The organism is Paenibacillus vulneris (genome assembly GCF_039543185.1).
Taxonomy (GTDB): domain Bacteria; phylum Bacillota; class Bacilli; order Paenibacillales; family NBRC-103111; genus Paenibacillus_S; species Paenibacillus_S vulneris.
The window spans coordinates 1-102,764 of sequence record NZ_BAABJG010000013.1; the positions used below are offsets into that span (position 1 = coordinate 1).

Annotated in this window: 90 protein-coding genes, 4 pseudogenes and 1 riboswitch; of the genes and pseudogenes, 31 read left to right on the forward strand and 63 right to left on the reverse strand. The window is 50.2% G+C overall.

Features of this window, described 5'->3' with window-relative positions; genetic code table 11:
• Positions 1-340: 340 nt before the first annotated feature.
• The 3 genes from ABEA66_RS11745 to ABEA66_RS11755 form a co-directional block, all read right to left on the reverse strand.
• Positions 341-1,231, reverse strand: a complete 891-nt coding sequence (locus ABEA66_RS11745; RefSeq protein WP_079911234.1) for a LysR family transcriptional regulator — start codon at positions 1,229-1,231, stop codon at positions 341-343.
• A 40-nt stretch (positions 1,232-1,271) separates the two neighbouring features.
• Positions 1,272-2,027, reverse strand: coding sequence for a twin-arginine translocase subunit TatC (gene tatC, locus ABEA66_RS11750; protein WP_079911471.1), 756 nt, complete (start codon positions 2,025-2,027; stop codon positions 1,272-1,274).
• A gap of 68 nt (positions 2,028-2,095) precedes the next feature.
• Positions 2,096-2,326 carry a MerR family transcriptional regulator gene (locus ABEA66_RS11755; RefSeq protein WP_079911235.1) on the reverse strand — a complete coding sequence of 77 codons (231 nt, stop codon included), beginning with the start codon at positions 2,324-2,326 and terminating at the stop codon, positions 2,096-2,098.
• A 239-nt stretch (positions 2,327-2,565) separates the two neighbouring features.
• On the opposite strand from ABEA66_RS11755, the gene ABEA66_RS11760 reads away from it, so the two are divergent.
• The 3 genes from ABEA66_RS11760 to ABEA66_RS11770 are packed head-to-tail and all read left to right on the forward strand — an operon-like array spanning position 2,566 to position 5,026.
• Positions 2,566-4,176, forward strand: a complete 1,611-nt coding sequence (locus ABEA66_RS11760) for a flavin monoamine oxidase family protein (protein ID WP_079911236.1) — start codon at positions 2,566-2,568, stop codon at positions 4,174-4,176.
• 21 nt (positions 4,177-4,197) lie between these two features.
• Positions 4,198-4,746, forward strand: coding sequence for a RidA family protein (locus ABEA66_RS11765; RefSeq protein ID WP_079911237.1), 549 nt, complete (start codon positions 4,198-4,200; stop codon positions 4,744-4,746).
• Between the two features lie 52 nt (positions 4,747-4,798).
• A complete protein-coding gene (locus tag ABEA66_RS11770) occupies positions 4,799-5,026 on the forward strand; it encodes a twin-arginine translocase TatA/TatE family subunit (RefSeq protein ID WP_079911238.1) in 228 nt (75 codons plus the stop codon).
• 37 nt (positions 5,027-5,063) lie between these two features.
• Here ABEA66_RS11770 and add read toward each other — a convergent pair whose 3' ends face one another.
• The 8 genes from add to ABEA66_RS11810 form a co-directional block, all read right to left on the reverse strand.
• A complete protein-coding gene (gene add / locus ABEA66_RS11775; RefSeq protein ID WP_345587681.1) occupies positions 5,064-6,125 on the reverse strand; it encodes an adenosine deaminase in 1,062 nt (353 codons plus the stop codon).
• Positions 6,126-6,380: 255 nt separating this feature from the next.
• Positions 6,381-7,205, reverse strand: coding sequence for a leucine-rich repeat domain-containing protein (locus ABEA66_RS11780; protein WP_144027891.1), 825 nt, complete (start codon positions 7,203-7,205; stop codon positions 6,381-6,383).
• A gap of 803 nt (positions 7,206-8,008) precedes the next feature.
• Positions 8,009-9,001: a siderophore ABC transporter substrate-binding protein gene (locus ABEA66_RS11785; RefSeq protein ID WP_079911242.1), complete on the reverse strand. Its 993-nt coding sequence runs from the start codon at positions 8,999-9,001 to the stop codon at positions 8,009-8,011.
• A 79-nt stretch (positions 9,002-9,080) separates the two neighbouring features.
• Positions 9,081-9,839, reverse strand: a complete 759-nt coding sequence (locus ABEA66_RS11790; protein WP_345587682.1) for an iron ABC transporter ATP-binding protein — start codon at positions 9,837-9,839, stop codon at positions 9,081-9,083.
• Positions 9,836-10,786, reverse strand: a complete 951-nt coding sequence (locus ABEA66_RS11795; RefSeq protein ID WP_079911244.1) for an iron chelate uptake ABC transporter family permease subunit — start codon at positions 10,784-10,786, stop codon at positions 9,836-9,838. The genes ABEA66_RS11790 and ABEA66_RS11795 overlap by 4 nt, the downstream gene beginning before the upstream one ends.
• A complete protein-coding gene (locus ABEA66_RS11800; protein ID WP_079911245.1) occupies positions 10,776-11,729 on the reverse strand; it encodes an ABC transporter permease in 954 nt (317 codons plus the stop codon). The genes ABEA66_RS11795 and ABEA66_RS11800 overlap by 11 nt, the downstream gene beginning before the upstream one ends.
• A 13-nt stretch (positions 11,730-11,742) precedes the next feature.
• Entirely contained in the window at positions 11,743-12,309 is a 567-nt protein-coding gene (locus tag ABEA66_RS11805) for a nitroreductase family protein (protein WP_345587683.1), read from the reverse strand.
• A 188-nt stretch (positions 12,310-12,497) separates the two neighbouring features.
• Positions 12,498-13,073, reverse strand: a complete 576-nt coding sequence (locus tag ABEA66_RS11810) for a TetR/AcrR family transcriptional regulator (protein WP_079911247.1) — start codon at positions 13,071-13,073, stop codon at positions 12,498-12,500.
• Between the two features lie 218 nt (positions 13,074-13,291).
• Here ABEA66_RS11810 and ABEA66_RS11815 point away from each other — a divergent pair, with 218 nt between their 5' ends.
• On the forward strand, positions 13,292-14,506 hold the full coding sequence (locus ABEA66_RS11815; RefSeq protein WP_345587684.1) for an MFS transporter: 1,215 nt from the start codon (positions 13,292-13,294) through the stop codon (positions 14,504-14,506).
• A 131-nt stretch (positions 14,507-14,637) separates the two neighbouring features.
• Here the strand turns inward: ABEA66_RS11815 and ABEA66_RS11820 are convergent, their stop codons facing one another.
• Both ABEA66_RS11820 and ABEA66_RS11825 read right to left on the reverse strand, forming a co-directional pair.
• Complete coding sequence (locus ABEA66_RS11820; RefSeq protein ID WP_345587685.1) at positions 14,638-17,319, reverse strand: phosphoenolpyruvate synthase; 2,682 nt, start codon at positions 17,317-17,319, stop codon at positions 14,638-14,640.
• A gap of 12 nt (positions 17,320-17,331) precedes the next feature.
• Positions 17,332-17,907 (reverse strand): TetR/AcrR family transcriptional regulator, encoded by a 576-nt coding sequence (locus ABEA66_RS11825; protein WP_345587686.1) that lies wholly within the window; start codon positions 17,905-17,907, stop codon positions 17,332-17,334.
• A 193-nt stretch (positions 17,908-18,100) separates the two neighbouring features.
• On the opposite strand from ABEA66_RS11825, the gene ABEA66_RS11830 reads away from it, so the two are divergent.
• A complete protein-coding gene (locus ABEA66_RS11830; protein ID WP_345587687.1) occupies positions 18,101-18,922 on the forward strand; it encodes a class I SAM-dependent methyltransferase in 822 nt (273 codons plus the stop codon).
• Between the two features lie 120 nt (positions 18,923-19,042).
• On the opposite strand, the gene ABEA66_RS11835 is transcribed toward ABEA66_RS11830, so the two are convergent.
• The 4 genes and pseudogenes from ABEA66_RS11835 to ABEA66_RS11850 all read right to left on the reverse strand — a co-directional run bounded on the left by ABEA66_RS11835 (position 19,043) and on the right by ABEA66_RS11850 (position 21,945).
• Positions 19,043-19,681: an NAD(P)-dependent oxidoreductase gene (locus ABEA66_RS11835; protein WP_345587688.1), complete on the reverse strand. Its 639-nt coding sequence runs from the start codon at positions 19,679-19,681 to the stop codon at positions 19,043-19,045.
• Positions 19,682-19,722: 41 nt separating this feature from the next.
• Positions 19,723-20,374, reverse strand: a pseudogene (locus ABEA66_RS11840) (DsbA family oxidoreductase).
• 266 nt (positions 20,375-20,640) lie between these two features.
• The gene (locus ABEA66_RS11845) at positions 20,641-20,865 is read right to left on the reverse strand and encodes a sulfurtransferase TusA family protein (RefSeq protein ID WP_079911254.1); all 225 of its coding nucleotides are present in this window, start codon (positions 20,863-20,865) and stop codon (positions 20,641-20,643) included.
• Positions 20,866-20,877: 12 nt separating this feature from the next.
• Positions 20,878-21,945: a YeeE/YedE thiosulfate transporter family protein gene (locus tag ABEA66_RS11850; RefSeq protein ID WP_345587744.1), complete on the reverse strand. Its 1,068-nt coding sequence runs from the start codon at positions 21,943-21,945 to the stop codon at positions 20,878-20,880.
• 368 nt (positions 21,946-22,313) lie between these two features.
• On the opposite strand from ABEA66_RS11850, the gene ABEA66_RS11855 reads away from it, so the two are divergent.
• Positions 22,314-23,363, forward strand: a complete 1,050-nt coding sequence (locus ABEA66_RS11855; protein ID WP_345587689.1) for an LLM class flavin-dependent oxidoreductase — start codon at positions 22,314-22,316, stop codon at positions 23,361-23,363.
• 105 nt (positions 23,364-23,468) lie between these two features.
• Here ABEA66_RS11855 and ABEA66_RS11860 read toward each other — a convergent pair whose 3' ends face one another.
• The 13 genes from ABEA66_RS11860 to ABEA66_RS11920 all read right to left on the reverse strand — a co-directional run bounded on the left by ABEA66_RS11860 (position 23,469) and on the right by ABEA66_RS11920 (position 35,531).
• Entirely contained in the window at positions 23,469-24,080 is a 612-nt protein-coding gene (locus ABEA66_RS11860) for a flavin reductase family protein (protein ID WP_345587690.1), read from the reverse strand.
• Positions 24,081-24,109: 29 nt separating this feature from the next.
• Positions 24,110-24,727: an alpha/beta hydrolase gene (locus tag ABEA66_RS11865; protein WP_345587691.1), complete on the reverse strand. Its 618-nt coding sequence runs from the start codon at positions 24,725-24,727 to the stop codon at positions 24,110-24,112.
• Entirely contained in the window at positions 24,727-25,671 is a 945-nt protein-coding gene (locus ABEA66_RS11870) for a ring-cleaving dioxygenase (RefSeq protein WP_345587692.1), read from the reverse strand. The genes ABEA66_RS11865 and ABEA66_RS11870 overlap by 1 nt, the downstream gene beginning before the upstream one ends.
• A 59-nt stretch (positions 25,672-25,730) precedes the next feature.
• Entirely contained in the window at positions 25,731-26,351 is a 621-nt protein-coding gene (locus ABEA66_RS11875) for a nitroreductase family protein (protein ID WP_345587693.1), read from the reverse strand.
• Positions 26,352-26,385: 34 nt separating this feature from the next.
• Positions 26,386-26,787, reverse strand: coding sequence for a DoxX family protein (locus ABEA66_RS11880; protein WP_345587694.1), 402 nt, complete (start codon positions 26,785-26,787; stop codon positions 26,386-26,388).
• A 98-nt stretch (positions 26,788-26,885) separates the two neighbouring features.
• Positions 26,886-27,329 carry a MarR family winged helix-turn-helix transcriptional regulator gene (locus ABEA66_RS11885; protein WP_079911261.1) on the reverse strand — a complete coding sequence of 148 codons (444 nt, stop codon included), beginning with the start codon at positions 27,327-27,329 and terminating at the stop codon, positions 26,886-26,888.
• 214 nt (positions 27,330-27,543) lie between these two features.
• Entirely contained in the window at positions 27,544-29,124 is a 1,581-nt protein-coding gene (locus ABEA66_RS11890; protein ID WP_345587695.1) for a stalk domain-containing protein, read from the reverse strand.
• A gap of 218 nt (positions 29,125-29,342) precedes the next feature.
• Complete coding sequence (locus tag ABEA66_RS11895) at positions 29,343-29,606, reverse strand: hypothetical protein (protein WP_345587696.1); 264 nt, start codon at positions 29,604-29,606, stop codon at positions 29,343-29,345.
• Positions 29,607-29,782: 176 nt separating this feature from the next.
• Positions 29,783-31,078 carry a nucleobase:cation symporter-2 family protein gene (locus ABEA66_RS11900; protein WP_079911264.1) on the reverse strand — a complete coding sequence of 432 codons (1,296 nt, stop codon included), beginning with the start codon at positions 31,076-31,078 and terminating at the stop codon, positions 29,783-29,785.
• 13 nt (positions 31,079-31,091) lie between these two features.
• Positions 31,092-31,688, reverse strand: a complete 597-nt coding sequence (locus ABEA66_RS11905) for a xanthine phosphoribosyltransferase (RefSeq protein ID WP_345587697.1) — start codon at positions 31,686-31,688, stop codon at positions 31,092-31,094.
• Positions 31,689-31,851: 163 nt separating this feature from the next.
• A riboswitch (purine riboswitch) is annotated at positions 31,852-31,955 on the reverse strand.
• Positions 31,956-32,157: 202 nt separating this feature from the next.
• Complete coding sequence (locus ABEA66_RS11910) at positions 32,158-34,101, reverse strand: CotH kinase family protein (RefSeq protein ID WP_345587698.1); 1,944 nt, start codon at positions 34,099-34,101, stop codon at positions 32,158-32,160.
• A 17-nt stretch (positions 34,102-34,118) separates the two neighbouring features.
• On the reverse strand, positions 34,119-34,814 hold the full coding sequence (locus ABEA66_RS11915; protein WP_079911267.1) for a DUF4956 domain-containing protein: 696 nt from the start codon (positions 34,812-34,814) through the stop codon (positions 34,119-34,121).
• 3 nt (positions 34,815-34,817) lie between these two features.
• Complete coding sequence (locus tag ABEA66_RS11920; protein ID WP_345587699.1) at positions 34,818-35,531, reverse strand: polyphosphate polymerase domain-containing protein; 714 nt, start codon at positions 35,529-35,531, stop codon at positions 34,818-34,820.
• A gap of 197 nt (positions 35,532-35,728) precedes the next feature.
• On the opposite strand from ABEA66_RS11920, the gene ABEA66_RS11925 reads away from it, so the two are divergent.
• A complete protein-coding gene (locus tag ABEA66_RS11925; protein ID WP_345587700.1) occupies positions 35,729-36,976 on the forward strand; it encodes a purple acid phosphatase family protein in 1,248 nt (415 codons plus the stop codon).
• A gap of 165 nt (positions 36,977-37,141) precedes the next feature.
• Here the strand turns inward: ABEA66_RS11925 and rlmN are convergent, their stop codons facing one another.
• The 4 genes from rlmN to ABEA66_RS11945 form a co-directional block, all read right to left on the reverse strand.
• Entirely contained in the window at positions 37,142-38,206 is a 1,065-nt protein-coding gene (gene rlmN, locus ABEA66_RS11930) for a dual-specificity RNA methyltransferase RlmN (RefSeq protein ID WP_345587701.1), read from the reverse strand.
• 659 nt (positions 38,207-38,865) lie between these two features.
• A complete protein-coding gene (locus ABEA66_RS36320; protein ID WP_377740799.1) occupies positions 38,866-39,285 on the reverse strand; it encodes an NINE protein in 420 nt (139 codons plus the stop codon).
• A 21-nt stretch (positions 39,286-39,306) separates the two neighbouring features.
• On the reverse strand, positions 39,307-40,050 hold the full coding sequence (locus ABEA66_RS11940) for a hypothetical protein (protein WP_345587702.1): 744 nt from the start codon (positions 40,048-40,050) through the stop codon (positions 39,307-39,309).
• Positions 40,051-40,052: 2 nt separating this feature from the next.
• The gene (locus ABEA66_RS11945; protein ID WP_345587703.1) at positions 40,053-41,186 is read right to left on the reverse strand and encodes an SPFH domain-containing protein; all 1,134 of its coding nucleotides are present in this window, start codon (positions 41,184-41,186) and stop codon (positions 40,053-40,055) included.
• 233 nt (positions 41,187-41,419) lie between these two features.
• Between ABEA66_RS11945 and ABEA66_RS11950 the strand changes: the two genes are divergently transcribed.
• The 7 genes from ABEA66_RS11950 (at position 41,420) to ABEA66_RS11980 (ending at position 47,325) form a co-directional block, all read left to right on the forward strand.
• Positions 41,420-41,809: a GntR family transcriptional regulator gene (locus ABEA66_RS11950; protein ID WP_345587746.1), complete on the forward strand. Its 390-nt coding sequence runs from the start codon at positions 41,420-41,422 to the stop codon at positions 41,807-41,809.
• Positions 41,809-42,660 (forward strand): ABC transporter ATP-binding protein, encoded by an 852-nt coding sequence (locus ABEA66_RS11955; RefSeq protein WP_144027892.1) that lies wholly within the window; start codon positions 41,809-41,811, stop codon positions 42,658-42,660. The genes ABEA66_RS11950 and ABEA66_RS11955 overlap by 1 nt, the downstream gene beginning before the upstream one ends.
• A 5-nt stretch (positions 42,661-42,665) precedes the next feature.
• Positions 42,666-43,316, forward strand: a complete 651-nt coding sequence (locus ABEA66_RS11960) for an ABC-2 transporter permease (protein ID WP_345587704.1) — start codon at positions 42,666-42,668, stop codon at positions 43,314-43,316.
• Between the two features lie 133 nt (positions 43,317-43,449).
• Positions 43,450-44,253 carry a helix-turn-helix domain-containing protein gene (locus ABEA66_RS11965; RefSeq protein WP_345587705.1) on the forward strand — a complete coding sequence of 268 codons (804 nt, stop codon included), beginning with the start codon at positions 43,450-43,452 and terminating at the stop codon, positions 44,251-44,253.
• 98 nt (positions 44,254-44,351) lie between these two features.
• Positions 44,352-45,323, forward strand: coding sequence for an ABC transporter substrate-binding protein (locus tag ABEA66_RS11970; RefSeq protein ID WP_345587706.1), 972 nt, complete (start codon positions 44,352-44,354; stop codon positions 45,321-45,323).
• A gap of 5 nt (positions 45,324-45,328) precedes the next feature.
• Positions 45,329-46,351: a FecCD family ABC transporter permease gene (locus ABEA66_RS11975; protein WP_345587707.1), complete on the forward strand. Its 1,023-nt coding sequence runs from the start codon at positions 45,329-45,331 to the stop codon at positions 46,349-46,351.
• Complete coding sequence (locus tag ABEA66_RS11980; RefSeq protein ID WP_345587708.1) at positions 46,348-47,325, forward strand: FecCD family ABC transporter permease; 978 nt, start codon at positions 46,348-46,350, stop codon at positions 47,323-47,325. The genes ABEA66_RS11975 and ABEA66_RS11980 overlap by 4 nt, the downstream gene beginning before the upstream one ends.
• Before the next feature lie 116 nt (positions 47,326-47,441).
• On the opposite strand, the gene ABEA66_RS11985 is transcribed toward ABEA66_RS11980, so the two are convergent.
• A complete protein-coding gene (locus tag ABEA66_RS11985) occupies positions 47,442-47,810 on the reverse strand; it encodes a DUF4180 domain-containing protein (protein ID WP_345587709.1) in 369 nt (122 codons plus the stop codon).
• An 89-nt stretch (positions 47,811-47,899) separates the two neighbouring features.
• Positions 47,900-48,949: an NAD(P)/FAD-dependent oxidoreductase gene (locus ABEA66_RS11990; protein WP_345587710.1), complete on the reverse strand. Its 1,050-nt coding sequence runs from the start codon at positions 48,947-48,949 to the stop codon at positions 47,900-47,902.
• 179 nt (positions 48,950-49,128) lie between these two features.
• On the opposite strand from ABEA66_RS11990, the gene ABEA66_RS11995 reads away from it, so the two are divergent.
• Genes ABEA66_RS11995 through ABEA66_RS12010 form a run of 4 tightly spaced genes read left to right on the forward strand, consistent with a single transcriptional unit; the run spans position 49,129 to position 52,870 of the window.
• Positions 49,129-49,920, forward strand: a complete 792-nt coding sequence (locus ABEA66_RS11995) for an ABC transporter ATP-binding protein (protein ID WP_345587711.1) — start codon at positions 49,129-49,131, stop codon at positions 49,918-49,920.
• 8 nt (positions 49,921-49,928) lie between these two features.
• On the forward strand, positions 49,929-50,849 hold the full coding sequence (locus ABEA66_RS12000) for an iron-hydroxamate ABC transporter substrate-binding protein (protein WP_079911281.1): 921 nt from the start codon (positions 49,929-49,931) through the stop codon (positions 50,847-50,849).
• A 6-nt stretch (positions 50,850-50,855) separates the two neighbouring features.
• Positions 50,856-51,866 carry a FecCD family ABC transporter permease gene (locus tag ABEA66_RS12005; protein ID WP_345587712.1) on the forward strand — a complete coding sequence of 337 codons (1,011 nt, stop codon included), beginning with the start codon at positions 50,856-50,858 and terminating at the stop codon, positions 51,864-51,866.
• Entirely contained in the window at positions 51,863-52,870 is a 1,008-nt protein-coding gene (locus tag ABEA66_RS12010; RefSeq protein ID WP_345587713.1) for a FecCD family ABC transporter permease, read from the forward strand. Before ABEA66_RS12005 ends, ABEA66_RS12010 begins: the two co-directional genes overlap by 4 nt.
• A gap of 91 nt (positions 52,871-52,961) precedes the next feature.
• Here ABEA66_RS12010 and ABEA66_RS12015 read toward each other — a convergent pair whose 3' ends face one another.
• From ABEA66_RS12015 to ABEA66_RS12050, 8 genes and pseudogenes are all read right to left on the reverse strand, one after another.
• Positions 52,962-55,643, reverse strand: a complete 2,682-nt coding sequence (locus tag ABEA66_RS12015; protein WP_345587714.1) for a UvrD-helicase domain-containing protein — start codon at positions 55,641-55,643, stop codon at positions 52,962-52,964.
• A gap of 198 nt (positions 55,644-55,841) precedes the next feature.
• A complete protein-coding gene (locus ABEA66_RS12020) occupies positions 55,842-56,480 on the reverse strand; it encodes a histidine phosphatase family protein (protein WP_345587715.1) in 639 nt (212 codons plus the stop codon).
• Between the two features lie 114 nt (positions 56,481-56,594).
• On the reverse strand, positions 56,595-57,812 hold the full coding sequence (locus ABEA66_RS12025) for a chromate transporter (protein ID WP_345587716.1): 1,218 nt from the start codon (positions 57,810-57,812) through the stop codon (positions 56,595-56,597).
• A gap of 193 nt (positions 57,813-58,005) precedes the next feature.
• Positions 58,006-60,501, reverse strand: a complete 2,496-nt coding sequence (locus ABEA66_RS36325) for an S-layer homology domain-containing protein (protein ID WP_377740817.1) — start codon at positions 60,499-60,501, stop codon at positions 58,006-58,008.
• Positions 60,478-61,731 (reverse strand): annotated as a pseudogene (locus tag ABEA66_RS12035) (pectate lyase family protein); the annotation flags it as partial. The gene ABEA66_RS36325 and the pseudogene ABEA66_RS12035, both read right to left, overlap by 24 nt.
• A gap of 15 nt (positions 61,732-61,746) precedes the next feature.
• Positions 61,747-66,003 (reverse strand): annotated as a pseudogene (locus ABEA66_RS12040) (pectinesterase family protein); the annotation flags it as partial.
• A 457-nt stretch (positions 66,004-66,460) separates the two neighbouring features.
• A complete protein-coding gene (locus tag ABEA66_RS12045; RefSeq protein WP_345587717.1) occupies positions 66,461-68,005 on the reverse strand; it encodes an extracellular solute-binding protein in 1,545 nt (514 codons plus the stop codon).
• Between the two features lie 14 nt (positions 68,006-68,019).
• A complete protein-coding gene (locus ABEA66_RS12050; protein ID WP_345587718.1) occupies positions 68,020-70,380 on the reverse strand; it encodes a helix-turn-helix domain-containing protein in 2,361 nt (786 codons plus the stop codon).
• 279 nt (positions 70,381-70,659) lie between these two features.
• Between ABEA66_RS12050 and ABEA66_RS12055 the strand changes: the two genes are divergently transcribed.
• Entirely contained in the window at positions 70,660-71,361 is a 702-nt protein-coding gene (locus ABEA66_RS12055) for a FlxA-like family protein (protein WP_345587719.1), read from the forward strand.
• Between the two features lie 21 nt (positions 71,362-71,382).
• Here ABEA66_RS12055 and ABEA66_RS12060 read toward each other — a convergent pair whose 3' ends face one another.
• From ABEA66_RS12060 to ABEA66_RS12095, 8 genes are all read right to left on the reverse strand, one after another.
• The gene (locus ABEA66_RS12060) at positions 71,383-72,120 is read right to left on the reverse strand and encodes a hypothetical protein (protein WP_345587720.1); all 738 of its coding nucleotides are present in this window, start codon (positions 72,118-72,120) and stop codon (positions 71,383-71,385) included.
• A 121-nt stretch (positions 72,121-72,241) separates the two neighbouring features.
• On the reverse strand, positions 72,242-72,580 hold the full coding sequence (locus ABEA66_RS12065; RefSeq protein WP_345587721.1) for a darcynin family protein: 339 nt from the start codon (positions 72,578-72,580) through the stop codon (positions 72,242-72,244).
• A gap of 77 nt (positions 72,581-72,657) precedes the next feature.
• Positions 72,658-73,239, reverse strand: a complete 582-nt coding sequence (locus ABEA66_RS12070; RefSeq protein ID WP_345587722.1) for a Crp/Fnr family transcriptional regulator — start codon at positions 73,237-73,239, stop codon at positions 72,658-72,660.
• A 257-nt stretch (positions 73,240-73,496) separates the two neighbouring features.
• Positions 73,497-75,038, reverse strand: coding sequence for a M56 family metallopeptidase (locus ABEA66_RS12075; RefSeq protein WP_345587723.1), 1,542 nt, complete (start codon positions 75,036-75,038; stop codon positions 73,497-73,499).
• A gap of 66 nt (positions 75,039-75,104) precedes the next feature.
• The gene (gene blaI / locus ABEA66_RS12080) at positions 75,105-75,485 is read right to left on the reverse strand and encodes a penicillinase repressor BlaI (RefSeq protein WP_079911292.1); all 381 of its coding nucleotides are present in this window, start codon (positions 75,483-75,485) and stop codon (positions 75,105-75,107) included.
• 156 nt (positions 75,486-75,641) lie between these two features.
• Positions 75,642-76,079 (reverse strand): SRPBCC family protein, encoded by a 438-nt coding sequence (locus tag ABEA66_RS12085; RefSeq protein ID WP_345587724.1) that lies wholly within the window; start codon positions 76,077-76,079, stop codon positions 75,642-75,644.
• A gap of 2 nt (positions 76,080-76,081) precedes the next feature.
• Complete coding sequence (locus ABEA66_RS12090) at positions 76,082-76,525, reverse strand: SRPBCC family protein (RefSeq protein ID WP_345587725.1); 444 nt, start codon at positions 76,523-76,525, stop codon at positions 76,082-76,084.
• Positions 76,522-77,028 (reverse strand): MerR family transcriptional regulator, encoded by a 507-nt coding sequence (locus tag ABEA66_RS12095; protein ID WP_079911295.1) that lies wholly within the window; start codon positions 77,026-77,028, stop codon positions 76,522-76,524. The genes ABEA66_RS12090 and ABEA66_RS12095 overlap by 4 nt, the downstream gene beginning before the upstream one ends.
• Before the next feature lie 422 nt (positions 77,029-77,450).
• Here ABEA66_RS12095 and ABEA66_RS12100 point away from each other — a divergent pair, with 422 nt between their 5' ends.
• The gene (locus ABEA66_RS12100) at positions 77,451-78,920 is read left to right on the forward strand and encodes a stalk domain-containing protein (RefSeq protein WP_345587726.1); all 1,470 of its coding nucleotides are present in this window, start codon (positions 77,451-77,453) and stop codon (positions 78,918-78,920) included.
• Between the two features lie 149 nt (positions 78,921-79,069).
• Here ABEA66_RS12100 and ABEA66_RS12105 read toward each other — a convergent pair whose 3' ends face one another.
• Positions 79,070-80,566 (reverse strand): malate:quinone oxidoreductase, encoded by a 1,497-nt coding sequence (locus ABEA66_RS12105; RefSeq protein WP_192703105.1) that lies wholly within the window; start codon positions 80,564-80,566, stop codon positions 79,070-79,072.
• 443 nt (positions 80,567-81,009) lie between these two features.
• Here ABEA66_RS12105 and ABEA66_RS12110 point away from each other — a divergent pair, with 443 nt between their 5' ends.
• Positions 81,010-81,456: an OsmC family protein gene (locus ABEA66_RS12110; RefSeq protein ID WP_192703106.1), complete on the forward strand. Its 447-nt coding sequence runs from the start codon at positions 81,010-81,012 to the stop codon at positions 81,454-81,456.
• Positions 81,457-81,643: 187 nt separating this feature from the next.
• Here ABEA66_RS12110 and ABEA66_RS12115 read toward each other — a convergent pair whose 3' ends face one another.
• Positions 81,644-82,204 (reverse strand): hypothetical protein, encoded by a 561-nt coding sequence (locus ABEA66_RS12115; protein WP_345587727.1) that lies wholly within the window; start codon positions 82,202-82,204, stop codon positions 81,644-81,646.
• Positions 82,205-82,452: 248 nt separating this feature from the next.
• Here ABEA66_RS12115 and ABEA66_RS12120 point away from each other — a divergent pair, with 248 nt between their 5' ends.
• The 5 genes and pseudogenes from ABEA66_RS12120 (at position 82,453) to ABEA66_RS12135 (ending at position 87,125) form a co-directional block, all read left to right on the forward strand.
• Positions 82,453-82,845: a BlaI/MecI/CopY family transcriptional regulator gene (locus ABEA66_RS12120; RefSeq protein ID WP_345587728.1), complete on the forward strand. Its 393-nt coding sequence runs from the start codon at positions 82,453-82,455 to the stop codon at positions 82,843-82,845.
• A gap of 51 nt (positions 82,846-82,896) precedes the next feature.
• Positions 82,897-85,188: a M56 family metallopeptidase gene (locus ABEA66_RS12125; protein ID WP_345587729.1), complete on the forward strand. Its 2,292-nt coding sequence runs from the start codon at positions 82,897-82,899 to the stop codon at positions 85,186-85,188.
• Positions 85,189-85,406: 218 nt separating this feature from the next.
• Positions 85,407-85,550, forward strand: a pseudogene (locus ABEA66_RS36330) (type II toxin-antitoxin system RelE/ParE family toxin); the annotation flags it as partial.
• A 68-nt stretch (positions 85,551-85,618) separates the two neighbouring features.
• Positions 85,619-85,930, forward strand: a complete 312-nt coding sequence (locus ABEA66_RS12130; RefSeq protein ID WP_079911303.1) for a helix-turn-helix domain-containing protein — start codon at positions 85,619-85,621, stop codon at positions 85,928-85,930.
• Positions 85,931-86,048: 118 nt separating this feature from the next.
• The gene (locus ABEA66_RS12135; protein ID WP_345587730.1) at positions 86,049-87,125 is read left to right on the forward strand and encodes a hypothetical protein; all 1,077 of its coding nucleotides are present in this window, start codon (positions 86,049-86,051) and stop codon (positions 87,123-87,125) included.
• Positions 87,126-87,183: 58 nt separating this feature from the next.
• On the opposite strand, the gene ABEA66_RS12140 is transcribed toward ABEA66_RS12135, so the two are convergent.
• The 3 genes from ABEA66_RS12140 to ABEA66_RS12150 all read right to left on the reverse strand — a co-directional run bounded on the left by ABEA66_RS12140 (position 87,184) and on the right by ABEA66_RS12150 (position 89,494).
• On the reverse strand, positions 87,184-87,522 hold the full coding sequence (locus ABEA66_RS12140; RefSeq protein ID WP_345587731.1) for a hypothetical protein: 339 nt from the start codon (positions 87,520-87,522) through the stop codon (positions 87,184-87,186).
• Between the two features lie 108 nt (positions 87,523-87,630).
• Entirely contained in the window at positions 87,631-88,326 is a 696-nt protein-coding gene (locus ABEA66_RS12145) for an MIP/aquaporin family protein (protein ID WP_079911306.1), read from the reverse strand.
• Positions 88,327-88,579: 253 nt separating this feature from the next.
• Positions 88,580-89,494 (reverse strand): NADP-dependent oxidoreductase, encoded by a 915-nt coding sequence (locus tag ABEA66_RS12150; protein WP_345587732.1) that lies wholly within the window; start codon positions 89,492-89,494, stop codon positions 88,580-88,582.
• 169 nt (positions 89,495-89,663) lie between these two features.
• Between ABEA66_RS12150 and ABEA66_RS12155 the strand changes: the two genes are divergently transcribed.
• On the forward strand, positions 89,664-90,545 hold the full coding sequence (locus tag ABEA66_RS12155) for a LysR family transcriptional regulator (RefSeq protein WP_345587733.1): 882 nt from the start codon (positions 89,664-89,666) through the stop codon (positions 90,543-90,545).
• A 57-nt stretch (positions 90,546-90,602) separates the two neighbouring features.
• On the opposite strand, the gene ABEA66_RS12160 is transcribed toward ABEA66_RS12155, so the two are convergent.
• Positions 90,603-90,962, reverse strand: coding sequence for a winged helix-turn-helix transcriptional regulator (locus ABEA66_RS12160; RefSeq protein ID WP_345587734.1), 360 nt, complete (start codon positions 90,960-90,962; stop codon positions 90,603-90,605).
• Between the two features lie 170 nt (positions 90,963-91,132).
• Here ABEA66_RS12160 and ABEA66_RS12165 point away from each other — a divergent pair, with 170 nt between their 5' ends.
• On the forward strand, positions 91,133-91,729 hold the full coding sequence (locus ABEA66_RS12165) for an NAD(P)H oxidoreductase (protein WP_345587735.1): 597 nt from the start codon (positions 91,133-91,135) through the stop codon (positions 91,727-91,729).
• A 98-nt stretch (positions 91,730-91,827) separates the two neighbouring features.
• Here ABEA66_RS12165 and ABEA66_RS12170 read toward each other — a convergent pair whose 3' ends face one another.
• From ABEA66_RS12170 to ABEA66_RS12185, 4 genes are all read right to left on the reverse strand, one after another.
• A complete protein-coding gene (locus ABEA66_RS12170) occupies positions 91,828-93,249 on the reverse strand; it encodes a PQQ-dependent sugar dehydrogenase (protein WP_345587736.1) in 1,422 nt (473 codons plus the stop codon).
• Between the two features lie 256 nt (positions 93,250-93,505).
• The gene (locus ABEA66_RS12175; RefSeq protein ID WP_345587737.1) at positions 93,506-94,795 is read right to left on the reverse strand and encodes a protoporphyrinogen/coproporphyrinogen oxidase; all 1,290 of its coding nucleotides are present in this window, start codon (positions 94,793-94,795) and stop codon (positions 93,506-93,508) included.
• 17 nt (positions 94,796-94,812) lie between these two features.
• Entirely contained in the window at positions 94,813-95,928 is a 1,116-nt protein-coding gene (locus tag ABEA66_RS12180) for a glycosyltransferase family 4 protein (protein WP_345587738.1), read from the reverse strand.
• Positions 95,929-95,951: 23 nt separating this feature from the next.
• Positions 95,952-96,932, reverse strand: coding sequence for a glycosyltransferase family 4 protein (locus tag ABEA66_RS12185; protein WP_345587739.1), 981 nt, complete (start codon positions 96,930-96,932; stop codon positions 95,952-95,954).
• Between the two features lie 237 nt (positions 96,933-97,169).
• Here ABEA66_RS12185 and ABEA66_RS12190 point away from each other — a divergent pair, with 237 nt between their 5' ends.
• Both ABEA66_RS12190 and ABEA66_RS12195 read left to right on the forward strand, forming a co-directional pair.
• Positions 97,170-98,126, forward strand: coding sequence for a helix-turn-helix transcriptional regulator (locus ABEA66_RS12190; RefSeq protein ID WP_345587740.1), 957 nt, complete (start codon positions 97,170-97,172; stop codon positions 98,124-98,126).
• A 100-nt stretch (positions 98,127-98,226) separates the two neighbouring features.
• Complete coding sequence (locus tag ABEA66_RS12195; RefSeq protein ID WP_345587741.1) at positions 98,227-99,462, forward strand: MFS transporter; 1,236 nt, start codon at positions 98,227-98,229, stop codon at positions 99,460-99,462.
• Between the two features lie 23 nt (positions 99,463-99,485).
• Here the strand turns inward: ABEA66_RS12195 and ABEA66_RS12200 are convergent, their stop codons facing one another.
• A complete protein-coding gene (locus tag ABEA66_RS12200; RefSeq protein ID WP_345587742.1) occupies positions 99,486-100,088 on the reverse strand; it encodes a class I SAM-dependent methyltransferase in 603 nt (200 codons plus the stop codon).
• A 609-nt stretch (positions 100,089-100,697) separates the two neighbouring features.
• Here ABEA66_RS12200 and ABEA66_RS12205 point away from each other — a divergent pair.
• Positions 100,698-102,458: a sulfatase family protein gene (locus ABEA66_RS12205; protein WP_377740819.1), complete on the forward strand. Its 1,761-nt coding sequence runs from the start codon at positions 100,698-100,700 to the stop codon at positions 102,456-102,458.
• Positions 102,459-102,764: the final 306 nt, after the last annotated feature.

Consider the following 102,764-nt stretch of genomic DNA (forward strand, 5'->3'; position numbering starts at 1 on the left):
CGGTAGGCGTTCGCCAGCCCCCGTTCGGGACTTTCACCCTAGAGATGACGCCCATGCTGGGCGTACACAAACTCAAGACCTAGCCTGTGGCTAGGTCCTGATTCTGTTGCAAAACCTGAAATATGAAAATATCATAAGTACCCCGGTGGGGTATCACCCTCCGGCCTCTGTTGTTCTCGGACAAATTTTGATCATATTCGCTTTACAGCGGGTATTTTCCGAGAATAAAGGCGGGCGCAATCGCTCCTCCAAGGGATACCCCACCTAGTACCTTTCACATTTTTCTATATGAATGGGTTTAGCACGGGCGGCTCATGCAATCTACTTAGAGTGCTGCATTTTATTGCGGATGCACTTCCTTCATATAAGACACAAACCGTTCAGCGGTAGCTACCTGCAGAGAGGACTGCTTGTAAACCATCCATGTATTGCGCTTCATCGGCTCCCCATTCTTCCGGTACAATTCGACCTTATGCAGCCCATCCTCCTCCGTCACGAAAATTCCGGGGATGATGGAATAGCCAAGCCCATGCTTGACCATCTCCTTGCAAGTCTCATAGCTGTCCACCTGCATGGTGACCAGCGGAGGAACATGAAACCGTTCGCGCCACCACGCATTGATCGTCTCGCTGAACGGCAGCGGCGAATAGCTGCTTGTCTGAACTTTGGGCTGCTTGTAACAAATTTGGGGAAGACGCGGCAGGTCTTCCCACTGAATTTCCTCTTGCGATACAAGACAAATATGCTCGTCATGAAGCAGGTGCTTGCCCTCGAACCATGGATAGTCGCCGCGAATCACTCCCACCTGGATCTCTTCCCGTGACAGCAGCTCCAAAATCTCCGTACTCAAGGCGCAGGTGACAATAAGCTGAACCTCCGGGTACAAGTCTCTGAACTTCTTCAGCAGCGGGGGCAGCTTATATAAGCCAAAGTAGCTGGACACTCCGATTCGAAGACTCCCCTTGACCTCATTGCGCATGTTAACGATATACTCTTTCATTTTGGCAAGTTCATCGAGCATCTTTTTGGCATATTCGGCCAAATATTCGCCTTCCGGAGTCAGCCTCGTCCCTTTGGCGTTCTTCACAATAAGGGAGACGCCCATCTCCCGCTCCATCTGATGGAGGCGGTACGTCAAGGCCGGCTGGGTGATATATAGACGCTCCGCCGCTTTGGTCAAGCTCTGCTCCTCCGCCACATACAGAAGCATCATATAATCCTTTTCGTTCATGCCTCCACCCCTTTCATGACCAAAACAATCCAAGACAGCTTTATGCCGCCGATTCCAGCCCTCCCGCTTCACGGAGCTGCAGCTGCTTGCGGTATACCATGCCGGACAGCCAGACACTGAATTCGTAAAGGCCTATCAATGGCACAGCCACCATTAGATGCGACAGCAATTCCGGAGGCGAAATCAAGCTGGCCACGATAACTAGCGTCAAATAAGCGTACCGGCGCATGGAATGCAGCCGCTTTGGGTTCAGTATGCCAATTTTGGTCAAAAACATAACAACAACCGGCAGCTCGAAAGCCACCGCTAACGGAATCACAATGTTAAACATAAAGCCGAAGTATTGGGAAATGCCGTACGTTTCCGTAAATTGCAGACTTTGCGCAATCCCTGTCGTAAAGCGAAAGCTCATGGGAAACACGATAAAATAAGCAAAGCTGAAGCCTGCAGCAAAGCAAACGATCGTAAAAGGAATATATTTCAACGCGGCGTCCTGCTCGTTCGTCTTGAGCCCGACCGTCACGAATTTCCACAGCTGATAGAGCGCGAAGGGCAGCGTAACTGCCAGCGAGAATGCTAAGGCAATGCTCATATAAATCCGGAGTCCATCCCACGGGGAGAAAACATTCCAGGCTATAGCGGAGGCTGGAGGTACGCTTTTTAAATATACCAAAATTCGGGGTGCAATAAATAGTCCTGCCGCCATTGTGATAACCGTCACCAGCAGCACCAGCAAGATCCTCTTACGCAGCTCGGCTAAATGCTCCGTCAAGGTCATCAATCTGTCATCGTGCATGGCCAGCACCAACCTTCCCTTAAGGTTTGCCCCTTGAGCCCGAGGCATGTAACTCTTTGTGTGATCCGCTAGATGCTTTTAAACGGGCGCATTGCTTTTAATTCGAACGTGTGGAAGCCGTCCCTCAGCTTTTCATTGATTTCGCGAAGCCTCTTGACATCCTCAAACGAATACCTTCGAGCTCCTCCTTTCGTTCTGGCGGGAAAGATGAGCTTGCGCTCCTCATAGTAGCGAATTTGTCTCTCCGATAAGCCTGTTAACTCCTTAACGATTCCGATGTTCATCACTTTTTCTTCCATCATAATTACCTCCTACGTAATTTTAATGTTAAGTATTATGGCCGATGAAAAGATAAACGAACCGTTTTCCCCCATTTCTTGAGTCGATTCTAACAAAAACCGCTTTGAAATTGCAATGATTTTCGAAAAACAAAAAAAACAATGTTAGAAAACCTTACAAATTTGAAGTCAAATAAAAATTTTTTTGGTACGATCTCGTTGTGAGGTTGATCCACTTTACCCTAAAGGAGTCGAGGAGCATGGAGACAAAGGAACCAACGAAAGAGATGACCCGAAGGCAGTTTCTAACCACCGTAGGTAAAATCGGCGGGTCTGCAGCCGTATTTAGCGTCATGGGGACGCTGGGCCTGCTTTCGCCCGATACTTTAAAGGCAGCCGAATTCACCCCTCCGAATCAAGGCGATTTGTCTTCCACTCACCGCAACGGCAAAAAAATCATCATCCTCGGAGGGGGCATCGCAGGGATGACCGCAGCCTACGAGCTTGGGCAGGCCGGATATGACTGCACCATTCTGGAGGCGCGAGCCCGTGCAGGGGGCCGGATCTGGACCGTGCGCAGGGGAACGACCGTCACCGAGATCGGCGGCGTCAAGCAGGTGGCCCGGTTCGACGAAGGAGAGGCCATGTACCTGAACGCAGGACCTATGCGGATTCCACAATTCCATGTCACGATGGAATACTGCCGCAAATTCGGAATTGCCATCGAGCCATTCAACAATGTTAACGAGCACGGTTACTACTACAACGAGAACGCAGGCGAGCTATCGGGGCGCAAAGTCCGAAAACGGGAAGCCAAAGCAGATGTAAGAGGGTATGTAGCGGAAATGCTGGCCAAAGCGGTCAACCAGAACGCACTGGATCTCCCGCTGACTCCGGAGGAAAAGGCGAAGCTGGTTGAATACTTGAAGCGCGAGGGCGACTTGAACGCCGATCTGTTCTATAAGGGGTCGGAGCGCGGAGGCTATATCGAGGAACCGGGTGGCAAGCTGGATGCAGGCGTACGCCGCGACCCGTTCGACATGAAATCGATCATCACCTCCGGCTTTGGCAATTTCTTCAGCAACGAGTATTCGTACGACCAGCAGATGATGATGTTCCATCCGGTAGGCGGGATCGACCATATTGCCAAAGCGTTCGAGAAGCGCCTGGGCAATCGCATCCAATTCCATTCCGAGGTCAAGGAAATTCGGCAAAACGAAAGCGGCGTGCGCATCACGTACACCCATCTGGAAACCGGCACAACCAAGGAAATTACCGGGGATTACTGTATTTGTACGATTCCCTTATCGGTGCTTAAAAGCATCCCGGCCGACTTCTCCCCCGAAATGGCGGACGCCATCTCCAAAGTTAACTACGTATCCGCAGGCAAAATCGGCCTTCAGTTCAAACGCCGCTTCTGGGAGGAGGATGAGCAGATTTACGGCGGAAGCTCCCTGACGAATATGGATATTACCCAGATGTATTACCCGCCGACTAATTATTTCGGCAAAAAAGGGGTTTTGCTCGGTTACTACGTAACGGGCGCCAACGCCGACAAGCTCGGGAAAATGTCCCTTGCGGAGCGTGAAAGCTACGCATTAAGCCAAGGGGCCAAAATCCACCCGCAGTACCACAAGGAATTCGAGGCCTCCTTCTCCGTGCATTGGAAAAACATCAAGTATAACCTGGGCGGTTGGGGCAGCTATTCTGCCGACGAACGCAAGACATTATATCCAACCTTATGCAAGCCGGATGGCCGAATTTACCTGGCCGGCGAGCACATCAGCTACATTCCGGCCTGGATGGCCGGAGGCATCGAATCCGCGCGCAAAGTCGTCACCGAAATTCACGAACGTGTCATGAAAGAATAGAGGAAGGGACGGTCGATCGATATGTATAACAAAATCAAAACCATTCTAGCGGTAGGCTTGCTGTCTACAGCTATCGGAGTCAGTGCCTATGCGGAGGAAACACCGAGCAAGTACCCGGCGGAACCGGTGAATGAAGCCGAGTTTTACGGTAATCCCTCCTCAACCATCTCGGGAGGCGTTTCTGTCCCGGCCGGATCGGCCTATCTATACACCAGCGGAACAACACCTCCGGTTCTGAACAAGGACGGCGCTACGGTGTATGAACGTTACGGGGACACGAAGACTCAGGCCGAAGGCGTCCTGAAGAACATTGAAAACCAGCTGAAGGAAAAAGGCTTGACCCTGAAGGACGTGATTTACCTCCGCGCCTATCTTACAGCCGATCCGAGCAAGGATAACAAATTCGATTTCAAAGGCTGGAACGAAGCCTATGCAGAGTATTTCAACAATGAATCCAATCCGGTCAAAACCGCCCGTTCCACTGTCGGCGTAGCCGGACTGGTCAATGAAGATTGGCTGATCGAGATTGAGGCCGTGGCAGTTTATCCAAAGATGCACAATCAAGATTAAAGCAAACGGATGCTTGAACAGCATAACATACAAAATGAGGAGTTGAGCGTGTATGCTTCAAAACATCGGCTTTCCGGGTCTCATGATGATTTTGGTGGTTATCTTGATCTTATTCGGTCCTTCCAAGCTTCCGGAGCTCGGAAGAGCGGTCGGCCGCACTCTGCATGAATTCAAATCATCCGCGCGCGAGCTTGTTTCGGAGCACAAGGAGAGCGGCGAGGATTTCAAAGAAGCACCGCAAAAGGAGCATAAGGAAGCCGCCGAAAGAAGCCACGCTTAAATGTTTAAAGAGCCGCCTGCAAGGGCGGCCTTCGTATTTATGGAGTTTTGCCGGCCGGATCAATCCCCAGCTCTTGAAGCCGCTCGCCAAACTCCCGCTTCAAGGCGAGCTTCTCCTCTTCCCCCAGGAAGGCGGCCTCCACTCCGTTCATAATCAGCTGTGCGATCTCCTCCAGGCTGAAGCCGAATCGATCCGCAACGACCTCATATTCTTTCGTAATATCGGTTCCCGAGACACTGGGGTTATCCGTATTGATCGTAATGAGGATGCCGCTATCAAAATATTCCCGAATCGGATACGCATCCCAGCCGGATACCGCCTTGGTCTGAATATTGCTCACCGGGCACATTTCCAATGGAACCTTGCGTTCCCTTACCATATCGAGAATGGCGCGATCCTCCTTCAGCCTGACCCCGTGGCCGATCCGCACCGCCCCAAGATGAGTAATAGCCTCGTATACGTTATCGGCTCCCCCAGCCTCCCCCGCGTGGATCGTTACGGGAATGCCTTTGGCCTGTGAGCAGGCGAACACCTCGCGGAACCATTGCGGCGGGTACGACGCCTCATCCCCGGCCAGATCCACGGCCGCAACTCCTTTGCCGATAAAACGTCCCGCCGCCTCTACTACTTCCAAATTGTCCTCATAGGAGTGGTTGCGCATGCAAATGGCAATCACCCTCGCCGTCACCCCATACTCTTCTTCCCCGCGCCTTAAGCCTTGAACAACCGAACGGATCGTATCCTCTACCGTTAATCCCTTCCTGCGATGAAGCTGCGGAGCAAAGCGCACCTCCACATACCGACAGTTATGCTCGGCCGATTGCTGCACAATTTCGTACGCAACCCTTTCCAGAGCCTCCCTAGATTGAAGGAAGGGCAGCACGAAGTCAAACTTGCTCAAATACTCCTGCAGACTCCCGCATTCCTCATTCACCTGAATGTAGGGAAGCAGATCCCCGCCCGGGCTAACCGGAAGCTCCATTCCCTGCTCCTTGGCCAAATCGGCAATCGTCTGAGCCCGCACACTCCCGTCCAAATGCACATGAAGATCCACCTTTGGCAGCAGCCGCAGCAGCGCCCTATCCACCCTGTTCGCCATCCTCATCCACTTCCTTCATCCGAGTTATCATCCTTCATCGCTTAATTTTCATCTACTTTAAATGAATGTTACTTATATGTCAATATATATTACACATCGTATTCATTTGTGATTCTTTCTTGTCACTTTACTTGAAGTTCAAGCTGTTTTTAACCTGGATAACACAAAAAGTCCCTACGACACCCATCATCGTAAGGACGTGTTACCATATAAACCTAACATAAGCTAACATCTGTTGGACAAAAGAAAAAGGAGCTATGGCTCCACTGGATTCTGATAAAACATAACATGTTGAAGGCTGGGAAGCTTGGATAGCTCGATGGGTCTTGATTCGAATAAATTATTGCTCAGATCGACAAAGCTAAGCCTCTTCAGATTTACAATGGAGGAAGGGAGCCTGCTTAGAGGGGTAGCATTGATGGTCAAATGCTCTAGCTGGGACAACTGCCCGATCTCATCAGGAAGCTCACGGAATGAGCCTGTTTCCTTCGCAGGCAAGGGTTCCCCTTCTCCCCATCGATAGTAGCTGCAGCAGCTTATTTGCAGTCTCTTCAATCGATGAAGCCGCCCGATCTCCTTGGGTAACGGCAGCAGATCTGCAGTGTATATGATGAGCTCCTCCAGCTGCTCCAGCCCGAACAAGCTCTCTGGCAGCCTGCGGATTCTTCCTTCGAATATCGTTAGCGACTTCAATGATGTGATCCGGCTGATCTTCTCCGGGACATGGTCCAGATCGTAGTGGGACAGGTACAGCTTCTCCGCTTTATGCCGAATGGCATCGTTCAGAAATGCGTCCAGCTCTGCGTTAAATTCCCCCTGCAAAAACAAGCCGTCGACCTGCTCCGAAAGAGCTTTACCTTCTTCTTCATCCATATTCAGCGTCATGATCTCTTCATGGGCAATGTTGACAAGCCAATCTTTACCCGAATCGTCCAAAAAGCATAAATCCTCCGGGAGCTTCGGATGCTGCCAGGCCAGCAGCCCGTCTGCCTCTTCCTTCAGAACCTGCGCCGCTTCTTGGCAGCTCCTGTAAAAGTACACCATACCTCCGTAGGAATAAGCAATTTCCAGAACGCGCATTAAGCTATCCGTAGCCTGTTTCTTTATTAAGAAAGGCTCCAGCCTTTGAACAACCCGGGCACAATTGGGGCTGCGATCTATTTGCCCTCTCATGGCAAGCACAAACATCGGGCACCGGCTGATGGCATAGTCAATGAGATGACGGTAAGCCTGCCCTTTCGGATTATTATAAATACGTATAATGACGAATTCTCCCCTTCCAAATCTATATTACAAAAAGTATTTTCGCTTACTGAGAACATATAGCAATACCACTAATGAGAGAACCAATGGATATGAAAAAATAACCGTATTCCCCTTAAAAAACATTACTTTCGCGGTCAATTGAATCAGAAAATAGACAATTAAAATAACGAGAGACCATTTTTTCAGAAAATAAACGCCGGCGCCGATCGAGACGCAAAAAAGAATTAACAACAGCCTGGTCCATTCCTCATATTCATATGGCAATCCAAGCGCTTCAGACAAGCCGGGGTTAAACCACACTCGTTCCCCAGGAAGAAAGAGCGAGACAAGGAGCATTAACCCGTATAGCATGTACAATCCGCTGATGATGACCAAACCCGGTGGTCTTTTTATCCCCATCCAACCCCTTAACTTATTAAATGGAAAAAACTATAAATCTCGTATGTTTCCATTGTAATATAATTATTTCGAATATCCCAATCTGGAAGTCATCTTGCAGAGGAGTGGGCATGGGCTTCGATGCTGATTCAATTGATTTGCGGGGGGACCTAAAATTTGCAAATTATATTACGTCCAAAAAGCCCGCCCCAAAAGGGACAGGCTCTTAGTTATGATGCTTATTTATACGCTTTTGCTACTTCGCCAACCATCTCAGCTACGGATTCCAAGCCACCCCCGGACAGGTACCAGTAGTTTTGATCCAAGTACACGATGTGGTTGTTTTTGAAAGCATTCGTTTTCTTCACAAGCTCGTTTTCTACCAGCGGTTTAGCGCCTGTTTGAGCTGCTCCGCCTACTGCTGCGCCGCGGTCTACGACGAACAGGTACTCCGGATTTTTCTCCGCGATGAATTCGAAGGAAATGCTTTGGCCATGAGTGGACACTTCGAGATTCTTCTCAACGGCAGGAATGCCCAAGACGTCGTGGATCAAGCCGAACCGGGAACCAGGCCCGTAAGCGCTGATCGTTCCTTCGTTAGCCAGAATGATCAAGGCGTTCTTGTTGCTTGCCGCCACTTGCGTTTTCACATCTTTAATCGTTTGTTCGATTTTGGCGACCTCTGCATCAACGGCGGACTCTTTGCCGAAGATTTGGCCGATCATTTTCATATTGGTTTTGAATGACTCCAAAAATTTGGAGTTGTCTACGCCAACATATAAGGTAGGAGCCAGCTTGCTGAGCTCAGGGTAAGCAGCCTGCTGTCTTCCGGAGATCAGAATCAAATCCGGCTTGATGGAGCTGATTTTTTCATAGTCCGGCTCTTGCAGCGTTCCGATGTTTTGATATTTGCTGTCTTTGTACTTAGCCAGGTAAGGAGGCAGATTCTTTTGAGCTACGCCTGCCACTTCAACGCCGAGCTTATCCAAGGTATCCAGAGCGCCGAAGTCGAAGACGATGACTTTCTTAGGGTTTTTCTTCACTTTGGTCTCGCCCAATTGATGCTTGAAGGTCAATTCCTCATTGCCCGCTGGAGTCGCTGCCGGCGTTTGTGTGCCTCCGCCTGAAGCAGGAGCCGCCCCGTTAGAAGAATTCGAGCCGCTAGTGCCGCAAGCTGCCATGAACACAGCCAAACAAAGGACGATCAACAGCATAGGTAAACTTTTCTTCATCTTAACCACCTCTTTAATTTAATAGAAATCAATTATTTTTTAACCGGCATGCGGAGAACCCGCCGCCAAATAATTTCGGTTATTTAAAGTAAACGCAAATCTTGTTGCCGCGAATGTTCTCAATCTCGATATCCATATCGTAGACTTCCCTCAGAACCGACGATTCGATAATTTGATCGGTCGTTCCTTCCTTGATGACCTTGCCGCCTTTTAACGCCACTATGTAGTCCGAATAATAGGAGGCAAAGTTGATGTCGTGGATCACGATCACCACCGTCTTGCCCAGCTCATCGACCAACCGGCGCAGCACCTTCATAATTTGCACGGAATGCCGCATATCGAGATTGTTTAAGGGCTCGTCTAGCAGCACATATTCGGTATTCTGCGCGATGACCATGGCAATATAGGCTCTCTGGTTCTGTCCGCCGCTCAGCTGATCCAAATATTTATGCTGCATGTCTTCAAGCTCCATATAGGCGATGGCCTCGTCGACATACTTCCAGTCCTCCTTGGTCAGCTTGCCTTGGGAATACGGGAACCTCCCGAAGGAAACCAGATCGCGGACCGTAAGACGAACATTGATCTGGTTCGACTGCTTCAGGATCGAAATCTGCTTGGCCAGGTCTGCGCTCTTGAATTGGCTGATATCCTTGCCGTCGATCCATATCTCTCCCGCATCCCGGGTCGTCAGCCGGCTGATCATCGACAGCAGCGTGCTTTTGCCCGCTCCGTTAGGTCCGATGAACGATGTAATTTTCCCCTTCCCGATCTGGACCGACACGTTCTCTACCACATGCTTGTCACCGTATCGCTTGGAAACTTGCCTTACTTCAATCATTTCGATTTGCTCTCCCTCAGCAGAAGATATAGAAAGTACACGCCACCGATCAGGTTAACGATGACGCTTAACGTCGTGTTGAATGTGAAGACCCGCTCGACCACGAGCTGTCCGCCGACTAAGGCCACAATGCTGATCAGTATGGAGGCCGGTATCAGCAGCGCGTGCCGATAGGTCTTCATGAATTGATACGTCACGTTGGCGACAAGAAGCCCGAGGAAGGTAATAGGACCCACCAGCGCAGTCGCTACGGAGATGAGAGCTGCTATAACAATTAACAGCCTTTTGACAACGTAGTGGTAATCGACACCCAGGTTGATCGCCTGATCCTTGCCTAACGAGAGGACATCCATGTACTTCGCTAACCGGGAATAATAGACAGCGACCAGAACGATAACCACACTGCAGATGATCGTCAGCTTGCCTTGAACCTTGTTATAGCTGGCAAACATTTTGCCCTGAAGCACGAGGAATTCGTTAGGGTCAATCAGCACCTGCATGAAGGTCGTCAGACTGCCGAGCAGTGTACCGAGAACGATCCCGATCAGCAGGAGGAAGTAAAGATGGCTTCCCTCTCTCTTGAACATCATCTTGTACAGCAATGCCGCAAACAGCATCATCACGGCCAGAGTCAAAACGAAGTTCACATTGTTATCTACCAGAAGCTTCGTCGTGGAGCCGAACATGTATACGACCCCGGTCTGCGCCAGCATATACATCGAATCCAGACCGATAATGTTAGGCGTGAGGATCCGGTTGTTCGTAATGGTCTGGAAGATGACCGTCGAGAAGGCTATACAGCCTCCCGTCAGCACCATGGCTGCGATCTTCCAGCCTCTTCTCGGCAGTACGTAAGCCCAGTTGTCACCGACGTCGATGAATAAAAACACGGCAATCAGCGCTAATGCGAATATGGTTAGTGATCCGAGCTTTGCCCTATACGTCATATGCCTTTCTCCTCAACAGTAAATAAAGAAAAATAGCGCTCCCCAGCACTCCGACCGTCAGTCCGATCGGAATTTCGAACGGGTAGATGATCACCCGGCCGAGAATATCGCAGAACATGACGAATACAGCCCCGAGTACCGCGGTATGGGGAAGATTTTTCTTCAGATTATCGCCGTGATACAGCGTAACGATATTGGGAATAATCAGTCCCAGGAAGGGGATGGTTCCCACCGTAAGCATGACGACGGAGGATACGAGTGCAACGATAACCAAGCCCAGATTGACTACCCTTTTATAATTCAGTCCCAGGTTGATGGAGAACTCTTCCCCCATCCCTGCTATCGTGAATTTATTGGCATACAGATAAGCAATGATAACAACTGGGATACTGATGTACAGCAGCTCATAACGGCCTTTCATCGTCAACGCGAAATTCCCTTGCAGCCAGGAAGAAATGTTTTGGATCAGATCATACTTGTACGCAAAAAAAGTAGAAAAGGACGTAATAATATTCCCGAACATCAAACCGACCAACGGGATAAAAATAGCATCCTTGTATTTCACCTTATCGAGTATTTTCATAAACACGAATGTGCCCAGCAGAGCAAACACAAAAGCTACGAGCATCTTCTGCATCGGGGTGGCAGAGGTGAACAGCAGCAAGGAAACGAGAATCCCAAGCCTTGCCGAATCGTCCGTTCCTCCGGTTGTCGGCGATACAAACTTGTTCCGGCTCAGCTGCTGCATAATCAGTCCGACTACGCCCATGCTGACTCCCGCGATGATGATGCTGATCAAACGGGGCAGCCGGCTGATGAAGAGCACCTGCAATTGGTCATCGCTCAGCTTGAAAATATCCCAGGGTTTAATATCTTTGACTCCTATGAAGACAGAGGCTATGGATAAAATGATAAGCAGAACGACCAAATATCTAAGTTTCATACGAATGCCTCTCTTAAGCCTGGTCGATAATGGTGAGAAGCTCTGCCGCCGGTATTCTTGATTGAGCAGCCGGTACTTTCGCCGGATATCCGAGATGGAGGCTTCCGATAATTTTCTCCCCTGGCTTAACGCCTAGCGCTTCTCGGAACTCAGGGGAATGAAGCAGCGGATACGTTTCCCACACCAGACCCAGCCCTTGCTCCCATGCGAGCAGGCTGAAGTTATGTATGATGCAGCTGGTTGAAGCGTAATCCTCTTCCCAGACGACCGGATGGGTGTTCTCCGTCATCACAACAGCTACAAACATCGGCACCGACATGAAGCGGTCGTAAAATTTTTGCCCCAGTTCCTTGCTTTTCTCAGGATCTCTCTCCCTCTTCTCTGCCCCGGATCGCGCAATATCAGCCAATCTACGGCGTCCTTCACCTTGCACGATGACGAAGCGCCACGGCTGTGTCATTTTGTGATTCGGCACCCATACCGCCGTATCAAGCAGCTCCTTTACCAGTTCCATAGAGACAGGACGATCTTCAAATTGATGAACGGAACGACGATCCCGGATCAACTGAGCCAATTCCATCCTCATTACCCCCTTGTGTTGAGTTTCTTCTATATAAATCCATTTTGACGAAATTGATAATCATTATCACTGAGAATCATTTTTACATGAATTCAATATAACTGGAATGGACTTTTCGTTATTTGGGTTGGATTTTTCTATCGGGCACAAAAAAAGAGCCTTTCGGCTCTGAAGCTGTCAAACCGGCATTACTGCCTAATCCCTTTAAGGACAAGGGGGATCAGCTTATCGATAAAGGAATCGTCGATGGCCGCTCCGGTTACGAGCAAGCGGTAAAATATCGGGCCGTAGATCAGATCGATGCATAATTCGATATCCAGGCCTTCACTCAATTCCCCTCGCCGGATCCCGCGTTCGAGCAATCCGCCCGCCTCGCTTCTCCTCGGCATGATATATCTCGTTCTCAGAGCCTCCGCCAACCCTGAATCAAATTGTCCATGGGCAATTAGTTCCTTGATGATGTTTCCTTCTGTACTGGTCATAAACTTGGACACGCTCGCCGCATGCAAGCGCACGTCTTCGTATGCGGAACCCGTATCAGGCACAGGTAATCTTTCCGAAGCCGCGGATAAAAATCCGTCCATGACCACCGCAGCTTTATTAGGCCACCACTTATAGATCGTAGCTTTGCTGACCTTGGCGCGATCGGCGATTTTTTCAACGGTAACCGCATCGAAGCCGCATTCCACAAGCAATTCATAGGACGCGGTAAGGATAGCCGACTGCGTTTCCGTATTTCGCGGACGTCCTCTTTTGCCTGGCATCCGTTTCATCCCCTTCAGCTGGTTTCTCTTGTTTTATAAAACAATACGTTCAGTATACATAAATTTTATTCCAAAATAAATGAGCTGCCTATTTACAATACTAAACGTTTAGTTTATTATTAGGTCATACAATTTCTATACTATACGTTTAGTTTTTATTACGGGGCATAAAGGGCTTTACACCACATGCCTTAATCGAACCTTAGGAGGATGATTTCATGTCTAAAGAGCTTGATTCCAGCCGGTTTACACAGAGTAAGCTGATGCTGCTGGCCGCCATTTCATGCGGATTCATTGTCGCCAACCTTTATTATTCCCAAACGCTTGTCGGTCCGATTAGCCTGGCGACCGGCCTATCGTCTTCAGCGTCGGGATTCATCGTCACCCTAACGCAGATCGGCTACGTTCTTGGTCTGTTGTTTATCGTCCCTCTAAGTGACATTATTGAAAACCGGCGCCTCATGGCAGGTTCCTTATCGATTGTAGTCTTGGCGCTTCTTGCGGCTGCGGGAGCCAGCAGCTCGGCGGTGTTTTTAACCGCATCTCTCATCATCGGACTAGGTTCGGTCGTTGCCCAAATTCTCGTGCCTTTTGTAACCTATTTAACCCCGGCAGAGCATCGCGGACGGGTGATCGGGAATGTGATGAGCGGATTGCTGCTAGGCATCATGCTGGCTAGACCGGCTGCCAGTTTAATCGCCGGTTTATGGGGATGGCGGACCGTGTTTGCCGCATCGGCGGTCGTGACGGCTTTGCTGACAGTGCTTCTGGCACGACGGCTCCCCCAGCGCAAGCCGGTACCTTCTGTCAGCTACGGCAAGCTTCTCGCTTCGCTGGGCAGACTTTTTAAGGACACTCCCGCTTTACGTCGCCGCGCCTTCTATCAAGCTAGCTTGTTCGGAGCGTTCAGCTTATTTTGGACCGTTGTCCCTTTACGGTTGGCTGACGCATTCGGCATGACGCAGCAAGGCATAGCGTTGTTTGCCTTAGTCGGCGTTGGCGGAGCGGTCGCAGCACCCGTTGCAGGCAGATTGGCCGATCGTGGCTGGAGCAGGATAGCGACGGGCATGGCCATCAGCATCGCCATTGTATCCTTGCTGCTTATTGACGTATTTCAGGACCACTCCACTCTTGCCCTTGTTCTGCTCTATGTTTCCGCCATTACGCTGGATATGGCCGTATCGGGCAACCTTGTGTTGGGTCAGCGTGTCATTTATTCGTTGGGAAGCGAAGTTCGGGGACGGCTGAACGGCCTGTTCATGGCGATCTTCTTCATCGGCGGTGCCGTCGGCTCCTCCTTGGGCGGCTGGTCTTACGCCAATGGCGGCTGGAGTATGGCATTGGCACTTGGAATCGTGCTGCCGCTGGCGGCGCTGCTGTACTTCTTCACCGAGATGCGGCAAGGGTACAGCACGTCGAAAGAGCAACGATAACGATCCGCTCGCACTATTGCTAACCTATTCCCGAGGCTTCGAAACAAAAAAAGGACGCCTTCCGCTGCCATCGTCTTTCTCCCGATGACAGCCGGAATGGCGTCTTTATTCACGCGTACTGCTGTAACGAGCTACTGCCCGTTCCCGTTCGGCGTCAGCACCAGCACATAGCCGCGGGTGCCGTCCAGACGAATTCTGTCGCCGTCCTGAATCCGGGCGGTAGCTCCTTCAATGCCGACGACGGCCGGAATTCCATACTCACGAGCCACTACGGCGCCGTGAGTCATCAGCCCGCCGACCTCCATGACAAGGCCGATAGCCGAATGAAACAACGGCGTCCAGCCCGGGTCTGTGAACGGGGCGATCATGATTTCGCCCTTGTTCAGCTTGGCCTCGTCGGGGCGCAGCACGACGCGGGCGATCCCTTCCACGACGCCTGCCGATACCGGCGTGCCGAGCAGGGCTCCTTCGGGCACATCCTTCCGGCGAAGGCTGCCCGTGATGATCTCACCCTCGCTCGTCATGAGGCGAGGAGGAGTAAGCCCCTGGAAGCGCTCATAGTCGCGCTTCCGCTCTTCTATCATCTGCTGCAAGTAGGCCATCGTCCTTCCCCGGGTCAGCTCCAGCACTTCATCCAGCGTCAGGTAGAAGATATCCTCCTCCGTCTGCAGCACGCCCCGGTCGACCAGCGCATTCGCCTCTTCCAGCAGCGCCTGTCGGATAAACCCGAACAAGCGGATCATCGTATATTTCGGATGCTCCCGGATCCCCATCGCATGGCGGAACACCCGGATCATCCGTGACATGAGCTTTGCCCGGAACCAGCCGAAAGGCAGGGCCCTCACCCCGTTCACGAGCTCGCGGGCCGCGGCTTCGGCATCCCGTGCTCCCTGAGCAAAGCGCTCCCTATGCTCACCCGGCTGCATCGTCCGCATATGGCTCTCGATAGCCGGCAGCAGCGCTCCCGGCTCATCGCGCCATCTCCGCCGTGTCAGATCGATTTCACCGGGGCAGCGCATACCGTACAGCTCCATAAATCGATCCCACTGCGTTAGGAAAGCCTCCCCGCCTGCAGCCAGCTCCAGCCGAGCCCTCAGGCCGCCGGTATCCCCCTGCCGGATGATCTCGGCAACCTCGGGATGCTGCCTCACCGCATCCGCCAAATCGCCGATCATCAGCCCGAGCTCGCTCGTTACATTGCCGGGCAGCGATTTGTTCAGCGCATGAATCGCTTCCTTGTCTCCCAGCCACTTCTCCGCCATAGCCTTAATCAGTCTGGAAGCGATGATGCCCGACAACGGGTAAGGCATGACACGGGGGAATAGCGTGAGTAGGATCGACCCGGCCAATTCCTGCACGCGTACTATGCGTTCTTCGCCGCTGGCCCCTTCCAGCCGCTCCTTTCCCTGCCTCACGAAGGCATCCGTCCAATCGGTCGCTTCCTTAGCCATTTGAGGAGGAGAGGCTGACAGAAGATTCCTGAGGGCTCGGATTAAGATGGGGCCGGCAAACTTCATAATATGAAGCTTTAGCCCGGGCTCGGGCTTTAATCCCCGTACGAAGGAATCTCTCTGTATATAGTCGGCCACGCCGCTCGCCATCAGCTCATCGATTCCGCTCAGCAGCTTCGGGAACAATCTGCGGGCCTGCTTCACATGGAACAGCTTCGTAATGTCGATAAACAGTCTGCCCCCTGCGGTATAAGCCAGCCCGCTCTTCTCGCGAACCGACGGCTTGCCGAAGGGAACCATCGTACGCAGTACGGACAATCCCGTAGGCTTCATCGCGTCCGTCATCATTTGTTGATGCCCGAAGGAGACAAGCAGGTGAGGGGATTCGCCGGGGCCAACCGGAACCTCGGGCAGCGGATAGAGCGATGTAATAGGCCGGCTCTGCACAATATAGAGCTTGCCTTCAGCATAGCACCATTCAATATCCTGGTCGGTACCATAATGGTTCTTAATCCTTAGGCCCAGCGCGGCGAGCTCTTGAATCTGCTCATCGCTTAAAGCCTGCCTCTCCTGCATCTCATCCGGCACAGGGCGCGTTTCGGTCCCTCCCTCCGGTAAAGAAAAGACCGCCACCTTTTTCTTCGCAATGCTCTTGCCTACGATTTTCCCGGAGCGGACTTGATACAAGTCGGCCGAGACAATGCCGGACACCAGAGCCTCACCGAGCCCGAAGCTGGCATCGATCGAAACGGTCCCCCTATGACCGCTGACGGGGTCTGCAGTGAACATAATGCCTGACACTTCGGGGAATACCATCTGCTGCACGACGACGGAGAGCAGAACGGAACGGTGATCGAACCCATTCTTCGCCCGGTAGGAAATCGCGCGCGCCGTGAATAAGGATGCCCAGCACCGACGGATCGATTGAAGCAGCTGCTCCTCTCCCCGCACGTTCAGATAGGTATCCTGCTGGCCCGCGAACGATGCGGAGGGCAAATCCTCCGCCGTAGCGCTGGAACGAACGGCATACGCCTTGCTGTCGCCAGCTTGCCGACAGTGCTTGATAATGCTTGCCTCTACGAGCTTCGGCATATCTACCGTAACCAAATACCCGCGAATAGCGCTGCCGAGCTCCGTGATCTCTTCCAGCTGATCGGCCTTTACGCTATCCAGCCGTGCAAAATAGTCCTCCATCCGGTCGCACTGTTCAATAAAAGCCCGGTAGGCCGCCGTCGTCACACAAAAGCCGGGAGGAACGGCAAACCCGGCGCGAGTCATCTCACCCAGATTAGCCCCCTTACCTCCTGCCAGCGGCAAACTGGACTTATCCAGCTGCTGAAAATCAAGCACAAAACCGTTCATTCCGCACGCCTCCTATTCCTTGTCGTTCGTTCGGATTCCTTCGAATAACAATGTGAATAATGTATCTGCGACGTCCATAATCGCAACCCCGTGCTTGGCTGCGAAATCCGGCCTTACATACCGCTGGATGCTGTCCAGCATGATGACGGACGTAAGCTTGGGATCCAGCTTCCGGATCAAGCCTTCCTGCCGGGCCTGCACGAGCAAGCCTTCCAAAAAGGAAAGCTGCCTGGCGCGAAACTGCTCAATCCGCTCCCATAACCCGGGGACGAATTTCTGAACGTCTTCCAGAAACATCGGGTTCAGCTGCGTAATCTCCCGCCGAATGCTTCGAAACGCAGTTCGAAAGATCTCCAGCGGGCTGCCGCCTTGAAGTCTGGCTTCCTTTACTTTCGTCTCGATGGCGGACAGCATGAGCTCTATAACTGCTTCAGCGATCTGCTCCTTGCCCGTGAAATACATATATAACGTCTTCTTGCTCATTCCAAGCTGCGAAGCGAGCTCGCTCAAGGTTGCACTGCGGTAGCCTTTTACCTTGAACAGCTCGGCAGCCGCGTGCACAATGCGCGTACGGACGATGTCATCCATTCCGATAACCTCCAAACCAGAAACCGTGGAAACCGAATAGTTCCCCCTTGGTTTCCATTTTACAATTTCGGATTCCTAGCGTCAATGGAGGACAAGCCAGGCTATTGAACCTTTTTTGAAAGGCTTGGTACAATACAGGTACAGCTTAAGATTCTTTTTTCAAAAAAGACGAAGTCAGGAACGGAGGGTACCTATGATACCGGAAGGCAATTTGAAGAGCAATGTGGATCGGTTTTCAGGCTATGAAGATACTTATGACCGCAACCGCCCTGAGGCACCGCTCAAAGTGATTGAGATCGTTACGGCTTACTTGGGCCGTAAGCCCTCGGTCGTGGCCGATATTGGATGCGGTACGGGGTTGTCCTCTTTTATTTGGAAGGACCATGCCGAGCGTGTCATCGGAGTCGAGCCCAATGACGATATGAGAGGAAAAGCGCTGCAGAAGGCCAGCTCCTTGAATGGAGCGAGCCACATCTCCTTTGTGAAAGGATACTCTAATGAACTGGGCATGGAGTCCGATTCGGTCGATATTGTAACGTGTTCCCAGTCCTTTCACTGGATGGAGCCGGTAAGCACCTTGAATGAAATTGCGCGGGTATTGGTAACAGGCGGAGTGTTCGCCGCTTACGATTGCGACTGGCCGCCTACGCTCACCTGGACTATTGAGGAGAAGTACAATAACCTGATTCAAAAAGCCGATGACACGATCGCCCGGCTTGTCCAGCAATCGGAGCAGGCCCATAGATGGAGCAAAGATAAGCATTTGCAGAGCATCCGCGAGAGCGGCAGATTCCGCTTTTCCAAAGAATTTGTGTTCCACAACATGGAAACATGCGATGCCGAGCGTTATATCGGTTTGACATTAAGCCAAGGCGGGCTTCAAACCGTTTTCAAGCTGGGAGCGACCGATCTCGACGCCGATATCGCTGCATTTAGAGTGGAAGTCGAAGAATATTTCAAAGGAAGAACACTGGACGTGATGTTCAGCTACCGGATGCGTCTTGGCGTGAAATAATTGCGATTCTAACCATTATAGAGGCGGTTGCAGGATGAAATAGCGGGTACAACGGCGGGCAACAGGACCGTTGCAAGCAAAAAGCCTCAAAGACGAAAAGGTCTTTGAGGCTTCGTTTATTTAAGCTTCCCCAACAACGGTAAAACGTTCGTTGATATGCTGCGGCTTCTCGATTTCATCTACAACGGCAATCGCGTAATCCGCGTAGCTGATGTGACTGTGTCCTTGAGAGTTTACAAGCAGCTTGTCCTTGCCCTTTTGATACGCGCCGGTTCTTCTTCCTTCCGGATTAAAGAAGGCCGAAGGACTGATGAAGGTCCATTGGATACCGGTCGACTGCTGCAGATCCTCAAGGTTTTTGCCTTGGTTCGACGCCGTAGCGAAGTACTCTTTAGGGAATTCCGGGGTATCCAGCAAGCGGACTGTTTGCTGCTCGTCCACGAACAAGCTGCCTGCTCCCCCTACAACGATCAATCTTGTTTGCGGCGCTCCCTTCAGCGACTCAATCAATGCTCTTCCCGCCTCCACGTGCAAGTGCTCCTGACCGGCAGGTGCGCCGAAAGCGTTCACGACCACGTCAAACCCCTTCAAATCCTCAGATGTAAGCTGAAATACATCCTTCTCCATTACCGCGATGCTGTTATCCTGTAATTTGGATGCATTTCTTACGATAGCGGTTACCTGATGCCCTCTGCTTACAGCTTCTTTCACAATGAGGCTTCCCGCTTTCCCTGCGGCTCCGATTACTGCGATTTTCATTTTATTTTCCTCCCATAGCATGATTTATATGAATGATATGATTAGCAAGACCCATCGCTCTTGCACTGCAAACCACCGGAGAATCCGGACGATCTATTTGCCAGCTGGCGTGTGATCACTTGCTCCAGAACCTCCTTGCTTACCGCCCCCTGCAGCCGTTCATCCCCGATGATGTAGGTAGGCACTGCCGTAATACCGGCCTCCTCGTATGCGTGTCGGAGGGCCCGCTCTTGAGCTTGCTGGTATCGGCGGCTCCCCAGAGCCTCCCGAAACTCCTCTTCATCCAGCCCAATTTGCGATGCAAGCCGGGACAGCACATCCACGCTGCCAATGTCTTGCTCTTCTTGAAAAAATGCCTGAAACACCTTGGCTATATAATCATTGCCCTTGCCCTGCTCCAAGGCGTAATGGTAGCCTTCAAAAGCCAACCCTGTATATGGGTGCGGTGACACGCGGGGAAGCTTCATGTCCACTCCCAATTGCTGTGCAGTAGGGATGGATGTATGATTCCCAGCCCTTCAGCTTTGAAGGGTCCTGCCAAGGATCGATAGGAGGTGCCGGACTCGGCCGTAATTCGAACGGCATCCATTCTACCTCTACCTCTTTTCCTTTCACCGCTTCATCCAACGGTCCTTTAGCCAGAAAGCAGAAGGGACAAATAAAATCCGAATAGGCTTGGATCTTCAGAGTCATAACGTAGTATTCAACTCCTTTCGCGGATTATTCAAAGGAAGTAAGCTTATCTCATTATGTAACCACAATGGTTACAAGTGTGATTAAAAAAATACAGCCGCCTGCTATTGCTTGAATGTAAGCTTATGAAGCTGAACGGCTATCACCTGTAACTATTATAGTTACAATCTATGTGTATTGTCAACCCTGTTTTTCTCCTTGCTTCACATTATACGCCAAAAGGCACCCCGTCTATCATAACAGGATGCCTTCTTTTGCTATCGACTTTATTTTTTCTTAACGGTAATGGTCCAGGAAGCATCATCGATTTGTTCGTATTCGGTAATCGTATGCCCTTCTTCAGCTGCCCAACGAGGAATGCTCTCCGTCGCCTGGGTGCAATCGAAATTAATGATCAGCTCATCCCCGCTGTTCAGGGATTGGATCGCTTCCTTCGCTTCAATCAGCGGAAACGGGCACACCATGCCCAGCACTTCCAATGTATGTTTCATCTCGGATTCCTCCTATGCTGTAGTCGTTTTAAGAGCTGCCGCAGGCTGCTTGCTTGTCTTCGTACGCGGGCGGACGAAGATGAAGTAGGATGCCGTCCATGTTCCAAGGATCATGAACAGCAAGGAAATCCAGCCCTGCCAAGTCATCATGGCGGTCATGACCAGACCGTTGCCGATGGAGCAGCCGCCCGCCAGGCTGGCGCCGAGGCCCATCAACACGCCGCCGAGCATACTGCGCACGGCCACCTTCGCATCAGGAGCCCGGAAACGGAACTCCCGGCTTGCTTTGGCCGCGATGAAGGAACCGACGAAAATCCCGAGAACCAGGAATACTCCCCAGTTCAAATATTTTTTGCTGTCGCCGGTAATCAGGTATTGCAAAATATTCGCAGTCGGCGTCGTAATCCCGAGCCCGGACATTCTTCCGGTCGCTTCACTTAGCGGCCACGCAATCAGCGCAATTAGCCCTACGAGAATAGCCGTAACGAACGGATGCCAACGCTTCTCGAACAGCAGATGATTAAGCCCGGATCTTTTGGCCTTCATCGAAGGGATCATCACTTTGGGCTTGCGCAGATGTCTTACTACAAGGAATACGGTGATCAGCGTCAGCAGCGCAATGAACGGCCATACGCTCATCCCGAACGTTGCCGGAATGGAATTCGTCGGAGCGGCGAATACCTTGAAGCTGTCATTCACCGGAACCAGCACGCCGGTTTTCATGACGGCGCTCGTTACCATATAGCCGAATAAGCTGATCCAGCTGCCGATCAGTCCCTCCCCGGCCCGATACCAGGTCCCTGTAGCGCACCCCCCGGCCAATACGATCCCGATCCCGAAGATAAACGAGCCGACGATCGTCGCCAGCCAAGGAAACGCCCCTGCCTTAAATTGAATAAGTCCCATCTGTATAAGCGCAAAAACACCGATGCTTTGAATAGCGATAGCAATCAGCAGCGCGTAGAACATCCGGTTATCTTTGGCCAAGTACATATCCCGGAAGCCGCCGGTCAAGCAAAATCGCCCACGCTGCATCACAAAGCCCAACAGCGCACCGCATAACAAACCGGTAAATATCATTTGTCCCACAACGATTCTCCTCTCTCATTTAATATCCGAGTAATTCGATATGATTTATTGTATAATCATTGTAGCATAACAAGAACGGGAGTCAATGAACAATATTTCCTTCCTGCCCTATATTTTCAAGCGGGGAGGACGAATCCCATTAGTATAAAAAGTATACTATCTAACAAAAAGGTGGGTACTTGTATTAATGTATATAATATATAATAATTATCATTAGAGACTGTCTTACAAATTATTGGCTCTCATGCTGAGGGCATCATAGGGAATCATGTTATCATTACCAGATGGATCCCACATCGATGAACCTAAGCCCGACTCGCGTCGATTTCTTAGGATAAACATAAAGGAGAGTGACTCTAGTGAACGAAGCAACTGCAGGAGCCGCTGCCAAACGGCTGCAGGACATCCCTTTCTCTATATTGGATTTGGCCCCGGTAAGGGAGGGCGGCACACCGGCCGATTCCTTCCGGAATTCGCTGGATCTGGCCCGGCATGCAGAAGCATGGGGCTATCACCGGTACTGGCTCGCAGAGCATCATAATATGCCTGGTGTCGCAAGCTCTGCAACCTCTGTCGTGATCGGCTATATTGCTGCCGGCACCACCAAGATCCGGGTAGGCTCCGGGGGCATCATGCTGCCGAATCATGCTCCTCTCATGATTGCAGAGCAATTCGGAACGCTGGAGTCCATGTATCCGGGCCGTATCGATCTTGGTCTTGGCAGAGCGCCGGGCTCGGACCAGCCCGCCATGCGCGCTTTGCGCCGCGGCCTTGGCAGCGACGGCAGCGATTTCCCCGAGCAGCTGGCAGAGCTGCGAGCTTATCTGAACCCTTCGGCCATCGACTCCCGGCCTATGGGCGTTAGAGCGGTGCCCGGCGAAGGCCTCGATATTCCGATCTGGCTTCTCGGCTCCAGCGGCTTTAGCGCTCAGCTGGCAGGTCAGCTCGGGCTGCCGTTTGCCTTCGCAAGCCATTTCGCGCCGGACTACCTGATGGCTGCCTTGCAGCTGTACCGCAGCAGCTTCCGCCCGTCGGAGGTGCTGGATGAGCCTTACGCGATGGTCGGTGTCAACGTCGTCGCTGCGGAAACAGACGAAGAAGCCCGCCGTCTGGCTACCTCGCACGAGCAGCAGTTCCTGAACATCATTCGCGGCAGAACGGGCCAATTAAAGCCGCCGGTTGAGGATATGGATGCGCTTTGGACCGAGCAGGAGAAGGCGGTCGTCCGCAGGCAGCTGAGCTACTCCGTTGCCGGTAACAAAGACACCGTCCGGGATAAGCTGCAGCAGATCCTTAATCAAACGCAGGCCGACGAGCTTATCATTACAGGCCAGATCTATGACCATCAAGCGCGCCTGCGCTCTTATCAGATTATCGCCGAGGACGTGAAAGGAAACACCAAGGCTTAACACAAAAAAGGAGCATTCCCGTGAACTGCACCCCAATTGTTAGACACCTATCTAACAACGGAGGTACAGTTTAGGGCTGCTCCTTTTTTCTTTCTATTTAAGGCGTTATTCCGGGCGATCCAGCACGAACTGCTCACCCAGCTTCGAGTAGCTGGCTCCGGCAAGCCGGCTTACCGGCTTCAACGCCTCTGCCTTGATGTGGCCGTGATCGTAGACAGACTCGTCGATGTGAAAGCATACCACCCTGCCGATTAACAGATCGGCAGCGGGCATCTCCGGCGTGCCGCCGAGAGGAATGGACTGCTCCAGCAGGCATTCCATTCGGATTCGCGCTTCAGCAATACCGGGTACCGGGATCATGTCGCTTTTTACAGTGGACAGCCCTGCCCAGGCCACCTCACTCTCTTCCGGCGGAAGTGAAGCGGCCGTCCGATTGATCTCGCAAATATAGGCTTCGTCCGCTATATGAACAACGAAGGCTCCCGTATCCGCCGCATTACGGGCCGTATCCTTACTGCGGCCCTGCTTTCTTTGCACAGAAACCGAAATCATGGGCGGATCTGCGGTAACAATATTGAAGTAGCTAAAGGGCGCCGCGTTCACTACCCCTTGGGAGGAGAGCGTCGTCACCAAGGCAATGGGCCTTGGGATGATGCTCCCGATAAGCAGCTTATAGCTTTCCCGTTCACTAATCTCACTAGGATGGATGGTTATCAAGGAAGCACCCCGTTTCGTTTAAGTAGTCCTCATTGAGCCGATCCAAATGATTCCCGGAACCACTCGGCTGCGGCCTCCACTTCAGTACGGGTCAGCTGATGCCCTGCCCGTTCCCAATGGACGGTGACGGAGGCTCCTGCTCCTTTAAGCAGCGACGTTAGCTCCTCCGTCTCTTCCGGTGAGCAGATCGGGTCGTTCATACCAGCCCCGATAAAGACCGGCACCTTCTTCAAATCCGGCAATCCGATTCCACGGCGCGGAACCATCGGATGGTGCAGGACCGCTCCCTTGAATGCATCCGGATAGTGGAACAAGAGGCTGCCGGCGATATTAGCGCCGTTCGAATAGCCCACTGCCACGAAATTCCGGCGGTCCAAGCCGTGCTCTGCGGCAGCCTGATCGAGGAAATCATAGACTTCCTTCGTACGGAAGATCAGATCCTCCTCATCGAACACTCCCTCCGCCAGCCGGCGGAAGAAGCGCGGCATTCCGTTTTCGAGCACATTGCCGCGGAGGCTTAATACCGAGGAGCCCGGCGACAATGCTTGAGCTATCGGCAGCAGGTCTCGCTCCGTCCCTCCCGTACCATGGAATAGCACGAGCACCGGTGCTTCGCTGTCAGTTCCTTTTTGAAATAGATGCCTCATTATTCATCGCCCTCCAATACACGTACTTCGATAGGATCCAGATTCGCTTCGATTTGCGGACGGTTCGCCTCGTACCATGCGGGAAGCATCAGCTTCTCACCCAGCTCCTCCGGTGTCTCGTCGCGTGCAAAGCCTGGAGGATCTGTAGCAATCTCGAACAGGATTCCGCCTTCTTCACGGAAGTAGATAGCATTGAAATATTGACGGTCAATGATAGGAGTCGGACGGAAGCCGCTATGCTCCACTTTGCTTCTCCACAGCTCATGCTCTTCATGGTCTTTAGCCCGCCATGCGATATGGTGAACCGTTCCTGCTCCGCCGTGCCCATATTCCATCGGAGTTACGTTCACGTCGATTACGTTACCCAAGTCACCTGTCGCTTTGTAGCGGGTATATGATCCCTCCTGGCCGATTTTTTGAAGCCCCATGACCTGCTCCAGCAATTGGCCGGTTTGAACCGGGGCCGTACTGAACAGAACCGCGCCTCCGAACCCTTTGATGGCTTTCTCAGCCGGAACGCCCCCGAACGACCATTGGCTAGGCGCTCCTTCCTCTCTCTCGACAATTTCAAGCCGCAGCCCATCCTTGTCGGAGAATTGAAGGTACTGCTCGCCGAATCGTTCCGACTTCATCACAGAAACACCGAGTTTTTTCAACCGAGCTTCCCAAAACTCCAGCGAGCCGACAGGGACCGCATACGAGGTAATTCCTACCTGCCCACCGCCGATACGGCCTTTACGGGACCCTGCATAGGGGAAGAACGTAATGATCGTGCCCGGACTTCCGATCTGATCTCCGAAATACAAGTGGTACACTTCCGGCGCATCGAAGTTAATCGTTTTTTTAACCAGTCTCAAACCAAGCACTCCGGAGTAGAAATCGACGGTTTCCTGTGCATTCCGTACGAATGCGGTAATATGATGAATTCCAGCTGTTTTAGTCATTGTAAAATCTCTCCTTTATTTATGGTTAATTAATGTTGTATTAATAAAATTGCGATCTATCAAAAGGTGTTGTAGCTGACAAACTCTCCGGTCGGCTTGCGGTAGCCGCGCGGTCTTTGACTGGCTTCCTTGCCGATCGTAATCAGCATGGCCGGGACGTAGTTATCGGGGATATGAAGCTCTCTGCGAAGCGCCTCCGGATCAAACCCGATCATCGGGCACGTATCCCAGCCCTTATCCTTCGCGGCGAGCATGAACAGCATAGCGGACAAGCTGGCATTGCGAATCGCTTCTTCCTGCTTGAACGTTTCCCCTCGCTCCTCATAAAACCCAAGAACCGACTCGACGGTCATGTCATATTCCTGCTTGCTCATGACCCCTAGCTGGAGAAGGCCTTCGTTGATCGCAGCCACCTCCTTGTAGGCATCCTTGTTGCCAAGGACGACTATCGCCGCGGAAGCGGTTTTGACCTTATACTGCTGGTTGGCCGCCTCGTATACTTTATTTTTGAGCTCCGGATCCCTCACGACAAGGTAATGCGTATGCTGCAGATTAAAGGCGGACGGAGCGAATTTGACAAGCTGGAACAGCTCTTCCAGCTCCTTATCCAGTATTTCCACACCGGGAATAAAGTTATTTGCCGATCTGCGTGCTTTCAATAACGTTGTAAAATCGCTCATAACAGACTCACTCCATCCTATGTTTTTCAAAAAATTAGCGGATCAAAGCATCCAAAGAATAAGCTCCTGCACCGATCAATGCTACGCCTACGGCTACGGCAATCAGCATCAGATTGTATTCATAGCCGTTGGAGGTTGCCCAATAGCCGTTTTTCCCATGGACCTTAACTATGGCACCCAGCATCGTGAGGACAATCAGCGCGGCTCCTACCTCTGTGAACAAGCCGGCAGCGAACAGCAAGCCCCCGATCAGCTCCATCAGCCCGGATAACACAGCCATCAGCACGCCCGGCTTAATGCCGACCGACTCCATCCAGCCCCCGGTTCCTTTAGGGCCGTAGCCGCCGAACCATCCGAACAGCTTCTGGGCTCCATGCCCCGCAAAGGTCAAGCCTACAACCAGACGTACAATCAATAACCCTAATGCAATACTCATTTGAAATCCCTCCGTTTTTTGATTTTATTAATTTAAAGAATCTTAAATTTAAGATATTTGGTAAAAATGAAAGCAGTTATCTGCAGTTTTATGCAGAACTACTTGAAATGACCCTGTGCGTGCTTGCCGAGCTTCTTGAGCAGCTGGCTTGCGACCCGCTTCTCCTCGAGGGTGAGTCCTTCCACCGCTTTCTCGATGACCTCGGCATGCTGAGGAAACACGTCGTCAATGAACTGCTTGCCTTTATCGGTAATCTCAGCGAAGATGAGACGCCGATCCTCGGTAGAAGCTTTCCTCTGCACGAATTCCTTCTTCTCCAGCTTATCTACCACATAGGTTATGTTGCCGCTGCTCATCAGTACTTTGCCGCCAATTTGTTGAATGGGCTGCGCCCCCTTGTGGTACAGCAGCTCCAGAACCCCGAACTCGGTTCTATTTAATCCATGACTTCGGATATCCCGATCCGCGTGTGCATTCACCCATTGGCTTGCTCTTGATAGTGCGATATATAAGTCCAGGGAAGCCTCGCGATCCTGTGCCATCCTGCTCACCTCCGATGTGTTGATCAAATATCTTAAATTTAAGATACTTTATTTTGATCTATTTGTCAACACGTTATTTTTAAAAATTATTTCCTTCCGGCATTTCTCCTTCGGATTGCAGCCCTTAATTTGCCCCTTGTTGGGTGCGTCCATCCGTCGTTTCCCTTTCCTTATAAGAAAAAGCCCGCTATCGCAGGCTTTGTTCTTACGCTGATTATTTTAACTGCTTGATTGCATAGGAGTGGCGGTCGTTTTCCTTTTTCAATTCCGCCGTGTAACCGTCTCTCAGCTCGTTCAAACGGGTTTTTAACGACTCGATCTGCTGCTGGGCCGCTCCTTTTTTAAAGATTTGGTCGATCAGCGTCTGGGCGTCAGCCAGCTGCTTCTCCAGCTCGGCTCTTGCCGTTTCCGCTGTTTTGGAGCTGTCTCCCGAGAGCGAATTGATTTTATCGAGAATCTCCTTATGCTTCGTTCGCGCTTCATCAAGCGCTTTATCGTAGGATGCCTGGCTGGAGTAAGCCCCGGGACTATCCTTGCGCACCTGTGCGAGCTGGTCCTCCAGCTGCTTCCGGTCCTGATTGTACCTCTCTTTAATCTCGTAAAGAGCCTTCTCGTGCCGCTCATTCTCCTGCTTTATCGGATCGGACTGCGAGCCTGGATTGGTGTTGGGCAGCGTCGTCGTATCATTCCCTATCTCGACTTTCCGGATCAGAACATCATTGCTGTACTCGCTGACGGACAACAATGTCCCCTTCTTATCATAATAGGAGATCATGCCGTCCATCATATTGTTTCTGAAATCCCCTGTAATCTTCTCGCCCTTGGACGTGGTATAGGTTCCCTTGCCGTCCCGTTTGCCGTCAACAAAGTCGCCTTCATAGACGTCGCCGTTCTTATATACCAGCTTGCCTCGGCCGCTAGGCTGTCCGTTATCAAACGGGCCCGTGTATTTGTCCCCATTCTCGTAATACAGAGTACCGTTAGAGCGCTCCCCGTTTGAGAATGTTCCATCAAAAACCAGGCTTCCCGCTGCCGAATACTGCTTCCCGGCTCCACTCAGCACGCCGTCCTTCATAGCGGCATCGGTCTCCAGCTGGCCGTTGTCGTAATAGCTCTTGGAGCGGCCGTCCTTTGGTACGCCGTCCGCCATCGTCCCGTCAAACAGCACCTTCCCGATCGAATTGACCAGCTTGCCCTTCCCTTCCGGAGATCCGTCGACGAGCATTCCCGTATACTTATCTCCATTCGGGTACACGTATTCCCCTTTTACAGGCTTGGAGCTGTCCGTAGTCGTGTCTGTCGGCTTGGACGGATTCGCCGTTCCCCCGGTGCTTCCGGTTTTCCCCGGTGTAGTTGTGCTCTTGGGCGTAGTCAAATAAATGGTGGATGTATTCTGAACCCATTTGACCTCTTTGCCGGAGGCTTCACCGACAAAGCGGAGCGGAACGAGCGTATTGCCGTCCACCAGCCGCGGCGCCAGCTCCAGCTCACTCAGCTCTTCATTCACATAGGCATCTGTGTCATCGATAACCAACTCGATTGTCAAGCCATCCTTGGTGCCTGTTACCGTCTGCGTGTCGGCATCCCAGCCCACAGTCAGCCCGAGCTTTTCAAAGATAGCCCGGAAAGGCACGAGTGTCGTCCCATTTTCCAGCACCGGCTGTACCTCGAATTTGACCAGCTTATTGTCCAAATAGACTCGTATCGGCCGTTCCGCCGCGGCATTCACGGAATAGGGCAGCGCCAGTGCGCCCCACAGCAAACAAGCCGATAGCATGGCGTATCGTTTTTTCATACCCGGCTATCCCTCCCTGTACATCCTGTCTCTATTGTATAAAATCTTCCATTAGGTGTCGAAACTCCTACTTGGTATATCGACCGATCGGGAGGGAATCTTAACTCTTTTCGCACTATTCTCATCATGACAGAAGGAGGCCAAGCGGAAAATACATGCGTAAGCAGCAAAAAACTCTCATCCCCTCAGGGACAAGAGCCTCAATGTACGGCATTGAATTAATCGATATAGGTGACGATGCCCTTTTCCGTCAAGTAGTCCATTTCCAGATCCAGAATGGTTTCGACTGTCAGCTCGTCCAATTGGACATCCTTGCGGCTCATTACATAATCTACAATCTCATCGCTGTCGATATCATCTTCCTTGGCGTTATTGATAAAAGTCTGCTCGTGCTTCAAAACCAGCCTGATGCTCGCTTCGTCCACCTTCGTCTTATCTGCAATGAACTGCACAAGCTCCTGTTCGTTAATAGCTTCGCTCATGATCGTTATCCCCTTATTGTCTTTTTAGTGCCATTGTAACATAATTTGCGCTTACGACCTACATTTCTATTCCTCCGGGTTTCTTAAACGGCAAAAAGCCCCGTCCGTAAAAGAAGCTTCTTTCACACAAACGGAGGCTTATTATTGATCAACAGAATGCTTGGAGCACCATGAACTTAAGCGGCTTTAGGGTCCGCCGCGGATGAGGCTTCATCCTTGGAGCTGGACAAGCACAGATTTAATACAATGGCTGTCAGGGAGCCGGATACGATGCCGTTTTGCAGCAGCATCTTGGCAAAGTCCGGCAGCTGGTCGAACATCTGAGGCAGCGTTGCCGAGCCCAGACCGACCGCGATACTGCAAGCGGCGATCAGCAGATTCCGCTCTTTGCGCAGATCCACCTCGGATAAGATGGAAATACCGGAAGCGGCAACCGACCCGAACATCACGATCATGGCTCCGCCAAGTACGGCATTCGGAATGACGGTCGTCAACGCAGCCAGCTTAGGCAGCAATCCGAGTACGACCATGATCCCGCCCGCGGCGAAAATAACATCCCGGGACTTCACACGGGTCAAAGAGATCAAGCCGACATTTTGCGAGAAAGCGGTGTAAGGGAAAGCATTGAAAATACCGCCCAGCATAATCGCCAAGCCTTCGGAACGCAACCCGTTCACGATTTGCTTCTGCTCGACCTTCTGATCCGTAGCTTTGCCTACGGCAAAATAAACGCCTGTAGACTCCACCATGCTCACGATGTTGACAATAATCATGGTCACGATAGCAGTAATGCTAATTTGAGGAATACCGAAGTAAAACGGCTGTGCAATGCTGAACCAGGATGCTTCGCCAACCGACGAGAAATGCACGATGCCCATGAAATAACCGATTACGGTACCGACCACCAAGCCGATAAGCACCGATATAGCGCGAAGGAAGCCTGTGGCCAACCGGTTCACCAGTAAAATTACGAGCAGCGTAATCACAGCCAGCAGCAGGTTGTGGGGCTGTCCGAAATCCGGGGCGCCCTGTCCGCCTGCGGCATTATTCATAGCGACCGGAATCAGCGAAAGTCCAATGATTGTTACGACCGATCCGGTTACGATGGTAGGGAAAAATTTGAGCATTTTGCCGTACAGCGGCGCAGCCAGAACGACGAATAGGCCGGATATAATAATGGCCCCATACGTGGTCGCTAAATTCGAGGTTGATGCGATAGCGATAATCGGTCCTACTGCCGTAAACGTACATCCCAGCACGACCGGCAGACGGCTTCCGAAAAATCGGGTTCCCATGACCTGCAGGATCGTAGCGAGTCCGCATGTGAACAGATCGGCAGCGATCAAGTAAGCCATTTGGGCGGGAGTCAGCTTCAGTGCTCCCCCCACGATCAGCGGCACGACAACGGCCCCGGCGTACATGGCCAGCACGTGCTGGAAGCCTAGCGTCACTACCTTTTGTTTGCTTAACATTCTTTAATCTCCCCTAGACCTTTTGGATTATAGGTTGATCCTCAACAAAATGAACCTCGCCCGGCGACATCGAAGCAATGCGGGCCAAAGAGTGAACCTCTACGCCCCGCTCCTCCAGAAGGCCCCTTCCTTCCTGGAAGCTCTTCTCGATGACACACCCGACGCCCATCAGCTCGGCGCCCGATTCCTTCACGATATCGACCAGTCCGACCAGCGCCGCGCCGGTAGCCAGAAAATCGTCGACGATCAGCACCTTGTCGCCCGGATTCAGATACTTCTGGGAAACACTGACCTGATACGTTTCCTGCCGGGTAAACGAATGTACCGGTGCCGAGTATACGTTCTCAGCGAGAGTGACGGCTTTCTTCTTCTTGGCATAAACAAACGGAACGCCTAGCGCGATGGCCGCAGCCATGGCAAACTGAATGCCGCTGGCCTCGATGGTGAGTACCTTGGTAATAGTCTTGCCCCCGAAAATACGCGCGAATTCCTTACCGATCTCCAGCGCAAGCTGAGTGTCCACCTGATGATTCAAAAACGAATCCACCTTCAATACGGTATCGGACAGGATCAGTCCCTCTTGACGTATGCGTTCTTGAAGTAATTTCATAACTGTGTTCGCCCCTTTTCATGAAAAAAAGGACAGGGCTCCTTGAGCACTCCTCAAGTGAAGCCTGTCCTTCTGGGTTTTTGTCCCTGTTGGTGTAGCACGCAACCGTGCCCGCATCGCTCGGACCAGCCCTTCTACTCCATCAGGAAATAGAAACGGAACCCTAGATGCGCTTTTCACTCATAGTCGGTCGATTCATACGGTCGTCCGGTAGAAACTTATGGGCCATATCCCCAAAATTATACGAGTTCATATGAAGTTATCTTTGTCTATAGTACACGTTAGTATCTATCGTTTCAAGAGGAAATTTATCATAAATCGACAAGATTCGCGGGCTTCCGGAGCATGGAATATTTCCCTTGGAATGAACTGGGGTGTCCGCCGGTTTTCCAGCCGGATTGATGCTCGACAGGCTCATAATCTACGCCAAAAAGCCAGGGAGACATGCCCCCTGGCTTTTTGGTTGGAATTAGAGTCGTTTGCGCTTATAAAACACTACGATAAAGCAAGCGGCTAGCAAGGCTATAAAAGCAGCTCCAGCCATCATAGCTTCGCTGGCGCTTCCCTGCGGCTGCTGTTGGCCTCCCGGTCCCCCGGGGCCACCGCCGCCTGGACCTCCAAAGCCCCCTCCAGGGCCGCCCTGACGGCCTCCGGGGCCGTTCTGCATCTGCTGGCCTACCTGGCCATTCTGCATCTGCTGGCCTACCTGGCCGTTCTGCGCCTGCTGACCTCCTTGGCCGTTCTGCGCCTGCTGACCTCCTTGGCCGTTCTGCGCCTGCTGACCTCCTTGGCCGTTCTGCGCCTGCTGACCTCCTTGGCCGTTCTGCGCCTGCTGACCTCCTTGGCCGTTCTGCGCCTGCTGGCCCCCTTGGCCGTTCTGCATCTGCTGGCCTCCCTGGCCGTTCTGCATCTGCTGGCCTACCTGGCCGTTCTGCGCCTGCTGACCTCCTTGGCCGTTCTGCGCCTGCTGACCTCCTTGGCCGTTCTGCTGGACTTGCCCGTTGACGACGACCGCTTGGGCCTGCACTTGCTGGCCCTTTTTGCCGTTGTTATTGCCGGCGCCCATGCCAGGCATGCCGCCGCCCATACCTCCGGGCATACCGCCTCCCATGCCGCCGCCGCTTCCTGAACCGTCGCCGGAAGAAGGACTTGTACCGTCCAGCTGCTTCGTCAGGCTGGCAACCATTTGCGAATTAAACGATTGGAGCTGGGTGATACCCTGCTGGTATTGGTCGTAGGTATAGAAGGCCGTCGGGTCCTTGGCTACACCATCCGAGATCAGATCGGCCAGCTCCTGGACACGCGCGACAAACTTATCCTCGGATAAGTATCCTTGCACCATCTCTTTGACAATCTGATGGTACTGCTCCTTATACTTGTCGACCTTCAACAGCTTATCGACCAAAGGCCGGTCCGCTACAGCCCCTTGGGTCGGCTCATCCATCAGAATCCCCGTTCCACCAAGGCCGCCGAACGCCATATTGTAATCCCAGGGCAATATAGAGAATATCCCTTTATTTTCATACAAATAATAATTATGCTTATTGCCTCCCAAATAGCTGTCCATATTAGCGGTAGCCATATTAAGGGCGATAAATCTCAGGGCCTCCTCAACGTCCAGCACCTTTTCATAATCGGTTCCATTGTTCAGCTCATTGACCATAGCCAGAAGCTCTTCTCCTTTTGTAGAGCCCGACTTCAGATCGAGTCCCGTATAGGCGCTCGCCTTTTCCAGCCAGTTCAATTCACTGCCGTTACCGCCGTTCGCTTTGTACAAAGCTCCGTTGGAGCTGCCGAAATTCCGTTCGAGGTAGGACTCCCCTAGCTGCTCAACAGCCAGGTACAAGCCTTTCAGCTCGTTATTGACGTACAAGTTGACATAGGAATATTTAGGTGTCGGCAGGCCCATCTGCTCAGCCAGCTCATAGGCTAGAAACTCCCGCATATAGGTGGGATCGCTGTAATTATTGTTCAGATTGATTTTGGTAATACCCTCCAAGCTTTGACTCGAGATATATTCGTCAAACGCGATTTTGAAGCTGTACCGGTCCGAATCCGAATTGACGACGCTGCGCAGACTGAGGTTTCCCTTAGTCCGGACGGCCACATGATCTATATGCTTGCCGTTATAATCCACCGACGCAGTCTTGAACTCCTCCGCGCTGGCATTGTCCAGCATATCCTGAAAATCATCCGGGTCAAGCGTAATGTTCACATCAATGACTTTATCCTTCGGAAATACATTCTCATCTATGCTCTTCTCCTTATCCGACTTGCTTGAGCTGACGCCGCTTGTCGCCGCAGCACTGCCGGTTCCGGTTCCGGCCACGCCGCTGCCGCCCGTCACCCCACATCCGGTTATCCCCAAGATCAGGCAGATGCATAGAAGAAGCGTTATTGCTTTCGCTTTCATTCCTGACACCTCCATTCTTAGGACACGTAATCACCGCTGTAGCTGATGAGCACGGCATTTTTCACGCCTTGAAGCTCGTTCATTTGATTGACAAAAGCCCCTTCGCTATCGCGAAGCCGAATTTCCAGGGTCGTTTCGATATTGCCGTGAGTTACCGTTTTTTGCTTCACGTTGTACCTTTTTACCATGCGGCTGACCATGGAGTGAACTTCTTGTTCCGCTGCGTCTCCCTCACAATTCACCACTAACAGATACGGTGTTTCGAAGGACGACTTTTTGATAAAGAAGAACATCACCAAGCCGATAATAACTGAGCCCACGATAGCCAGCGTATAGAATCCGGCGCCGGACACGATCCCTGCAGCGGCAGCCCAGAACAAAAAGATCAGGTCCGTCGGATCTTTAATCGGCGTTCTGAAACGAACGATAGACAGCGCGCCCACCATACCGAGCGACAGCACAAGGTTCGAGTTAACCGCAATAATGACCATCGCCGTAACCATAGACATGCCGATCAACGAGATGTTGAAGCTTTTGGAATACAGGACGCCGCTGAACACCCGTTTGTACAATAAGTAAATGAAGAAGCCGATGAAAAAGGCGACGGCCAGCGACAGCAGGATTTTCGACAGGGTGATATCCGAAGCAAAGTTGCTGATGACCGATTTTTTTAGTAAATCCGTAAAATTCGTTGTCGTTGTGTTTGTATCCATAGATCAATAATCCTCCCAAGTGTTGTATTTCAGAAATTTTCTGCAGATCACGTATTTGGATGCCGATTGTCGGTTCAGTCCTTCAAGCTGCAGAGCGATCCTGATAGAATCCGGAATGTACTCATCGTACTTGACCTCCAGAATGATCAGATTCTCGTCGATAGCCCGGACGGGCTTCAGCTGCTTGCTGAACAGATCCGTCGAGTGCAGCCCGGTCCTTAGCTCCTTGTCGAACGTAATCCGCACGTTTCCGTTATGGCATACATAAGGCTCCCGCACATAGTCGACGATGACCTTGGGCCGCAGCAGATGATGGTTCATTTCATGATAAAGCTCCATCAGCAGTGACTTCTCCGGATTGTTCAGCACCTCGAATTGTCCGGCTGCAATCTGCTCGTACATCTCTCGGGTCAACGGCTCCTTCACTTTTGCAATGTAGTCGTTGAACTTGATTTTTTTCTCAAAATGGATCACATCGTCCTGTACGTTATAAATGCGAATCCGGTACTTAACCCGGTCCCTGATTCCGCCCAGCTTCTCATGAAGCGCTTTATTGTTCATATCATCGAAATATAGGCTCCGAATGTGATATTCCCCTGAAGAGCCGACATTGCTATCGGGGCTCATCAAGCTTTTGAGTCTTTGGCGGATAATGTAAAATTGATGCTGGTTAATGAAAAATTTGAGTTCATGCCGGTATTTCAAGCTCTTGTTCATGTCACACCTCTTTCTATATCAGATCAACCCTGTATCTGGTTTTTCCATTTCCCATCCAGCTGTCTCTTCATTACAGAAAGTATTGTATCGTCCCTAACTGAAATCACGCTTAGCGGCAACTGAGCGGTAACTGAAAGTTTACAATTCCTTTACAATAGAGCTACACTAGTCTGATATAGCTGGGAAGGAGTGTCCCCATGATGATCCGATATCAAAGCGCCGCTTGGCTCATCGCATTGGCTGTAGTTGTCGTCGGAGCCGCTCTATGGCTGGAATCACAAAAGCAGGGCCCGGTCCACGCGTCCAGCACCCCTAAATCGATAGCAACTACGTTTCATGGAGATCCCCGTACGACCCGGGCGTTCACCTGGTTCACGGAAAATCCAGAGGATGCAGCCGTCATCCAATGGGTCAAAGGCTCACAGTTTACAGGAGATAACGTTCAGACGCTCACAGGGTCCACGGCTGTCATCCAGATGGAGAAAAAGAAGTCTCAGGTGGCTCATACAGTGGAAATCACCGGACTGGAGCCGGGTACGGTTTATTCCTATCGAGTTGGCAGCGGCCAAGGTACGGGTTGGAGCGAGCCCTCCTCGTTTAGGACGGAGCCGGAGGGAACGAACGGATTCACGTTCATTAACGTTGCGGATTCCCAAGGGAAGACGGAGAAGGATTTCGAGCAATGGGGCAGGACGCTGGACCAAGCCTTCAAGATCTATCCCCATGCCGGATTTATCGTTCATAATGGCGATTTGACGGAGGATCCCGAGGAGGAAACCGGCTGGGATTCCTTCTTTGGCAAGACCGGCAGCTGGCTGAAGCAAATTCCTCTGATGCCGGTCACGGGTAACCACGACGAAATGAACGGCAATGCGGACCGATATTTAGCCCATTTCCAGCTGCCCGCCAACGGGGCGAAAGGTTCCATTCCCGGTACCAATTACTCGTTTGATTACGGCAGCGCCCACATCGTCGTATTGAATACGGAATCCAATATCAACGGACAGACCGAATGGCTCCGGAACGATCTGGCCCGTACCGATAAGCCATGGAAGATTGTCGCCATGCACAGAGGGGTCTACGGAGGGAATTCGTATAAGAAGGTGGAGAAGTGGAGCGAGTTGTTTGATGAATTCCAGGTCGATCTTGTCCTGCAGGGGCATAATCACGAATATTCCCGATCGTATCCCCTGCGCGGCGGTAAAATAACGGGGAACGGAGACGGGCCGATTGTCAACCATGAAGGGACTGTATACGTGGTCACCAATGCGTCCGGTACCAAGTTCAACGAAAAGAAAAAGGATCTGTTCTACCATAAGGTCCATTTCCAGAATGAGAAGCCGATGTTTGCCGGCATTACGATCGAGGGGTCTTCATTAACCTATCAAGCCTTTGATGCGGATGGGATAAAATGGGACGAATTCGTGATCCGCCACGAGAGCTAGGAGCTGCTTGAGCGAAAGGAATGCCCTTGCCGAGGCTTAATAGAGCTCAGTTGAGGGTGGTTCGTTATCCGTAACCCATATGGATTCGCGTCGAACTTCAACAGCAAAAAAGCACACCCCTAATGGATGTGCTCTCTCCTGTTATACCTTATCGTTCCTTCTTGCTTACCCGATCGATTGCTTCAATTGCTTGCTTCTCAGCTGCCCGCAGGCGGCATCGATATCGGTTCCGTGCTCCAGCCTGACGCTGCAGCTGATGCCCTGCTTCTTCAACGTATCGTAGAAGGCCGTTATCGATTCCTGCTCGCTCCGCTGGTACTGGCTGTGCTCATCGACCGGATTATAAGGAATCAGGTTGACGTTAGCCAGCTGACGACGGTGACCGACCAGCTCTGCCAGCTCAAGAGCATGCTCCTTGCGATCGTTGACGTCCTTCAGCAAAATGTATTCCAGCGTAATTCTCCGCTTCGTTTTCTCCAAATAGTAATCAATGGCCGGCATAAGCCTGTTCAGCGGAATGGCCCGGTTGATTTTCATAATTCTGGTGCGAAGCTCGTCATTAGGCGCATGCAGCGAAATGGCCAGGTTCACCTGCAGATCCGAGTCGGCGAATTCGATAATTTTATCGGCCAGACCGCTGGTCGATACCGTAATATGTCTTGCCCCGATAGCCAGTCCTTTGTGGTCCTTGACCACGTGGATGAAGTCGGACATGTTCTTGTAATTGTCGAACGGCTCTCCGATGCCCATCACGACAATATGACTGACCTTCTCCCCTTGACCCGCAGAATCGAGATGCAGCTGAACCTTCATGATCTGCTCCACGATTTCGCCGCTTGATAAATCACGGCTCTTCGCAAGCAAGCCGCTTGCACAGAAGCTGCATCCGATATTACAGCCGACCTGCGTCGTGACGCATACTGACAAGCCGTACTTATGGCGCATGAGTACCGTTTCAATCAAGTTGCCGTCGCGCAGCTTGAACAGAAATTTAATCGTTCCGTCCGCGGATTCCTGTCTCGTGTGCTCACTCATCGTAGAAATGACGAAATGCTCCGCCAGCACTTGAAGACAATCCGGATGAACGTCGCTCATCTCCGCGAAGTCGGTTACCCGCTTGCGGTAAAGCCAATCCCACACCTGCGCCGCGCGGAATTTTTTATGACCATGCTCTTGCAGCCATGCTATCAGCTGCTCCTGCGTCAATCCGTAGATGGATTCTTTATTCATATGATATCCTCTTTTCAACTCTATAAATTCAGTCCTATTATTGTCCCAAAATTAGTTTGCTAAAACAAGGGGGTCAAGGCAGTTATTTGTTATCCAATATTGCCTAGCATCCTTAAGCTCCGTCAACGCCGCTTCAGGCATACTCGCTTGAATACTTCCAGTCGATAGCAGCCCGCGCTTTAATAACCATGTCTTCACCTAAAAATATCTCCGTCCAAAGCTTATGATGTGATCCGATTGGATTTTCCTGCGCTTTTATTTTATAATATCGCCATATTCCCCAGACAGACTGAAGAAACGGCGTGTTACAATATAGATACCATAAATCAGGCAACCATGTCTCCATCCTACAACCAGTATAGGCACAGATTACAGATAGCGAGGCATACGAACTGCCAGCACTACAATATATAATAAAGGATCGTGTTAGTCATGGGTGTCATCATCTTTTGGTCGGTTGTTTGCTTGGTTATCGTTCTTGGCTTGACGTTCTGGATCACCAAGAAAGCATACTCGCGTAAATGGGATGAAGAAGAATAAGCTTTCGTTCTGCGGCTCGTTTAAGTCGCTATCAATGCCTTGAGAATCACAAAAAAAGACGTCCTTCCTTTCCAGATGAAAGAATGGGCGTCTTTCTTGTTTACGTTCGCCGGTTACTCTTAAAATGTTTTGGTTCCATATTTCATATTGAAGCTTTCATCGCTTGAGGCAAAGTAAATAATGCCTTCAACCAGGCTGATCAAGGTCGGGATATACGTCCAGCAGAAGAGCAAATACACGATGCCCCAGCCGATCCTGCCCAAATAAAATTTATGAATGCCGAAGCCTCCCAGTAAAATAGCCAGTATCCCTGCAACGATTTTACTTTTGGCAGGACGGACCCAGACCTGTTGTGGTGGAGGCGCCGAATTGACGTAAATGTTGTTGTTGACAAAAGGCTGCTGTGTTTCACGAGGAACATTTTGGTGCATTTGCGGGTTAGGCGGCGGAGCAAAGGAGAATTCTTCGCCGCAATATTTACATTCTGTCGTATTCAATGCAACCGGTGCGCCGCAGGAAGGGCAGTTTTTTGTGCTCATAGGTCTGAGCTCCTCTCTATATTATGATTGGATATTCAATGCTTCCCTATGATTAAGCAGCATATGAGTTTCCTCAATCAGCTTTAAAATGTCGTTCAGATTGCCTTCATGAAGGCTGGATTTCATATGCAGCTGCAGGAAGTCCAGATTCACCTGCACCCTATGCTCCAGCTCCATGATCTGACTGCTGCCCGCTATTCTTCCAAACGGAGTTGAAGCCTGGAAGCGTTCCTTTAGCAATTTGAAGGCCTTCCAAATAGAGGCGGCGGCAGGATTCGGTTCCTTGTCTCGCAAGGCTTCTTCGATCGTACTAAGCTGCGCCTGAATCGTATGCTTGACGTCCCGCTCGAGTTTGGTTCTAAGTCTATCATCCGAATCCTGTCTTGCAAAAAACAGTAGAATCGCATAGAGAGCCGCATACAGAGCGAATAGGAACAGCTCCCAGCCTATATACCCGAGCACACTGCCGGAAATAAACAGTATTGAGATCAGATTGGAGATCAGGAGATAGGCGACAGTCAGCATAATCATCGATACACAATAAGGGAAGCTGCTGTTTCTAAAAAACAGCTGCGGCCTCACGAGAATCCCATTGACCGCAATCAACCCCGCTGCCAGAACCATACCAGCTATCGCCTGCTTCTCTGGTTCCAGCAAGAACGCCTCAGAGAGCAAGGTCATCACACCGAAAATAACTGCAATATCAAAGGCTGCCGCCGCCAGCCAACGCAGCATGCGGTAGCTGCGAACATCCGTCCTGCTCACATTCAGCCCCCCAGCTTCGTGCCGCATTCGGCACAGAACTTGGTCCCGGGTTTATTCACCTTCTGGCAGCCGGGGCAGGGCTTGGAAAGCATCGAGCTTCCGCAATTCGAGCAAAATTTGGCATCTTCATCTATCAACATATGGCAGGAATAGCATTCGATTTGTTCCTTGCTTAATTTGCCGCCGCAGTTGCCGCAAAACTTATCCCCCGGCTCGTTCATATGTCCGCAGGCTTGGCAGGAAGTGCTGTACACAGAAGAGTTGGCGAATGTCTGGGAGAAGCTGCTGCTCATAAGCCCGCTGCCTGCCCCAAAGCCGAAGCTCATACCGGCGGCAGCCATCCCGCCCCCGATCTCATTGCCTGCCGCGGCCTCCATCACATCAAATGAACGCTTCGCATTATAGCGGGAATCTCCCATAATATCGAAGGCCGCTCTTTCGCCCAGCAGCATGTTAATAGTCTCAAAATCTTCGTCCGGGAAATTAATAGACGATAGGTTGAAGTCTATCATTTCGATGCCGAACCGCTCGAATTCCCCGGCGAGGCTCTCATGAACCTTCTCGGATAGTTCCTCCAGCTTCGGCGCTATTTCCATGACCGATATTTTCTGGTTAATAATCAAATCCGCTATCATCGTCTTAACCTTCGTGACCGTAACGCCTTTGAAATGGCCCATCACCGTGTCATATTTCACGACCTGCGCGTCGCCGACAGCACCGATCAGCTCCGTTAAAAACACGCGGAAATTGGTAATTCTCATGCCCATTTGACCGAAGGCCCGAACTCTTATCCGAACTCCGTATTTAGGATCGATCAGACTGATCGGGTCGCTCGTACCCCATAGCACGTCCAGCTTGGCGGTGTTATTGATAAAGAACACTTCTGCCGAGAACGGGGTTCTACCGCCAAAGGGGAGGTTGATAAACGACTGAAGCAGCGGAATGTTTTGGGAGCGAAGCGTGTAAGTGCCGGGCGAGAAGAAGTCCAGCGCCCTGCCTCCCTTTACAAAAACCGCCATCTGCCCTTCCCCTACGATAAGCTGCGAACCATATACAAAGCTATCTCCGGGATAACGATAAACCAGCCAATCTCGATTCGCTATGCCATTAAATTTGATAACATCAATGATAGCCAAATCAATCCCTCTTTCATTCACCGTTTCCAAACATTGTATTAATTGTATACACCTTGTCTCTTTTTATCAAATCCTATTTGATATTTTGATATGAACGCCCCACAAAGCGGAGCCGCGGTTATGAAGCTGATGGAAGAAAAGAATGATTTCACAACATGACGGATTGTTGACATTCCTGTGATATCTGTATATTCTGTATATGTACAATATACACAGTTGAGAGCGAGTGAAGGATTACGAAAATTATTATTTCAAACGTATCGGATCCCCCGATCTATCAGCAAATAAAAGGACAAATTAAGGATGCCATTTTGCGCGGAGAATTGGCCGAAGGCGAGCCGCTTCCTTCCATTCGGGCACTGGCTAATGACCTGCGCGTGAGCGTGCTGACGACCCGCAGAGTATATGACGAGCTGGAAGCGGAAGGCTTTATAACGACCAAGGCTGGCAAGGGATCCTATGTGGCTCAAGGTAACCTGGAGCTTTTACGGGAATCCAAGCGGCGTATGGTTGAAGAAAAGCTCACCGAAGCATGGAATGCGGCCCGCTCGCTCGGCATCAGTAAAAGCGAGTTGTACCAAATGATGGACCTGCTGTTCGAGGAAGGAGATAGTGAGGAATAATGAGTAGTGTATTGGAAGTAGAAGGCTTACGCATCAATAGGGGCTCCTTCGAATTGCGCGATGTCAGCTTCTCTCTGCCTGAAGGCTGCATCACCGGTTTTATCGGGGTTAACGGCGCTGGCAAAACGACAACCATTAAATCCATTCTGGGATTAGCATTAAAGGATTCCGGGAAAATCCATGTATTCGGCAAGGATATGGATAAGCATGGACGGGAATTAAAAAACCGGATCGGCATCGTGTTCGATGAAGGCTATTTCTATGAGGATTTAACTATGGGAGAAATGAAAAGTGTTCTTGCGCCCGCCTACTCTAGCTGGGATAATGCCGCTTTTCACAAGTACATGGATCGCTTCGGGCTGAATCCCGGCCAGAAAATATCTACTTTATCCAAAGGGATGCGAATGAAATATGCGATTGCCCTGGCTCTATCCCACCACGCGGATCTGCTGATCATGGATGAGCCGACAAGCGGACTGGATCCTTTAATACGAAGCGAGATTATGGAAATCCTGTTGGAGTTTATGGAGCAGGACGGCAAGAGCGTCTTTTTCTCCACGCATATTACCTCCGACCTTGATAAAATTGCGGATACGCTGGTTTTAATCGATAGAGGCAGTATCATCTTTAACGAGGATAAGGACCTGCTGCTGGATACCCACGGCTTCGTCAAAGGAGACAAAAAAGAGCTTAACGAGCATACCCGGGACCTATTTCTGACACTGCGCGAAACCGCATATGGCTTTGAAGGCTTGACCCACAACAAACCGGCTGTACTGGAAAATATGGCTGGCGTTCTTATGGAGAAGCCCACCATCGAGGATATCATGCTCGGCTATATAAGGAGGTAATGACTATGCTGCTGAATCTGGTGAAGAAAGACTCCCTTCTCGTCAAAAAGTATATGATCCTCATGTTTGTCGCTGCCATTATCCTTCCTGTGTTTATCAAAATGAAAATGGAATTTCTTGCGTCCGGCGGCTTCCTGGCCTTCTTTATAAGCACGCTGTACATTCTGTTCCTGACGTTCAGCTCCGTCTCCATGTCAGAGTTCAAGCACAAAGGCTCCGCCCTGCTGTGTGCCACTCCTTATGGCAGGGCCGCGATCATTCAATCGAAATATTTGTTTTTACTGCTTCTATTTATCGGCTGCTCCATCCTATATACCGTAACCTCCTGGCTGGTTCCGCAGCAAATGGGGATGTTAAGCTTGTCCGAATTTGCGTACTGCTTTCTTATTCTAACAGTGGTCTTCTCGATCATGATTCCGGTGCAGTATCGCCTTGGCTTCGAAAAAGCGAGATATATGTTCTCGATTAGTATTTTCGTCGTGCCGTTTATCGTTCCGGTTTTGTTGAAATATATGCAAGCTAACGACATCAGCTTCCGTTGGACGCTTCCGGTTCCGGCCATCGTTCAGGGGCTGCTGCCTATTGTCTTGGCGCTCGCGATAGGCATGATTTCTATGACCGCTACCATCCGTATTTATGAAAAACAAAATCTTTAGAACCGCTCCTGCCAAACAAGGGGGTGTGACGGGCCATCCGGTCTGCCGCACCTCCTTTCTTTTGTTGCCTGCCGTTTCACCTTCATTGTATGATGAACAAAGGATTACGACAGGAAGAGAGGGACTGACCACGATGAGTTTTCAACAGCTCGTTTCCATCATACCGGTGTTCGAACAAGTAGAGACCTTCACTACGGCTCAAACTATCGTCAGCCCTCCCGACCGCCACCTTATCCTTGTCGTACTACGCGGACATCTCTTAATCTCAGGCTGCAATCAAGAGCCCGCTATGGTTGCTCAAGGCTTCGCCTGCCACCCGCAGTACAGCCCTTTCACCATCCAGGTTCCCAAAACCAAATCGGCCGAATACCTCGTCATTTCATATCGTATCTTCCCCGAGAGCAGTGCCTGGACCCTGCATGGCCCGCTTCGTACTTACAGTGAAGTAAAAATCAAGTATATGCTGGACGAGATGATCCGGATGACGGAGGATCTCCAAACTCCTTCCGACGAGGAGCAACTCGTGCAGCAGGTCCGCAAGCGTCTGCTCCTGGAACGCATCCTGTTCATCTATTTATATGAGACCCAATGGACCCAGGAGGACAAGTCTTCTGCGGTCAGCATGGAAGAATCCCTTAACTATATAAACGAGCATTACATGCTGAAGCTCACCCTCCCTATGCTGGCGGAACGTGCCGGAATGAGCGTAGGTCATTACACTGTTTTGTTCAAAAACCTCACAGGAACCACCATGAGCCATTATTTACGCAGACTGCGGATTCAAAAAGCGAAGCAAATGTTCCAGCAAACGCAGCTCCCTGCCAAAGAAATTGCCCAGCGCGTCGGCTTCATGGACTATTTCCATTTTAGCCGGACCTTCAAACAGGAAACGGACCTTTCTCCTACGGAGTACCTCAAGAGCTTGGATAAAATCTAAAAATATAACATGCTCGATCTTCAGATTAGATATGGTCGAACCCTCACTATGCGGCTAAAATCAATTGAGAATAATTATTATTATCAGGAGGAACATTCATGCAGCATCGATTTAGCCGCATCTTTACTTTTACTTTATGGTTGGTTCTTGCCATAAGCCTCGCCGCTTGCGGTCAAACCGCAGGCAATTCCGGCCAGAACGGTCAAGCTAGCCAAGGCAGCTCTCCCTCTGCAGCACCGGCCGAAGGCAAAATTACCGTAGAAGACGCCCAAGGAACGGTCACGCTTCCTAAGAAACCGGAGCGCATCGTGACTATGGACTTCAGCTTTACCGACATGCTGGTAACGTTAGGCGTTCAGCCCGTAGGAATCGCCGATGATGGCAATAAGGACTTATTCATGGATGCCGTAAAGAGCCAGTTGAAATCCTATACATCCGTTGGCTCCCGCTATGAGCCGAACATTGAGCTGATCAGCTCTCTCAAGCCCGATCTCATTATCGTCGATATCAATAAGCATAAGAATGCGTTGCCTCAGCTGAAAGCCACCGCACCGATTCTTGTGTTGAACGACTTCCAGGCGGATTATGAACAAATGCTCAAAAACTACATCATTACCGCCAAAGCCGTCGGCAAGGAAGCCGAAGGAAAGAAACGTTTCGAAGAGCACCAAGCCAAAATGGAAGCAGCCAAGAAAAAGATTACAAATGCTAACCTGACCGTTCTACCTGCCGTAGTCAATCCAACCGGATTCTTCGGTCATTCCGACCATTCTTATTCCGGCTCCATGTTGAAAATGCTGGGCTTCACCGATCCTCTACACAGCGATACGGCTTATCCTCAGCTGACTCTGGAGCAGCTGGTCGAGACCAACCCTCAAGCGTTATTCCTTATGCCAACGGATAAAGTGACCATCGTGAACCAGTGGGAAACGAATCCTTTATGGAAAAAGATCGATGCTGTCGCCAAAAATAAAGTGTACTCGGTGGAACGCCGTGATTGGTCGCTATCCCGAGGCATGCTCGGATCGGAGAAAATCGCCGAAGATATTTTAAAGCAGCTGGGAGAATAACCGAAATGGAAACTTCCGCGCAATTGGAGAAGCAGAGCCGCTCTTGGTTTCTGCTCTCCCTTTTTTGTATGGGCACGCTCCTGTTAATCGGCGGCATGCTGCTGAGCCTCAAGTGGGGGCAAGCGCAGCTGTCCTGGGGCACGTTATTCGAGGCTCTTACCTATCAGGGCCATGATAAGCTTCATCTGTATATCCAGACGCTGCGGCTGCCGCGCACTTTGACAGCCTGCATGGTGGGCATTATGCTCGCCCTCGCGGGCCTATTGACGCAGCTTACGACCAAGAACCCGCTTGCCTCGCCGCATATCTTCGGGATTAATGCCGGAGCTTCCTTGGCTGTTGTTCTCGGATTGGTGCTGTCCGCCGGACTGGGATTGATGGCATCGATGGCGCTTGCCTTCTTGGGAGCTGTCGCCGGAGCTCTCCTCGTCTGGTCGTTAGCAGGCATCGGACACAAGCAGGTGGTCCGAATGGCCCTTGCGGGCATTACCGTCCACTTCCTTCTGTCATCCCTGACTGAAGGGGCCATGATCTTGAACCAATACTCTACAGAGAGCATGATCTTCTGGCTGGTCGGCTCGGTGAATCGCGCAGGCTGGCATGAGGTGGCGGCGCTCCTCCCTTTTTTGGCCGGCGGGCTTCTGCTGCTCGGCTTCATGGTGCCTGCCTTCCGCCTGCTGCCGCTTGATGACGATATTGCATCGGGATTGGGCCTAAGGGTTGCCCTCGTTCGCGGGACCGGGATGCTGTTGGTCATCGTATTTGCCGGTTCAGCCGTCGCCGTATGCGGCCCGATCGGCTTTATATGTCTCATCGTTCCTCATATCGCCCGATCGCTGGCAGGCCCGAGCCTGAACGTTCTCGTGCCGTTGACCGGACTGCTAGGCGGTTTGATGCTGGTCTATGCGGATTTATTCAGCCGCTTTATCGCATTTCCGTTTGAATCTCCCGTAGGCATCGTAACGTCCGCCATTGGAGCGCCGTTCTTTATTTATTTATCACGGCGGCAAGGAGGCTCTAGGAAATGAAAAATACGCTGATTCTCCTTCTGGCTTGCCTGGTGATGGTTATCTTAAGTGTCATTTCGTTCAGTGTGGGTGCTGTCTCGATTCCGTTGTCCGATATCGGCAGCGGCCTGTTCTATCAGGACAGTTCCTCCTACTTCATCGTTCATGAATTGCGGCTGCCGCGTGTCCTCGTCGCTATCTTAGCTGGATTCGGGTTAGCTGTCGCCGGAGGCATCCTGCAAAGTCTGGTCCGCAATCCATTGGCCAGTCCCGATGTGATAGGCATTACGAAAGGCGCAGGCTTCATGGCGGCAGCCGTCATTTTCCTGTTTCCCCAATCGCCGGTTTATGTGCTGCCTCTAGCCGCATTTGCAGGGGCCGTTGCCGCCTTTCTCATCCTACTGGCCTTAAGCAGGAAGCTCACCTTAACGCCGGCTTCGCTGGCTCTTGTGGGTGTAGCGATCGGAGCCGTGTTTCAAGCGGGAATTCAATATTTGATCGTGACGAATCCGACCAACGTCAATATGGCGCTGCTGTGGATGTCCGGCAGCTTGTGGGGACGCGGCTGGAGCCAGGTGCAGTACCTCCTGCCTGCTATGATCGTGCTGCTCGCCTTTGCTTACGGAAGCTTCAGGAAGCTGAACGTCTTTCAGCTTGGCGACGAAATCAGCGTCTCGCTAGGTCTGCCTGTTGTGCGCGAGCGCTTCTGGCTGTTTTTATTGGCGGTAGCCTTATCCGGTATTTCCGTATCGGCTATCGGCGCCATCGGCTTCATCGGACTTCTGGCTCCCCATATGGCACGAAGCCTTGTCGGAAGCCTCAATCAACGGCTTCTTCCGCTGGCGGCGGTCTTGGGCGCAGACCTCATGCTGCTTGGCGACTGCCTCGGCCGGATCATCATCATTCCGCGCGAAGTTCCCGTCGGCATCATGACAGCCGTTATCGGCGCACCCTACTTCATCTATTTGCTGCGCCGGGAAAGGTTAAGACGCTAGGCAAGCTGCTGCCTGCTATACTACAACCCAAAACAAAAAAACAATCGGTTCGAGCCCCTGGGCTTGGTCCGATTGTTTTTTTGTCTGGATACATTTCCTCTGCACTTCATTCCCTGTTACCTGACGCTATGAAGCGCCTCAAGTCCGGCCTCGTTATCTTTTACAAAAAAGAACTGCTTGCCATGGTTGCACTCATAAATAAAATCTCTGAGGCTCTTGCTGTTATATCCTTCAAAGTCTCCGACTACGGCGAGCTTGACTTGATAGTTGGTATATTTCTGCAGGATTTCTCCCGCAAGCTTCGTTCTCAGCTCGAAGAAGTCCTCTGTTATATTCACCTTATTCAGCAGAATTTTATGGCATTCCTCGGTGTAATTTACCGTTGCCATCAAATCCAAAGCATCCTGAACGTCGCCTATTACGATGTCGGAGCTTTCTATTACGGCGACCTTGGAGTCGCCCCTTTGATCTATGACAATGTTCATTTCCTCTCTCCCCTCCAGCTAAATCGGAGCCAGCCTGTGTGCTCCTGTGTCCTCCATTGTACCATATATTCCCACCCACCAAAATCAGGCTACTCCATCATCTGTTTCACCAGCTCCCGATTGCGGGTTTTAAATACCTCGTTATGCGACGACACCATAGCGCTCTTGCTGGCATCAGGCTGAATGAATTGCTTGGCCTTGTTCACGGCATTGGCTGCGTCTTGAAAGGCGCCGGCTATCAAATGCAGCTTGCCGTCATGCATCAGAATATCTCCGGCTGCATAAAGCCCGGGCACCGAGGTTTCGCTGTTGGCGTTTCCCGCAATATAGTCATTGTTTATCATGTCGATATTCAGACCGCTGTTTACGAGCAGGTTCGTATCCCGTTCATAGCCATGATTGATGACTACTTCATCGACGGGCAGGCACGTGACCTGGCCTGTGTCATGATGCGTCAGCTCAACCGATTCAATCGATTCATGATCAGCTGCTGCTATTAACCGGGTAATGGTCGTTTGAAAATAGCAGTGAACCGAGCTGTTCTTCAGCTGCGTTACTTGGGACTCATGGCCGGACAAGGCGTCCTTGCGGTAAGTAAGGTACACTTGCCGGGCAATCGGCTCCAGCTCATTGGCCCAATCAATGGCGGAATTCCCGCCTCCGGAAATAATAACGGTTTTATCCTTAAACTGCTTCAAGGATTTCACCGTATAGTGCAGATTGCTGACCTCATACCGTTCTGCCCCTTCGATCTCCAGCCTGGTAGGCTTCAGGATGCCGCTTCCTACGGCGACAATGACCGTTTTCGAGTAATGCTTCCGTCCGGACGCGGTATGAAGCACGAAGATCCCATCGTCGTTGCGTGTCATCGACTGCACCTTTTCATTCAGCACCACCTCAGGCTGAAACGTCAGCCCCTGCTGGACAAGCTGTTCTATGAGCTTAGCGCCGGGAATAGGTGTGAGGCCCCCGATATCCCAGATCATCTTCTCCGGGTATACATGAACCTTTCCTCCCAGCTGCGGCTGGTATTCGATCAGCTTGGTCTTCATCTCTCTCAGACCGCTATAAAAAGTGGAATAAAGCCCTGCCGGGCCTCCTCCTATTACCGTTACGTCAAATAATTCCTCACCGTACAAATTGGTCACCCTCCACCTAAATAAAAATGATAATCATTATCAATTAACTTTACACGGTATTTGACACTTTTTCAAGAACGGGTTGACAAGAAGAGGAAATCCTTTTATCGTATTACAGTAGTGATATTGATAATCGTTATCAATTATATTTTTTCAGTTATGAAGAAAGGAGGTCCTTCATGGTACGCCTCTACACAGACCATTTGAGCATTGGCTACGGTGAACGCATGATTGTGAAAGATCTGAGCGTGAAGATTCCGGATAAGCAAATTACGGCCATCATCGGCTCGAACGGATGCGGAAAATCTACGCTGCTCAAAGCCATCACACGGATCGTCCCCCATCAGTCCGGTGCTGTTATCCTCGATGGTGCCAATATCGCTCAAGAAAATACGAAAATGCTCGCCCAAAAGATGGCCATTTTGCCGCAAACGCCCGAAGGAGCAAACGGCTTAACGGTCGGCGAGCTCGTATCGTACGGGCGGTTCCCTTACCAAAAAGGCCTTGGCCGGCTGACCCCCAAGGACATGGAAGTGATTCACTGGGCACTGGAGGCAACGGGAATCGAGGCATTTAAGTACCGTCCCGTCGATGCCTTATCCGGTGGTCAGCGGCAGCGTGTATGGATCGCCATGGCGCTGGCGCAAGAAACCGACATCATCTTTTTGGATGAACCGACGACGTATTTGGACATGGCCCATCAGCTTGAGGTGCTGGAGCTTTTGCAGAAGCTGAATGCCGAGCAGGAGCGTACGATTGTCATGGTGCTCCACGATCTGAACCAAGCGGCCCGTTTTGCCGACTATATTATCGCACTCAAGGACGGACAAATCGTCAAAGCAGGAAGCTGCGAGGAAGTTATCCGGCATGAGGTGCTCCAGCAGGTGTTTCAAATCGATGCCGAGATCGGACGAGATCCTCGAACCGGCAAGCCCATGTGCGTGACCTATAACTTGATGAAAGGAATGTAACCCACCCGATGAAAAAAGTGCTGATCCCGCTTCTGACCTTGATGCTCTTCATAAGCGCTTGCGGCAATCCGGCCGCCCAACCATCCGAAGGCTCTACCTCCAAGAATTCCGCTTCATCCGGAACCATTACCTACCAGTCGGAGTCCGGCCCTATTCAGGTCCCTGCCGACCCTAAACGCGTAGTTGTGCTTTCCTCCTTCGCAGGCAGCGTGATATCCCTGGGCGTCAATCTGGTCGGTGTCGACTCCTGGTCCAAGATGAACCCGAACTTCGATGCCAAATTAAAAAACGTTCAGGAAGTATCCGACGAAAATCTGGAAAAAATCATCGAGCTGGATCCCGATCTGATTATCGGCTTGTCCAGTATCAAAAACATCGATAAGCTGAAACAAATCGCGCCAACGGTCACTTATACCTATGGCAAGGTCGATTATTTAACCCAGTTCGTGGAGATCGGCAAGCTGTTGAACAAGGAGAAGGAAGCCAAGGCTTGGGTAGACGACTTTAAACAGCGCGCCGAAAAGGCCGGAAGTGACATCAAAGCCAAGATCGGCGAAAATGCCACTGTCTCCGTTATCGAGAATTTTAACAAGCAGCTCTATGTGTATGGAGATAACTTTGGGCGCGGAACCGAAATTTTGTACCAAACCATGAAGCTGAACATGCCGGATAAAGTGAAGGAAACGGCTCTCAAGGCAGGCTACTATGCGCTGTCCGTGGAGGTCTTGCCCGCTTATGCCGGCGATTATGTGATTTTCAGTAAAAACAATGAAGCCGACAATGCCTTTCAGCAAACTGACACGTATAAAAATATTCCAGCCGTTAAGAACCATCACGTCTTCGAAGCCGACGCCAAAGCATTCTACTTCAATGATCCTATAACATTGGATTACCAGCTCAATTTCATTATCAAAAGCTTTCTAGGGTGATCACTCATGAAGAAAGAGACTGAACGTCCCTCCGCTTTCGTATACAAATGGATAGCTGGAGTTGTCTGCTTGGTTGCTATGTTCGTGGTGTCTATGGTGTTCGGCGCAGCCGATACGACGCTCAAAGACGTCTGGCTCGCGCTAACCTCCCAGGCTGCTGGGGAGAAGCTCTCGCTGCTGCGCGAGATTCGCCTGCCTCGTGAAATTGCGGCTATGTTCGTCGGCGCGGCATTGGCCGTATCCGGTGCGATCATGCAGGGCATGACGCGCAATCCCCTTGCCGACCCCGGTCTGCTCGGACTCACCGCCGGGGCCAACGCTGCGCTTGCGGCAACCATGGCACTCCTGCCTTCGGCTAATTATGTTTCTATTATGGCGGCCTGCTTTGTCGGAGCAGCTGTCGGCTCCGGGATGGTGTACGGGATCGGGGCAATGAGAAAAGGCGGCTTCTCCCCCCTTCGCCTCGTTTTGGCCGGGGCTGCTGTCTCCACCTTCTTGTACGCCATTGCGGAAGGGATTGGGCTCGCCTTTAAGATCTCCAAGGATGTATCCATGTGGACATCCGGAGGCATCAGCGGGACCTCGTGGAGCCAGCTTCAAATCATCGTCCCGTTTATCGTAACGGGGATTTTCATTGCCATTGTACTATCCCGGCAGCTGACAATCCTCAGCCTGAGTGAAGAAGTGGCTGTCGGCTTAGGCCAGAACACCTGGAGAGTGAAGACCATCCTGTTTGTCGTCACGATCCTGCTTGCCGGCGCTTCCGTCGCCCTGGTCGGAAACATGACCTTCATCGGCCTCATGATTCCGCATATCGTACGTGCGTCCGCAGGCAAGGATTATCGGTTCACCCTTCCCATGTCCGCATTGGCAGGAGCCTCCTTCATGCTGCTTGCGGATACGCTTGGCCGTACGATGAATGCGCCTTATGAGACCCCGGTGGCGGCCGTAGTCGCTATCATGGGCCTGCCGTTCTTTCTGTTCATCGTGCATAAAGGAGGCAAAGCGTACTCATGATCCATCCGGCCCTAATCAAAAAGCAGCGCCTGATTCTGATCATCCTGCTGGCGCTTATCGTCATTACCATCGTTGTCGGGATGGGCATGGGATATTCCAAGCTGCCTTATCATCGGCTGATCCCGACCCTGCTTGGTCAAGGCACCTTCAAGGAAGAGTTCGTGTTCTTCTCCGTTCGGCTTCCGAGAATAGTGATTACCCTGCTAGCCGGTATGGCTTTGGCGCTTTCGGGTGCCATTCTTCAAGGTATTACCCGGAACGATCTGGCCGATCCCGGCATCATAGGCATTAACTCCGGGGCAGGCGCGGCCATAGCTGTTTTCTTTTTGTTTTTTCCTGTACAGGCCGGCTCCTTCGTTTATTTACTGCCGCTTGTCGCTTTTGCCGGGGCTTGTCTTACGGCTTGTCTTATTTATGTATTTTCGTATAACCGGCACACCGGCCTGCAGCCTGTCAAATTGGTGCTGACGGGAGTCGGATTTTCCATGGCCCTCTCCGGGCTGATGATTGTGCTGATATCGTCGGCCGAGCGCACCAAAGTCGATTTTATATCCAAGTGGCTGGCCGGCAGTATATGGGGAGTGGATTGGCCTTTTATAGGGGCTCTCCTGCCTTGGCTGATTATCCTTATCCCTTTCGTACTGTACAAGGCCCAACGATTGAATCTGCTTTCTCTCCATGAGCCTGTAGCTGTAGGAATCGGGGTATCGATCCAGAAGGAACGACTCATCTTGCTGTTAACCGCCGTGGCCTTAGCCGCCTCAGCCGTTTCCGTTACAGGGGGAATAGCTTTCGTCGGGCTGATGGCCCCTCATATTGCCAAAGCCCTGGTTGGTCCAAGGCATCAATTATTTATGCCTCTTGCCATCCTGCTGGGCGCCTGGCTGCTCCTAATCGCCGATACGATCGGGCGGCAGGTCGTCGACCCCGATGGGATTCCGGCGGGCATTATGGTTGCTTTGATCGGAGCGCCCTATTTTATGTACTTGCTGCTGAAAAAGTAGCTGCAAGAGACCCGTTGAGGGGGAGCTTTGGCTTCGATAGTGCTAAAAAACAAACCAGTCCGTTACACCGAAGTGTTGGACTGGTTTTTAGTCATGAAATGAGGGCCGGATAGGGAGAACCCTTGTAGAACAGAAAGAGTTCATGTAGCGCTCGGGTAGCCGCCACATACAAGAATCTCTGTGCCAGATCATCCTCACTCTCATATTGATAGGACGAAGCGTCAACAACGACCACCGCATCGAATTCCAGCCCTTTGGCCAGATAGGTTGGAATCCATACCATACCACCTTCATACGTTGCCGACGGATCCGATATCACTTCTCCTCTGGCGTTCGGGGGCATTATTTCCCTGAGACGCACTAAGGTATCCAAATGACGGGCGATGATAGCAATATTCACTCTCTTGCGCTCTATCCATTTGTCTTTCAAGGAAAAAATAGCTTCTGCAATGCCCGCATCATCTGTAAATCTACGGATGACGGGTTCTTCCCCATTTCTCAAAACTGGCAGTGAGGTCGTGTACCGCCCCCTGCTCCAAGGCTCTATAATGCGATTGGCCAACCGGGTAATTGGAATCGTAGAGCGGTAGCTCGTACTTAATTCATAATACTCAGGCTTGATTTGCAGCTTCAATTCGTCCCACCGCTCGATGCCCCGGAAGGAAAATATACTTTGCCCCAAATCCCCAAGCAGCATCAATGAACCCTCTTCTGCCGTTTCCTCCACACACCGGATCTGCATAGCACTGAAATCTTGAGCTTCATCCACAATAACATATTGGTATTTAGCCGGATCGCCATACAGCACTTTATGAATCTGCAGCAGCACGGCAAGATCGTCGAACTCGACTTCCCGTTTTCCCGCCATTTCTTCGGCTCTGAGGGTAAAAAATGAGGCCTCCTCCCCATTCAGTTGAAACAATTGGGCCAAGTCATCTGCCGCACCCGGTCCGGACAAAATGTCGCAATAAACGTCGTATGCCGTTACCGCTCTCCACAATGTCTTGAACTCGGACAGCGCCTCCGTAAACGATTGGTCCCTTGCCGCCTGCTCGCCGGTTTCTTCTTCTAACGCTTTCATGAATGAGTCGTAGCGATTCTCAATACGCCTTATGATTTGTTCTCGTCTCTTGGCGTAGGGGGAATACCGGTAATCCTCCTGAAACCACTTGGACATCTCCGTCTGAGGGATTCGGAATGTCCCGAACGAGGTATGGGCCTCGATGGTGCAAGGCGGCCGGAATTTACGGTCTATCCAGGATTTCAGGCTCGCAAGGACCCACCCGCTGAATTCAAATGATCCCTTCAGCTTGGCTATCCACTCCAGCCGTTGATTATCAGACCTGTTCTTCGGATGTATCGAGTCATAGAAGCTTCGATACCGTATGGGATGTCCCTTAAGCTTCAATAAGTCTAATGCCCATTCCTCGAAAGTCGTTTGCTGAACATCCGTTACGCCGAGGGCAGGTAAAACGTTTTGAATATATTGCAGAAACATTTTGTTAGGCCCGAAAATGATAACCCTTTGCGGGGTCATATGAGGATGCATTCGCAGCAGATAGGCCAGGCGGTGTATGGCGATAGTCGTTTTGCCGCTGCCTGCCGAGCCTTGAATGATGAGAGGGACTGTTTTGTCGGCGCGAATGATTTCATTTTGTTCCGGCTGAATCGTTTCGACAATATCCTTTAAGGAGTCACCCGTATTTTGCTGCAGTCTCTCATAGAGAATAGGGTCAAAATAGTCCTGCTTCTGATGCTCTACCCAATTGCTGTCATGAATTCGAACAAGCGTACCGCTATGAATGGTCATTTGCCTTATGAGAGTGACAACTCCGGTTCCAAGCGAACAAGTCACGGGACCCAGCTCTTTTTTATAAAATACATTGGCTGCAGGCGCCTCCCAATTCGTTACATAGCTCTCGATCCCCATGCGGCCGATGTAGATTTTGGAGCCCTGCCCTGCATCCGAATGAAAGTCATAACGTCCGAAAAACGGACTGTCATAGGCCTCCTCCAGCCTCCTGATCGTTCCCGCATACCGATTGCGCAATATGGATTCTGCGTAGGCGTCCCCTGCACCAAACCCATTGTGAGAAGATCGTTTATGAGATTGAATGACTTGGGCAATAGTCGATTGGGTCTTTTTCAAATAGGCATTCTCCTCTTCATAAGCCGGATGGACCGCCGAGGAACGGCTGGTGCCGCTGCTTGTCGTGCGTTTACCATCCTCGGGAACTGGGGCTTGCACCGTGGAAAACAACTCCAGCATCGGCTGATGCCTGCTGTCTTCCGCCATTTTTATCGCCGATATGCCCACTTCATTCGTTAAATAAGGATCGGCTCCCGCTTGTATTAAAAGCCTGGCCAAATAGACCCAGCCTTTTTGAGCGCAATACATCAACGGATTATAGCCGCTATCGTCAAACACGTTAGGGTCGATCCCCTCCGACAGGATCCGTTCCGACTCATTGACCTGCCCGGATTTTATAGCATCAATCAAATGCCTGGAACGAAGGTGTTTTGCCCTTTCTAGATCAGCTTGTATACGTTCTTTTGAATGCACCGTATGTCCTGGAACAGAGGCGCCTGTATTCGAGCCGCGGGGTTCCTTCACTTCATTATCAACCTGACGAACGGAGGATGCTGCAGATGATACGCTTGCAGAAGGATTCGCAGGGCTATTCTTCTTTGCTTCAACCGTTTCGTGCGTGCTCCTCTCAGTCTTGGAGGCAGGGGTCTTATCGAGACCAAGCAGCTTCAATAAAAAACTCAATACTTGCTCTCTCCTTTTCTTTACATGTCTCTTAGTAGAGCAGCTTAATTGTCTATGTAGCAAAAGAAAGCCTTTCTTATATTTTCGGTTCGAATCTAGTTCGATTTTACTATTCTGTGGCACCCAGCAAATAAAAAAGACACTCCAAAGGGCCTGCTTCCCTACAGAATGCCTCAGAAATAATCAATTCCGAATTTATTACCTCGTATTCATTAGCTCAGCTAATATGTATCTCCCTACAACCTCATAGCCTCTGCCTGTTCCTAACGGTTTTATAATCACAGTCCCCAAGTAAGGGATATCTCCCAACCCGACGCCTTGAGGGAAGCTATGGGAAACAATGACCTGATTGACCCTGGCAGCAGGTTGTTTCTCTAACACCGCCGCCGTTTCATTCAAGATACGGTCTTGTTCCGCGAGGCTCAGATGTCCGCCCAGATTGTAAATGTTAATCCAGAAGGGGTCGACTCGAACAGGGTCAGCGCCAAAGGCCAGCTGCGCCGTCTCTCTGGTCCGGCAAAACGGGCTCGCCAGTACAGGGTACTGCACAGGTATCCTTAAACGGCGAATCGTATTCCCGAAATCAACAGCCTGCCGCTTCCCTGTCTCCGATAAATTCCTTTGGGTGGAGCAGTCGCTGAACGCAAGCCCTGGCTGATCTTGTCCGACATCCGCTTCTCCGTGCCGGACATACAATATGTACCCGCCTTGACGGAGCGAGTTCAGCAAGTCCGGACTGATCGGTGCTGCTTTGGCTGCATTTTCTATCGACAAGCCCATTAATAACGGAAACAGCAGAAGGAGGGCTAACGGCCCTTTACAAACGATCTTTTTCATAGTGGGGGTCACTTCTTTCAAATAGTGTGGGTGTCTCCCCTGTAGTTTGCCTCCAACTGGTAAAAATTAAAAACGGATAAGGACCGCTTATGGTCCATTATCCGTTATACGAATCTATCCTATGAAGTTCAGCAGCACGCCGCCCGCGGCACCGGCCAGTACGATAACCCATGGAGGCAGCTTCCAAAAGACGAGCAAGATGAATAAAACAACAGCCAAGGCAAAATCCATCGGCTTGATAATGGCAGAAGTCCATAGCGGATTGTATAAAGCGGCTAATAACAGCCCCACTACAGCCGCATTAATGCCTGCCAAAGCACCTTGAACCCCTGGATGGCTTCTTAGCCCGTTCCAAAACGGAAGCGCCCCGACAACGAGCAAAAATGCCGGAAGGAAAATGGCGACAGTAGCCACGATTGCTCCAGATAAACCTCCTGCCATTGCCCCCAGATAGGCTGCAAAGGTGAACAACGGTCCGGGCACCGCTTGCGCGGCTCCGTAGCCTGCAAGGAAATCATGCTCGCTAACCCATCCCATAGGAACAACCTCCCGTTCCAGAAGGGGCAGAACGACATGGCCTCCGCCAAATACGAGCGAGCCCGAGCGGTAGAAGCTGTCGAACATGGCGACCCATTCCAGGCTTCCCCACGGTCTGGCAAGAGGCAGCACCACCAGAAGAATGAAAAACAAGCTTAGACAGATCACCGCCAGAGATCGGCTAATCTTAATAGGAAGGTGCGGTGCCGCGCTCTCCGGCTTCCTTCGATACAGCCACAAGCCTATCAGTCCGGCTGCCGTAAGGATAATAATTTGGCTGATGGCCGATGGCCACGCTAATGTCACGACAGCAGCTATCACCGCAATGGTGATCCGCTCCCGGTCCGGAGTAAGCTTCTGTCCCATGCCCAGAACAGCTTGGGCGACGATCGCTACGGCGACGATTTTCAAGCCGTGAATCCACCCGGCATCCCCCACGTCATAGCCTTGGAGCAGGAATGCAAACGCGGCTAGCGCTATAACCGACGGAAGGGTGAAACCCAGCCAAGCGACCAGGCCTCCAAGCAGCCCGGCTCTTATCATGCCTATTCCAATGCCAACCTGGCTGCTCGCAGGTCCGGGGAGGAATTGACACAGCGCTACCAGATCGGCATAGCTTCGTTCATCGATCCATTTTCTTCGGCTTACGTACTCGTTATGAAAATAACCGAGATGCGCAATCGGCCCCCCAAAAGAGGTGAGCCCCAATTTGGCAGATACGCCGAGCACTTCCAGCAGAGCAGCGGCCTTCCCTTTGCGCTCCCCCGCTGCGATATGCTGCTCATTCGGTTCCATAAACCCACCGGCCCCTTCTCCAATGTCCGTTAGCTTTTCTCAACGAGGCCATTATACCATATCCTGTCATGCTGATTTTTGGTTTATGAGAAAATTAATAATCATAGAAATACTCCCCTAAAGACGGCAGGTCATTGAACCTCTCGGCCTAAAGGGGAGCATCCGGTATTACATCAGGTTGCCTCTATTTCATTCATTCTTCATTCATAAGCTGTTCGTACTGCAGCAATCGTTTCAGCATAACTGCCGCTTCCGCACGGCTGGCCTTGGCGCCAGGCACGAACGTATCGCTGGTCACACCGTTAATAATTCCTGCGTTAACAGCTTGAGCCACTGCATCCTTAGCCCAGCCGCTAACCAGGCCGGAATCCGAGAACTTGGACAAGCCTTGTGGGCTTACGTCCGCCTTTTTCCCGGCTGCGCTCATGGCGCGAGTGATCATTACCGCCATTTGTTCACGCGTAATGGCAGCCTCCGGCTGGAAGGTGCCGTTCTCAAAGCCGTCCACCAAGCCGGCCTGACTAGCCGCGCCAATAGCTCCTGCAAACCAGTCGTTTGCCTTAACGTCCCGGAATTTCGTTGCAGCCGTCTCGTTCAAGCCTAGAGCTCGAACCAGAAGCGCTGCGAATTCCGCACGAGTAATCTCATGCTGTGGTGCAAAGCTGCTGTCGGTCACTCCATTGACCACGAGCTTGGAGGCTAGCAGCTCCACATCGGCCCGAGCCCAGTGTTCTTTGATGTCATCGAATGTTCTGGAGTATTCGACAACCGTATAGATACTGTTGCCCGGACGTCTTATTACAGCCTTGGAAGCCCCGCCTTCCGTAGTGAACAAGGCCGGTACGAAGCTGAACGTGCCTGCCGACGGGTTGTATAGCACGGCAGTCGTCGTCTTCGGATCCGGAGCCTTGGTCAGATCTAATGTGCGAGTAACATACAGAGCTCCAAAATCGCTGATTTGAATTGCTTTGCCGCTGGCATCAGCTGCCGTTACGGTAAAGTCCACTGCCGGAACCAAAGGATTCAGGCCCTCCTGCTTGGCCTTCGCTTCGATAGCAGATAGAGCTGCACCGCTGACCTTCTCGATCGAAATAACGATCTTGACATCCTTGGACGCCGCGCCAAGCTTGCTTGCAAGGGCATCGATATCGATGGCTCTCAATGGCAAATCATACGAAGCTCCTCCGTACTTCAAGGAAATCACCGCATTCGGTGCTTTGGAGACAAGCTCCGCTACTGAGGCGGATGGAAGCTCCAATAGGCCGACAGGCTCGTTATTTCCTTTGACTTCGATGGAGATGCGCTGCCCCGCTGCACCTTTAAGGATTTCCAATGCTTGAGTTAATGCCGCACCTTCCAGAGCGGCTCTTGCCGCCGCTTTTCCGTCTGCGGTCTTCCCACTCACTGACGGCAGGTTCAACATAAGCGAGCCGTCTTGGGCAGGCTCTTTGGTTACGGGTGGCGTTGTCGTTGACGAGCCGCCTCTGCTGCCCGAACCTCCGCGCGAGTAATAAGGAGTCGCGCTGACTTCAGAGGAGTTGGCGCTTTCCCCGCCTGTATTAACAGCCGAAACAACATAGTAATAGGTCACAAAATTCGTTAAATCAGCATCCGTGTAACTGGTTCCAGTTACATTCGTCGCGATCGTCGTATACGCGCCGCCTTTGGTCGTGCTGCGCTTCACATTGTACGAGGCTGCTCCTGTTACACTGCTCCACTGCAGGCTTACCTGGCTGACAGCAGCCGTCGCGACGAGCCCTGTCGGTGCGGCTGGTGGCTCTACCGGAGTCACTGGAGCTATCGGCGTTGCACTTACTTCCGACGAATTCGCACTTTCTCCTCCGGCATTAACCGCACTTACTACGTAATAGTACGTCGTTCCGTTCGTCAGCTCTTTATCCGTGTAGCTTGTACCTGCAACATTCGTCGCAATCGTCGTATACGCGCCGCCCTTGGTCGTGCTGCGTTTCACATTGTACGAGGCTGCTCCTGTTACACTGCTCCACTGCAGGCTGACCTGGCTGACAGCAGCTGTCGCGACGAGTCCTGTCGGTGCGGCCGGTGGCTCTACCGGAGTCACTGGAGCTGTCGGCGTCGCACTTACTTCCACCGAATTCGCGCTTTCTCCTCCGGCATTAACCGCACTTACTGCGTAATAGTAGGTCGTTCCGTTCGTCAGCTCTTTATCCGTGTAACTAGTTCCAACCACGTTCGTTGCAATCGTCGTATACGCGCCGTCTTTGGTTGTGCTGCGTTTCACGTTGTAAGACTCTGCTCCTGTTACACTGCTCCACTGCAGGCTTACCTGGCTGACAGCAGCCGTCGCGACGAGTCCTGTCGGTGCGGCCGGTGGCTCTACCGGTGTCACTGGAGCTGTCGGCGTCGCACCCACTTCCGCCGAATTCGCGCTTTCTCCCCCGGCATTAACTGCACTTACTACATAATAGTAGGTCGTTCCGTTCGTCAGCTCTTTATCCGTGTAGCTTGTTCCAGCCACGTTCGTTGCAATCGTCGTATACGCGCCGCCTTTGGTCGTGCTGCGTTTCACGTTGTACGAGGTTGCTCCTGTTACACTGCTCCACTGCAGGCTGACCTGGGCATCGCCCGCTGTTGCTGTCAGATCTGCCGGTGTCCCCGGCGCTTTTTCACCTGACCGTGCATGCTCTGCTCCTGCTTGTGATTTGACAATAGCAGGCACATCCACGGTTGCGTCCATTTGATTGAACAGCGTCGGCGTCCAGTTGGCCGGAATCAATCCGCCTTTGCTTTGCGCTATATTTACTTCTACTCCGTTGAGTATAGAGCCTGTATCCGTAAACTCCGTTCCGCCAGGTGATACTTGAATCAGCGAAGCGGCGGATGTCCCCTCATCCTGCACAAAATAGTTGTTTTGAGCAACGATGTGCGACTCGAATCCTACGCCTATAGCGTACAGGAAAGGATAGCTCTCGTTATTAAGGGTACCTTCATAATAATTGTTATACAGATGCACTTGCCCGAACCGCACACGCGGTGCGCGCTGCGTCACATTTTGATAAAAGTTATGGTGGAACGTAATTCTCTCTTTGCCGCGATCGTCCGTATAACTGTCGCTTCCGCCGACCAGAGTGTTTTTATCATGATCATGGAAGTAGTTATAAGAGACTGTAATCAAATCGGAAGAGTTCGAAATATCCAATGCGCCGTCATGCTGCTGGTATTGCCGCCCGAAATATTTGATGTTGTAATCATCGCGGTTATTGCCATCACTGAACGTATTGTGATCAATCCAAACATGCTGGGCGTTCTTCACGGTGATACTGTCAAACGCGGAGTTCCAGTTGCCTGCATCTCCATCTGTCGGGTCCCATTGAGGGAAATAGTCGAACGCGTTCTCGAATTCGATGTTGCGGATAATGACATTATCCACGTTCTGAATCATCAGGTTACCGCCTGTAATCTTGGCGTTGGAGCCCGGTAAGCCGACAATGGTCGTATTGGAGCCCACATTGATTTTGATTTTGTTCCCCTGGTTCGCTTCCGAAACGGCACGTGCCGTCTCTAATGGCCCAGATGGAACCCGGGTTCCCCAAACCGCCGGATCATAAGCAGCCAGATAAGCCTGGAGGTCGTATGCCGGGTCTTTATAATAATCCATACCTACCGGATTATCGTTGTCATCCACATTCATGTCGATGGTGCCCTTGACGTAGATGATCTTCGGCGTCGAATTCGTCGCATTCGAGCTGTTATTGCCTCCGAGTGCTTTAATGAGCTCGCTGCGTTTGGTTACGGTGAAAATATTTGCCGCAGAAGCTTTGGAGCCCCCGGTCGTTCCCGTCGTGAAGGAACCCCACCCGTCGTTGACGGCCAGCACCTGCTTTCCAATATCCGACGAAGCATCCGTATTGATCACGTTAATAGTGACCGGAACGGAAATCGTGCCAAAGTTGAAGCTGAGTGTCGTCGTTCCTTCGGGCAGACTTGCCAGATAAGCCTTGTTCAACGTCACTACATTGCCGTTCACCGAATAATCGGATGCCGTTAGAGCTGCAGAGCCATTCGTAATACTCTTAAGAGCATCTCCATTGAGCTGGAGAGTCGCATGAATGTCTGCTTGATTCGCTGTATTTTTGTCAAAATTAGACGTTGTCACCGACACCGTAGGCAGGTAAGTCACATTAGGCATAATCACCGGAGTGGAAGGATCCCAATCGGTAAAAATTTGCGGGATCGTCAAGCTGGCTTCCGGTCCTGTCAGCTGCGTCGAAATTTTACGGGCGGACGGGTTGGCTCCCACACCATAGCTGTTATACTCGAAAAAGTAGTTCGTAATGCAGCTTCCCGCGCAAGAAGCGCCCCACCCTTCATTTAGAAATTTCCTGGAGTCGATCAATGTGTTGATAAAGCTGACTCTCGCATAATCCTTCCAGCCACGCCCTAAATCATAGGTACCGGAGGCAGAGGCATCGTCCACGATTTGTGAATTGAAGAACACATAGCCTTTATCCGTTACATTCTTTTGTGCTCCTGCGGTGATATGTCCACCGCCGCCGGAGTTGCTGACGAGGACCATTTTTACATTATCCATGACAACCGCCGGGGCTTCGCCGAAGATAAAGTCGACATCGCCCTGAATGATGCTGTTGTGGAAATAATGGCGCCCTTTACCGCTTGGATTTAGGCCGTTATACAGCGTGTCCTGATAGCCCTTCAGCTTGACCGATTCCAACGAAGCCTTATCGCTGTATAAGGACAGAGCCACAGCTTGGGCAACGGCCGAGCGCGGACCCGAGCTGTTCTCGATGGTCAAGTGGGCAGCGGTAAAGTTATCTGCCGTTACCTTCACCGTTTGGCTCAAGAAGGTGTTGCCCGTATGGCCCGGCTTCCCGGTTGTCGATGAGGTTCCGGCATAATCGCCATAAACGATCACGGTTTGGTCCATGCCATCCCCTACAAGGCTTACATAAGGCCGATCCACCGTAAGCTTCTCGGTATAGGTTCCTGCTTTAATATGAATGACAGTTCGTTCCGTATTCGTTGTAGATATTGAGTTCACAGCACTTTGAATCGTTTGGAATAGTGTCGTGCCAAAATTCGCACTGCTAGCTGTGGCTGCCTGATCTACGGTAAGCACCTTTGCAGGCAGTACGGCGATTTCGTCCGTTGCAGGTCCTTCCCCGTTAGCATTCGAAGCGGTAATTACGTAATAGTATGTCGTGCCGTTGCCTACGCTCGCATCGTTGTAGGAGGTTTGATCCGTTGCAGCAAGCGTTGTATAAGGTCCTCCGCTTGTTACCGATCTTTTCACAGTATACCCGTCCGCCCCGGCCATCTTGTCCCAGGAAAGGCTTGCACTGCCTTCGGCAGCAATCGCTCTAAGCCCTGTCGGAGCGGCAGGAGCACCGGCCTTCGCTGCATAAGGAACCGCCTTCAGCTGGTTGGAGATCATGCTCTCCTGAGCTAATTGATCGTCTGCTAGACGACTTGCAACGACAGTATAGTAATAGATCGTGCCGTTAGTGACATCGGTGTCGGTAAAGCTGGCATCCCTCACCTCTTGGGCTACCGTTGTGTAAGGTCCTCCGTTCACGGTGCTTCTCTTAACCATGTAATAGGTTGCGTCCGTAACCGACGTCCAGCTTAGATCGACCTTATTATCTCCGGGCACGGCACTTACCAGCGTCGGTGCAGCTAAAGGTGCGGAAGGCGCAACCTTCAGCAGCGCGGAGCTTGGACTTGAGCCGCCCATATTGGCTGCCGTTACCTGGTAGTAGTACGAGGTCCCATTCGTCAGGTTTTTATCGAGATACGTCGTTCCGGTAAGCTTCTGCGCTACGGTAATGAACGGGCCGTCCGGATGGGTGCTCCGCAGAAGCGTGTAAGTAGACTGTACTGGTTGTCCTTCCTCATCTTTAACTTGGACGGAGCTCCAATTCAAAGTGATTTGACTGTCCCGAATATCGATAGGACCAAATACAGGTGCAGTATCCGGCGGCTGAACATTGTTCGGATAGCCGTGTGCCTCATTCGATGGGTCGCTTTCGCCGTTCGAATTAACACCTGTAACGACATAGTAATAATCCTTCTTATTTTCAAGCCCCGTATCGGTGTACGCAGGGGATGTAACCTGGGTCGCTACACGAGTGTAAGGTCCCCCGATGACGGTGCTCCGGTAGACATTATAGGAATCCACGCCGCTTGCTGAGTTCCAGTTCAGCACGACCTTCTGGTCGGCTCCTGCTGCAGTCAGATTTTGTGGAGTCACCGCCGTGTGTTTATAAACCTTCACATTATCTACATACAGGCTTCCTGTGGAGGAACCCGCTGTTCTCGCTTGAATTTTGGCGATGTTAGTATCCTGTGTACTGAATTTGTAATTGCCTCTGTACACTCCGTTGAAATAAACATCGGCCGTATTCGTTCCGGTATCGGCGACAAACCTCAGCGTATACCATCTCACCGTATTATTGGAGTTAATGGTCTCGAATGTATTCAGGTTCGTGACGCTGAAGGAAAGCACCGTTTTACCCGAGCTGTCGATAAGCTCCAATGGATAGGAATCCCCGATGACCTTGGGTTCCATGAAGCTTAATTCAGCCGTCAGACCGTTTTTGCCGGATACCGGGGAGAAGGAATTCGTAAAGCCCCCTCTGCGGCCCGAATCGGCATTATCGTTGATCCATAGTACATTGGTCGAATTGTCCTTAATCGTCGCCGATTTGTTATTGGCCGGTGCGGCTTCCGTCGGCGAGTAATATTTGTTGGTCAAATGATCGTTGTTGATGACAGTCACGTTGTTGATCTTGTCATCTGCTGCATTGGCAATGGAAACATAGCCTGCAGGAGTATCTCCCAATACGCTGGTTTCGAAATTATCATTGATGAAATAGAGACCTGGTTTGTCCGAAACCTCGCTAGAGTTGGAGCTTTCACCGACGCCATTAACCGCGCTTATCACATAATAATAAGCAGTACCGTTAGCTAGCCCGGTGTGAGTAAAGCTGGTGCCGTTAGTTACATTCGCTACAACGGTATAGGGCCCTCCGGCCGCTGCGCTTTGCTTCACGTTATAGGACGTTGCCCCGGATACGCTGCTCCAGGAAAGAGTGACTTGCTGGTTCCCCGCTGCCGCCGCAGCATTCGCTGGTGCAGCCGGTACTGCTGCAGTCAGCGCTGCCGGCGTAAGAGTTACTTCATTGGAATAGACGCTGGCGGTTACCGCGTTGGCAGCTGTGACCACGTAGTTATACGTTTGTCCATTGGTTACTGCCGTATCTGTGTAGCTGAGTCCATGGATCGGACCGCTGTTTAGTTTGCTATAGGGACCGCCTTTAACGGTGCTCCGTCCCACATCATAGTAAACCGCGTCCGTGACCGCGTCCCAGCTGAGCGTCACTTGACGATCGCCTGCCGTACCGTTAAGGGCCGGGGCTTCCAGGGATACCGGCATGGTCGCCGTTAAACTGGAAACTGCTGTCGTTGAAGCGGCATTATACGCATTTTGAAGCGTTATGCTGCCGAAGGATGCGGCAGCCGCTTTCCCTACAGCAAAGCCGACATACATAGATTGGTTGGATGTCACATCCGTAATATTTTTCCCGTTGATATTCATCCAAGTGATCGTAGTCCCATCCGATGTGCCGATATCAAAATAGACATCCGCTCTGGACGAGCCTGCGTTCCACTGCTTGCGGACACGCATGTAGCTTGGAGGCGTATCGTAGGTCATATCAGTGCCTGATACTTTGTATCCTGAATTGCTTGCCGAACCCCCGGTAACCGCTTTCGTTGTAACGTATGGCTGATATTTATTTCCCGTGCCGTAATAATAGCTGTATACAAATGAGCTGCCCTGCTCCAAGGTACTGCGAAGCAAAATCCCCGCCTGAGCTCCGCTGACATACGGATAGCTGGTCAGTTTAGCGATCAGGGTGAAGTCCCCGCTTACCGGAGTATACGCATATTGAAACTGCTCCGTGGCAGCACTCTGATTCGTAATACCGGCAGATGAAGTGCTTGTAACGGTAAGCACACCTTCCGTCTTATCATAGGTCGTGTTCCCCGTGGAACTATTGTAGCTCAAGCTGCTCCAGCCCGTAGGGAGCGGCGCCGCCTGAACGTCCGGTATTCCCAAGACCGGGATATACGACGCCAGCAATGCAAAACACAGCATGATGCGCAAACAGATCATGATATTGCCTTTCTTCATGTTATTGGCGAACCTCCTTAGCCCATTTTTCTTGCTGCATACATTGACGAATAGCCTAACTTTTTCACTCCTTTACCCTATCTGAATCCCGCGGCACGGCTCTCATCTCCCTGCTTTCCGCGTAAAGACACAGCCTTGTCCACCGCTCCCCCATTATGCCTCTCCAGGCATTCACCGGCTATAATCATCTTGTCTGAAGATGGGTGATTATTCAGATGAGCCCGGATTACACGTATATGCTGGTTTTAACCCTTTTGCAAAACAGTGCTCTCGAAGGCAGATTGCCTTGCAAACGATAATGCTCCTTACTGGAACAAAATGACCCTACATAGCGAAACCGTGGCTTTGAGCTGATTCAAGTGCTTTGCGGAAAGCTTGGAAATTCATAAACTTTGTCAAGAAAAAAAGCCCCTCAAAGGCTCGGCGCCTTCAAGGAGCAATCGTATTCATTTAACCTTCAGGGCTTTATGGGTTTCATTTCAGCATATTCTCTATTCAGCTCGTCGATCATTTGATCCCCGCCGCTCTGGCGCCATCTGCCGATTTCGGCAGCGAATCCGCGCTCATCGATTTTTCCCAAAATAAATTGGTAGGTCGCGTCCGAAATGATCGTCTGCAGCTCGGCTCCTTTTTCCGCCTGTGTCTGTGAGAATAAAACAGTCGTCGGGTCATTAACCGCCATCTTGGCGTTGTCGTCAATCATGCGCTGAATCTTGTCCTGCATTTCGCTGGTTTCCTCCAGCTTCAAGTACCGGATATCGAAGGTCCGCAGCGCATTCGCGTAAGGCTCCACTTCCTGCTCCCGCAAGGCTTGCGTATCCGGGAAAATTTTGATCGTCGTCCGGTCCTCATTAAGCTTGTAGTGACGTCCCTCTATCCCGTAGGTGAGCAGATTGTTCACCTCTTCGGACAACAGGCTGTTGAAAAAGGCGAGGACCTCGCGAAGCTCCGCCTCGTTCTTGATGCTCGATTTGGGGAACAGGAACAGACCGCCGAAGCCGCTTCCTCCCCATATCCGCTCTCCTTGAGGTCCTTTGATCCGGTTCACGATATCGACCTCGGCGTCCTTAGTTACCCGTTGAATCCGGTATTGCACGGAGGAAGCCAGTACATTGCTGATCATCATCCCTGCTTCGCCTTTGATAAAGCGATCCTCCTGCTGTACCTTGCTCGTCACGGTGAAGTCGGGGTTCATCAGCTTCTCGTCATACAATCTCTTCATAAATTTCATCGCCGCCGTATATTCCGGTGTCATAAAATCCGGGGTCAGCTTGCCGGCCACAAGCCCCCAGCTGTTAGGTGCGCCGAAGTAGGAAGCGATGTTTTTGAAGGCGCCATACACAAGATCATTGCGGTCGATCAAGCCATAGGTATCCTGTTTACCGTTGCCGTCCGGATCGCGGTAAGTGAAGGCCTGAAGCACCTCATATAAGTCCTCGATGCTCCTTGGCTCCTGCAGGCCCAGCCGATTCAGCCAATCCTTGCGGAATTGTATTCCCTGTCTCGATTGCGGCCGCTCCCAATATATACCGTAGGTTTTCCCGAAAAAAGACGCATTGCTCATAATCGTCGGATTGATGTACCTGCTGATCAGCGGATAATCCTTCAAATAAGGGCCGATCTCCCAAAACTGGCCCGATCGGATTCCGTTGACGACAGAAGGCTGCTTCACGTCGACCGCCTTGATCTGCACCACCTTGGGAAGCGTTCCGGTAGCGATGGCAGCCACCATTTTGTCGGAGTAAATCGTATCCGGCACCCAGGATATCGCCAGCTTCGTATTCGTCATGGATTCAAGCCCACGAAGGATCGTATCCTGTGGAGGATCATCCTGGTTCAGTATTAGCATGAAGCTGATATCTGCATTGGCGGTTCTGTTCCCGCTTGCCTTCTGGCTATCGACCTTTGGCGATGCCTGCAATGAACAGCCCGCTGTAGAGACGGCAAGCATCAAAATCATGCCAAGCTTCCAAAGGGTTGTGCTTCTCCGTTTGTTCCACATGGCTATCCCTCCATCTATGCAGAACCACTTGCCTTGCCGTTATTCTGGCGTCCCAGTTCCCGGAATTTCCCCGGGCTGCAGCCCTCTGTTTTACGGAACGAGCGAATGAAGTTCTGAGAATTGTTGTAGCGCAGCCGCTCGGCGATTTCTTTGATCGGCATGTCAGTCTCCATAAGCCATTTGAGCGCCATTTGATGGCGGTACTGTGCCAAATAAGCGCTGAACGATACCTCCATGCTTTTACGGAAAAGAGCTGCCAAATAGCTTGCATTATAGTGCAGGCGGTCCGCGCAGGTATCGATCGTAATATCTGTATCGAATTCCTCATGGACCATTTGCACCATCTGTTTGGATAAGGAAAGATGCCTTGCTTCCGTCTGTCCCTCAATTCCGTTCATGACGGGGTCGATGATGTGATCCATAAACCATGCCGCGCCGGACTCCGTTAGATTCAAGTGAAACAATTCGTCGAACAGCGCCTGCTGCCGCTGCATCGGAATGGCTTGACCCGTTACGCCGTTGGCAAGACCGAGTGTATTCATCAGCAAGCGCACGGCATTAAACTGCATATCGTAAATATTGGGGTTATTTTGGCTAATTTCGTAAAGCAGCTGCCGTAAGAGCTTACCGGCCCGCTCCCTATCCACAAGCTTGACCGCATCAAACAGCTCCGATTGCAGCGCAAAAGGATAAGAATAATGGAGGACATGGTCTTCGCCTAAATCACCGAAGTAGCCGATGCCTTCATCGCCTAGGAATGCATGTCTCTTAGAGGCCTCAACCGCTTCTTCATAGGCACGGGGAAGCTCCGGCAGCCGCTGGTACGGAACACTGATTCCGATATGAACCTTCAAGTCGAGCACCCGGGCCGCGGTTTGCTGTATAAGTCTCGCAGCCGCATAAGCCTCGGATATCATCGATTCCTTCGCTTCCGAGCCGCCGGTCAGAACCGTCGTTTGCGTTCTGCCCAGCACAATGGGATGCAGTCTGCGGTCTGCGGCAAGGAGCTCACCGACCATGTTATTGACGGCAAATAACAGCAAATCAATATCTTTTTCGGCAAATCGGGTATTCTCCAGACTGCCGATCTGCAGCGCGAGCACACAAAATCGTGAAAAGTTCTGCCGCATCCCAAGGCTCTCCATCCGTTCGACAATCTCGCCTTCCTTCATGCCGAACAGGAACAGCTTGACCATCAAAAACGTACGCAGCAGCTCGGTCTGCCCCTCCAGCCTGCTCTCCAGCCGCTTTTTCGTATCGAATAAAGTCTGAACCTGCTCTCCTATCACTTGAATTTCATCCAACGGCTTCCTGGAGGGGGACATTCCCATCTGGGACATCACTTCCTTGTAGATTTGAGCGATCGGCTGGTACAACCGCTTCGTCCACAATAGGATGGCCGCAATAGACAGCAAAAGCAGGATAAGGCAAATCGATAGAGTAAACCACCCGATGTCGCGGGAGGATCGGGTTAATTGATCGAGCGTAACGACGGATACATAGGTCCATCCGTTATAGTCCGATTTGCGGTAGGTAACGGCAAACGATTGGCGGTCCATGTTCAGGGTATACTGCCCGGTACGATCTCCCGGCAGCTGCCGGACCGATTGATGAAGCATCTCGTCCAAACCGTCCAAGGTCACGCCCTTATGGACAAACAACTGTCCATCCTGATCAAACAGCAGCACGGCCTCATGCTCCGCATTCACCGAAATCAGCTGGCTTAAGCTGCAGGCCGGAATTTGAATCATGGCGGTTCCGAGGCTCCGGTAAGCCGTGAGCGGGAGCTTCTTCAGCAGGTTGACATATGTCTGACATCGATTTGCAGAGGTTGGTTGGGTAACGCTTTCATTTTGACTGCCGGACGGCATGCTGGCTTCCTGGGCCCCCGTTGCCGCTTTTGACTCGCCAATGGCCCAAACCGAAGGTGCAGCCGGGTCCGGCATCGCCGATGCATTTCCTTTGATCCATGCATCCAGCCGGTACAAACCGTCATTTTTAATAAGCCAATTGCCGGCGGTACTCCAAATTTGAATATCATCTATCCCGGTATCGAGGCGCTGGAGGCTGCTAAGCTCAGTTTTCACCTGGGTATAGAGCTGGAATTGATCCGGGCTAAGCGGTTCATTGAGCGCGGTTTGAATAATTTTAGAGCCCAGAAAGTGGGTTGTCGCCTGATCGGCTACCTTCAAGGAGTGTTCCACGTTCATCTGCGTTTGCTGCAGACTGAGCGCCGTTTCTTTCTTCGTCTTCTCCAGCACGACGCCGGAGGATTTGGCATAGGAAAATAAACCAAGCAGCACAACAGGCAGCGTGGCCGTAATAAAGCATAACCATACCCATCTCACATAATAACGGTTCGGCTGTTTCTTCATCTCTTGTGCGTTCACCCTTGTCTTGTTCAACCGTTGGAAGCGCATTCTAACGCTTGTTGACCCTATTGTAACATAAGGCTGAAGGGTCAAGAAGAACGCATTTTGCCAAGATATAGACCAAAATGGTGGTCGAGCATATATTTTCGTGCTATACCGTGCGAGCCTTGCCCCCATCCTACATACGATAGCCTGCATGGATCGAGCAGCGGCACGTCTAACGATTCTCTTACCTTATGCCGATAACTTAAATAACAATAGGACAAAAGGAGGATCAATCAAATGAAAATAAGCGGATTGTCCAACAGTACAACGAAGTATGCTCAACCCGCTGCAGCTGCTAATAGTAACTCGACCCAATCGTTGATTAATGCTCTGCAAAAGCAAAAAACACAGCTTCAAGATCAGGTGAAGCAAGTCCAGCAAAGCAAGATGTCCACCGAAATGAAACAAAATAAGATAAAAGAGCTTGATGACCAGATCAAGGCGCTGGATAAGCAAATCGCAGATGCAATAGCCAAAAAAAGAACGGAAGAACAGCAAAAGGCTTCCGAAGCGCAATCCAATGACCAAGACGATGAAGAGGATGCCCAGGTCTTGAACGAAAAAGTCGTGACAGGTCTCGTCTCTGCGACAAACTCTATGAAGAAAGGCGACGCCGCCTTCACCGTATACAAGAAGGAAGCGGCCAAGGTCATTCATCCCGATATTAATAAAATGGAAAGAGCTTTATCCTACGCGATGCCCGAATATCAAAAAGCTTTACAGAGCAGCAAGCTGGTAGAAGAGGGATTGCAGGAAAGCAAGGCTCTGTCCTCCAAAGAGGATGAGAACGATAAACGGGTACAAGATACAGAAAAACTCTCTTCCGAGCCTGGTTTAACTCAGGAACAAGAAGCTGACGGCAGCTTTGGACTAAGCGAAGAGGAGATGCTGAAGGATCAGAAAGAGGATCAGAGAAAGCGAATCGATATCAGAATATAACCCGATGCAGCGGCAGTTGGGCTAGAAGTAAGCCTCTATTCTTCCGCGCATAGCTTCCTGATGTTCAGCAAACTGCTTGTGCCTATGCCCGTTGGCACCTGAAGGATGCGGGAATCCCCATAAGCATTGCGCTCCCTTCAGCTTCCCTTCGTTCACGAGGAGCTGCAGCACCTCCTCTACCCGTTTGCCCAATGGGATTACGAGCGCACGATTCATGATGTCCAGCTCCTCCCGTATTGAGGATAGCGCGTGATTTCTAAGAAATTCATTGGACATCAGGTCAGGGCGCGTGCCGCTGTAATTATTCCTATCTGTGAACACCGGATAGCGCAGCAAAGCAGTAGAATGAAGCAGCTCCTGATGCTCTTGGAACAAGGATTCGCAAGAGGGGATTTGCAAATGATGATGCAGCCCAAGAGCATCCAGCATACGGATGAGCTCACTTCGCATAGTGCCCGCGAACCTTGCCGCATCCTTCGCTCTCTTGCATATTTCTGCATCCGGCAGCCCTTCCTCCAAGCCGATTCTAGCCTCTTGAATAGCGATTCGCATTTGTGCCCAGCCAGGCGTTAGCCCGACAATGGCCACTGCGGCCGAAGGAGTCCTGTATTCATTATGAGGTGCATAGTACATTTCCAGCTTCCCATCCCGGTCTACTAGAAATTCCTCTGTCAGAAGCTCCTCCTTGGTAAGTACCGTGTCCTTGGGAAGGGATAATATCGCTTGTTTGTAACGCTGCAGTTGAGTTGGAAAAGGCATGGGGTTTTCCTCGTTTAGTTGTATATTTTGTACCGTAAGACGGATTACCTTTTGCAGGTTCTTCTTCAGGCATGCTTCAAGCTATATAGGCTTCTCGACAAACAAGATGAACCAGCTCATGCTAATCCATCTTGAGTATCTCCGATTCATAGGCTTGGAATGCGTTCTCCATGCCCATAATGACATCTTTAATTTTCATATAGCCTTTGGTATACGGCTCCGAATCCCGAATTTCTTCCCACATATAGTGATATTGGGCCATATCGTCCGTTTCGCAGATAACGAAATCCGTATAATCTTTTCCCGGCAGCGCCTCCGCGTCGCAAAAACGAACTTTAACGTGAGCGCTGTAGGTCTGAATAATTTCCTGCAGCTTCCCGGCATAGCTTCTGCGTTCCTCCCGGGGCAAAGCCAGCCACGACGGGTAAAATTCCAGCAAAACAATCAACACATATCTCATATCCGTATCCCTCTTTGCTACTATAGATTGATACCCTTATTGTAACCCGCTCCTGCCATGGTCCGCATTAACATAGGTTAATGTGGCTCGTTGTGAAGCAAGCGGCTCAGCGAGACGGGAGATATGCCAATGTACGAGGCGATATGATACTGCGCAATCCGCTTTTCCAAGCCGGGATACTTGAGAAGAAACGCATCATAGCGTTCCTTTGCAGACAAATATAATAATTGGCGTTCGCGCTCTTCCTTCCGGATGTACAGCCTCTCTACACTCTTTCGCACGAACCGTTCCCACCTATGGCTAGTCTCCATAAGCTCATTCAGCACATCATACGATATTTCAATGACAACCGAATCCTCCATGGCCTCGATTGTATAAGGCGACGGCGCTCCTGTTACCATGGCCGCGTAGGAGGTCGCATAATCCTGCTCCAGCGTAAAAGCGACATTATATTCCCTTCCATCAGCCAAAGTGTAAAATAACCGGAACAAGCCTTCCGAGCAAAAATATGCATGCTGTACATGCTGTCCGGACTCTATAAGACGGGCTCCTTGCTTCACATGCCGCACCCTTGTCCGTTCAACGAATGGCTTCCATTCTTCCTCAGAGATCGATGCCTGCCGGACCCGGTTTTCCAGTGCACGATAATATGAGTACATAGGCTCCTCCTCCATCATGATGCGTACATCCCTACCAGCTTACTTCAAAACCGGCGGCGCGTCATTAGGGCGACGAAAAAAGCACCTCCAGCAACGGCTGTGTGTCATCCAAAGGATACACCAGCCCTGGAAGATGCTTTATGCGTAAGCATTTCTTGAACTCTATGGGGGTTACGCGGGTCCAGCTTAAAGCGATAGGATTCGATTCGCTCGGTTTCACTTGGTAGGAGGTCTGAGGCTCTTCCTCCGGCCTCAGCTTACTGTTCGGCTTGTGCAGAAGGAACTAGCCGCGGTTCAGCACCTTCCGTACTCGGCACAGCCGATGGTTGACGGTTGGACGTATCATTGGAAGCTGCTGGCGCCGGGCTTACTGCCGCCGGCTTTCTTGATGCGTCACTCTGCTCTCCTACCTGCACTCTCACAGCAGGTGCCGGCTGCGGCTTGGCGCTCGACTCCCTTGGAGCCGGCTTGACCGCCGACGGCTGGCTCGATGAATTATCCGCGCCCGCTGCTCGCAGCTCGGAGGGAGGTACCGGCTGCGGCTTATCATTAGAAGATGATGGCACTCCCCCCGATGGGGATGACGCTTTGGAAGCATCATCAAAAAATACCTGCTTCGGCTCGGAAGCTTCCTGCTGCTTCGATGTGCTTTCCGGAGTGGTCGATGGCTGCTCTGCAGAAGTTTGCTGCTTTGTTGTATCATCCGCTGTCTGCGACTTTTGCACGTCCGAGCCGGACTCCGTCGGTGTTTTTTCAGTGATGGAGACCGGCGAATTCACGGTCTGCGCAGCCCCCGAATTGACCTTGGGATTGGTTAAGGTGCATCCGCTTATAAAGACCACAGTCGCAATGCCAAGGAATGACCAGCGGTATGAATTCGATTTAAAGTTCTTGATCATTATGATTCTCCTCTGCAATTGAGTTTTATTTCCCGTAAGATGGACATTTCCAACTACTCGGACAGGCTGAGATAAGCTTTCCAGCAATTGGATAAGTGTATGCCCATAGTTCTGACGCTCATCCGGAGCGAGGAAGCTAAGCGCAAGAGCATCGCTGGCAATTTCCTGGTCCTCTCTCATTCGGCGGTAGGCGTACCACAGAACCGGATTAAACCAGTGAAGGATCAGCAGAGCATGCATGATCCCGTTGACTCTGATGTCGTTTCGTTTGCTGTGTGCCAGCTCATGCAGGAATACATGCCTCAGTTGATCGTCAGTCAGTGTATCGGTAATCTGCTGAGGCATAATCAATTGGGGCCGAACAAATCCGTAAAGGGTCGGCGAACCTACATGTCTGGATTCAACAAGAGCAATGGCTTGATGGACGGACATCCTTTGCTTGCATTGCCGGAATATCTCCAGCACCCTTTCATCCGTTACGGGAATCGTCCCCTGCCTCATCCTCCGGGCAAATCTTCTGTTTACCTGAACGGTATGCATTCCGAACAAGCCGACGCCCATCAGCCATATCATAACCCCTATTTGCCGGTAAACCGGCGAGGACGGCGGTTCCGATGCATCCGTTCTCGACGCCGCTTCTTCCGCATTCATAGGCGAATCCGAAGAAACGGAGACTGGATAGCCGATCCAGTTATAAATACTGAGTTCACTCTCCGGACCCCATGGCAATGCCAGCCGCACAATGACCAACAGCCACATCAAGTATTGCCATCTTGGCTTGAGCCGATGCCGCAGCATGCGCTGGAAGAGAATAATCAGAATTACCAGCACAACGGCCATGACAGAGACAGAGCAAATCCAATCGAAGAGATTCACCAGATAGTCTAGTAACCGATTCACATTCACCCTACCCTTTCGTTAATCGATCCATAGGGCAAGAGCCCGTAAGGCGGTAACCATAAGTATTTAGTTCCCTTTGGACTTGTCATCCAATATATTCTTCAATTCCTTTATCTCCTGCGGAGAGAGCTTTTCTTCCTTCAAAAAGTTTACCAAAAGAGGCTTGAAGGCCCCGCCGTAAATTCTTTTTAGAAAGGAAGCCGTTTCCGACCTCACGCACTCGTCCTCGGAAACCAACGGAAAATAAGCGTATACCTTGCTCTCTTGCGAGTAAGAAACGGCTTTTTTGTGAACCAGTCTGTTCAACAGTGTTCTTATCGTCTTTGGCTTCCAATCCGTCCGGTCTTCCAGAGCTTCAATCACTTCGTTGGCCGTACTTGGCGACTTAGCCCAGAGCACCTTCATCACTTCCCATTCCGCGTCCGAAATTTGGGGAATCTCATTCATTGCTTTTACCCTCCTGACCAGATTGATTACATATGTAATACAATAACAATATTACAAGCGTAATCTCGGAATGTCAAATGCATCTCTGTATCCATGACCTGCTGCTATAATGCCAAAAAAACGCATTGTCCATAGACAGTGCGTTTTTTCGATAACCTAGGCCAGCCCCTCCAGCACCTTACCCAGCCGGTCAAGGTTCTGTTCGTTCGCCTCTTTACAGTAAGACTTGGCTTCCTCGTATTCTTCTGTTACCTTGAAATGCTGGCGAAACGTAAGCCGGGTTCGTTCCCCCAGATCCTCGAACGTTGCCGTGATTCGAAATTCGTGTCCCGACAGATGATCCAGCACGATCCGTTCCGCCGGTACGATCTCAACAAAGACGTTATAGTTAGGATAATCGATGCCGTTCGGTCCATGCATGGTGAATTTCCAATCGCCTCCCGGCCTTGGGTCCCATTCGTGAAACGTATTCGTGAAGCCCTCCGGCCCCCACCACCGGGCTAACAGCTCCGGGGTTGTCCAGGCTCGAAATACGCGCTCCGGCGGGACATCGAACACTCGTGAGGTGATGAGTTCATTTTTGCCTGCCAGCATGCTCATCCCTCCTCTTCCAACGCCTTGCCCAGAGCATCCAGCATAATGGTCGTCCCATGCTCCCGAACCTCTGGCGTATCATGACCATCAAAGAACGCGCCCTGCTCGGTAAAAATCAGCTTGGTGCCGTCACCTGTCTGGATAAGCTCAACCGTTGTGGTAGAAACGGAGAAGCGCTTGCCGTCCGAATCCAGGGTATACGTATATACAATGCGCTGCTCCGGCACGAGCTCCTGGTAGATGGCGTCGAAGGTAAAGACCGGCCCCTCCGGCGGTCCGCCGCTGCTGTATTCTCGTCCTCCAACCCGAAAATCGAAAATATCCGGCTTGGAGAACCATTTGGCCTTGGCCGCAGGGTTGGACCACGCGTGATATACCCGTTCAGGCGAGGCAGTATAGGTTTTCTCGATAACAAAGGTCGCATGTTTGACAAATCGTTCGTTCATTGATTTTCCTCCTTAGGTTTCGGCGTTCCATTCTCCCCGGCAAGGAATTCCTCCAGCTGGTCCAAGTGTCGCTCCCAGCTCCTTTGCCGCTCCAGGACGGGCTTCTCGAACTGCATTTTCATCGCTTGCAGAAGTCCTGTGAAATCCTCCAAGGTTAATTCCGCATTCCCCTGCATCAGCTTGGATACGTGTCCCAGCTGCTCCAACAGCTTCTGCTGCAGCCGAATCTGCTCCTTAATTCTTGTGATCTGCAGGGTGACGATCTCAAGAGGACTAAGGTGCCCGCCCGTTAAAGCCGACTTCACCTCTTCGAGAGACAGACCCAGCTCCTTAAGCGATAAAATTTGCTGCAGGCGCGACAAATCCTTTTCACTATACAGCCTGTGACCGGAATCCGTCTGGTCTGACGGTGAGAACAAGCCGATTTGATCATAATAACGTAACGTTCTTACGGTAAGCCCCGTCATCCGGGCGAGCTCGCCGACCTTCCAATGCTTCCTCATCTATCATCTCCACTCCTGATCGCTAGCTGTCTACCGGTAGCTTTATTATAAAACCTTACGTTACGTAAGGTGCAAGAGAAATTGAAAAGTTGATGTTTCGGAGGCAGATGCTCCATAGAAATCAATCTCTATCCGCATAAATTCGACAAATATCGCAAAATTCCCCAAATAGTTTCCATGTATCGGAACATTTATAATGTTTTAGCAGGCGTTATGGGTTATAATGGCTAGAATATAGTAAAATTTACCCAATACAATATTACCCAGACCCACGAAATGGGTCCTTGGCTTCAAATCTGATTCCGGCGCTTTGCAGGAGCCCCGTACATAGGCGAAGAAACCATGAAGGCTTTCCACTTCCAAAACCTATTTTTGGAGGTTTCATCATAGATTCATCTCATTGTTGAAAGAAGGTTTGGTTTATGAAAACATGGCTTCATCGTTCTCTCATCACCACCATGTCGCTTGCCATGCTGACGGCATCGTCCTTGCCGGTTTTTGCGGATGAGCAGGCCGCCAAACAGGAAGCAAACCTGGACATCGGCATTTTAGTTAACGGCAGTATGCTCGTTCCGCTCCGTGATATTACGGATGAGCTGAATGCCAAGCTAACTTGGAATGATGAGCAGAAGTCCATTACTCTGGACAGAGCAGGCTCCTCGGTATTTATGAAAATTGACGATCCTCAGGTTCAAGTCAACGGACAAGCAAAGACACTGGAGGTTGCCCCAAGAATAGAGGGTGACAAAACTTTTGTACCGCTGCGTCTCATCAGCGAAGCGTTCGGCGCTAAAGTGGAATGGAATGGAGAAAAGCAGCAAGCGACGGTTCAAACCGCGGATAAGAGCCTGTACATAATGGGTTATCCTTATTTTGAGTGGGAAGGCAATCATTTTGTTTATTCCGGAGATCTGGTGAATGGGCTTCCGCAAGGGCAAGGTACAGCCGTAAAAGGCACTTCCATTTATAATGACGTGTGGTATAAGGGGGCTTGGGATCAAGGAAAGCCTGTAGAGCTGCTATCGAACGACTATAAAATCTATGTCAACGGTAATTACCTTACTTCCGACTACCCGCCGATCGTTCGCAACGATGTGGTCTATCTGCCGCTTTGGGCGCTTCTCGGTACCTTGAAAATGTCGGCTAAGCCGGTGGGCGACGTCCTTCGAATCAATCATCCGAACCGGGTCCTGTTGATTGGCTCCGACAGCAATTTGATCACCTATTTCGGTAACAGCATGGATCAGCATTCCAATCGCATGGAATATCCGGTTATTTCCGAGCAATCCGTCCTGTATGTGCCGATTACCTTTTTGCCGGAGTATTTGGACGTCCAGGTTGCATGGGGAGAAGGCCGTCGAATTGATCTTACGGCGGGAGACCTGACCAAGAATACTTCTTGGGGCGTTGATAACAAAATTAACAAGACTGCCGAGCAGCTTCAGACCGATATCGCCGCCGAAAGCATTTGGAAGAAATACGGCGATTCCTTGTGGAGCAGCCGCGATCTCCCATATCCCGCCGGGCAGAAGTTTAATCAATATGAAAAGCTGACCGTAATCAGCTACAGCGGATTAAACGCAACCTTAAGCGACGGCAATCAATCGATCGACTTTAAGTTTTCCTCTCTTAGCTCTCTGGGCGCGGCCTTCTACACCAAAGATCCTCTGGCTGAGTTCGACTGGTCCAGCGAGACCAAAGATTTGATCCGCCGGGAAAAGGTGGCCATCGGCATGACACGGGAGCAAGTCCTGGTGTCGTGGGGAAAACCGGATAATGTCAATGCGTATGGCGGAAAAATGGAACAGTGGGTTTATCGTTATGGCTCGAGCTTCAAAGCCCAATATTTATATTTTTCCGGCAATATCCTGGATTCCATTCAAAACCCCTAATTGATTGTTTATAAAATCATCCTTTAACTTGAACATGCACTCCCAACGTTAGCTGTATCGAACAGCAGTGGGGGTGCATTTTTTGACCCAAATCAAAAAACGGCCTTATCCCCAATAAAGTAAGGACGAAGGCCGCTTAGTATTTATTTCTATACGGTTTGCAGTTCGCCGGACAGACCCAGCGTCCGTGACGTTGAGGTATGAATTTCGCGAATCAGCTCCGGATTCTTCAATAAGGTCACACCGTATGAAGGAATCATTTCTTTAATTTTAGGCTCCCACTCTTTAACATGCTGCGGGAAGCATTTATTGATAACTTCCAGCATGACGGAAACCGCGGTGGAAGCGCCAGGAGAAGCGCCGAGCAATGCGGCTATCGAGCCGTCAGCGGCATTAATGACTTCTGTACCAAACTGGAGCGTACCTTTGCCTGCAGCCGTATCTTTAATAATTTGTACGCGTTGACCTGCTATCAGCAAATCCCAATCCTCGCTCTTGGCGTTCGGGATAAATTGGCGCAAATCATCCATACGCTGTTCTTTGGATAACATCACTTGTTTGATCAAGTAGGTGGTCAAGGAAGCGTTCTTGACGCCTGCCGCCATCATCGTTACGAGATTATGCGGTTTGACGGAAGTGATCAAATCCATCATAGAACCGGTTTTTAAGAACTTCGGCGAGAAGCCGGCAAACGGTCCGAATAACAGCGACTCTTTGCGATCGATAACCCGGGTATCCAAATGCGGAACAGACATCGGAGGAGCGCCCACCGGAGCTTGTCCGTATACTTTGGCACGGTGCTGCGCCACGATTTCCGGCTTCTGGCATACCATAAAGAGTCCGCTTACCGGGAAGCCCCCGATACCTTTTCCTTCAGGGATACCGGATTTTTGCAGCAAATGAAGGCTTCCGCCGCCGCCGCCGATAAAGACGAATTTGGCCGTATGGCGTTCGACATTACCGCTATCCAGATTCCGTACCTTCAATTCCCACGAGCCATCGCTCGTACGTTTAATATCATCTACTTGTTGCTTGTATTTTATGTCTACATTTTTCTTCTTTAGGTGATCAAACAATAACCGCGTTAAAGCACCAAAGTTGACATCCGTTCCGGCTTCACTTCTTGTTGCCGCAATAGGGGTGTTCAACTGCCGGTCTTTCATCATTAGCGGAATCCATTCGGCCAGCTTGGACGGATCATCAGAAAATTCCATTCCGTCAAACAGAGGGTTTTTGGACAAGGCTTCAAACCGTTTTTTCAAAAAGGTTACGTCTTTTTCCCCTTGGACAAAGCTCATATGAGGTACGGGCACGATAAAATCCCGCGGATTCCGAATCAGATTGCTTTTTACCAGATAAGACCAAAACTGCTTGGAAACCTGGAACTCTTCATTGACTTTAATCGCTTTGCTGATATCGACGGAACCATCCGGTTTCTCCACCGTGTAGTTAAGCTCGCACAGCGAAGAATGCCCTGTTCCCGCGTTATTCCATTCGTTCGAGCTTTCCTCTCCCGCGCTTGCGAGTCTCTCAAACACGGTAATTTTCCAATCCGGTACTAATTCTTTCAACAATGACCCTAAAGTCGCACTCATGATTCCGGCACCAATTAAGATAACGTCTGTTGTCGTTTGTCTGCTGCTCATTTTTACCGTCCCTTACATGCTAATATTGGAAGAAAAGATGCAGGCGCTCCTCAGCCTGCACAGCAAGTCAGGGTGGGACCCTGGTCACACCCTAGTTCTAGATCAAATATCATCTGATCCTGCTGTATTACTTATCACTTCATAATAGATTAATATATCTACTATTATATGATAGTTATATACTATTTAAAAGCCTTTAAAATCCGGTAAATTTCATGGATCGCAACCTAATGCAGTAAGAAATGGGAAACCGTCCACAAAACCCTAGAAATACACAAAAAACCAAGGCTTTGCCCCTGCTACCTGCAAGGGTTGTGGCTTGGGGCGGCTGCTTAGAGTGGCATTGGATATAAAAAGATGAAATTTTCCTCAATACCCTATTTAACTGATAGGAATTATATGTTATTATGTGAATTAAATTCATTAGCTAGGGGAGAGATACTATGGCGATTACGACATTTAAAGCATCCGCGCACTTGCAGCAAGGCGTTGCGGTCAAAGTTCAATCAAGACAGTTCGAGTTCACGATCGATGAACCAAAAAGTTTGGGCGGTACGGATACAGGTCCCAATCCAGTTGAAGTTGTACTCGGCGCACTGGGTGCTTGCCAGTCTATCGTCGCTAGAGTGTATGCTCCTAAATTTGATGTCAATCTAAAAGACTTCCGGGTAGAAGTAGAAGGCGATCTTGATTTAGACGGATTCTTTAAACGATCGGATGTCCGCCCAGGCTATTCGGATATTCGGTACACGTTCCATATCAAGACTGATGCTCCCAAAGAACGGGTGGAGCAATTTATAGCTTTCTTAGAAGAAACTTGCCCCGTTGGAGATACGATCGCGAACAAAGTAAACCTGAAGTTAAGCGGTATCGTCATCGAGAACGACTAGTTAAGTTTTTAACCTAAAGGCGTTGCTGAACCAGAAAGTGAGATGTAATGGAGGTTCAACATATAAAAGTGAGAGCATTCCGACCGAGCTTTACGCTACCGCGTTATTTTAGAACCCTGACCTTCAGCAAGGGACAGTAGTCCTTCGTGCAGTCAGGGTTCTTTTTTGGAGTATAGATTGAGAACGATCAGGCCAATTCTTCCTGCACTGCTTCGGTTTTTCTTCCTTTTCGATTCACCAGCGTTAGGCTCAGCGCGTCATATCCGTTACGTTTCGCCTCTTCAAAATCGCAATACCCGCCGCTGATCAGCATCAACCGCCCTTGTTCATCAACATCGTCGGAAAATTCTTCATCCCAATCGACATTGTAATAGGCCGTAATATACATCTCGAAAGTATCTTCGCCGTCCTGATCCACGTAAGGCTGCAGCGGCAACCGGTCGGTATGCTGCTCCTTCGAATAAGTATCGCATAGCATTGCGTTATAGCCATGCTTGCAGCCGTCGAACAGAATGAACCGTTCTTCGGTGATCGGGTCCTCGGCCAAGATCAGCTGAGGGGCAAAGTCAGTCGTTGCGATCAACCCGTCCATCAGTTCTCCGTAATAATAAAGGCGAAACTGTGTGCGGCCTTCCTTCGTCTGCAGCTTGCCTGTCCATTCCTCTTCAAACCAAGTCTCCGGTTTATCAGCGATGGTTACCTCTTCGAGATAAGCCGGCCCAAGCCGATAATTTGATTGCTCAGACATAGAATAGTTTCCTTTCTTTGCGGGATGAATAAAAAAGATTTACTTTGCTTCTCTCACGCTCATTCCATCTTTTAATTATATCATCCTTATACTTTACAGTCTTATGCTGGACAACCGTTCGAGGACGAAGCTGAACCCCCTCAACTAAAGGTCGAATTATCCCTCTTTAATCGCCCCTTGACTTTTATCGTTTACAGACGTAAACTTTAATCATCGTTTACACACGTAAACAATAACCGTAGAAAAAGGTGAAGCTATTGAACAATCCCCCTCACATTACCGAGGCCGAGAGTGAAGTGATGAAGCTTCTATGGCAGAAGGAGCCTTTGACGGCTGTCGAGATCATCTCCCAGCTGAAGGATTCGATGGATTGGTCGGACCAGACTATCAAAACCTTCCTCAATCGCCTCCACAAAAAAAAGGCCATCCGATTTGAAAAGTCCGGCAGAAACTACCTCTATTATCCGATGGTTACATACGACGAATATGTTAAAGCAGCGAACCGCTCCTTCCTCGACCGGATGTATAACGGGGCTGTCGGGATGCTGTTCGCCAAGTTCCTGGAAGAGGAGAAGCTCTCCGACAATGAAATTGAGCAGCTCCAGCAGCTATTGGAGAAAAAGAAAAGAGACGGCAGCTAAGAGCCGCTGGCTGCTTCTGCCGTGAGGCTGCCGGAAGGAGAACGTATATTCATGAAAATGATCGAAACCCTATTCTATCTCATGCTGACTGCATCTCTGGCATCCATTGTCATCATATTGCTGCTGCTCGTCATTCGGAAGCTGCTGTACAAACGGCTTAGCCCGCGCATTTTTCATGTCCTGTGGTTTCTTGTATTGATCAAGCTGCTTGTTCCCATAGCCCCACAAAGTCCTGTCAGCCTCTTCAATCTGGTCCCGCATGACTTGCAGGAGTTATCGATTGGGCCTAAAGGGAATGCGGAGGAGCAACCCGTTTCTTCACAAACTGGCTATGAAGCCAGCCCGGCATTAATGAGCACTGCAGCAGACGATTTCGCTCCCGCTCCTGCGCCGAAGCTGACGGAACAGCCGAGTGTCCCAGCAAAGCCGTCGCCTCAAACGGATACCTATGCAGACAAGCGATACGAGCCGTATAAGCTGCTTACGATCGGCTCACTCGTATGGGTTGCGGGGCTGTTGTCTTTGAGTATGTATTACCTGTTCGTTACCCTAAGATTCAATAGACAAGTTGGAGCATCCCGCATGCTCGATAATCACGAGGTTCTCTCCATTCTGGAGGTGTGCAAGGAGAAGCTCGGCATCACCGCAGCGATTCCCATCTACGAGACCGATCGCCTCCACAGCCCATGCATCTACGGCTTGACGAAGCCGAAAATTTACTTGCCCGCGGATATCGTAACGATCGCCGATTCCCGTCAGCTGACTCACATTCTTTTGCATGAGCTGACCCATTATAAACGCAGGGACCTATGGTTCCATTTCGTATGGACATGGACCGCTGTGCTTCACTGGTACAATCCCTTTGTCTGGCTCTCCATGAAAAAAATGAAGGCCGACCGGGAAGTTGCATGCGACGCAGGCGTACTCGAAGTGCTGGGCGAGCAGGAAGCCTCATCCTACGGCAGGACGCTTCTTATGCTGTCGCGGTTATTTGCCCGAAGCGCTTCGCCCCAGGTCAATCTTTCGCCTTTTTTTGAAAACCATAAAGAAATGAAACGGAGAATTACGATGATCGCCAAATTCAAAAAAGGCACGTACAAGCTGTCCGCGGCCGCTATCATTCTCGTTCTAGCCCTAAGCGCCGTTATGCTCACGAATGCTTCGGAGAACGCCAAAAGTGCGGAAGCGGAAGCAGCTTCAGGCATAGCTTCCAAGCAAGGGAGCCCTTCTACCTTTCAGTTTCAGAGATTGAATGACTGGGCTAAATGGTTCAACAATCTGGAGAGGGCGAATGAATTTGCCGGCTTCTCGTTCAAAGTTCCCGATTTCCTTCCGGACGGGTATCAATTGTCAAGTATCTACGTTGACGAGAACTATGTGAATCGTACGGATAATCAAGTCACCATCAACTTTGTATCCAATCACGGTCAAGAGGACGAGAAGCAATTCGAAGTGATCGCCTCCATGGGAAACTTACTGAACGGGGCCCTCTCTCAATTACTGCAGGGGAGCGAAACAAGGAAAATCCCGGGCCCGACATGGGGGGCGGCACAACCGCAAACCTATATCCAGGATGAGGTTACGTATGCCAATATCCGCGGGATTTTGGTAACCACCGTGCAAAAATACGAGAATCATGAGCCGGAGATCGAAAAGGCTTTCTTCTGGCGAGATGACACAATATACTATGCCATACGATTTTACAGCGAAGATCATACCTTAGAGGAAGGACTTCCCCGGAATCGGAGAACGATTTCGCAAACCGAACTGGAAACCATTTTACAATCGTTTCAATACCCGCAGCACATCCAGCATGTCCGCTACGACGGGAAGGGAAATTCATTTCCGATCTATGGTGAACAAGATTTGCAGCAAGCGGAACAGCTGCTGGGCTTTAAAGTGAAATATCCGTTCGCTATTTTGAATAATGAACTCAAGCTTGTGGATTTGGTAATGCTTCAGGCAGGAGATCAGAATACCGGGTACTCCTTCCGGCACACCGTGAATGCGGTTAGAAATTCATATCTATCACTAGACGATCCCAAAAAAGGAAGTCTCACAGTCTACCAGAGCAAATCCCCTCTAATTGACGGCTCGCAATTGACACAGATTCGCACTCTGGACGTGAACGGGCTACGCATTTCTGTCTATAAAGACGACCGTCACGTCTACGGCGGACCTTATTACCGCGATGCCGACAAGACGGAAATATTAACCAAAAGCTATTACTTATGGGAGCAGAACGGCATTTATTATGCTGCCAACCTAGACGATCGCGATATGAAGGAAGAAGACCACGAAAAGCTTATCAAAGCTTTCCTTCTCGCCCCTCAGAGAGGCTGAGAGCGAGCTGATCCAGGAGGGGTACGTGATGTTCCCCTCCTTTCCTTTTGCCGGAAGCTCGGGCTATAACTCCGATGCTCGGACAAGCGATTCTAAGGTTATCTTCAAGGTGGTTTGATTCGAAATTTGATGGGTTGCAATTCACTTGGGATTTCTTGTCATTTTATATCATATATGATATATTTATACCATATATGATATAAAGTCATCATCGCGTTCTTTTTATAACATCATACAGAGAGGGTCATCTGCTGGTCATGCTCACCGAATTCCGGAAGACCACCAATCAAACGCCTGATCCAGAATTGCAACGGGCGTTAAACCGGATGAAGGATTGGAAAAGCCGTCATCCCAAGAAGTAAGAAGTATAAGGGCAGGGCTGCTTGGAGCGCCCTTCCTCACATCTTGTCTTGATAGGAGGTGATCGCATATGACAGATCATCCGCAAGGCCCCGTAGATTGGGATGATTTCAAAAAGAAGATCAATGCGCTCAACGAAACGGAAAAAGAAGTCATCGAACAAATGGCCCGGTTGGTCAGTGAAATCACACGTAGAAGAAAAGCACTCGGATTAACGCAGACGGAAGTGGCAAAACGTGCCGGAATCACCCAAGCACAAGTAGCGCGGTTGGAAAATTCCCATACTGTACCTTCCATGGAAACAGTCATGAAAGTAGCTCTAGCGCTCGGTTTGAAAATCGGATTCGAGGAAGCCGCTGCAGCCCAAGTTGCAACTGCCTAATCGATCGGAACATGTTCTGTACCCTATTTCATAGTCCACCTCTCAAGAGAGCCGAAAGGCTCTCTCTTTTTTATGACGTAATATCCTATAAGTAAACGAGGGACGGAGGAACCGACGGATGAAGCTTCAATCACTATACGATGAGTATCTGAATATCAAATTCAACCGGGGATTACCATCTGCTGCTCCGACAGATGGATTCGAATATAGTCTGTGCGAAGACGGTAGCGCGGAGTTGTTCTTTGTCGGTCATGAGGAGGAGTCGTTTAGGGAGTGGGCGGGTGAATTACAGCCGAGGGATCCTACTTACACAGCGAACCCGGACTGGGAGCCCGTGCTCTCGGCTTTTTATAAGCAGCTGGATGTATATGATGAACAGATTTTATATTATCTGCTGTTTACTATTAACCGGACGATGTCCATTATCAAGATCAATCCGTACAATGCCATGAATGATTTTATGAAGAACTATTGCTTTTTCCAGCTATCTCAGTTGACGCACATAACCAGATTGAATAAGGAGCAGAAGGATTCGTTAAGAGACTTTTTCTTCTTTTTCTACCTTTACGCTCACCCGGTTAATGAAGAGACCCTTTACTCCTTTTCATTCCGCGGGCATGATCTGGTTCATACGAAAACCAATATCTGGATGGAGCATTATTTTACTGCCTATCACGATTATTACCGCGATCATTTCGATAAGTATAAGGATAGCTTATTCATAACCCCGCAAGAAATCAATGCTTGCAAGAAGCTTACTCTGGAGCTGTTACGTTCGATAGAAGGCAAATCACCCAAGCTGATCATGCCCCCGGAGGAAGGATTAGAGGATGTGCTGCAGCTGATCAATGACGTCAATGCTTTCCTGCAGATGCATTCCGAGGATAAAACAAAGCTGTTCGGTATCATGAGAGACTTTCTTTCTAGCAACCGCTCTACCCCCTATCACGATCACTGCTTCCGTACACTGCTTCAGAATTACGTCACTTATATCCTTTATTTTCAATTCGAAGACCTTCATGACTTGGTCGATTACTTTAAAGACACTCCGCCAGGGTGCAAATCGGCTATCAATAAAATCTTTACGGATGCTATCTTTATTCAAAAGATCATGAGGCAAAACCGTATCGATATCGCCGAGTATGAGAATATAATCGAATTCTTCGACGAAGAAGCTCGCAGGATCTATCTATGATCCAAATGTATTGTTAGGCCATCCTTGCTGGGGCGGCCTTTTTGGCGAGCGGTCAGATTTAAGATAATCTGACTTTATCACGTATCACGTCGATAGCATCGTAAATGAGCTGCATCCGCTCCGTTGACGGCCAATCGCCGCGATGCTGGCAGCCCCTTTCTTCCATGAGCAGAAACGCCCGCAAATCCCATAGCGAACAACCGGCGAATTGAGGGTCGCGTTCGTACGCTTGTTCCACCCGGTCCGCAGCGTCGAAGCATTCTTCGAAAGAATCGAACTCGTCGAATGTCATCGCGAACTTAGCGATACCCATCCAGCCCGCCATCTTTTCCGGTACATCGGCCTCCGTCAGCTCTTCACTCGCAATGAGACGGTATTCCTCTGCATTTCCAGCCATTTTTTTCGCCTCCCCTCTTAGATTATCTGAAAATCACCTTAAAACGAAAGGGGTACCCCAACGGGATACCCATCACTTTTTCATAGCTTCTTTAACCCACTGACAATCTTATGCTTGCTTCCCTTTTGTTCCGCTGTTCAGCCACTGGAAAATAGCAACGGCTAATACCGAGCCGACAAGCGGTGCGATAAGGAACACCCATAATTGGGACAAGGCTTGCCCGCCAAGCAGAAGCGCCGGCCCCAGGCTTCTTGCAGGGTTGACGGACGTTCCTGTTAAGGCAATACCCAGAATATGGACGAAAGCGAGCGTCAGTCCGATGACCAGGCCGGTTACGTTTCCATTGCTCACCGAGGAGGTCACGCCCAGGATCGTATAAATAAAAACGAAGGTTAAAATGATTTCGACAACGACCGCCATCAGCGCCGAAATCCCGATTCCGTAGCCAGGGCCGAAACCGTTCTGCCCGAGTCCCGTCGTGGGCATGCCCGCAGAGACGATAATGGCGTACAGAATGGCGGAGCCCGCAATAGCGCCGGCAATTTGTGAAAGAACATACCCGATAAAGTCGGTGCTCGTCAGTTTACGGCTGAGAAGCATAGCCAGTGAAACCGCCGGATTGATATGACACCCCGAAATCGGACCGATAACGTAGGCCATCGCCACAATAGAAAGCCCGAATGCCAATGCGATTCCCAAATACCCCAGCTCACCACCCGCCGTAGCAGCGCTGCCGCAACCGAATAGAACAAGCACCATAGTTCCAATGAATTCGGCAGCATACTTTTTGAAAGACGAGTTCATAACATCCCTCCTAATGAATAATCAACCTTATCCATCATAAATGATGCAAATAGACAAAAACTGTACAAAGGGCGGGATGGAGTGAAATAGATGTAAAATCCTATTAGTGAATTTTTGTACAAGAGCGTTTGCCCTTTAGATGATATGCAGGATAGCATCATAAGTGACCACGAAAATTTTATTTGAAATGTAACAGCAAGCGGTAAGGCTCGTTCGTGTAATTGTGACCCTAAAAAAGAGTTCTCCCCTCCGCTTAATCGATGGTAAGAATAATCTTACCGCGGCCGTGCCTGGTTTCTATCAGCCGGTGGGCATCCGCAACAAGTTCGAGCGGGAACGTCTGCCGGATATGGATGTGCAGCTTGCCTTTTGAATGCAGCTCTACCAGTTCTGCAAGGCGGGCTGCCGAGCGTTCAGCGCGGACGACACGAAGGCCGAGCTCCTCAACGAGGTCATAGGCGAAGAACGTGCATATACGATTCTTATCCTTCACTAAGCTCACCGCAGCCCGAAGCCCCTCCCCTCCTGCCGTATCGAATGCGGCGTCGACGCCTTCCGGCGCAATCGCCCGTAACCGCTCGACTAGCTCTTCCTCATACGTCACTGGAATAGCGCCCAACGAACGAAGGTAGTCGTGGTTACGCTCGCTGGCGGTGCCGATGATGGTCTTCGCCCCCCACTCTCTCGCAAGCTGTACGGCAAAAGCGCCAAGTGAGCCGGCCGCACCATTGATCAATACCGTATCGCCCGGTCCAACGCCGATGGCTTTCAAAGCGATGTACGCGCCCTGGCCGTTGCCGGTCAGTCCGCCTGCCTCTTCCCAGGTCATGCTGCTGGGCTTGCTTACGATTTGGTCTGCACCAACGACCACGTATTCGGCATAACAATTCAATAACGCAAAGCCCAGCACCTCGCCGCCGATGTGAAAGCCGGTTACACCCTCCCCTACTTGATCGATGATGCCTGCAAACTCATTGCCCGGAATTTGTGGAAGTTGAATAGCTACACCCTGCGGAGTCCAGCCGCTCCGCACGCCGCAGTCATAATGCTGCACCCCCGCCGTTTTCACCCGAACCCTGACTTGCCCCGGACCGGCCTGCGGATCGGGAAACGACATCACCTCCATAACCTCTGGTCCACCAACCGAACGAAATGCTGCTGCTTTCATAGAACAATCCTCCCCTGTTCATAATGTCTGCTTCCCCAAAAATGAGATTTTTTATATAAAAGCGCATTGCTTTCCTTGCATGCTTTATTTTACAATCACTTGTGAATAAACAAAAATATATCTCAAACCATAGGGATTATATACTCGAGTATATGGGAGGGGAAAATGGATGGAGCTGCTGCAGCTGCAGTATTTTCGAACGGTGGCTCGATTGGAGCACATGACGAAGGCGGCACAGGAGCTGTGCATCGCGCAGCCTGCGCTGAGCAAGACGATCTCCAGACTGGAGGAAAGCGTTGGAGTTCCTTTGTTCGATAGACATGGGGGAAGGATTCGCCTTAATACCTTCGGCAAGGCATTTCTGGACAAAGTAGAGAAGGCACTCACCCTGCTGGACGAAGGGAGGAAAGAAGTGTCTGAGCTGGCGGGACTCGAACAAGGGAGTATTCATCTCGCCACATCAACGCTGGACCGATTATCGGAGGCGCTCGGCGAATTTCTCACACTTCATCCGGAAGTCAACTTTCGGATTACACAGGCTTCGATGGAAGAAATGACGCATTTGGTGGAAGCAGGCGAGGTCGACATGTGTTTTACGGCCCTGCCGATCGATCGGCCCGACATAAGCACCGTGTCCGTTTTGAAGGAAGATGTTTATTTGGCTGTTCCACAAGGACACCGTTTTGCCGGGAGAAAGAGCATACGTTTGAGTGAGCTGGCGGAGGACTCGTTTATCGGGTATAAGGAGGGGCTTCCTTTTCAGCGGATGAACGATTTGTTCTTTCAGGAAGCTGGGATTACACCTAACTTCGTCTGCCGGGTCGACGAGCCTGCCGCCATCGCTAGTCTTGTCCGAGCCGGATTAGGCGTTGCACTTGTAGGAAATTGCGGCGGCCCGAACTCCCCTCTGAACCTGCTCCGTATTGAGTTCCCCGTTTGCCAGCGTAATTTCCAAATCGTATGGTACGAGAAGCGGTACCTATCCCTAGCTGCGCGCAAGTTTCGCGACTTTCTCATCGGGTATTTTGCCGAATCAGAGGAAGCAGGTTGAATGGGAATAAGGCTGTATCCAATATAAAATACAAGGTGTCCAAAGATGCGGTACTGCTTACCCTTCAGAACAGGAAGACTTCCATTCGCGGCGGCGGATGTATTGCTCGCCCCATTCACCCAGTTGGTCTAATATGAATTGCAATGAATTTCCAAGCTCACTCATTTCATAGACAACCTTCGGCGGCACCTGATTATATACCGTTCTCGTGATGATACCGTCTTCCTCCAATTCCCGAAGCTGTTGAATCAGCATTTTCTGCGTTATATCGGGAATAGCTTTTTTTAATTCGCTCGTTCTTTTGGGCCCGGGTCCGCAGTTCAAATGGCATAAAATCAATAATTTCCACTTCCCCCCGATCACTTCCAATGTCGCTTCCGCAGGGATGTTAAAAGACCGAGTTATCTGTTCTTCCATGGGATCACCATCCTCTCGTTCCTTAGAATGTACGGTTACTTTTTAGTGCTTATGTCACTTTGAAGTGTTTATAGCACAAGAAAGTAAGTACTTCCTATATTTCTCAGAATACATGATAATTTTATCGTACTTCATTCGAAGTCAAAAGAGAAATAGGGAGGGTGCCATTTATGAAAATTTTAACCGTTGTATCACACCCGCGGGAGAACTCTTTAACCTTTTCCGTAACAGGCAGATTCGTCCAAGGACTCGCCGATGCAGGGCACGAGACGGAGGTGCTGGACTTGCATCGCAGCGGCTTTAATCCCGTAATGTGGGAAGCGGATGAACCGGATTGGTCATCTGATCACAAGATCTATTCACCTGAGGTGGAGGCCGAAATGGAACGAATGAAGCATCATGACGCGCTCGCCTTTATTTTCCCGATATGGTGGTTCAACCTGCCAGCTATGCTCAAAGGATATATCGATCGGGTATGGAATAATGGTTTTGCGTACGGCTCTACTACATTGCATCATAAAAAAGTACTGTGGCTTGGTCTGGCAGGAGCTCCAAAAGAACATTTCGAGAAGAGAGAATACGATAAGATACTCTCCCGACACCTCAACATCGGAATAGCCGATTACTGCGGAATCTCTAATAGCAAGGTCGAGATATTATACGACACCTTGGATTCAAGGCCGGAAACCTTCGAGAATCTCCTGTCACGCGCCTACCATTTGGGGCTGGAATACGACAACGATATAAAAGCCGCTAAGGAAGCTTGATATAAGATTGACATACCAAAGACCCCTTTCGTTCGAGAGGGGCCTTTACTTTCAATATTTTTGGGATAAACCGGGCCTTCTTGTTTGTACCGAATGAATTATGGAACTATTTCAAAAACGGAGCCTTGGTGAAAATCCGCTACTTTCATAGACCCATAGACACCTAAATAGAGCCGGGTTTGATCCAGATTCGTTCCCAAACTAACATAGTAAGCTGATTGAGAACCGAACGGATCATCCGTTTCAATAACACTAAAATCGCTAGGTCTACAGTCCGTTTGTGCCCTGGAATAAGCTAAAACCCCTCTAACCGGAGGGCGAGAGCCTTCACTGCGGGCAAGATCGGTAAATACAACGCTTCCCGTTAAAGCGGGGATTCCATTCCCTCTATAGGGCTGGACCCCTGTTAGTGCGGTTCCTCCGAATTTGTCAGGCCGGGGGTCTTGATGAAAATAGCTCACCAAAGGCTGCAGACGCCTCGCTGAGGTCATTACGGTTTCATTGTAATAAGCAATGGTCTTCTCATCCCCGGTTGGATTTCCAGAGCAGCCCCTAATGGTCGAAGTAGGAAAAGCGCCTTCCCACCCTCTCCAGCCAAAGTTAATAAACCCTTGCTGATCAGGCTCAGAATTCATTGCAGAAGCTTGAACAAGCTGGGTAACCGGTATTGGTTTATAATGAACGAATGAAAAAATCGACTCTACCAGGTCCTGTCCGACAATTCCCACATATTTGATATACTGATTATAGACCCTTTGAAATGAAATGCCCGGAATATTACGGACCCCTTTGGCTATTACCGTAAGCGTTTCCTGGATAGGTACGGGAAGCTCATCAAAACGTGTGACCACGGGCGGGTTGTACATAAATGTGTTCTTGCCTACGTCAATTTCAATAATTTTCCCTGCGATTTCCATATCGTTCTGACTTAAATTAAACGGGTCATAGCCGGATCCGCCATCTCCGGTTGTCAAAACAAGCCTTCCTGTTTCGGGCGAAAAATTCAAGCTATTAACACCATTATGGTTTAAAAATGGTCTTCTTATATTCAGTAATGTTCGCCGCTTTTGAGGCTGGCCATTCGGTTGTAATACCCATTCTTCCACTGTATCGATATGATCATATTGCGATTCTCTATGTATCCACTGCAGGTGTAACGTTTTGGGATCACACGGGTTAGGCTTAAAGGATTCAAATTCACCTGAAAGCGCGCCGGGACCTTGAGTTCCCGCTGCTGAAAAATGAAGATAGAAAAGACCGTTAGAATAAAATTCGGGATGAAACGCAAGCCCGAGCAACCCCCGTTCATCATATCCGCCAGAGCCGCCTAGTTTTAGGATGCGGGGGCTAATATTTAACAACGTCCTTATAACTCCGCCTCGTATGTAAAAGACCTCTCCTACCTGGGTCGCAATAAATAAGGTTTCGGCTGAATCACCCGGGAGCATAGCGGTTTTCAAAACAGTGGGCATATTGATTCTGCTTACAATGGGCCGCAAATGAGCCTTAACTTTTATCAACTATAGTAGCCCCCTCCTCTTGTTTCCCTTTTTAGAAATATGATTAGAGCGATTCCTTTAGTACCAGGAGGTTTTCTTCAGAGCCTTATTTCTTCTCGAAAAAAAACGGAGCAAACGACATATAAGCGCTGCTCCGGTCGGATGAATGCCGCTGGATATTCCATATCCTTTATTTGACCATCGGCTCCCACGAATTGTAAAAAAATCCTCCTGCGGTGCCTTAGGCCAAGATTGCAGCTAATCCGTTCAGAATATTTTAATTGGAGACAGCTTTAAAGGAGCGTTTCGTTAACTTCAATTCCTTAGCTAGATCAATAGCCTGCTTCATATCCTCATGCTGGCTGGACCAGTGCCAGCTCCCGTACCTGCCGATGCTGTAGATGTTATGCTGCTGCAAGTAGCCTCGGAGCCTAGATGTGATCCGATCGTCCGGCAAGCAATAGTTGTGCTCCAGATAGATTGGTTTCATAGTCACAATATCCCGTTCATCCTCAATGATCCCAATGCTTATAAGGTCCTTAATGACCCGTGGCCTTAAGCTTAATGCTTCCTGTTCATCCTTAAAAAACAAGGGGGAGCACTCTACATAAATGGAACTATAGCCTTCCGGGGCCATACTTGATTGAACATTGCTATAGAAACCGATGCGGTAGCAGCAGTACTTCATCTCCGATACATAAATCCAGCTTTTGTTGGCATGCAGCGGATTTTTCTTTACTCCTAAATTGAGGATGAATCCCCTGCTTGCTTGCAAATGCCGGGATAAGCTTGCGATCTGACTATCTGCACCGTCCAGCATGCTTATCAGTTTGGGTAACGGCATCGTGGAAATAACCGTGTCCCAAGGAACCGTTTGATCATTGATGGTGATTGTTCGGTTATGAAGATGAATCGATTGGACTTGAGAATTGAACTGAATGCATGCATGGTTCGCCAGGTGTTCCGGAATCGCTTGGGCCCCTAACGGGCTTTGCGGATAATAAAAATAACTGTTATATCCCGCAGTATTCTTGTCCGTTCGAACATTTCTGATTTGCTCGTATTGGCTTACTTGGATTTGTGCCAGATCCGATACCCCGAACATCTTCCTGTTATAATCCCTGAAAAAATATTCAAACAAAGTAGGTCCGTACGATCGGAGCAGCATGTCCAAATAGTTCTGGAAGCGGCCCCCTCTGTCTGCTTCCTTTTCCTTTATGGCGATTAACTCCCGATTAATCTGATTGACAAATCGACGGTCTTCATGCTTTTTATAGCTCTGCTGCAACGGAAAGTCGAACCATTTTCCTTCCAGGTATACGAAGGCTTGCCGTGTGTGCCTTTGCAGAGGAAGTCCTTCCAAAAGCTGCAAAACCTCCGGGACATTTTGATAATGAAACCAATGGCCACCTACATCGAAGGTAAACTTGCCAACGGGAGTATCGATTCCATACGATGCGGCTTTCCCTCCAAGTCTGGAACTGCCTTCCAGGACCTTCGCATGGCCTAAGCTTGCTGCAAAAGATAAGCCGGTTACGCCCGCTCCGATAACATATATGGACACCATGCTCCCCCTTTTTTCTACTAGATCTGCATGACGCTTCTAATTCGTGAATTGACCTTATGTACGTCATATTTTTGCTCTGCTATGTCGCGACTGCATGCTCCCATTCTTTCTATCAAGCCAGGTTCTAGAATGAATCGTTCCATAGCCTCAGCTAGCGCGGCGGCGTTCTTAACCGGTACCAGGAAACCGTTGTATTCTTGAATAACCGTTTCCTTGCATCCAGGTGTATTCGTAGTAATAACAGGCATCCCCATTGACATCGCTTCCAATATAGATTTAGGAGTTCCTTCACGATAATAGGAGGGCAGGACGAAAACGTCCGAGCTGTTTAGATGCGGTCGAACATCCCTGGTTTCTCCAAGATAATCAACCACCTGCTCATTTATCCATTCGGTCATTTGATCCTCACGGATCGCCGTCGGGTTAACATCAAAGGGGCCTAGCAGCTTGATGCCTATGTCCGGATACTTTCTTTTTAAAATTCTCGCAGCTTCGATGTATTCGTAAATTCCTTTGGCCTTAATTATTCTTGCTATAAGGATAAAGGTAACAGGCGCTTTGCCCGTCCTGCCGGAAGGCTTTCTAAATGAAGTAAGGTTGACACCCACTCCGTTCACTATCGTCGCTTTTTCCCGCTGAATGAAGTGAATGTTAGTAAATAGTTGAAGATCATCCTCGTTTTCAAAAAAAGCCCCTTCACAATGACGAAAGGCCTGGCGGTATAAGGTTTTGACAATCGGCATCAGCATTCGCTGCTTCCAGGTTCGTTCCATGAACATATAGCCTAATCCGGTGATGTTGACAAATACCCTTCCCTTGTTTGCGAGTCTGGCCGCCAGGCTGCCGTAAAATACGGGCTTGATAGAGTAGCAGCTGATGATATCGGGGTCCTCATCTCCTATGATCCGAACCAAATGAAGAATACTGCGTAGATCATACAACGGGTTTAACCCTGTATTCCGGATAGGAACCCGAACGAACTTAACCCCAATGGCAGCCAACGTATCCCCCGCTATGGTATCAGGTGCCAAAGCCGTTACGCTGTGCCCGTCCCGTACCAATGATTCCAAAAGATCCCGGCTAAAATTCAAATAGTACTTGGCGTACGGAACAACAAATAAAACCTTTGCCATTTCATCACCTTCTCGGGACCGTATTAGCTTACGTTTACCTGACTTAATTTGTATGCCGCCACACATACCAATCCGAATGCTGCCGCTGCCAATCCATAGGCATCAAACGACAGGATGAGTAAGGCGGTGGTACCCAATATAATGGCACCCGCATAGGCGAGCAGTACCGTTTTTTTGACGGATAACCCCATCTTGACAAGTCTTAATGCAAAATGATCCTGGCTCCCTCGAAGCGGAGACTTCCCAGCCTTTATTCGCAGTACAGAGACAAAGATCAGCTCAAATAAGGGAATCCCTAGAATAAAAACCGGGACGATCAGCTGCCGGCCAAACTCCTGACCCTCCGTCCAATCTATCACCGTGCATGCAAATAAAAAACCAATCAGTAAACTGCCGGTATCGCCCATATAGATTCTCGCAGGCTGGAAATTATAGATCAGAAAGCCTAAGCATGCACCTGCCAAAGCTAGCATTAAAGCACTGCTGAATAGATCCCCTGAAAGCTGCAGCAACAATGCAAAAAATAAAGAACAAATACTAACAATGCCTGCCGCAAGCCCGTCCATAGTATCGATTAAGTTAATGGCGTTAGACACACCTATGATCCAAAGGATGGTCACTGCAAGGTTCAATATTCCGTTATCAAAAAACGAGAAAGAGATCCCGCTGGACCCAACGATGAAAGCAGCAATAAACTGTACAATAAGCTTCGTAACGGGTGATACCGGCCTTATGTCATCAACGAGACCTAGTCCCAGTATAATCAGCGAGCCAAGTATTTTACCGTACTGGTTCATCAAGGTCACATGATCGTTCTGTAAGATCAGTACGACTGCTACAGCGGCAAAAATAGCTAGTCCTCCCAAATAGGGAATGGGGCGCTTATGAGTTTTCAATTCCGTATTTGGATAATCAACGATGCGCAGCTTAAGCGCGATAATCCTCATGATAGGGGTCAATAGCATGCAAAACGCTAGCGAGAAAAAGAAGCTGGATGCTAACAAATGAGTTGTATCCCCCTTCGTTCGTTATAAGGCTTTTGATTTTACAAAAAATAACGTTCGTTTTAACGAACAAGTCTTGTCCCCATTATATTTCGACTGTAATAAAATAGCAATTCATTTCTATATTTTCCTGCTACTTTTATCTCGTAATTTCCCGAATACCTGATCGTACTTCCCGTCTTGGAATTCATCCTTCGGAGCTCTTGCGGTATACTATTTCGTAAAGAGGTGAGTGTGGTGGAATCGTTGAAGTCCATTTATCAGCGATATTTCGATGAAACGTTGTTTGGCCAAAAGAACGGAGTAACGTACAATCTGCGACCGGAGATCGGCGCCGGGAATGCCTGCAAGGTCACTACTTACAGCGGGATCGAAATCGTGTATCACGACATTCGTTATCATGAACCGTATCCTTTTTGTTTTGCTTCCAGAGGACGTATGGTTGAGCTTCAGTTTACTCTTTCCGGGGGGCGGCAGGTGAATGTGTCCGGTCATGATCATGAGACTCCGGTCGGGCAGGGTGCGCTTGCTTTAATTCAAGACTTTCAAGCACAGTTTTATCCCTCGGCACAAGAACCGTATGTTTCTCTATCGCTGGCCATTCCGGTTTCTCTATTTGATTATGCGGCTCATGAGTTGACGACTTCAACCAATACAAACTTTGAATTCGACCGGCTCCTGCAGGGGCAAACCTTCCGCCGCTATTGTTTTGAAAATGACGCCAGAAGCATGGTATTGGCGAAGCAATTAATCTCCGATTTTAAAGACGCCAATAGATCCCCATTACTGATGGAAGCATCCGCATTGGAGTTACTGAACATGTATATGCTTCAATTATTCGAGCCTTCGCCCAGACCGGGCGGCTTGTCCAAAGGGGATATCCAAAAACTGCATAGGGCTAAGGAAATACTTGAATCTTGTATGACCGACCCTCCTTCTCTGCTGGCCTTGGCCAAAATGGTCGGGTTAAACGACTTTAAACTGAAGACGGGATTCAAGGCATGTTTTGGAATGACCGTATTCGAGTATTTGAGACACGTTCGTCTCGAGCATGCGATGATGGTTCTGCGGAACCAAGAGTCCAATGTAACCGAAACTGCGATGATGGTAGGCTACAGCAACGTAAGCGCGTTTTCCGAGCAATTCATTCGGAAGTTTGGTATAAAGCCGTCGGAGATAAAAAAATATTTTTAATCCGTTTGACCGTAATTGATTCCGTTTCACGGGAGCGGTCCGTACCGCAAATCCCTTATACTCCTCTTCAAACAATACTATTGTGTAGAGGAGTGTAAGAATGAACAAAATGAAGGGAAGCATTTTTTTCAGTGTTTTCGCAGCCATGCTGGGGCTTATGCTTATCGCGCCGATTACCCCCTCGCTTATACGAGAATTGGGCTTAAGGGAAATCCATTCCGGAATCCTTATTTCCGTCGGATCGATTATGATGGCGGTTATGGCTCCTGTATGGGGGAATATCAGCGATGTGAAGGGACGGAAGCCGGTAATCCTGATTGGGTTTATTGGTATATCCATCAGCACTTTATTGTTGGCGGTCACCTTCTACAGCGGTCTCCATCACTGGCTTAGCGGCGGACTACTGCTGTCGCTGATGATCGTCACGCGAAGCTTGGTCGGGATGTTTATCCCGGCAATCCTTTCCTCCTCACAAGCTTATATGGGAGATGTGACGGAGGGGAAGGAAAGAGGAACCGGCATGGCGATCATTAGCGCGGCAAATGGGCTTGGGCTTATTCTCGGCCCGGCGATCGCCGGTGTATTTACATTATTTGGTTTGCTGTGGCCTTTATATTTTGGAATTGGGATTGCAATAGTTGCCTATTTCATCACTCTGCTGCTGATGCCTGCAAAGAAACCGGCGACAGCGAAGGGGTCTGCCAAAGTCAGCCCATTTCAACCTGGTTTGCGCAATTATTTAATCGTGGCGCTAGTCACGATGATAGGAATCGTAACGATTCAAGTTATTGGAGGGTTTTATCTGCAGGATCAGCTGAGCCTCCCCTCCGATCAGCTGGCAAGAATAGTATCCTTCGGATTAATGCTTACGGGCATTGCCATGCTCTCTGCCCAAATCGTGCAGTCCAAATGGCTGAAATGGGAGCCGCGGCCGATGATCCTGCTCGGTTCCTTGATTCTCGTCGTAAGCATGCTCCTATTCCTTCTTACGGCTCACCTACCGTTCTACTATTCGGCGTTTTTTGTTTTTGGATTAGGATCGGGCTTTATGATGACCGGATTTATGGCAGGCGCTTCTCTTTCGGTAAGCAGCGAACAGCAAGGAGGCGTTGCCGGCTTGGTTGCTGCCATGCAGGGAATCGCCGCCATCATCGCCCCTATTCTAAGCACCACTCTATATCAAATGAATCGTTACAGCCCTATGGCCATGATAGCTGTCCTTACCACCCTCTTGGGCGCAGGGATGCTGGCCCGCTTGCGAAGGGAACCGGCCCATAGCGCTATCAAGCGAATGGAAGGCCGGGAGATTCGGGCCGTCTCCGAAGATGCTAAGTAGGGCAGCGGCACCCCCTTTGAAGCTTACTTTTGAGAATCAAGAATAAACATAGATGCATCTTGTCCCATGAAAATTTTACTTCCGGTATAAAAGGTTCGGGATTGAATATCCCTATACCCTATTTTCGTCATGATGTTAGCCAGCTCTGCTTGATCAAATCCGTTATGAACGATATCTGACACTATGTTTTCATTTTTATTAAAATCTACAATCAGTAAATGGCCTCCTTCATTTAAAGCGTCAAATAACCTTGATAAGACCAATTCGACGTCACTAATATGAAGGAGGACCTGCGCCATAAAAATATAGTCAGCCTGAAAATCCGATACACCTTCCTTCTCAAAATCAAAGCATAAGGTGTCTGCTTTTTGAATATCAGAGCGGGAGATTTTTTGCTTGATTTGATCAAGCATGTTTTGCGATGTATCCAGAAACAGCATGGATTTAAACTCGTTTAGCAGGTTCATTCCGACAAGACCCGTTCCGCAACCAAAATCAATAGCATTCTTACTTTTAGTGTCAACTAAATAGGTGCGAATGGCCTCCGATGATACCTTTGCAATTTGGATTCTTTCAGGGGTGTCGTATAGGTTAGCTATCATCTCAAACTTATCCGTATTTCCCATTCGTTTCTCTCCTTCTGCCGTTAAATATGTTCTGACAGGTCCATCACGTTATGAAAATGAATTTCGCTCAACTATTCGATGACCTCTTCAACTACCATAATCTCAGAATCTGTAATCCTCATGCAAATCATACCTGCTAACCAACAGGATTATTCTCGCTGAATCCCGTTCCCATGATGGGGAATATCGGTATAGCATTTGCAGGTCTGCGCAATTATATTGCCAATCTTCATACGGAACAGCTGCCTAAAGAAATTTTTGTTGGCCACCGTTCTTTCCTTTTTCCGTTATAGACAAAAGATCGCGCCAATTGCCGCGGCAGAGTCATCAGAGAATTATTGATATGACTACAGCCGGGATAGATTGGCCATACAATTAACGCCAGCGGCGATAGGTTCAGCCGCCAATTCGTCATTGAACACGGCGTACATAATCATGGTTTTACCGTTTCTTTCAGAGCATATATTTAATACCGATATTTACTTAGGGAAGGGGACTGGACGATTGCCTAAAAAAAGGGGTACATCAACAGGCTATACAAAGTCATCGGCAGGCATAAAGAACGATCGGAGAGAAGAGCTTTCTATAAACTCTCTTGACAATAAGCGCTTGAACAAAAGACCTAATTTTCTGCTAATTATGGTAGATGAGGAACGCTATCCCCCTGTTTACGAAAGCACAGAACTGAAAACATGGCGTGAGCAGAACTTGCTGGCTCAGGAATTTCTTCGCAGCAATGGATTAGAGTTTCAACGTCATTATGCTGCTTCTGTCGCATGCTCCCCGAGCCGTGCAACCTTATTTACAGGACATTATCCCTCCTTGCACGGAGTGACTCAGACAAGCGGCCCCGGAAAGGGACCTTTCGGGGCCGGGATATTTTGGCTTGACCCGAACACAGTCCCGACCATAGGAGACTACTTTGAAGCTGCGGGATACCAAACCTTTTACAAAGGCAAGTGGCATATTTCGCATTCGGACATTTTGATTCCCGGTACTTATCAATCGTTTCCAAGCTACGACCCGCAGACCGGCGTACCCGGACCGCAAAGAGTTGATCTTTATTTAAATGCGGACCGCCTTGCCCCTTATGGGTTCCACGGATGGGTCGGCCCTGAGCCGCATGGCTCAAGTCCTCATGATTCCGGATCGTCGTCGGCCATCGGATTGGCAGGCAGAGACCAGGTGTTTGCGGCGGAAACCGTAGAGCTGATCGAACGTCTGGACCGGGAGCAAAGAGAACATCCCTCGGCGGAATCAAAGCCGTGGTTCATTGTTTCCTCTTTCGTGAACCCGCATGATATTACCTTGTTTGGAGAGATTACGCGTCAGCTTCCGCAATTCAACTTTGAAGTAGACCCAACGATCCCCGATATTCCTCCGCCTCCGACATGGACCGAATCCCTAAGCACGAAGCCTCGCGCTCAACGAAGCTATCGTGATCTGTATCCCCGGGTATTCCAGCCTACCGGAAACTCGAATTTCTACCGCCAGCTGTACTTTCAGCTTCAGAAAAACGTGGACCAGCAAATAGGAAAGGTACTGCAAAGCCTGCGAAGCTCCTCTTTCTACGAAGATACGATTGTGATCTTTAGTTCAGACCATGGGGAGATGTTAGGCGCCCATGGCGGCATGCATCAGAAATGGTACAACGCTTATGAAGAGACCATTCATGTACCGCTGTTGATGCATAATCCCAAGCTGTTTAACGGCCGGAAAACAACGGATATACTTACATCCCATGTAGATCTGCTTCCTACCATGCTTGGGCTTGCCGGAATTGACGCCGATGTGGTTCAACAAAGCTTAAAAAATGATCATACGGAAGTGCATCCCTTGGTTGGCAGAGATTTATCTCCTTTGATCTTAGGGGAAGGCAAGCCGGACCGAGCCGGGGAACCTCTTTATTTCATGACGGATGATGACCCGACCACCAACGCGGTCAAACATGGGCTGTTGGGAATCCCCTATGAACCTGTCGTACAGCCAAAGCATATTGAAACCGTGATTGCTGAGCTCCATACGAATGGACGCAGCGAGATTTGGAAGTATTCGGTTTACTTCGATAATCCCCAATTCTGGTCGAATCCGGGCATCAAAGATGAACAAACGCATCAGGCTCCAGCTCTATTAAAAGACGGAACCTTTCGCCAGATTCATCAATCTATTTGTTTCACTACTGTAAAAACGGAACCCGTCCCGAACCAATATGAATTGTATAATGTAACCGCAGATCCGCTGGAGGTCACCAATTTGGCATTTCCGAGCAATACCACGGACGAGTCCAGAAAAATTCAGAGGAGAATGTCCGTGCTGCTGAAGGAACAACGCCAGAAGAAACGACTGTCACCTTCCAGCGGCAATGTGTGAGGCTATTTCGAATGCCACGGACAGCTGTCTCAGCACCAATTTATCGCTATCCCAAGGTCATAAAAGGCTCAGGATACGGCTCTGAGCCTCTTATTATCAAAAATTGCCGCCGCTCGCGGTAAGGTCTGCCATGCTGTCTGTAACGGCAATTGTTAAGGGCACCCACTCCGGGAGGGTCGATTGCCGAAACATGATATGCAAAGAAAAAAACAACCATCGACGACATGAACGTCGACAATGGTTGTTTAGTATAACTGTTTACTTATCGATTAAATCGGTCGTCTTAAGCATTCTTTCAATCAGCGC

Excerpts from the sequence above, each read along its gene's own strand:
- ABEA66_RS12100 (WP_345587726.1), top strand. The coding sequence starts at position 77,451 with ATGAAAACATGGCTTCATCGTTCTCTCATCACCACCATGTCGCTTGCC.
- ABEA66_RS12045 (WP_345587717.1), bottom strand. The coding sequence starts at position 68,005 with ATGTGGAACAAACGGAGAAGCACAACCCTTTGGAAGCTTGGCATGATT.
- ABEA66_RS12005 (WP_345587712.1), top strand. The coding sequence starts at position 50,856 with ATGAAGAAAGAGACTGAACGTCCCTCCGCTTTCGTATACAAATGGATA.
- ABEA66_RS11920 (WP_345587699.1), bottom strand. The coding sequence starts at position 35,531 with ATGAACAAGAGCTTGAAATACCGGCATGAACTCAAATTTTTCATTAAC.
- ABEA66_RS11800 (WP_079911245.1), bottom strand. The coding sequence starts at position 11,729 with ATGAAACTTAGATATTTGGTCGTTCTGCTTATCATTTTATCCATAGCC.
- ABEA66_RS11905 (WP_345587697.1), bottom strand. The coding sequence starts at position 31,688 with ATGAAATTACTTCAAGAACGCATACGTCAAGAGGGACTGATCCTGTCC.
- ABEA66_RS12055 (WP_345587719.1), top strand. The coding sequence starts at position 70,660 with ATGAAAATAAGCGGATTGTCCAACAGTACAACGAAGTATGCTCAACCC.
- ABEA66_RS11785 (WP_079911242.1), bottom strand. The coding sequence starts at position 9,001 with ATGAAGAAAAGTTTACCTATGCTGTTGATCGTCCTTTGTTTGGCTGTG.
- ABEA66_RS12145 (WP_079911306.1), bottom strand. The coding sequence starts at position 88,326 with ATGAACTCGTCTTTCAAAAAGTATGCTGCCGAATTCATTGGAACTATG.
- ABEA66_RS12175 (WP_345587737.1), bottom strand. The coding sequence starts at position 94,795 with ATGGTGTCCATATATGTTATCGGAGCGGGCGTAACCGGCTTATCTTTT.
- ABEA66_RS11795 (WP_079911244.1), bottom strand. The coding sequence starts at position 10,786 with ATGACGTATAGGGCAAAGCTCGGATCACTAACCATATTCGCATTAGCG.
- ABEA66_RS12160 (WP_345587734.1), bottom strand. The coding sequence starts at position 90,962 with ATGGAAGAACAGATAACTCGGTCTTTTAACATCCCTGCGGAAGCGACA.
- ABEA66_RS12165 (WP_345587735.1), top strand. The coding sequence starts at position 91,133 with ATGAAAATTTTAACCGTTGTATCACACCCGCGGGAGAACTCTTTAACC.
- ABEA66_RS11875 (WP_345587693.1), bottom strand. The coding sequence starts at position 26,351 with ATGAGCGATTTTACAACGTTATTGAAAGCACGCAGATCGGCAAATAAC.
- ABEA66_RS11780 (WP_144027891.1), bottom strand. The coding sequence starts at position 7,205 with ATGCGCGTTCTGGAAATTGCTTATTCCTACGGAGGTATGGTGTACTTT.
- ABEA66_RS12195 (WP_345587741.1), top strand. The coding sequence starts at position 98,227 with ATGAACAAAATGAAGGGAAGCATTTTTTTCAGTGTTTTCGCAGCCATG.
- ABEA66_RS11995 (WP_345587711.1), top strand. The coding sequence starts at position 49,129 with ATGGTACGCCTCTACACAGACCATTTGAGCATTGGCTACGGTGAACGC.
- ABEA66_RS11835 (WP_345587688.1), bottom strand. The coding sequence starts at position 19,681 with ATGAAAATCGCAGTAATCGGAGCCGCAGGGAAAGCGGGAAGCCTCATT.
- ABEA66_RS12150 (WP_345587732.1), bottom strand. The coding sequence starts at position 89,494 with ATGAAAGCAGCAGCATTTCGTTCGGTTGGTGGACCAGAGGTTATGGAG.
- ABEA66_RS12050 (WP_345587718.1), bottom strand. The coding sequence starts at position 70,380 with ATGAAGAAACAGCCGAACCGTTATTATGTGAGATGGGTATGGTTATGC.
- ABEA66_RS11915 (WP_079911267.1), bottom strand. The coding sequence starts at position 34,814 with ATGGATACAAACACAACGACAACGAATTTTACGGATTTACTAAAAAAA.
- ABEA66_RS12180 (WP_345587738.1), bottom strand. The coding sequence starts at position 95,928 with ATGGCAAAGGTTTTATTTGTTGTTCCGTACGCCAAGTACTATTTGAAT.
- ABEA66_RS11755 (WP_079911235.1), bottom strand. The coding sequence starts at position 2,326 with ATGGAAGAAAAAGTGATGAACATCGGAATCGTTAAGGAGTTAACAGGC.
- ABEA66_RS11870 (WP_345587692.1), bottom strand. The coding sequence starts at position 25,671 with ATGACTAAAACAGCTGGAATTCATCATATTACCGCATTCGTACGGAAT.
- tatC (WP_079911471.1), bottom strand. The coding sequence starts at position 2,027 with ATGCACGATGACAGATTGATGACCTTGACGGAGCATTTAGCCGAGCTG.
- ABEA66_RS11890 (WP_345587695.1), bottom strand. The coding sequence starts at position 29,124 with ATGAAAAAACGATACGCCATGCTATCGGCTTGTTTGCTGTGGGGCGCA.
- ABEA66_RS12125 (WP_345587729.1), top strand. The coding sequence starts at position 82,897 with ATGAAAATGATCGAAACCCTATTCTATCTCATGCTGACTGCATCTCTG.
- ABEA66_RS11810 (WP_079911247.1), bottom strand. The coding sequence starts at position 13,073 with ATGCCAGGCAAAAGAGGACGTCCGCGAAATACGGAAACGCAGTCGGCT.
- ABEA66_RS11825 (WP_345587686.1), bottom strand. The coding sequence starts at position 17,907 with ATGGATGACATCGTCCGTACGCGCATTGTGCACGCGGCTGCCGAGCTG.
- ABEA66_RS11850 (WP_345587744.1), bottom strand. The coding sequence starts at position 21,945 with ATGATATTTACCGGTTTGTTATGCGGTGCGCTGTTGGGCTTTGTGATG.
- ABEA66_RS12115 (WP_345587727.1), bottom strand. The coding sequence starts at position 82,204 with ATGTCTGAGCAATCAAATTATCGGCTTGGGCCGGCTTATCTCGAAGAG.
- ABEA66_RS12135 (WP_345587730.1), top strand. The coding sequence starts at position 86,049 with ATGAAGCTTCAATCACTATACGATGAGTATCTGAATATCAAATTCAAC.
- ABEA66_RS12130 (WP_079911303.1), top strand. The coding sequence starts at position 85,619 with ATGACAGATCATCCGCAAGGCCCCGTAGATTGGGATGATTTCAAAAAG.
- ABEA66_RS12140 (WP_345587731.1), bottom strand. The coding sequence starts at position 87,522 with ATGGCTGGAAATGCAGAGGAATACCGTCTCATTGCGAGTGAAGAGCTG.
- ABEA66_RS11745 (WP_079911234.1), bottom strand. The coding sequence starts at position 1,231 with ATGAACGAAAAGGATTATATGATGCTTCTGTATGTGGCGGAGGAGCAG.
- ABEA66_RS36320 (WP_377740799.1), bottom strand. The coding sequence starts at position 39,285 with ATGAGCACAAAAAACTGCCCTTCCTGCGGCGCACCGGTTGCATTGAAT.
- ABEA66_RS12095 (WP_079911295.1), bottom strand. The coding sequence starts at position 77,028 with ATGAGGAAGCATTGGAAGGTCGGCGAGCTCGCCCGGATGACGGGGCTT.
- ABEA66_RS11970 (WP_345587706.1), top strand. The coding sequence starts at position 44,352 with ATGCAGCATCGATTTAGCCGCATCTTTACTTTTACTTTATGGTTGGTT.
- ABEA66_RS11975 (WP_345587707.1), top strand. The coding sequence starts at position 45,329 with ATGGAAACTTCCGCGCAATTGGAGAAGCAGAGCCGCTCTTGGTTTCTG.
- ABEA66_RS11925 (WP_345587700.1), top strand. The coding sequence starts at position 35,729 with ATGATGATCCGATATCAAAGCGCCGCTTGGCTCATCGCATTGGCTGTA.
- ABEA66_RS11960 (WP_345587704.1), top strand. The coding sequence starts at position 42,666 with ATGCTGCTGAATCTGGTGAAGAAAGACTCCCTTCTCGTCAAAAAGTAT.
- ABEA66_RS12200 (WP_345587742.1), bottom strand. The coding sequence starts at position 100,088 with ATGGGAAATACGGATAAGTTTGAGATGATAGCTAACCTATACGACACC.
- ABEA66_RS12105 (WP_192703105.1), bottom strand. The coding sequence starts at position 80,566 with ATGAGCAGCAGACAAACGACAACAGACGTTATCTTAATTGGTGCCGGA.
- ABEA66_RS11880 (WP_345587694.1), bottom strand. The coding sequence starts at position 26,787 with ATGAGTATTGCATTAGGGTTATTGATTGTACGTCTGGTTGTAGGCTTG.
- ABEA66_RS12065 (WP_345587721.1), bottom strand. The coding sequence starts at position 72,580 with ATGAGATATGTGTTGATTGTTTTGCTGGAATTTTACCCGTCGTGGCTG.
- ABEA66_RS12070 (WP_345587722.1), bottom strand. The coding sequence starts at position 73,239 with ATGTACTCATATTATCGTGCACTGGAAAACCGGGTCCGGCAGGCATCG.
- ABEA66_RS12025 (WP_345587716.1), bottom strand. The coding sequence starts at position 57,812 with ATGGAACCGAATGAGCAGCATATCGCAGCGGGGGAGCGCAAAGGGAAG.
- add (WP_345587681.1), bottom strand. The coding sequence starts at position 6,125 with ATGGCGAACAGGGTGGATAGGGCGCTGCTGCGGCTGCTGCCAAAGGTG.
- ABEA66_RS12155 (WP_345587733.1), top strand. The coding sequence starts at position 89,664 with ATGGAGCTGCTGCAGCTGCAGTATTTTCGAACGGTGGCTCGATTGGAG.
- ABEA66_RS11955 (WP_144027892.1), top strand. The coding sequence starts at position 41,809 with ATGAGTAGTGTATTGGAAGTAGAAGGCTTACGCATCAATAGGGGCTCC.
- ABEA66_RS11895 (WP_345587696.1), bottom strand. The coding sequence starts at position 29,606 with ATGAGCGAAGCTATTAACGAACAGGAGCTTGTGCAGTTCATTGCAGAT.
- ABEA66_RS11980 (WP_345587708.1), top strand. The coding sequence starts at position 46,348 with ATGAAAAATACGCTGATTCTCCTTCTGGCTTGCCTGGTGATGGTTATC.
- blaI (WP_079911292.1), bottom strand. The coding sequence starts at position 75,485 with ATGAATGAGATTCCCCAAATTTCGGACGCGGAATGGGAAGTGATGAAG.
- ABEA66_RS11845 (WP_079911254.1), bottom strand. The coding sequence starts at position 20,865 with ATGAAACATACATTGGAAGTGCTGGGCATGGTGTGCCCGTTTCCGCTG.
- ABEA66_RS11770 (WP_079911238.1), top strand. The coding sequence starts at position 4,799 with ATGCTTCAAAACATCGGCTTTCCGGGTCTCATGATGATTTTGGTGGTT.
- ABEA66_RS12110 (WP_192703106.1), top strand. The coding sequence starts at position 81,010 with ATGGCGATTACGACATTTAAAGCATCCGCGCACTTGCAGCAAGGCGTT.
- ABEA66_RS12010 (WP_345587713.1), top strand. The coding sequence starts at position 51,863 with ATGATCCATCCGGCCCTAATCAAAAAGCAGCGCCTGATTCTGATCATC.
- ABEA66_RS11805 (WP_345587683.1), bottom strand. The coding sequence starts at position 12,309 with ATGGAATTGGCTCAGTTGATCCGGGATCGTCGTTCCGTTCATCAATTT.
- ABEA66_RS11910 (WP_345587698.1), bottom strand. The coding sequence starts at position 34,101 with ATGAAAGCGAAAGCAATAACGCTTCTTCTATGCATCTGCCTGATCTTG.
- ABEA66_RS12020 (WP_345587715.1), bottom strand. The coding sequence starts at position 56,480 with ATGAAAAAGATCGTTTGTAAAGGGCCGTTAGCCCTCCTTCTGCTGTTT.
- ABEA66_RS11965 (WP_345587705.1), top strand. The coding sequence starts at position 43,450 with ATGAGTTTTCAACAGCTCGTTTCCATCATACCGGTGTTCGAACAAGTA.
- ABEA66_RS11985 (WP_345587709.1), bottom strand. The coding sequence starts at position 47,810 with ATGAACATTGTCATAGATCAAAGGGGCGACTCCAAGGTCGCCGTAATA.
- ABEA66_RS11815 (WP_345587684.1), top strand. The coding sequence starts at position 13,292 with ATGTCTAAAGAGCTTGATTCCAGCCGGTTTACACAGAGTAAGCTGATG.
- ABEA66_RS11900 (WP_079911264.1), bottom strand. The coding sequence starts at position 31,078 with ATGTTAAGCAAACAAAAGGTAGTGACGCTAGGCTTCCAGCACGTGCTG.
- ABEA66_RS11760 (WP_079911236.1), top strand. The coding sequence starts at position 2,566 with ATGGAGACAAAGGAACCAACGAAAGAGATGACCCGAAGGCAGTTTCTA.
- ABEA66_RS12090 (WP_345587725.1), bottom strand. The coding sequence starts at position 76,525 with ATGAACGAACGATTTGTCAAACATGCGACCTTTGTTATCGAGAAAACC.
- ABEA66_RS12000 (WP_079911281.1), top strand. The coding sequence starts at position 49,929 with ATGAAAAAAGTGCTGATCCCGCTTCTGACCTTGATGCTCTTCATAAGC.
- ABEA66_RS11865 (WP_345587691.1), bottom strand. The coding sequence starts at position 24,727 with ATGAGGCATCTATTTCAAAAAGGAACTGACAGCGAAGCACCGGTGCTC.
- ABEA66_RS11830 (WP_345587687.1), top strand. The coding sequence starts at position 18,101 with ATGATACCGGAAGGCAATTTGAAGAGCAATGTGGATCGGTTTTCAGGC.
- rlmN (WP_345587701.1), bottom strand. The coding sequence starts at position 38,206 with ATGAATAAAGAATCCATCTACGGATTGACGCAGGAGCAGCTGATAGCA.
- ABEA66_RS11885 (WP_079911261.1), bottom strand. The coding sequence starts at position 27,329 with ATGGCACAGGATCGCGAGGCTTCCCTGGACTTATATATCGCACTATCA.
- ABEA66_RS12060 (WP_345587720.1), bottom strand. The coding sequence starts at position 72,120 with ATGCCTTTTCCAACTCAACTGCAGCGTTACAAACAAGCGATATTATCC.
- ABEA66_RS11820 (WP_345587685.1), bottom strand. The coding sequence starts at position 17,319 with ATGAACGGTTTTGTGCTTGATTTTCAGCAGCTGGATAAGTCCAGTTTG.
- ABEA66_RS12085 (WP_345587724.1), bottom strand. The coding sequence starts at position 76,079 with ATGCTGGCAGGCAAAAATGAACTCATCACCTCACGAGTGTTCGATGTC.
- ABEA66_RS11765 (WP_079911237.1), top strand. The coding sequence starts at position 4,198 with ATGTATAACAAAATCAAAACCATTCTAGCGGTAGGCTTGCTGTCTACA.
- ABEA66_RS11790 (WP_345587682.1), bottom strand. The coding sequence starts at position 9,839 with ATGATTGAAGTAAGGCAAGTTTCCAAGCGATACGGTGACAAGCATGTG.